This window comes from Rhodopseudomonas julia, from assembly GCF_030813515.1.
Lineage (GTDB): Bacteria > Pseudomonadota > Alphaproteobacteria > Rhizobiales > Afifellaceae > Afifella > Afifella julia.
The window spans coordinates 1,420,676-1,535,024 of the sequence record NZ_JAUSUK010000001.1; the positions used below are offsets into that span (position 1 = coordinate 1,420,676).

The following is a 114,349-nucleotide window of genomic DNA, read 5'->3' on the forward strand; positions in this document are numbered from 1 at the left end:
GACAGGAGATCGACGAGGGCGGCGAGCCGCATTTCGGGGGCCTCCGCCGCTGCGGCGATCTCCTCGAGCGCTGCCTGCATCTGCTCGGCCATGATGGCGGCGACCGCTTCGGCAAGAGCCGCCTTGGAGCGAAAATAATAATAGATGTTGCCGAGGGGAACGCCCGCCGCCGCTCCGATCTCCGCCAGCGAAGTCGCCGCAAAACCTTTCTGCCAGAAAAGATCGGCGGCCGCGTTTACGAGCCGCTCGCGGCTTTCCGCGCCGCGTTTTTTTGCCACCTGTGCCCCCCTGCTTCGGCCTAGTCTTCCAGGCGACGGGCCTCTTCTTCAAGCAGAATCGGAATGCCGTCGCGGATCGGGTAGGCGAGCCTGGCGGCGCGGCTGACGAGCTCCTGTCGCTCGCGATCGTATTCGAGCGTCGTACGTGTCACCGGGCAGACGAGGATTTCCAAGAGCTTCGGATCGACTTGACGCTGATTTGACGTTTCATCCGATGTGACGGTGGTGTCCTCGCGCGTCATCCTGTCCTCCTGCATGTCCCAGTCTCAGCCGATTATTGCACGGGCGCCTGATCGTGGGAGCCCGCCAGCGATAATTCTGCGATGGCGATCAACGTCTCCGCTCGGGCTTTGAGGCTCGGCGCCTCCAGAAGCGCCTGCTTTTCGGCCGGGCCCCACGGGCTCATCATGCACAAAGCCGTGAGCAGGCCGACATTCGAAGCGCGTTCCACGCTTTCCCAGTCGGCTTCGAGGTCATGGGCGGTGAGATAGCTGCGAAAGGCCGCAAGAAGGGCCGCTCGATCGATTTCATCCTCACCCTGGCGCGGCTCGAAGTCGGAGGTGAACTTCTCAAAGCACACCTGACAGGCGCGGTAGTCCGCTTCCGTTTCCAGCTCCTGACGGATGGCGAAGCGCGAGACGCCGGTCAGGGTGACGAGATAGCGGCCGTCACCCGTTTCGGCGATCTGGGTCAACCGCCCGGCACAGCCCACCTGGCAGAGAGGCGCCGTATGGCAATCCTCGCTGCACCCGATCACCGGCTGAATCATGCCGATGAGCCGCTCTCCGCGCAACGCGTCGTCGATCATGGCGACATAGCGCGGCTCGAAGATGTTCAGCGGCAATTGCCCGCTCGGCAGCAGCAAAGCGCCGGAGAGCGGGAACACCGGGATCCGGTCGGGAAGGTCGGATGGATCTCTATAACAGCGATTTCCGGCCTGAATGGCCATTCGCAACACCTCGTCGAATGCTTTCCAGTCTAGAACTAGGCGAAAAGCAGAGACGACAAGCGCTGACGGGACTTAGCCGTCGCCGGATCCTTGGTTCCCCAGGCCTCGAAGAACTGCACAAGCTGCTTGCGTGCCGCCTGATCGTTCCATTCGCGGTCGCGGCGAACGATCTCTAGGAGACAATCCGCCGCGCCTGTGCGATCGCCGCGCGCATTGAGAATGAGCGCAAGGTCGAAGCGCGCCTGATGATCCGTGGGATCCTGCTCGAGCTGCGCTTTGAGAGCATTGGGATCGCCGAGGCCTTCAGATTGCTCCGCCAGTTCGAGGGCTGCACGCGCCTGCACGAGAGCTTCGCTGGCGGCAAGCGCCGGTTCGATCCCGTCGAGCAGTGCCCGCGCCGCATCGAGATTGTGAAGACTGATCTCGCAGCGCACCAGCCCGGCGAGGGCTGCCGCGTTTTCCGGTTCTTCCTGCAGCGTCTGCGCATAGAGATTGGCAGCACCCGCGGGGTTGCCGCCCTCGAGTTCCGCATCAGCCGCCGCAAGTGCCGCGTCTGCCGAGCTCGGTCCCACGGGTCCTGCAATGCGCTGCAGGAAATCCATGACCTGGCTTTCGGGAAGTGCGCCCATGAAGCCGTCGAGAGGTTGGCCGTCCTTGAAGGCGATCACGGCGGGAATGGAGCGGATCCCGAGTTGGCCGGCGATCTCCGGGTGATCGTCGATGTTCATCTTGACGAGCTTGACCTTGCCGCCGGCCTTCTTCACCGCGGCTTCGAGGATCGGCGTCAGCTGCTTGCACGGGCCACACCAGGGGGCCCAGAAATCGACCAGAACCGGAACCTCGCGCGAGGCCTCCATGACGTCGACGCGAAACTCCTGGGTGGTGGTCTCCTTGATGAGGCCGGAGGCGTCGTTCTGAGGCTGCGGGGCGCTCGTCTGGCCGCCGAGGATGAATCCTTCTGCGCTCATTTGCGGCTTCCTTCTATGTGTCGTGGCGATATGTGGCGATCGTAGCCGGGAAAGCAATCGAGTCAGGCGTCACCGTCGCGGGCGATGTCGCCGCGGATTTACCCGCCGCCCCAGCTTTCATCGTGGATGGTGAGCTCCAGGATGGGGCGTGCCCACGAGACGGGCCCGGAAGCGGGCTCCTGGCCCACGACCCGCGCGCCCATTTTTTCGTAGAAGGCCTGCGCCGGCGGATGCGAGATGATCTTGATGGCACGAATGCCGCGGGTCGCCGCTTCACGCTTCAAATCGGTGATGAGGGCGGCTCCGAGACCGGTTCCCTGCGCCTCGTTGGCGACGAAGAGGAGGTCGAGTTCGGGCGCCGGCGTCGTCGTCAGGCTGTAATAGCCCAGGATTTTGCCAGCCCGTTCCGCCAGGACGAAGATGTCTTCGACAAGCTGGGCTTCACCGATCACGTAACCGTCGAGCATCGCGCGGTAGGGCCCGCGATAGGCGGCGGAGGCCTGCGTCAGGGCGTTGAGCGCGGCGCGGTCCCGCTCTTGGGCGCGGCGCAGGATGACCCGATCAGGCCGCATCGCCGGACGCGGCAAGGATTTGCGGCTCGTGACCGGCGGCCTTCAGGAAGGTGAAGAGGTCCTCGCGGCCGATCTTGGTCGTCGCGGTGTTTTCCAGCGGGTGGAAATTCAAGACGTCGTAGGAGAGGAGAGCCTCGTCCAGGACGAGGGTGACGCGCTGTGTCTCGTCGTTGATGACGGAAAATGGCGTGACGGAGCCAGGCCGCACGCCCAAGAGCTCCTCCAGGAGCTCCGGTTTGCCGAAAGACAGGCGCGCCGAGCCGAGCCGCTTATGCAGCGTCTTCATATCGATCTCGGCGTCTTCCTTGGCCACGAGCAGGAAGACCTGGTCCTTCTTGTCCTTCAAGAAGAGGTTTTTGGTGTGTGCACCCTCGATCGTGCCGCGCAGGCGTTTCGATTCCTCCACGGTGAAGAGCGGCGGGTGTTCCATCGTTTCCGTCGAAATGCCGATCTCGTCGAGGAACGCCATCAGTTCGGCGCGACCTTTCGCCATGTCTCTTGCCCCGCAAGCTTCGTAAAGGCGTCGCCATAGCCAAGGCCGAACACGGGCACAAGGTGAGACGGCCGCGGGAGGCCTCGGCGGGACGTGCGCAGGCAAGAGGCGGGCGGAAGAGGGGCCGATCTCCGTCCGAGGAAATTGTTCTCGCGATCGGCGCATTTCAGGTGTTGCAATGGCCAATCGCTTGCGCCATATAGGCGACCGCTCCCGCCGCACGGCGGTGCAGCGATGGATGCGGGTGTAGCTCAGGGGTAGAGCACAACCTTGCCAAGGTTGGGGTCGTGGGTTCGAATCCCATCGCCCGCTCCAGTTTTCTCGTGATTTCCCTTCCAGATCATGAGTGCGCGCCGCGAAAGCGGCTTAGCCGTGCGGCTGCACTTCGTGCAGAGGTGTGCCGGCGGCGCGGCAATCGTCTCATCCGTTTCATCTAGGGCCTTTCGCTTCTTGGCCGACGCTGCCCAACGCTGCGTGGTCTTGGCGCGCCGTATCCGGCGGTCGAATGCCCCGCGATCGCGCCAGGCGAGCGCGGGTGCGATAAATATGACACATTGAGTTAGGTTTTATCCTTGCGGACGGTGTTGGGCCATCTGCAAATGTTGACTCCGCTCGTCAGGTTTTGCACGGCGACGACCGGCATTCTAAAGACGAGAGAGTACATGATCCTCCACCGCACCCTTCTGGGCTTCAACGTCGCCGCTCTCGGCTCATTCTTCGTGGTGAGCCTGCCCGGAGACGTTCACGCGCAGGACCTCGACAACCCGGTCGCGCTTCAGCCGATCGTCGTCGAGGCGGAGAGCGATCAGATCCTGAAGCAGGACGGGTATGTCGCCAAACAGGATCGGGCGGGGACCAAGGTCGATACGCCGATAGCGGACATTCCGCAGGCGATCACCGTGGTCACGCAGGATCAGATCGAGGATCAGGAGCCCCGGACGCTCAACGAGACGCTCGGCTATACGGCAAGCGCCAACCCGAACAATTTCGGTTTCGATTCGCGCTTCGACGCCTTCACGCTGCGCGGTTTCAACGCTTATTACAACGGTATCTTCCGCGACGGGCTGCGTCAGTACAATTCGCCGACGGCGCTCTTCAAGACGGAGCCCTATGGCATCGAAGGAATCACCATCCTGAAAGGTCCCGCCTCGTCGCTTTATGGCGTCAGCGGGCCGGGTGGAATCGTCAACATCGTCACCAAGCGGCCGAAGGAGGAGACCTTTCGGGAGGTGGAACTCGTCGGCGGCGGCCACGACCGGTACCAGATCGGTGTTGATTTCTCCGGGCCGGCGAACGATTCAGGGACCTTGCTCTATCGACTGACCGGGCTTGCGCGCAATGCCGAGGCCGAGATCCCGTCCTATCCCGACAACAAATACTATCTCGCGCCGGCTTTCACACTGAAGCCCGATGACGATACGACGTTCACCGTCTTGAGCGAGTTGTCGCGCACGGTCACGGGCGGCACCGCCTCCTATTACAATCCGGCCTATGGTGTCGTGTCGGATCTCTACGACGGCGATCCCGACTACAACGATTTCGTCCAGAATCAGGGGCGGATCGGCTACGAGCTCGAGCACCGCTTCAACGAACTTCTGACGGTCCGCCAGAACCTGCGCTACAGCAAGGTCGACGCCGACCTCCAATATTCGGGGCATTACGCGAGCGGCGCCGATCTTGCCCGCTACTGGGGCCATTACGAGGAAGACGCGGCGTCCTTCGTCGTCGACAATATGGCCCAATTCACCTTCGACACGGCCGCGATCGCCCATACGGCGCTTGCCGGGGTCGATTACACATGGGCCGAATACGACGCGTCGAGCGCTCTCTCCTATGCCTCGGTCGACGATATCGCGAGCGCCCCGCTCGCCTATGACGGCGGCCAGGAGATGAACGGTATCGGCGCCTATCTTCACGACCAGATGGAGTGGAACGGCTTTACCTTGTTCCTCAGCGGCCGCTACGACTGGGTCGAGACCACCTCCATCGACAGCGATCGCGTCGAAACTGACTACGACGATGAAGCCTTTTCCGGGCGCGTCGGCCTTTCCTACCGCACCCGCTGGGGTGTCATCCCCTATGCGAACTATTCGACATCCTTCTCGCCGAATATCGGGCTCGTCTACGATGATGTGACGAGCGACGAGGGACGCGCGGCAGAGCCCACCATCGCCGACCAGGTGGAGGTCGGCGTGAAATATGAGATCCCCGAGACGAATGCGATCGTGAGCGCGGCCTATTTCAACATCGCGCAGACCGACGGAGTCGTCTTCGACACGACGACCGGCATCAACCGGCAGCGGCAGCTCGATCTCACCTCGGAAGGCGTCGAATTGGGGGCGCAGGCCTCGCTTGACAACGGCCTCAACCTGATCGCTTCCTACACGCATCTCAAGATGACCATCGATAAGGGGGCGACCGGGACGGCCGGCAACGAATTATCCGGCGTGCCCAACAACATTTTCTCGCTCTGGGGGCTCTATCAGTTCCAGCCGGGCTCGCCGCTTGCCGGCCTCGGGATCGGAGCGGGTGTGCGCTATGTCGGGGACAGCTACGGCGACGACACCAATACGTTGAAGAACGACGACCGCTACTTCATCGATGCGTCGCTTTCTTATGACTTTGGGGCCCGCGATCCGCGGCTCGCCGGAGCCAAGCTGCAGATCAACGCCAAGAATCTCCTGGATGAGCGGGAGCCGATTTGCACCTCCGGCTATTGCTACCGCGACGAGGGGAGGACGATCATCGGCAGCCTGCGCTACCGCTTCTGATGGCGGCGGACGAGGCGGCCGAGACGCCATCCTGCCATTGGCTCAAGAGGCCGCTCGCCACGCTCGCCGCGATCGGCGGCCTCTATGTCGCGCAGAGCGTCATCGGGGGGATGACCTGGGTCGGCCTGCCCGCTGTCCTGCGCAGCCAAGGCGCCGATCTCGGCGATATCGGTCTTGTTTCGCTGATCGCGCTGCCTTGGGCGCTCAAGTTTCTTTGGGCGCCTGCCGTCGAACGCTATCGCCTGCCTCCTCGCGGGCGCAATCGCTCCGGGTCCATCGTCCTCGCCGGCATTTTGATGGTCGTGGCCATCTTGGGGCTCATCGGCGCGCTGCCTGCTGAGGCGCTTTGGGCGATCTTCGCCCTTCTCACTCTCGCCGCCCTTGCCACGGCGACGGTCGATATCGCCTGCGACGGCTATGCGGTCGAAAATCTCTCCACGCAGCAGCAGGGCTGGGGCAACAGCGCTCAGGTCGGCGGCGCCTATCTCGGCTCGGCTCTCGGCGGCGGCCTGTTTCTGGTGATCGTCGGGCATAGCGGCTGGACCGCCGGCGTGTGGACGATGGCGGCGCTCGTGACGCTCCTCGCGCTCCCCTTCCTCGTCCAGTCGCGGGCTGTAAGCTTCGATGCGGAACGTACGCATCTTCCCTCGCTTCGGGCGGCTCTTGCGCGCCGCGAAATTCGCCGCGGCCTTGCCGTCGCCGCGCTTTACGTGGTGGCGCAGAAAACCCCCTTCAACATGCTGTCGCCCTACCTCGTCGATCGCGAGGTGAGCCTTGCGACACTCGGTATCCTGAACGGGCTCGGCTCTATCGTGCTCGGCATTTCTGGATCGCTCCTGGGGGGCGCCTGCGTGCGCTTGTTCGGGGTGCGGCCGGTGCTGGTGGCGGCGCTTGCCCTGCAGTCGATGGTGCTCGCCTTTCTGTCCTTCTCTGTCACCGCGCCGTGGATCCCCCTCTGGCTCGTCATCGGGGTGGCTCTGGTGGCGACGTCGGGGTTGATGGCCTTCGGTTTCGTGGCGCTTTACGCGCAATTCATGCGCTGGTCGGACCCCCGCCAGGCCGGCATCGACTTCACGTTGTTTCAATGCGTCGACGCCCTCGTTTCGTTGAGTGGCGGTATTGCTGCGGGTTTTCTCGCCGAGCGTTTCGGGTATTCGCCGTTCTTCGCTGGCGCCGCTGTTCTTGCAGGGCTTGCCGTCGCGGCGATTGCTGTGGTGGCAGGCGAGAAGACGTCGAAATCCGGCTGCGGAGGGGCTGCCGGATGAATGGCGAAGATGTCTCGTCCAGGCGGATTGCCGCCTTCAGCCATGACGCTCGAATGTCTCGCGCAAACATCGGCTGACCGCGCGGATCGGCGCCGAATTTTTCAGATCCGAATGAATGGCGAGCCAGAGTTCGCGCACGGGGAGGGTTTCGCCAATGCCGACCGCCACGAGCTCCTGGTCGCCCGCGGCGACGAACTCCGGTAAGATTGCGATGCCTGCGCCCGCTCGTGCCGCCGCCTGTTGAATCTCCGACGTGCTTCCCAAGAAGGAAATCGGCCTCACCCCGGCAATGCGCTGGAGCGCGACGTGTTGCGCGGAGCGGTTCATTGGCTCGTCGTAACTGATGAACCGCCAATCGCCTTCCTCCGTCTCGGCCAGGTAGGTGGGGCTCGCATAGAGGCGGAACGGCATCTCCGCGAGCTTGACGATGATCAGGTCACCGTCCTGGGGTCGGCTCAGCCGAACGGCAATGTCAGCCTCTCGCCGCTCCAGCGATGCGCTGCGTGTTTCTCCGAGGATGCGGATCGTCAGGTCTGGATGGCGCTTCTGCAAGCCGACCAGCGGTGCGGTCAGCATTGCGGCGGCCAGGGCTGGCGGGGCGCTGATCGTGACGGTACCGGCCAATTCGGAGCGCGCTCCGTCCACGGCACGTCCAATCGCCGTCGCCTCCGTTTCCATTCTTTGGACGAGGGCTGCGATACGCTCGCCATCCTCGGTCAGCGTCAGCCTGCGGCCGCGACGGTCGACCAGCTTCAGCTGCAGCTCGGCTTCCAAAGCGGCCACGCGCCGCGCCACGGTCGCGTGCTCGACCCGCAACAGACGGGCTGCGGCCGAAAGGCTGCCGGTGGCGGACAGCGCTCCGAAATGGCGGAGATTTTCCCAATCTGCCATCAGCGATTTTCTCCCATCTGATGACTGCTTTTAGGCAATTCCTGAACAGGGCGATATCGGAGAACACTGCCGCCAGAAAAGGAGTTTTGGCATGAACGAAATGGTTCGGATGGTTGCTGCGGGCGGCGTGGAGGTTCTGGACGTGGCCAATGGCCCGGCGCTGGTGGCTGGGCCGGGCGAGATTTGCCTTCGGCAGGAGGCGATCGGCGTCAACTTTATCGACATCTATCAGAGGCGTGGGCTCTATCGCCTGCCGCTGCCGGCGGTTCTCGGTGTGGAGGGCGCAGGTGTCGTCGAAAGCGTGGGAGAGGGCGTCACACATATCGCTCCGGGCCACCGCGTGGCTTATGCCGGCGCGCTCGGCGGTTACGCGACAAGGCGAAAGCTGCCGGCGTGGCGGGCGATTCTCCTGCCAGAGGAGATCGGCTCGCGTGTCGCCGCCGCCTCGATGCTGAAGGGCCTGACCGCGCATATGCTTTTGACTCGAACCTATCCTGTCGGTGCGGGGACGGTGATTCTGGTCCACGCGGCGGCAGGCGGGCTCGGCGTGATGCTGGTGCGATGGGCCAAGCATCTGGGTGCGACCGTGATCGGGACTGTCGGATCGCGGGAGAAAGCGGAGCTGGCCAAAGCCCAGGGCGCCGACCATGTGATCGTCGGACGCAATGCGGATCTGGTCGCGGAGGTGGCAGCGATTACGGACGACAAGGGTGTAGACTTCGCCGTGGATGGTCTCGGCGGCGCCATCCTTGCAAAGACGCTGGGTTGCGTGCGCCCGTTCGGGACGGTGGCAAGCATCGGTCAGGCCGCGGGGCCGATACCGCCCGTGGCGGTGGAGGATCTCGGCCCCGTCCGGTGTCTGTCGCTCGCCCGGCCGAGCGTGATGGCCTATGCGGCAGATCAAGGCGCCTATCCGCAGGCGGCGGATGCGCTTCTTCAGGCCATGCAGCAGGGCGTCGTCGCGCAGATCGGAGCGGAGTATGCGCTCGGACAAGCTGCCGAAGCCCAAGCCGCTCTGGAGGCCGGTCGCACCACGGGCAGCCTTTTGCTCGTCCCCTGAACGGTTGAACGCCATTGGGGGTGGCCTTGAATGCCGCCTCCAAATCGCCGATGCTCGCGCAACTTCCCGCCACAGGCTGCCGAGTGAGACGTGATCGCCCCACCCGAAGTGTACCGAGCCGACGCGTTTCTCATGTTCGAAGGGGCGATGGCGGAGATGTCGCGTCGGGTTTGCGATGACGGATGCCTGGCGCCCGTGCTAGAGGCGGCGCGCGCGGTGTTCGCTGTGAGACCCCGCCGTGGATCGCTGCCGCAGATTTCGGCCAAGTGCCGAAGCGGAAGGATCTTTTCGGGTTTCAAGGCGAAAAGCTGCGCAGCCGCGGGCTCCTCCTCCCCTCTGCCCGCCAGCGGGTCTTCGTGATGGACTTCTCCGCCCTTCTTTCCGGCCTCGATCCCGTCGCAAGCGGCCTCGTGGTCCTCTGTCTCGTCGCCGTCACCGGCCTCGCTCTCGGCAATGTCCGGATAGGCTCCGTTTCGCTCGGCATTGGCGGCGTCCTCTTCGCGGGTATCGTCTGGGGCCATCTCGGCTTCACCGTCGATCCAGAAGTGGCGCATTTCCTGCGCGAATTCGGCCTCATCCTCTTCGTCTATTCGATCGGCATCCAGGTCGGGCCGGGCTTCTTTTCGGCGCTCAAGCGCTCTGGGCTTGCGCTCAACGGTCTCGCCGCCGGTCTCGTCTTTCTCTCCATCATCGTCGCGGCCGCATTGCACCTTATCGTCGGGGTGCCCTTGCCGGTGATGCTCGGGCTGATGTCTGGGGCAACGACCAACACGCCTTCTCTCGGCGCCGCGACCCAGATGCTGACCAGCGTCGGGGCAGGGCCCGAGGCTCTCGCAGCGCCCGCGCTCGGCTATGCCGTGGCTTATCCTTTCGGCATTCTCGGCATTCTTCTGACCATGGGGATCGTGCGGGCCGTCCTGCGCATTCGGCCCGAAGCCGAGCAGGCGGCATTCGAAGCGGAGCGGGCCGCCAAACAGCAGGGGCTGCAGACCGTCAACGTCAAGGTCACCAATCGCAACATGCAGGGGCTTACGATCGGCGCTCTGCCGGGGCTCGAAGAGATGAGCCTCGTCGTCTCCCGCATCATGCGCGACGGTGTCGTGGAGGTCGCGCATCCGGAGAAGGAGGTCCGGCTCAACGACGTTCTCCTTCTCGTCGGCCCGGCGGAGAAACTGCCCGGCATGGTCCGCATCCTCGGCCAGCGGGCGAAGACCGACCTGAAGGCGATCCCGTCCGACGTGAAATGGAAGCGCTTCGTCGTCACCAATTCTAACGTTTTTGGCGCCTCTCTCGGCAGTCTGGACCTGCTGCACCGCCACGACGTCGTCATCAGCCGCGTCACCCGCTCCGGCATCGAACTCGCCCCGCATGATGGGCTGCGCCTGCAATTCGGCGACATTTGCACCGTCATCGGCCATCCGGAAAATCTCGACAAGGCCGCTCAGGTTCTCGGCAATCGCACCCAGGCCCTGGAGCAGGTGCAGATCCTGCCGATCTTTCTCGGCATCGCACTCGGTGTTCTCTTCGGCTCCATCCCGGTCGCTTTTCCGGGCATGCCGGCACCGGTGAAGCTCGGGCTTGCGGGCGGACCGCTCGTCGTCGCCATCATCCTGTCGCGCCTCGGCCATATCGGGCCACTCGTCTGGTTCATGCCGTCGAGCGCCAATCACGCTTTGCGCGAGATCGGCATCGTTCTCTTCCTCGGCATTGTCGGGCTCAAGGCGGGGGAGAGTTTCGTCTCCATTCTGGTGGAGGGCGACGGGCTCATCTGGCTTGTCTATGGCGCCCTCATCACCATCATCCCGCTTCTGATCATCGGCTTCGTGGGCCGGTTGGTGCTGCGGCTCAATTATCTGACGCTGTGCGGCCTTCTCGCCGGCAGCATGACCGATCCTCCGGCCCTTGCCTTCGCGAATGCGATCCGCCCCTCAGAGGCGCCGTCGCTCGCCTATGCGACGGTCTATCCGCTCGTCATGGTGCTGCGCATCCTGGCGCCGCAGGTCCTCGTCCTGATCTTCTGGTTCTGAGACGGTCGCAGTCTCAGAAGAAGAGCTTTACCAGGGTGAGGCTGAACGTCGAGATGAAGAGGAAGGCGAGGAGGCCGAGAAGCGCGGGGTGCAGGCCTTTCGCCATCAGCTTGCGCACATCCGTCTCCAGCCCCATCGCGGCGAGCGCCATCGACAGAAGAAAGGTCGTGGCAAGCGCGATCTCGCTCTTTGCCGCTTCCGGAATGTCCACGAGGCTGTTGACGCCGACGAGGGCGATGAAGCCGAGCACGAACCAGGGGATCGGTGCTCGGACGCCAGAATTGCCGGAGGTCGCGAGACGCTCGCGGGCGAGGATGCCGAGGCCAAGAACGACCGGCGCCAGCATCATCACCCGCGACAGCTTGGCGATGGTGCCGAATTCGCCGGCCTCGGCCCCGTTCTGATAGGCGGCTGCGACCACTTGGGCGATCTCGTGCACCGAAGCCCCGGTCCACAGCCCGAAAGCGTGCGGTCCGAGGCCAAAGAGCGGACCGAGGAACGGATAGGCGAACATCGCGATCGAGCCGAAGATGGTGACGCAGGCGACGGCATAGGCGACGTCCTCATCATGGGCGTTCGTCACGGTGTTGGTGGCGATGACGGCGGAGGCCCCGCAGATCGACGTGCCGGCGGCGATCAATTCCGCGAGCTTGCGTTCCACGCCGAGCTTTCTCCCGCACCAGACCGTGAAGGTGAAGGTCGAAAGAAGTGTGGCGATGATGATAGCGACCCCGGTTCCGCCGACCTCGATTACTTGCGCAGCCGTCAGCTGGAGGCCGAGCAGGATGATGGCGAAGCGCAGGATGCGGCGCATCGAGAAGCCAACGCCCGCTTTGGCAACAACGGGCGTGCCGATGAGGTTGTGAAACAGGATGCCGATGAGGATGGCGATGATCATCGGGCTGAAAGCGCCGAGCCCTGGAAGCTGACGAAGCCCGAAGGCTGCTGCTGCAATCGCTGCGGCGAGACCCACGCCGGGAAGGATGGCGCCGAGAAAGCGGGTGCTCGTGGCGGTGGGCGATGTGACGACCGGATCGGCGCGGTCCGCGTCGACGAATGTGTCTGCGGTGATTTCGGGTTCGTCGCTCAATGCGGTCAAGATCGGTCTCCGTCCGGAAGACCGATCTTTCGCATCCCAGGCTTCCATCACTCCAACGCATAATTTCGCTTGGAGTGATCGGAAAGATCAATGAGTCAGGCGTCTGGGAGACCTGCCAGGACCTTGTCGAGGGTGGCCGGATAATTGCGGACCCGCACGCCGCAGGCGTTGTAGATAGCGTTGGTGATCGCTGCGCCGACGCCCGCAAGCGCGAGTTCTCCAAGACCCTTGCCGGCGAGAAGGCTCGCTGCCGTGTCGCGCTCCTCAAGGAAGACGACGTCGAGCTGGGGCACATCGGCATTCACCGGCACATGGTATTCGCCAAGGTCGTGATTGACGAGTAGGCCGGTGCGGGGATCGATCACCAGCTCTTCCGCGAGCGCCGATCCGATCCCCCAGATCTGGCCGCCGTAGCATTGCGAGGTGGCCGTCTTCTCGTTGAGGATGCGCCCGGCGGCAGCGACGGTCAGAAGCCGGCGCACCCGGGTCTCGCCCGTCACGGCGTTGACGCCGACCTCGCAAAAATGCGCGCCATAGCTCGCCTGATGGGTGGTTTCGGCCGTCTTGCCAGGCTCGATCGTGCCGCGGCCTGTGAGCGTTCCGCCTTCAAGGATCTCGTGAAAGGGGATCCGTCGGTTTCCCGCGATCGCCTGGCCGTCCTTGAGGGTCAGGTCCGAGGCGTCGACGTCGAGGCGTTTGGCGAGCGCCTTCACCAGGTCCTCGCAGGCAAGATAGACCGACGAGCCGGCGCTGTTGGCTCCCCAGGAGCCGCCGGAGCCCGACGAGGGCGGCAGGTCCGTATCGCCCAAAAGCACGGTCACGTGCTCGGGAGAAAGTCCCAGCATCTCGGCCGTGATCTGCTGCAGGATCGTGTAGGAGCCGGTGCCGATATCCGTCATCGCCGTGCGCACGGTGGCGCGGCCGTCGGGGGCGAGCTCCACCTCGGCTGAGGATTTCATCAGCTGGTGGCTGCGCGAAGCCGCAGCCATGCCATAGCCAATCCACCATTCGCCTTCGCGCCGGCTTGCCGGCTTCTTCGGACGGTTCTCCCAGCCGAAGCGGCGCGCACCCTCGTCATAGCACTCCAGCAGCTTTCGTGAGGAAAAGGGAAGCTCGTCCTGGGGTGCGACCTCAGGCTCGTTCAGCTTGCGAAATTCGATCGGATCGAGGTTGAGCCGGATGGCAAGCTCGTCCATCGCGCTCTCGAGCGACAACATGCCAACGGCTTCGCCGGGTGCACGCACCGAGGCCGTCATCAGGACATCGGTTTCCGCTAGCCGATGGGTGATCTGTCGGTTCTCGCCCGCATAGAGGAACACCGTCGAAATCGCGACCGGCTCGAAGAACGAATTGCCGGGCGAATTGGTGACGAAATTCTCATGTGCCAGCGCAGTGATACGGCCTTCCTTCGTGGTGCCGATACGGACGCGCTGGATCGTCTCGGAACGCCGGGACGTCGTTTGAAAGACGTGCTGGCGGCTGAGGGCGACCTTCACCGGCTTGCCTGCCGCTCTCGCGCCGAGCGCTGCCAGAACGGCATCCGGGCCGATGCCGAGCTTGGAGCCGAAGCCGCCGCCGACATAGGGGCTCAACAGATGGACGTTCTCCACGGGCACGCCGACGCCGTTGGCGATCTGAATGACGTTCGTCTCCAGAAGCTGGCAGGACGACCAGATCGTGAGCTTGTCGCCGTCCCATTTGGCGACGGCCGCATGCGGCTCCATCGGGGCGGCGCTGTGGCTTGGCGTCGTATAGGTTTCGTCGAACTGGATCTCGGCCGCCGCAAAGGCCGCTTCGAAATCGCCGCGCAGATTGTCGGGCTGCATGGCGCCGGGACCGGGATTGGTCGCGTCTTCGAGGTGATCGCGCAGGCTGTAACGGCCCTCGCCGGGCTCGTAGATGGTTTTGACGAGCGACGCGGCATGCCGAGCCGCCTCGAAGGTTTCGGCGACGACGAGCGCCAGCGGCTGGCCGTAATGGAAGACCTGGCCGTCGATCGTCTGCGCTGCCGGCGCCATGGGGAGGGCGGAGGCGCGCAGCACTCTGTCGCCCGCAATGACGGCCAGAACGCCCGGCGCCGCCTCCGCTTTGGAGGTGTCGATGGAACGGATCTTCGCCTTGCCGATCCCGGCCGTCACCATGAAGCCGTAGGCCACGTCTTCACCCGCGAGATGCTCGTAAGCGTAAGGCGCGCGGCCCGACACTTTGAGGGCGCCCTCGTAGCGGTTGAGGGGCTTGCCGAGAACGGCCTGCGTGCCGTGATCGAGGCGCGTTTCGCCGACCGCCTCGTCCATCACATAGGTGTTTGCGTCGGTGGTCATTGGGCTGCCTCCTGCGTCGCCTCTGTGAGAACGGCAATCATTGTCCGACGGGCGAGGGGGATCTTGAAATCGTTGTGACCATGGCCTGTCGCTCCCTTGAGAAGCAGATCCGCCGCCTCTTCAAACAGTGCTTGTGAAGGCTCCTGGCCGATCAGGGCGTCCTCGACGGCCCGGTCGCGCCATGGCTTGTGGGCGAGCCCGCCGAATGCGAGACGCGCCGAGGCGATGCGGCCGTTCTCGACGGCGACGATTGCCGCGACCGAAACCAGCGCGAACGCATAGGAGGCGCGGTCGCGCACCTTGCGATAAATGTGGCTTCCCTTCGGCGGAGGCGGCAGCACGACGTTGGTGATGAGTTCTCCAGGCTGCAGATTGCTCTCCACTTCCGGCGTCTGGCCAGGGAGGCGGTGGAAGTTCTTCAGCGCAATCGTCCGACTTCCGCCGTCCGGCAGCCGCGTTTCAACGGTCGCGTCGAGCGCCAGCATGGCGACCGCCATGTCGGAGGGATGGGTCGCGATGCATTGGTCGCTTGCGCCCAGGATTGCGTGGATGCGATTGAAGCCGTCGAGTGCGGCGCAGCCCGAACCCGGATTGCGTTTGTTGCAGGGCGCGGACGTCTCGTAGAAATAGTAGCAGCGCGTGCGTTGGAGGAGATTGCCGCCGGTCGTCGCCTTGTTGCGCAGCTGTGCCGAGGCGCCGGCGAGCAACGCCCGCGACAAGACCGGATAATCGCGCCGTACGGTGGCATCGGCAGCGAGATCGGCATTGGTGACCATGGCGCCGATCCTGAGGCCTCCATCCTCCGTCGGAGAGATCTCCGTCAAAGGCAGTCGCGAGACGTCGACAAGCGTTTTCGGCGCCTCGACTTCGAGTTTCATGAGGTCGAGAAGATTGGTGCCCCCGGCGATGAAGCGGCTGCCCTGCTCTTCGGCCAGGCGGCCGGCCTCCTCAAGGTCTCCGGCACGTGAATAGGCAAATTCCCTCATGCCGGCTCCTTGTTTCCGCCGGTCGCGACGCTTTCATCCCGTGCGCGGCGGATCGCGTCGACGATGTTGGGATAGGCCGAGCAGCGGCAGATATTGCCGCTCATTCGCTCCGAGATTTCTTCGTTGGAGAGCTCCGGCTCGCCCTCAAGGCTTTCGCTCACATGGCTCGGCCAGCCGGAGCGAAACTCATCGAGCATGCCAAGCGCCGAGATGATCTGGCCCGGCGTGCAGTAGCCGCACTGAAAACCGTCATGGTCGAGAAAGCTCGCCTGCATCGGGTGGAGGGCTTCGGGCGTTCCAACGCCCTCGATGGTGGTGACGGCATCGCCCTCGTGCATGACGGCGAGTGTCAGGCAGGAATTGATGCGGCGGCTGTTGACGAGCACGGTGCAGGCGCCGCACTGGCCGTGGTCGCAACCTTTCTTGGTGCCGGTGAGCGCGAGATGATCGCGCAACGCATCGAGAAGCGAGGTGCGCGGATCAAGATCGAGCTCGTAAGCGGTATCGTTGACGGTGAGGGTGATCACAGATCGTCCTTTCTTGCAGACAGCGCCCTGTGTCGCTGTGCGGCGGACAGGGCCGGGACGAGGAAACAGGCGCGCCAGCCAAGCTGAACAGACGGGTCGAGGCCCGTCCATTGCGGGCAATTTCCGCGATGGGTCTGTGTCAAGAACACATGAACGCGAAAGGCGTTGCTTCCGCCCTGCGCGCCGGGAAGCCGTTTCCCTGAGTCGGCAAAGAGGCGGCGGCCTCAGACAGGATCGGTCAATTGCGCGGCGTCGAGTGCCGAGGCGCGGAGCCGTGCCGCATCGCGGGCCGGCGGGGCACCGAAGAAGCGGGCATATTCGCGGCTGAACTGCGAGGGGCTCACATAGCCGACCGCGAAGCTGACGCTGCCTGCATCGGCATTTTGCGTGAGCAGCATGTGGCGGGCCCGCTGCAGCCGAAGCTGCTTCTGGTATTGCAGCGGACTCATGGCCGTCACCGCCTTGAAATGGCGGTGAAAGGAGGAGGGGCTCATACCTGCAATATCTGCCGCATCCTCAATCTTGAGGGGGCGATCGAAGCGCTGTTTGATCCATGCGATGGCGCGACTGATCTGGTTCAGCCGGCTGTCCGACAGAGCAATCTGGCGGAGCGTGCCGCCCTGCGGTCCCCGCATCAGGCGGTAGACGATCTCCCGTTCGATGAGCGGTGCGAGAATGCGAATATCCTGAGGTCGGTCCAAGAGGCTGGTAAACCTCACGATCGGGTCTAGGAGCTCAGGAGTCAGAAGGCTGACTGACAATCCAGGAGTGAGCCCTGTCTCTGGCTCTCCATTGCCCATTTCCAGAAGCATTGCGGCGAGGAGCTTCGGGTCGAGACGTATGGCCAGGGCGAGATAGGGCTCTTCGCGGCTGGCTTTGCAGATCTGCCCAACAACGGGCAGATCCACCGAGACGACGAGATAATTGCCCTCGCCATATTCGAAGAGCTTGTCGCCGAGCATGGCGCGCTTGGCACCGCCTGCGATCACGCAAAGAAGCGGCTCGTAAATCGATGCGGTCGGGAGCGTCAGGCCATCCGAGCGCACGAGAGTGAGGCCCGGCACCGGCGTTTGGCAACGGTGGCCATCACAATGGCGGCGGATCAGTGTGCTCAGAGCATCGAGGCTCGCAAGGGATTCCGGCATGGACATTGTCCGCGAGAGTGCACGGCAGAGATAGATGTTTGAGAGCGCGGTCGCCACAAGGAAATCTCACGGCTGAGAGGATCAGGCAAAAAGGTGACAGCATCCGCGTGGCGGACGTGCACCGGGCACGCCATTTCGGTCACGATCCGCCAAGTGACCGATCGGGCGCCAAGTGCAAGATCCGGTCGCCATCCGCCGGTCGCCGGCCAAAGAGCGACGCATCGCAGGAGCGGTGCCGATCGGTATGAGGTTTCTGCCTCGGGGGATCCACCATTTGCGGCCCTGCCTCGTGCGAACAGGTCAGGGCCGATCCACGCGAAAGGACGAATGTATGCGTTACAATCCGCTCGGCCAGACCGGCCTTCTTGTCTCGGAACTGTGCTTCGGCACCATGACTTTTGGCGGCAACGAGGGGCTGTGGGGCCAGATCGGCAATCTTGGACAGCAGGACGCCGATGCACTTCTCAGTCGCGCCCTCGATGCCGGCGTCAATTTTATCGACACGGCGAATGTGTATGCCGAGGGCCGCTCGGAGACGATCACCGGGCAGGCGCTCAAGAATCTCGGTGTCGCCCGCGACGACGTCGTGGTGGCGACGAAGTTTTTGGGCCGCGTCGGGGAAGGACCGAACGCCGCCGGCGCCTCGCGGTATCACATCCTTGACCAGGCGAAGAAGAGCCTTGAGCGTCTCCAGCTCGACCATATCGATCTCTATCAGATCCATGGATTCGATCCGCTGACGCCGATCGAGGAAACGCTCGAAGCCCTCGACACGCTCGTGCGCCACGGCCACGTCCGCTATGTCGGCGTGTCCAACTGGGCGGCGTGGCAGATCGCCAAAGCCCTCGGAATTTCAGAGCGCAAGAACCTCGCGCCGTTCCGCTCACTGCAGGCCTATTACACGATCGCTGGACGCGATCTGGAGCGCGAGATCGTGCCGATGCTCACCTCCGAGAAGGTGGGGCTGATGGTGTGGAGCCCGCTCGCTGGCGGCTTTCTCTCCGGTAAATACAGCCGCGACGACGAAAAATCGGGTGACGGTCGGCGGGCGACCTTCGATTTTCCGCCGGTCGATAAGGACCGCGGCTATGCAGTCGTCGACGAGATGCGCAAGATCGCCGAGGCACATTCCGTCAGCGTGGCCCAGATTGCTCTCGCCTGGCTCCTGCATCAGAAGGTGGTCACGAGCGTCATCATCGGTGCCAAGCGCATGGAGCAGCTGGACGACAATCTCGCCGCCGTCGAGGTGCGCCTCTCTGACGATGAGCTCAAGACGCTCGATGAGGTGAGCCGGCTTGCACCGGAATATCCGGGTTGGATGCTGGAACGGCAGTCGAGCTACCGAAAGTTCGAGGCCTGAACCGCTTCGTTCGCGATCCGGGGGCGGCTTCGGCCGCCCTTTTCGTTTCAAGAGGATTCTCTCCGGCCGCGGCGCGCAAAACGCGTTGTCGCGAAACTGCCGCTGAGGTGCTTCTCCCCGCTAGGGCGTGACCATGAGCGCCCCGCTTCCTCACTCCGCCGCGCAATCGAGCCTTGAAGTCATGCTGAAAAGTCGCTGGATCCAGGCGACCAGACACCGCGTGCGGAAGCGATGATGGGTTCTGGCAGAGGTGTGGCGCCGCTCAGGTGAAGGGGGGCGGCGACGTTCGCTCAAAGCGCTCCGCCTCTTCGAAAAGCCAATCGAGGAGAAGCGTGAGCGCCGCTGTCTGGCGCGGCCGCCATAGCGCGATGTAGTCGTTGCCGCTCGGGCAGAACCCGAAGGGTGCGACGAGCCGACCTGCCGCAATATCGCCGGCCACGAGCGGCCAGGGTCCGATCGCCACGCCAAGGCCTGCAGTCGTTGCTTCCAGGAGATAGTAGAAGCGCTGATAGACGGCCGCCGCGGCTGTGTCCTCGAGCTCGCTTGCGGGATTTCTTTCGCCACTCGCTGCCGCCCATTGCGCCCAGGCGTGGGGCCGGGTGCGGGTGTGCAGAATCGGCAGGCCGGCGATGTCCTGCGGGATGAGCCGCGCGATCGCGGGGGAAAGGACAGGCCCCGTCCTTTCGGCAAACAGCGTGCGTGTCACAAGGCCGGAAGGCCAGGGACCGGCGCCCACCCGGAGAGCGAGGTCGAAATCAATGCGTGCGAACTCGTCATCGTGGTCGCATGCCGTCAAGCGCACTTCGATCTCCGGGTGCTGCTCCTTGAAGATGTGCAGACGCGGAATAAGCCAGCGCATGGCGAGCGTCCCGCTGCAGGCGAGATCGATGAGCGAGGATCGCCGTGTCGCAACGCGCGCGACGGCCACCTGTAGTTGGTCGAAACCGGCCGTCAAGCCGGGCAGGAGTGCGCGGCCTGCTTCTGTCAGGCGAATGGCGTTCTTCGGCCCCTCAAAGAGCGGAACGCCGAGCACGTCTTCAAGCTGCTGCACCTGACGCGAAACGGCACTGTGGGTGACGTTCAGCTCTTCCGCCGCCAAAGACATACGGCCGTGGCGACCGGCTGCTTCGAAGGCGCGGAGCCCGTTGAGGGAGGGTAGGCGCCGCATTATGTGAGATTATAGAACATCACCTGTACGAGAATATCGTTTTTCACGGCGCGTACAAGCGGCTTTGATGCCGCCATGGACGATATATTAGTTCGAAAAACGCACTTTGGGAGTGGCGCGGCAGCTCGGTGTTGGCGATGCCTCAAGCTCGGCACGATGCGTTCACGTCAACGGCAGCAACTGTCGGAGATGGAGGATTGGCAACTCGCCGACCTTGCCATTTCGGAGCCGGAACGAGCATTCGAGTGTCGCAAATGGTGGTGGCAGCGCTGACGCGACGGCCGATTCGTCCGTCACGTCTCGCGGCGCATATCTCAGCGGTTGTCGGCGAGATCCATGCTGGCAGGGAAGAACTGCGAGATCCAAGTCTCTGTGAGAGCCTCGCCGTCCTTCTTGAGGAAGAGCCGCAGATCCACCGGCTCTTTGCCTGTGACTTGTACCTCGAAGGCGGCACGGAACAGGCCGGCGCTGTCGACCACCGGATAGGCACTGCAGCGCCCCAATGTGCCACGTGAAACATTAACCATGGCGGTCACGCCGTCTTCGCGTGTAAAGCGACCGAGATCGCCGCCGGCAAAGTCGATGACGAATTGATAGACGTCTTTCGGGCGCGGCTGGCCCGGAACGCCACCTGCCCCGATAAAAGTATCGACGACCCGCCCGGCGCGCGTGGCGTAGGGTTCGTCGAAACCCCAATGCAGGCGATATTTCAGATCAAGCGTCTTGCCGGGTTCGATCTTCTCCTCGGGGGTCCAATAAGCGACGATATTGTCGTAGATCTCGTCATCGGTCGGGATCTCCACGAGCTGCACCGCGCCCTTACCCCACCCTTCAAGGGGTTCGACCCAGAGCGAGGGACGGCGATGATAGAAGACCCCGTCGTCCTGGTAATGGTCGAAATGGCGATCGCGCTGAAGGAGCCCGAACCCCTTCGGGTTTACGTCGCTGAAGCTGTTGGTCATCACGGAGGGCGGATTGTTGAGCGGTCGCCAGATCCGTTCGCCGCTGCCTGTCCACATGGCGAGCCCGTCGGAATCGTGGATCTCGGGCCGCCAGTCCTTCGCGTGCTGTCGGTCCTTCTGCGAGTACCAGAACATGGAGGTCAACGGGGCGATGCCGAGGCGGGTGATCGACTTGCGCGGGAAGAGGACGGCCTCTGTTTCCATGACGACGCGCGCTTCGCGGGCGCAATCGAAGCGGTAGGCACCCGTCAGGCTCGGACCTTCAAGCAGGGCATAGACCGTCAGCCGGTCGGGATCGCCGGGCACGCCCTCGAGGAAAAACCGGCTGAACCGGGGAAATTCTTCGCCCGCCGCCAGGCCCGTATCGACGGCGATACCGCGTGCCGACAGCCCATATTGCTTGCCGCTTCCGGGCGACCGAAAATAAGAGGCGCCGAGGAAGGACAACCAGTCCCATTTCAAGTCTTCCGCCATCACCCGGAAACCGGCGAAGCCGATGCTCTGGGGCAGGCTGCGGGCGATGTGGCCCGCCGGCATATCGAAATAGCTCTGGCGGTAGAGAACCTCGTGCGCCTTGCCGTCCTTCACCACCGCGATGGTGACCGGGTCCTTCTGGTAGCGGCCGAGATGAAAGAGCTGGATCGGCGCCCCGCTGTCGCCACCCAGACGCAAGGTGCGGTCCTTGCGATAGCTGATCTGGAAATAGGCGTCGTAATCGATCTTATCGAGGATCTCCGCCATGGTGGAGGAGGGCGGCTCCCAGGGGGCCTCGGAGACGGTTTTCGCCGTCTCCTTCAGAAGGTCGAAGGAAAAGGGCTGCGTCGGCCCGTAAAGGATACCGTCGGTCTCGACATTGGGCGCTGCGAAGCTGCGGCCGGCAAATGGGCTGAGGGCGAGCGCTCCTCCTCCGGCGAGCGCAGCTCGGCGTGAAATCTTCATCGTGTGTCGTCCAGGCGGGTGTCGTTTCGAGCCGGCTAAGATTGGTCTGCGGCAGAAAGGTGACGAAGCGGCAGGTTTCTCTACGAAGCGATCCAATCGTCACCCACTGGTCGAGGCGCATGTCCGGTATACAGCGTGAAGTCGTAAAACGTCGCTCTGGCCAGCTCCCCGGGGAAGACTTTCGCCGTTCAATTGGGGTTGGCGCGGCAATAGCGAGCCGTTCGGCTCGGCGGGCCGAGGCTTGCGGCCTCGCCGCGCGCGACGAGATCGAAAAGATGCGCGAGCGTCGACTGCGCTGCCGCCTCACGCAGGTTTTCGGCGATGCCTTGATAGACCCGCTCGACGATCACATCGATGGTCACAGGATCCTCGCCGAGGGCCGCGAGGATCGTCTTCTCGCGCTGACGGCGATGCTGGAGAAGGGCCCGGACAAGCCGTTTCGGTTCCGTAACGGGGCCACCATGCCCGGGCCAGTAGATGTCGTGGTCGCGATCGAGCAGGCGCCTCAGAGAGGCCATGTAGTCGCCCATATTGCCGTCCGGTGGGATCACCACCGAGGTCGACCAGCCCATGACATGGTCGCCGGAAAACAGGGCCTTCTCTTCCTCAAGTTCGAAGCAGAGATGGTTGGCTGCGTGGCCTGGGGTTGCGAGAGCCGTCAGCCTATAGCTCCGGCCTTCGATCGTATCACCGTCCTCAAGGATGCGGTCCGGCTTGTAGGCGGATACGCTTTCGCGCGTGCCGCGGCAGCCGGCAACCATCGCCCCGGTCGCTTCTGCGAGGGGGGCGATCGCCGGGTAATGGTCGCGGTGCGTGTGCGTCAGCAGGATATGGCGCACCTGTTCGTCTGCGACCGCCGCCAGCAGGGCCTCGATATGGGCCGGATCGGCGGGGCCCGGGTCGATCACCGCAACCTCGCCGGTGCCGACGATGTAGGTGCAGGTGCCGCGAAAGGTGAAGGGGCTCGGATTGGGCGCAAGCACCCGGCGCACGCGCTGTGACAGGCGCACGCATTCGCCGGGGGCGCCCTCCAGCGTCAGGTCGAATGGGAGCTCGCTCATTGCCACCCGGCTCCTTCTTCTTCTTCTTCGGGCGTTGTCAGCCGGCCTTGCTGCCGCGCAGCTCGCTCAATGTGCGCGCCGGAGTGATGGCTTCCGGATCGATGAAGCAATGCAGAATCGCCGGCTTGCCGGACACGAGCGCCCGCTCAAACGCCGGTGCGAACTCCTCCGTCTTCGCCACCGTCTCGCCATGGCCGCCGAATGCGCGCGCATAGGCGGCAAAATCGGGATTGGAGAGCCGCGTTGCCGAGATACGGTCGGGATACCGCGATTCCTGATGCATCCGGATGGTGCCAAACATGCTGTTGTCGACGACGATCACGATGATCGGAATGTCGTGCTGCACGGCGGTCGAGAATTCCTGGCCGTTCATCAAGAAACATCCGTCACCCGCAAAAGCGACGACGATGCGCTCCGGATAGAGACGTTTGGCGAGGACTGCGGCCGGCACACCATAGCCCATGGATCCCGAAACCGGCGCAAGCTGCGTCGCAAAGCGGCGGAAACGGTAATAGCGATGGATCCAGCCCGCGTAATTGCCGGCGCCGTTGCAGATGATCGTCTCGGGCGGCACGCGGTCCCGCAGCCAGGTCATCGCCTCTGCGTATTGGAACCGACCGGGCACGGTGAGCGGCTCGCCCGACCAGTCGAGGAAGTCTTGATGGGCCGCACCCGCCTCCTGCGCGGGGGCGCCGATCTCGAGCTCGGCCCGCACAAGCGCCTTTGCGAAGGCCTGAGGCGTCGCCTGGATGGCAAGCGTCGGCTGGTAGACTCGACCTAGCTCTTCGGCCCCCGGATGCACGTGCACGAATTTCTGGGCCGGCACGGGCACGTCCACGAGCGTGTAGGATGACGACGGCATTTCGGAGAAACGACCGCCGACGAGAAGAATGAGGTCGGCCTGGCGCACGCGTTCGGCAAGCTTGGGATTGGGACCGATGCCGAGATCACCTGCGTAATTGGGGTGGTCTGAGGGAAAGAGATGGGCGCGGCGGAAAGAGGTGGCGACCGGAAGGCCGGTGCGCTGCGCAAAGGCGGCGAAGTCCGCGACGGCCGTCTCGCTCCAACGCGAGCCGCCGAGAATGGCAATCGGACGCCGGGCGTTGCGCAGAAGACGGGCGAACTCGTCGAGATCGTCGGCCCCTGGCCAGATCTCGGCCGCTTCGACGCGCGGCGCATCCTCGACGACCGCCTCGTCGACAAGCATGTCCTCGGGCAGGACCACGACGACCGGGCCGGGGCGCCCCTGCATCGCGGTCCGGAAAGCGCGGGCGACCAGTTCCGGCAGGCGCTCCGCCTCGTTCACCTCGACGACCCATTTGGCGAGCCCGCCGAAAAAGGCGTTGTAATCCACTTCCTGGAAGGCTCCGCGCTCGCGCATGCCGCGCTCAACCTGTCCAATGAACAGGATCATCGGCGTGGAATCGTGCTCGGCAATGTGCACGCCATGACTTGCATTGGTGGCGCCTGGCCCGCGCGTGACGAAGCAGACGCCGGGACGGCCGGTCAATTTGCCGTAGGCTTCGGCCATCATCGCCGCACCGCCTTCGTTGCGGCAGACGAGCACATCGATGGAGCGGTCATGCATCGCATCGAGCGCTGCAAGATAACTCTCCCCCGGCACGCAAGTGAGACAGCTGACGCCCTGCGCAACCAATTGATCGATCAGGATCTCGCCGCCGGTGCGCGATTTCGTTCCGGCCTTGGTCACTCGCTCTTCCATTCACCCCTCGTCGGTCTCGCACTTGCAATCGACGCCCTCATGCGCGCAAGAAGAGGTTGGCGCAAGCCGGCCGAAGCTTTCTGCAGCACTCAGTATGCGGTAAGCGGATGATCCGGGTCCACCTGCCGCCCATGTGAATGGCGGTTCTACGCACGGCGAAAATCTATGGTTCAGCTGACTCTTCCGAAAAACTCGACAGTTCACCGCGGCAAGGTCTGGCCGAAGCCCGCGGGCAGCAAACACAAGGAATTCCAGATCTATCGCTGGGATCCCGAAGACGGCCGCAACCCACGTCTCGATACCTATTATGTCGATACGGACGATTGTGGACCAATGGTTCTCGATGCCCTGTTGTGGATCAAGAACAAGGTCGACCCGACTTTGACGCTGCGCCGCTCCTGCCGGGAAGGCATTTGCGGCTCCTGTGCCATGAACATCGACGGATCGAATACGCTCGCCTGCACGACGGGCTGGGGCGATATCCACGGTGTCGTCAAGATCTACCCGCTGCCGCATATGCCGGTGGTGAAGGATCTCGTGCCCGATCTGACGCATTTCTATGCGCAGCATGCGCTGATCGAGCCGTGGCTGCAGACGGTGTCGCCGACACCGGAAAAGGAGCACCTGCAGAGTCATGAGGATCGCGAAAAGCTCGACGGGCTCTACGAGTGCATTCTTTGCGCCTGCTGCACGACGTCTTGCCCGAGCTATTGGTGGAACGGAGATCGGTATCTCGGCCCGGCCGCACTTCTGCAGGCCTATCGCTGGATCGTCGATTCGCGTGACGAGCGCACCGGCGAACGTCTCGATCAGCTGGAGGATCCGTTCCGGCTTTACCGGTGCCACACGATCCTGAACTGCGTGCAGGTGTGCCCGAAGGGTCTCAACCCGGCGAAAGCGATCGGTGAAATCAAGAAGATGATGGTTGAGCGGCGCGTCTGAACGCGAAGTCGCGCAAGACACGGGCACCGCGATTTCGACCAGCGGTGCCTGAGGCAAAAAAAAGCCCCGCAGCACGACGCTGCGGGGCTTTTTCGTGTCTTGTGCGGCGATCTAGATGATCGGCGAACCCTGCGGGAAGAGCCAGGTGCCGCCATCGGCCCACTGGCGCTCCGGCAGGCGGGCGCGGATCCACTTCACCATCGCGTAGTAGAAGCTTTCCTCGCTGCGCGCCGGTGTGCGGGCCGCAATCGGAGCCTGGGCGGGCGTCTGCACAGGCCGCTGCTGGCGAACCTGGATCGGCCGTCCGGCCTGGCGCGGAACACTCGGAACCGTGCGATAGACACGCGCACCATTCTGAGCGTTTGCCTGGGCCGTGTGAGCCGCCGGCTTCTGCTGCGCAGCACGCACGCTCGGGAAGAGCCAGGACGAACCATTCACGCTCGTCTGTGCCACGCCATTTGCTCGGGCAGCCGCCGGGGCACGGCTGGGTGCCTGCTGCGGCTGTGCCTGGCGGGTTGCACGGATCGGCGCTCCGGCATTCGAGCGGTAGAGATATCCCGCCGTCGCGACACCGTTCGTGGCGCGAGCGGACGCGGCCTGGCGACCATTGGCCTGCTGCTGGGCCGGCTTTGGCGCCGTCTCTGCCTGTGCACGCTGATGTGTGCCCGGGAAGAGCCAGCTGCCACCGTTTTGTGCCGCGCGGGCTGGTGCCCTCTCACGACTTGGTTGTGTGGCCGTGCGGAAAAGCCAGCTCGTCTGGCCTGCACTTGCGGTTCCTGCCGTCCTGGCCGGTTGCTGTTGGGCAGGTTTGCTGTTGGTCTGAGCCTGGGCGCGCGCATGCGTGCCTGGGAACAGCCAGCTTCCGCCCCTCACTGCCGGCTGTGTCGGCTGTTTGGCAGACGTCTCTGCGCCGTTCTGTTTCTGCGCGCCGTTCTGAATCGTGGCATTGCGATAAAGCCAGCTTCTCTGCGGCGCGCTGTTGGTTGCCGGCGATTGCGCTTGCGATTCGGCTTCGACGGCCTGGCCGCGCCCATTCGGGAAAAGCCAACTGCTGCGCTGAACCACCTGTTGGGCGGGTTTTGCCGCCTCGGCTTGGCCGTTGGTCTGCGCTGCGCCATTTCGGGGTGCGGCGTTGCGGTAGAGCCAGCTCGCCTGCGGAGCGCCGGTCTGGCGTGCAGGCTCGGAATTCTGGCTCGATGCCTGCTGCTGAGGCGCAGAATTGCGATAAAGCCAGCTCACCGGCGCCTGGGGTTTCGCCGGCTCGGCCTTTGCATCTTCCTTCGCCTTGGAGCTGCCGGTGAACCAGCTGCTGATCGTCTCGAAGGGCGAACCGAGCGCCGATGCTTCCGCCTTGCCCTTTTCCTTGGCTTCGGAGGCAAGACGGTAAACCCAGCTCATCACCTCGGCCGGGGCCGACTGCTCGGGCTCTTCGCTCTCCTGCGGCGCAGGCTTGCGATAGAACCAGCCCTGAGGGGCCGACACCGCGGTGTCCTTGAGCGCCGCCTTGCCGTTTGCATGGCCATTCGCCTTGCCGTTTGCCTGTGCGGCTGGCGTACGGAAGAGCCAGCTCGAGGGGGTCGCGGCGGGCGCAGCCTGCGGAGCGGGGGTTGCCGTGCCGTTTGTCTGCGGCGCGGCGGGCTTACGGTAAAGCCAGCTCGGAGAGGTTTGTTCTCGAGCCGGTGGTGCGGCTTTCGCCGCGGCGGCGGGACTCTGGGCAGGCGCGCTCCGCGCCTGTGGGAAGAGCCAACTGCCACCGTTGTTTGGCGCTCGGGCCGGCTGGCCGCGCGCGCCATTCACCGGTTGGGTGGCGGGCATCATGTTCCTCGTGTTGATGGGCTGAGAGGCTGAGCGGTTCGCGGACGGGCGAAAGGGGGGATTGCCCCCGTAGGCCGACCTTGGGTGGGGCGCCTGCGATTGACGGGCCGGGCGCGCGGCCGGAACTTGATTGTCGTGCGAAGGAGCAGCGGAAGCGGGGCGCGCTAAGCGCGGCCTAAGCCAGCTCGCCTGCTGTTCGTCGGCGCGGCGATCACCGCGCGAGACCTCGGGGTTGTGCGTGTCGCGCTTCGCGGGAGCCCTGGCTGGCGGATTGGACGCGAAAGCCTCCCCGTCAGGGCGGGCTGCCGGCCCGTCCTCCCGATTGAGACGGCTCTTCAGGTTCCGACGGAAGAGATCAACCATCTCCCGCATCGGCTTCTGCAGCCGTTTGGCGACCATGTCCTCCATCGAGAGGCCCTGCCTTATCGCGATCGTCATCATGTCGAAGAAACGCAACAGGAGTGCAGCCGCATGAAATCTGGCCGGCTTCGGCCAACTTCGGCGATTGCAAGAGGGATTCTACAACGATTCACGCCTTTTCTCCAGGAGAGGTTCTGATCGAAACGGTCGCGGAGGCGAATTGAGTCGCAATCATGGTGGTCGCGTGCCGCCGGAACCGCCGAAGAGCGCGCTTTCTTTCCCTCCTGTCCGCGCGCTTGTGCCGCTGCGCAGCGGAACGCGGCGCTCAGCGGTGCATGCGCAAGGACAAACGGTGCGGGCATTCAAGTTTCCCTTCGAAAGCACGCCTGGAACGTGGCTTTTCAATCCACTGACACCGGCGAGTCTAACCTGTCAAGAATCCTCCAGACAGGTTTCGCACTCTACTGACTCTGGATCATGTCAGCGAATATTTCTTAATGAATAATTAACGCTAGTAATATGGGAAGTATTAACCAAACTGAACCGCACGAGGCAGAGTCATCATAGACTGCTCGACAAAGGAGTCGGTTCCAGCGCGAACAAGTTGTGGTGGGTCGCGTGAGCACGGATCAGGCGAAAAGTGATTGCGCCATACCTGCTATCGAGGTCGTCGATTTTGTCAGGTCCGCGCTTCCTTCGGACGCTATCGCCGCCAATTTTCGGCGCAAAAGCCCGCAGAACCGCGCGAATTGATTCGCTTTCCAGGCAAAAAGGAGGATGAGCTCGGTACGGAGACGTTCCCCATAGCGGGGGTGAAGCCGAGGCCGCCTCGCACCTGGCGACAATATCCGCAGCGCGTTTCGTCTCGTCTCGAAGATGTGGCTTACGAAGGAAAGCGCCGGCAATGATCGACCATCTCGGCATCACCGCAAGGAATTTCGCGGCCTCTCGGCTCTTCTATGAAAGAGCTTTGGCGCCGCTGGGCATGAATGTGGTCATGGCGCTCGGCAAGGAAGAAACGGGCGGCTATGAAGGCGCGGGCTTCGGCGCCCACGGGAAACCCTGCTTCTGGGTCCAATCCGTGCCGAACGGTCAGGTTTCTGGCGTTCATGTGGCCTTTGCCGCGGCCGACAGGGCCGCTGTCGACGCGTTTTACCGCGCCGGTCTCGCAGCCGGTGGACGTGACAATGGCGCACCCGGGCTGCGGCCCCACTACCACCCGAATTATTACGGCGCCTTCGTTCTCGATCCTGACGGCAACAATATCGAAGCAGTCTGCCACCAGCCCGAATAAGCGCCAGGCGGACCGGCGAAGGGCGGTCGCCGTCGGCGGCCGTTTCGGGCCCCCCTTCGCGGGTCAGCCCAGAACCGGTTCGCCGCCACCGGCGGGCTTGAAGACGAGCGCCACGCCGTTGATGCAGTGACGCTTGCCGGTCGGCTGGGGTCCGTCGTTGAAGATGTGACCGAGATGGCCGCCGCAGTTGGCGCAATGCACTTCCGTGCGCGGGTAGATGAGCTTGAAGTCGCGCGATGTGGCGACGGCGGAGGGCTCGATCGCCTCATAGAAGCTTGGCCAGCCGGTGCCGGAATCAAACTTGGCTTCGGAGCTGTAGACGGCATTGTCGCAGCCGGCACAATGGAAGACACCCTGGCGATGCTCGTCATTGAGCGGTGAGGTGAAGGCGCGCTCCGTGCCCTCGTCGCGCAGCACCGAAAACTGCTTGTCGGTCAGCTTCTTCTTCCATTCGTCCCGGCTCAGTTTCACCGGAAAACCGCTGCCGGCTGCAGCGCCGGCCCGGCCCGCCGAAAAGACCCCGAGCCCGCTCAGCGCGGCTATGGCCGCGCTTCCGGCAAAAAGACTGCGTCGTGAGAGCATGACGCTCCTCCCTTGAATGGACCCGCTCTAAAATGGGTGTCTTGCGGGAGGAGGGAAAGAGGCCTCACCGGCTCGTGAGGGGCGGTGAGGGCCGGCTCAGTTTCCCACGCGCTTTGGCTGGCCGGTGGCAAAGTCGGTGGTGATGAGCGGAAGGCCAGCCTGCTTCCAGGCGGCGAGACCGCCTTCAAGATGGGCTGCTTTGGCGAAGCCCGCCTCGATCGCCTTGCGGCTGACGAGCTCTGAGCGCTTGCCGGAGCCGCAATGGAAGACTACGGCCTTATCCGACTGGGTCGGCAGGTTGGCGGCATCGAGTTCCGACATTGGCGCGAGCAACGCGCCTGGAATGCGCTCGAAGGCGAATTCCGCCGGGGTGCGCACGTCGATCAGAACGATCTCCTGCGCATCGAGTGCTTTGCGCACCTCCTGCGGCGTCATGGTCTCAAACGGCACGCCGTTGATATTTTCTGTCTTGCTCATGTGTTGTTTTCCTTCGCGGTGAAGGGGAGGTCGGGGTCCTTTGCGAGGCTCTCGACACAATAGGTGTGCAGCTGTTGGGTCAGCTTGGCGGCGCTCCCTTGCAGCGCCGTATGCGGGATGAGCGGCCCGAAGTTGATCTTGAAGGTCTTGCCGCGCTTGTTGAGCAGCTCGTGAAACACGGTCATGTCCCGCAACTCTGTCAGACCCTGATTGCCGAAGAGATAGAACAGCCAAGAATTGCGTGCCGTGACGCGGCAGGGCAGGACCGGAACCTTATGCTTTTGGGCAAGCGACACGGCAGAAACCTGCCAGGGCCGCTCGTTCAGGCGGCCGCCCTGCCAATAGGCGATGCGGCCCGCCGGAAAGACCACGATGGCGCGCTCTTCTGCGAAGGCCTTGGATGAGAGGCGCAGCGTCTCGCGCGTCTTCGTCAGGCTGCGGTGCTCTTCGCGCCATTCCACCGGAATGAGATGCTCCACCAAACGTTCATTCACGCGCACGGCGTCACGGTTGGTGAAAATGGAGATGTCGCCGCGCACCTGTCGCACGGCGTCATAAACGGCCACCCCGTCGGCGATGCCCGTCGGGTGATTCGCTGCAATAATGAACCCGCCCTCACGCGGAATGCGCGAAATTCCGGAGATCTCCAGGTTGAGGGACAGAAGCTCGCTGATATAGCGCATCCCCGCAGTGCCCGGCAGCGGACCCAGCGTATCGGCCATCTCGACCGCTTCGCGATAATGAAGGATCTTATAAAGAAGCGGCCGATAAAGCGGCCAGAGGGGATTGGCGACCAGTCCAATGCCGCGTTCGGCGATGAGCTGATCGACGATATGGCCTCGCCTTTGACGGACTGCCGTTCTCAGCGCCCGCTGGCGCGCCCTCTGCATCCAGCCTAGTTCAGCCATCGCCATCTGCGCCGCCCTTCGTGACAAACCGCCTAGGACGTGCCAGAAGTCGGGTCAAGTCGAGTCTCAGGCTCTCCCGCCAAAAGGCTCGCCAGGTGTTGCACCATCACACGAGAGTCTCGTCATGTCGCATTCCTGGCGCGCGATCGCCGTATCTGCCGCGCTCGCTGCCTCCCTCGCCGCCTGTCAGTCCGCTTATTTCGGCGGCCAAAGCAACAACGGCTATTCTCCCCCTCCGCCGCCGCGGCCGCTGGCGGCAGCGCCGGTGGGAACTGTGTCGCAGAGCGAGCTGCCGCCCCCGGGCGGGGCGAACGCCGCTAACGATCCGATGATGGGCGAACCGCCGGATCTCCGGCCGGGCGCGGACGGCACCGTGCAGACGGCGACTGCTACGCCTCCATCTTCAGGCGGCGCACCGATCGGCCGCACAGATCTTCTTGGCGGCTGGACGGTGTCCTCCGGCGGCGACAGCTGTCAGCTGTTCATGTCTTTGACGAGCTGGTCGGGTGGCTATCGGGCCTCGACCCGTGGCTGCACGTCGCCGGCGCTGCAGGCTGTCTCCGCCTGGAACCTCTCAGGCAATCAAGTCACGCTGCTTGATCAGGGCAGCAGCACGGTCGCTCGCCTCTATTCGACCTCCAAAACTCAGTTCAATGGTCAAACAGAGGCAGGTGCCGCAATTTCAGTCGCTCGTTAGCCCGCTTATTGTGCAAGTGCTGTTGCACAAATGCGCCAGCACTCATCAATTGGTTTGGTAGCGATTCCAATAGATTGTCGCCCTTTCTTGGCTTTGTCACACTTCGATGACGCCGAGTTCTTCGCGTCGGCCTCGCCGGGATCAAGCTTCCGGCAAGCTCGTCACGGGAAGCTCGGTCGAACGCAAGGAGTGGATGATGAGAAAGCCATTTGCAGTTGGGGCGCACATCGTTCGCTCCGCCGTTCTGGCCGCAGCGGCCGCCGCGCTCTCAACCAGCGCCATGGCGACGAGCCCGATGCTGTCCGTGCCGAAATGCGCCGAGCATGACGACATGGTGCGGATCCTCGCAAAAGAATACAAAGAGACGCCGAAGGCGCTCGGTCTCGTGGGCGGCCAGCGCGTCATGCAGGTCTTCGTCTCCAAGCAGGGGACCTGGACGATCGTGGTGACCCGGACCTCCGGTGACACCTGCATCGTGGCGGCCGGCCAGAATTGGGAAGAAGTGCCGATGGAAGTCGGCCAGCTCGATCCGCGCGCTTAACGCCTCAGTCTCGAAAGCCCAGCCGTCCCGCGAGATCGTGTCGACGAACCGGCACTCCTGACGAAATCGCACTTGCACCCGGGCGCCGGCCATAGCACATCGCGGGCGATGAAAAATCCGGTCTCTCGAACCTATGATCGCCTGGCGGCGGAAGGCGGCATCACCCCCGACCCCGTCCAGAAAGAGCTCGCTTCGCGGCTCGACGCGCTGCTTGCCGCGCTTGCGGAAGAGCGCACAAAATCGAAAAAGAGCCCGCTCGGATGGCTGTTTTCCGGGGGGCGCCGGCCCGAACCTGTTCCCGGCCTCTACATCTGGGGTTCGGTCGGGCGCGGCAAGACGATGCTCATGGACATCTTCTTCGAGGCCGCTCCCAACACGCGCAAGCGCCGGGCGCATTTCCACGATTTCATGGAAGACGTGCACGAGCGCATCGCCCACTTCCGCCAGCGCCTCAAGGCCGGCGAGGTGGAAGGTGACGATCCGATCAAGCCGGTGGCACGCGACATCGCGACCGAGACCAGGCTTCTCTGCTTCGATGAATTCGCCGTCAACGACATCGCCGATGCGATGATCCTGGGCCGGCTTTTCGAGAAGCTCTTCGCCGAGGGCGTGACGCTCGTCGCCACCTCAAACGTGCCGCCCGACCGGCTTTACGAGAACGGCCTCAACCGGGCGCTCTTCCTACCGTTCATCGACCTTATCAATAAGTCTAACGCCGTATTCCATCTCGATGCGCCGCACGATTACCGTCTCGATAAACACGGCGAGGAGCCGCTCTATGTGACGCCGCTCGGGGAGGCGGCCGACGAGATCCTCGACGCGCATTTCGAGCGCCTCTCGGGTGAAGCCCGAGGGACTGCGCAGCAACTGAGCCTGCGCGGCCGTCATCTCGATGTGCCGGAAGCGGCAGGCGGCGTTGCCCGCTTCGGCTTTCACGAGCTTTGCGAGAAGCCTCTCGGCAGCGCCGATTATCTGAAGCTTGCCAAGACCTTCCACACGATCATCGTGTCCGGGATCCCGGTCATGAGCCCGCAGACGCGCAACGAGGCGAAGCGCTTCATCAATCTCATCGACACGCTCTACGATCAAAAGATCCGCTTCATCGCGTCGGCAGAGGCGGAGCCGGATGCCTTGTGGCAGGGCACGAGCGGGGCGGAAGCCTTCGAATTTCAGCGCACGGCGTCGCGCCTGACGGAGATGCGTTCGGACGCCTGGCCGGGCGAGGTATCCGAGCGCTGATGAGTGAGGCCGGGCTCTCGCGAGCCCAGTTCGGCGCGCCATTCCGCGCCCGCTGCAGAGCTGGCCAGCGCTTGCCACGGTGCGACATTCGCGCTACTCCGCGCACTCTCTTTTGAGAGTTCTTCGCTCTCGTTATCTACGTCTAGGGAAGGTTCTTCATGGCTCGCAGCAAGATTGCGCTCATCGGTGCTGGACAGATCGGCGGCACGCTCGCCCATCTCGCCGGACTGAAGGAGCTCGGCGACATCGTCCTCTTCGACATCCAGGAAGGTATTCCGGACGGCAAGGCGCTCGATATTGCCGAATCCTCTCCCGTCGACGGTTTTGACGCGCGCCTCGTCGGCACCCAGTCTTACGAGGCAATCGAAGGCGCCGACGTCGTCATCGTGACGGCCGGCGTGCCGCGTAAACCGGGCATGAGCCGTGACGATCTTCTCGAGATCAACCTGAAGGTGATGGAGCAGGTCGGCGCGGGGCTCAAGAAATACGCGCCCGATGCCTTCGTGATCTGCATCACCAATCCGCTCGACGCCATGGTGTGGGCGCTGCAGAAATTCTCCGGCCTGCCCGGCAACAAGATCGTCGGCATGGCGGGCGTGCTCGATTCCGCACGTTTCCGCTACTTCCTGGCGGAAGAGTTCAACGTCTCCGTCGAAGACGTGACGGCCTTCGTGCTCGGCGGCCACGGCGATTCCATGGTGCCGCTCGTGCGCTATTCGACGGTCGCCGGCATCCCGCTGCCGGATCTCGTCAAGATGGGCTGGACCACGCAGGAGCGTCTCGACAAGATCGTGCAGCGCACTCGCGACGGCGGCGCGGAGATCGTCTCCTTGCTGAAGACCGGCTCGGCCTTCTATGCGCCGGCGGCCTCCGCCATCGCCATGGCCGAGAGCTATCTGAAGGACAAGAAGCGCGTGCTGCCTTGCGCGGCGCAGCTGACGGGCGAATATGGTCTCGACCAGATGTATGTCGGTGTGCCGACGGTGATCGGTGCGGGCGGTGTGGAGCGTATCGTTGATATTTCGCTCGACCGCAGCGAGCGTACGGATTTCGAGAAGTCGGTTGCCACCGTGCAGGGGCTCATCGAGGCCTGCCGCAAGATCCAGCCGGCGCTCAACAGCTAAACGGCAGGGGGGCCGGATGAACATCCACGAATACCAGGCAAAGGCTGTCCTCAAGGAATACGGGGCGCCGGTCGCTGCCGGCGTCATGATCACGTCTGCCGATGAGGCCGAGGCGGCGGCCAAAAAGCTGCCGGGTCCGCTTTATGTCGTCAAAAGCCAGATCCATGCCGGCGGCCGAGGCAAGGGCCGCTTCAAGGAACTCGGCGAGGATGCCAAGGGCGGCGTGCGGCTCGCCAAGAGCATTGAGGACGTTGTCGCCAACGCCAAGGAAATGCTTGGCCACACCCTCGTCACCAAGCAGACGGGGCCGGCCGGCAAGGTGGTCAACCGGCTCTACATCGAAGACGGCGCCGACATTGCGCGCGAGCTCTATCTTTCTCTGCTCGTCGATCGCAGCAGCGGTCGTGTCGCCTTCGTGGCGTCGACCGAAGGCGGCATGGATATCGAAACCGTCGCCGAAGAGACGCCGGACAAGATCCTGACCCTGCCGATCGATCCGCTCGCCGGCGTCAGCGATGCCGATGCGGCGAAGCTCGCCGCGGCGCTCGAGCTTGAGGCTCCCGCAAAAGACGAATTCGGGCAGCTTGCCCGAATTCTCTACAAGGCGTTCGCCGACGAGGATATGAGCCTTCTGGAAATCAATCCGCTGATCGTCATGAAGGATGGGCATCTCAGGGTGCTCGACGCCAAGGTGTCCTTCGACGGCAACGCGCTCTTCCGGCATCCGGAGATCGTCGAGCTGCGCGACAAGACCGAAGAGGATGCCAAAGAGATCGAGGCTTCCGAGCACGATCTCGCCTATGTGGCACTCACTGGCGATATCGGTTGCATGGTGAACGGCGCGGGCCTCGCCATGGCCACGATGGACATCATCAAGCTCTACGGCGCTGAGCCGGCGAACTTCCTCGATGTCGGCGGCGGCGCCTCCAAGGAGAAGGTGACGGCCGCCTTCAAGATCATCACCGCCGATCCGAATGTGAAGGGCATCCTGATCAATATCTTCGGCGGCATCATGCGCTGCGACGTGATCGCGGAAGGCGTCATCGCTGCGGTCAAGGAAGTGGGCCTCAAGGTTCCGCTCGTGGTGCGCCTCGAGGGCACCAACGTGGCGCTCGGCAAGAAGATCATCGAGGAAAGCGGCCTCAACGTCATCGCCGCCGATGATCTCGACGATGCGGCCAAGAAGATCGTCAAAGCCGTCAAAGGCTGATCAATGGCCGAATTCATCGCCGTCTGGCTTCCTCTGGTCTGCATCTTTCTCGTCTTCGGCGCCTTGATGGTGATCGTGTCGAAAAAACAGATGCGCAGCTATTCGAACCATGTGGCAGAGGTGAAGGCGATCAACGACGAGATCGTTGCCGTCAACCGTGAGGTGATCGCCGAGCTTCGGGAGATCAAACAGATTCTGAAGGACAAGAACTGATGTCCATTCTCGTCGACAAGAATACCAAGGTCATCGTCCAGGGGCTGACGGGCAAGACCGGCACGTTCCATACCGAGCAGGCGCTCGCCTATTACGGCACCAAGATGGTTGCCGGGGTGCATCCGAAAAAAGGTGGCCAGACCTGGGAGAACGGCGTCGAGGGCGCCGCCGAACTGCCGATTTTCGCTTCCGTCGCTGAAGCCAAGGAAAAGACGGGCGCCACGGCCTCTGTCATCTATGTGCCGCCGGTGGGTGCCGGCGCTGCCATCGAAGAGGCGATCGACGCGGAAGTCCCCTTCATCGTCTGCATCACCGAAGGCATTCCGGTGATGGACATGGTCAGGGTCAAGGCGAAGCTCGACAAATCGAAGTCCCGGCTTCTCGGCCCGAATTGCCCGGGCGTGTTGACGCCGGAAGAGTGCAAGATCGGCATCATGCCAGGCTCGATCTTCAAGAAGGGCTCGGTCGGTGTCGTGTCGCGCTCTGGCACGCTCACCTACGAAGCGGTCTTCCAGACGACGAATGCCGGCCTCGGCCAGACGACGGCCGTCGGCATCGGCGGCGATCCGGTCAAGGGCACGGAATTCATCGACATCCTGGAAATGTTCCTCGCCGACGATGCGACGGAATCGATCATCATGATCGGTGAAATCGGCGGTTCGGCTGAAGAGGACGCTGCGCAGTTTCTCGCCGACGAGAAGAAGAAGGGGCGGTGGAAGCCGACCGTCGGCTTCATCGCCGGACGCACGGCACCTCCGGGACGCACCATGGGCCATGCCGGTGCCGTCATCTCCGGCGGCAAGGGTGGTGCCGAAGACAAGATCTCTGCGATGGAAGCGGCCGGTATCGTCGTTTCTCCCTCGCCCGCCAAGCTTGGCGACACGCTGGTGGAGGTTCTCAAGGGCTGATGCCTTTGCGCCGCGCCGCGAGCCGTGCGCGGGCGGCGCCCCAGCCTGCTCAAACGGAGAAGTGGAGCGGAATTTTCCGCTTTTTGGATCGTTTCGCAGTTGGCGAAAGCAGCCGATTACACTAACTCCGCGTTTGCAAAAGGCGTATAGATTGCGCCAGGTCGTCGCAGGGGCGGGCGTCGGCGCAAACCGAGAAAGGCGTAGGATAAGTTCCTGCGGAAGGCTATGGCACGGCAAATCTCGAACGAAGCCCTCCGACAATCTTCGTTTCTTTACGGCGGCAACGCCGAATACCTGGAGCAGCTTTACGCGCGCTACCAGAACGATCCTGCCTCCGTCGGCGACGGATGGCGGGATTTTTTTCAAGAGCTGAAGGACGAGAAGAACGACGTCATCCGTGAGGCGCGGGGCGCGCCCTGGGAGCGACCCGACTGGCCGATCGTCGCAAACGGCGAACTCGTCTCCGCTCTCGACGGCAATTGGCAAGGCGTCGAGCGGCATATCGATACGAAGGTCCGCGCCAAGGCCCAGAAGGCTGGCGTCGATCTCTCAGAGCCGGAAGTCCTGCAGGCGACACGTGATTCCGTCCGCGCCCTGATGATGATCCGCGCCTATCGTATGCGCGGCCATTTTCACGCCAATCTCGATCCGCTCGGCATCGCCGCCATGCGCGACCACGAGGAGCTGCATCCCTCTTCCTATGGCTTCACGGAAGCCGATTACGAGCGGCCGATCTTCCTCGATTGGGTTCTCGGGCTCGAATTCGCCACCATCCCGCAGATGCTGGCGATCCTTCGGCGCACCTATTGTTCGACGCTCGGCGTCGAATTCATGCATATCTCCGCCCCGGACGAGAAGGGATGGATCCAGGAGCGCATCGAGGGGCCGGACAAGGAGATCACGTTTACCGACGAGGGCAAGCGCGCCATCCTCAACAAGCTGATCGAGGCGGAAGGCTTCGAGAAGTTTCTCGACATCAAATATACCGGCACGAAGCGCTTCGGTCTCGACGGTTCGGAGGCGCTGATCCCGGCGCTCGAGCAGATCATTAAGCGTGGCGGCCATCTCGGGCTGCGGGAAATCGCCTTCGGCATGGCGCATCGCGGCCGCCTCAACGTGCTCGGCCTCGTCATGGGCAAGCCGTTGCACGCCATCTTCCACGAATTCAAGGGCGGCTCCGCGCAGCCCGACGACGTCGAAGGTTCGGGCGATGTGAAGTACCATCTCGGGGCTTCCTCCGACCGTGAATTCGACGGCAACAAGGTGCATCTCGGCCTCACCGCCAACCCCTCGCATCTTGAGATCGTCGATCCGGTGGTGCTCGGAAAATCACGCGCCAAGCAGGATCGCTGGGAGGAGCCGAACGAGGAAGGAATCCGCGAGCGCTCGAGCGTTCTTCCGCTCCTCATTCACGGCGATGCGGCCTTTGCCGGCCAGGGCGTCGTTGCCGAGTGTTTCGGGCTTTCGGGCCTCCGCGGCCATCGCACCGGCGGTTCGATCCATTTCATCATCAACAACCAGATCGGCTTCACCACCAATCCGCGTCTGTCGCGCTCTTCGCCTTATCCGTCCGATGTCGCAAAGATGATCGAAGCGCCGATTTTCCACGTGAACGGAGACGATCCGGAGGCGGTGGTGTTCGCCGCGAAGGTGGCGACGGAATTCCGGCAGCGCTTCAAGAAGCCGGTCGTCATCGACATGTTCTGCTACCGGCGCTTCGGGCACAACGAATCCGATGAGCCGAGCTTCACGCAGCCGCTGATGTATCGCGAGATCCGCAAGCATCCGACGACGCTTGCGGTCTACGGGAAAAAGCTCATCGAAGAGGGGCTGACGAGCGAAGAACAGATCGAAGAGCGCAAAGCCCAGTGGCGCGCGCAACTCGACGAGGAATTCGAGATCGGCCAGAACTACAAGCCGAACAAGGCCGACTGGCTCGACGGCATGTGGATGGGCCTGACGACGCCGAAAGCCTCCGATGAGCGCCGGGTCGGGCGCACGGGCGTCGAGCTCGAACGCCTCAACCAGATCGGCATGGCGCTGACCGAAGCGCCGAAGGATTTCAAGATCCACAAGACCATCCGGCGCTTCCTCGACAATCGGCGCAAGATGCTGGAAACGGGCGAGGGCATCGACTGGGCGATGGGCGAGGCGCTCGCCTTTGGCAGCCTGCTTGCCGAGGGCCACAAGGTGCGGCTCTCCGGCCAGGACGTGGAGCGCGGCACCTTCTCGCAGCGCCACACGGTGCTCTACGACCAGGAGACGGAAGAGCGCTACGTTTCGCTCAACAATCTCGGCCGCAAGCAGGAGACCTTCGAGGTCGTCAATTCGATGCTGTCGGAAGAAGCTGTGCTCGGGTTTGAATACGGCTATTCGGTTTCCGAGCCGCGCGGCTTGACCCTGTGGGAAGCGCAGTTTGGCGATTTCGCCAACGGCGCGCAGGTGATCTTCGACCAGTTCATCTCGTCGGCCGAGCGCAAATGGCTGAGAATGTCAGGCCTCGTCTGTCTTTTGCCGCATGGCTACGAGGGGCAGGGGCCTGAGCATTCTTCGGCCCGGCTGGAGCGCTTCCTGCAGATGTGCGCGGAAGACAATATGCAGGTCGCCAATTGCACGACGCCTGCCAACTACTTCCACATTCTGCGCCGTCAGCTGCACCGGAACTTCCGCAAGCCGCTCATTTTGATGACGCCGAAGAGCCTGCTGCGCCACAAGCGGGCTGTCTCCAAGCTCGATGAATTCGTCAAGGACACGTCCTTCCATCGGATTCTCTTCGACGATGCCGATCGCAACGAGGGCGAGGGCATCCGCTTGAAGCCGGACGCGGACATCCGCCGTGTCGTCGTCTCCTCCGGCAAAGTCTATTACGACCTCTTCGAGGAGCGCGAAGAACGCGGCATCGACGATGTCTATCTCTTGCGGCTGGAACAGTTTTATCCGTTCCCGATGACGGCGCTCACCAAGCAGATGGCACGCTTCCCGAAGGCAGAGCTCGTCTGGTGTCAGGAAGAGCCGAAAAATATGGGCGGATGGGCTTTCGTGAAGCCGCGTCTGGTCAATATCCTGAATACGCTGGAGTTGCCCCAGGAGAAGCCGCGCTATGCCGGCCGACCGGCTTCGGCGGCGACCGCCACCGGCGTCATGTCGCGACATCTGCAGCAGCGGGCGAAATTTCTCGACGAGGCGCTCGGCGAATAGGCTGGGCGCTCCATTGTAGCTTATGACAGGCGCCGTAACGGCGCGACGAAACGGGACGATCAATGACAACGGACATCAAGGTTCCGACGCTTGGCGAATCGGTCACGGAAGCCACCGTCGGCCAATGGTTCAAAAAGGAAGGCGAGGCGGTGTCTCGCGACGAGCCGCTCGTCGAACTTGAAACCGACAAGGTCACGGTGGAAGTGCCGGCGCCTTCCGAAGGCACGCTGGAATCGATCGTCGTCAAGGCAGGCGAGACCGTCGAGGTCGGAACCCTTCTCGGCTCCATCGCCGCGGGCGACGGCAAGGCGAAGCCGGCAGAGAAGCCGGCTGCCGCAGCCTCGAACGGCAGTGGCAAGGCGGAGAAATCCGCCGCCGCGCCGAGCGCCGAGCGAGCCTCAGAGGATGAGGGCGGGGAAGGCGAGCTGATCGACATCGTCGTTCCCTCCGCCGGTGAATCCGTGACGGAGGCCGATGTCGGCGAATGGCTGAAGCAGGAGGGCGAGGAGGTCGCTCTCGATGAGGCCGTCGTCGAGCTTGAGACGGACAAGGCGGCCCAGGAGATCCCGGCCCAAGCGGCGGGTGTCTTGGCTGAAATCATCAAACAGCAGGGTGAGACGGTGACCGTCGGTCAGGTCCTCGGTCGCATCCGCGTCGGCGCCAAGGGCGCCAAAAAGGCGGAGGCTCCGGCGCCCAAGGCAGAGAAGGCGGAAGCAGCACCGAACGCCGGTGAGCGCAAACCCGCTCCTTCCGCCGCGAAGATGATGGAAGAGAAGGGGCTTGCCGCCGCCGATATGGATGGGTCCGGCAAAAAAGGCCAGGTCCTCAAAGGCGATGTGCTGAGAGCTCTCGAACAGGGATCCGAGCAACCGCAGGCGAAGCCCTCGGCGCCTCGCGCTCCTTCGCCGGAAGCCGACGAGAGCCGCGAAGAAAGGGTGAAGATGACCCGCCTTCGCCAGACCATCGCTCGGCGGCTGAAAGAGGCGCAGAACACCGCGGCGATGCTCACCACGTTCAACGACGTGGATATGGGCGCCGTCATGGATCTCAGGAAGACTTACCGCGACCTCTTTGAAAAGAAGCACGGCGTCCGTCTTGGCTTCATGGGCTTCTTCGTGAAGGCGGCGGTGGCCGCACTCAAGGAGATCCCGGCCGTCAATGCGGAGATCGATGGCACCGACCTCGTCTACAAGAACTATTATCACATCGGCGTCGCCGTCGGGACCGACAAGGGCCTCGTCGTGCCGGTCGTGCGTGACGCGCAGGACATGTCGGTTGCCGAGATCGAGAAAGAGATCGGCTCTCTCGGCAAAAAGGCGCGCGACGGCTCGCTCACCCTTCAGGACATGCAGGGCGGCACCTTCACCATCTCCAATGGCGGGGTCTACGGCTCCTTGATGTCGACGCCGATCCTCAACGCGCCGCAATCGGGCATTCTCGGCATGCACCGTATTGAGGAGCGGCCCGTCGTCCGGAACGGTCAGGTCGTCGTCCGGCCGATGATGTACCTGGCGCTCTCCTACGATCACCGCGTCGTCGACGGCCAGGAAGCGGTGACCTTCCTCGTCAGGATCAAGGAAGCGATCGAAGATCCGCAGCGTCTCGTGCTCGATCTTTAAGGCATCGCCAAGGGGGCTTGAATGGAAGCGGCAGCGGCCGGTCTACCCACTGAGATGACGCTTCTTGGTTGGAGCGTCATCCTCCTGATCCTCCATATCATCGTCCAGTCCGGTGCGGCGACGCGCGAGACGGGGCTCGATTACAATGCGAGCCCGCGCGACGAGGGCAACAAGGCCTGGGGCGTCATGGCCGGGCGCTCGTCGCGGGCCCTGAAAAATTTCGTGGAAACCTATCCCGCCTTCGTGGCTATGGCGCTGGCGCTCGCGGTGACCGACAAGACCGGCGGCCTTGGCGCGTTGGGTGCGCATGTCTGGTTCTGGGCACGTATCGTCTATCTGCCGCTCTATCTTTTCGGTATTCCTTATATCCGCAGCATCGTATGGATGATTTCCGTCGGCGGCATTTTGTTGATGCTATGGACGCTCTTCTTCTAGGGCCGATGCTGTAGCGGTCAGGGCCGCAACGAAAGGAGGCCCCATGAGCGTCGAATTCTTCCTCACCTCGCTTTTGATCATTCTTATTCCGGGTACCGGCGTCGTCTATACGCTGGCGGCCGGTTTGTCCGGCGGGCAGCAGCGGGCGATCGTTGCCGCCCTTGGGTGCACGCTCGGTATCGTGCCGCATCTCACGGCCTCGATCCTCGGCCTGGCTGCGATCCTGCATGCGAGTGCCACGCTTTTCGCCTTCATAAAGTATCTCGGCGTCGCCTATCTTCTCTATCTCGCCTGGCAGACGCTCAAATCCGCGGGACCGCTGGCGCTCTCAGGCCGACAAGAAACGCCGAAACGTGCGCTATCGATTGTACGCAACGGCATCCTCATCAATGTTCTCAATCCGAAGCTGTCGATCTTCTTCGTTGCCTTCCTGCCGCAGTTCATCACGCCGGGAGCAGACTCGCCAACGGGTGAACTCCTCGTCTTGTCTCTCCTGTTCATGGCGATGACCTTTGTCGTCTTTGCACTCTATGGCGTGTTTGCGGCTGCCATGCGCGCAAAGGTCTTGCAAAACGCGCGGCTTATGCGCTGGCTGCAGCGGACGGTGGCCGTTGCTTTCGCCGGTTTCGGCCTGCGTCTGGCTTTCGCCAGTCGTTGATGCGGCCGGGCCGCCACCTACCTTAGTGACCTATCCTTCGAGAATTCTGGAGTAATCAGCCGACATGCCTGACACCTACGATCTCATCGTCATCGGCAGCGGACCGGGCGGCTATGTCTGCGCCATCCGCGCCGCACAGCTCGGGCTCAAGACGGCAGTCGTGGAAAAGCGCCCAACGTTCGGTGGCACCTGTCTCAATGTCGGCTGCATTCCGTCCAAGGCGCTTTTGCACACGTCGGAGATGTTCGAGCAGGCGGCACATGGCTTCGCCGATTTCGGCATCAAGGTGAAGCCCGAGCTCGATCTCGAAGCGATGCTGGCGCACAAGGACAAGACGGTGAAGTCGAACGTCGACGGCGTCGCCTACCTCTTCAAGAAGAACAAAATCGACACGTTCGAGGGCGTCGGGCGCATCGTTCAGGCGGGCGAGGTCGAAGTGACGCCCGAGAAGGGTGAGGCGATGCGCCTTTCCGCCAAGTCTATCGTCATCGCGACCGGGTCGGAATCGGCGCCCTTGCCGGGCGTCGAAGTGGACGAGAAAAAAATCGTGTCTTCGACCGGCGCTTTGAAGCTCGGCAAGGTGCCGGAGAAGCTCGTCGTCGTCGGTGCCGGCATCATCGGGCTCGAACTCGGCTCGGTGTGGCGGCGGCTCGGCGCCAAGGTCACAGTCGTGGAATTCCTCGATCGCATCCTGCCGGGTATGGACGGAGAGGTGGCGAAACAGGCTCAGCGCCTCTTCAAGAAGCAGGGCATCGATTTCCATCTCGGCACCAAGGTGACGGCCGTCGAAACCGAAAAGAAGGGCCTGCGTGTCTCCGTCGAGCCGGTCAAAGGCGGGGATGCGGAGAAGCTCGACGCCGATATCGTGCTCGTGGCGATCGGCCGCCGTCCCTATACGGCGGGGCTCGGGCTCGAAGAGGCGGGGGTCACGCTCGACGAGCGCGGCCGGGTTGCCACAGGCAAGGATTATAAGACGAATGTCGACGGCATCTATGCGATCGGCGACGCGATCGCGGGGCCGATGCTCGCCCACAAGGCGGAGGATGAAGGCACGGCAGTCGCCGAAATTCTCGCCGGCCAGCGAGGCCATGTGAATTACGATGTGATTCCGAGCGTCGTCTATACGGAACCGGAAATTGCCGTCGTCGGACGCTCCGAAGAGGAGCTGAAAGAGGCCGGTATCGCCTATCGCAGCGGCAAATTCCCCTTCAGCGCAAACGGGCGCGCCCGCGCCATGAATGCCACGGACGGTTTCGTCAAAGTGCTGGCCGACGAGAAGACCGATCAGGTTCTCGGCGTGCATATCGTCGGGCGCGGCGCTGGCGAGATGATCCACGAAGCTGCCGTCCTCATGGAATTCTCAGGCGCCGCTGAAGATCTCGCGCGCACCTGCCATGCACATCCGACAATGTCGGAGGCCGTTCGCGAAGCGGCCATGGCGGCCTGGTTCAAACCCGTTCACATCTGAGGACAGGCTCGGACGTCAACTCCACCCTAGCCCGGCACAGGCCGGGCCAGGGGCGGTGAAAAGCGGCCAGGCAAAAAAAAGCGCCGGCTCTGTGGCCGGCGCAGACGTTATCCGGTTGCTATTGGCAACCTGGACTGGAGTACGTGAAAAACGCGTGGGCGCCTATTTGGTTCCACCCGTGCAGGCCGTGTCGCCCGCAGCACAGTCTTTTTTCGGAGCGGCGTTGCGCTCATCGCTGCCGACGACCTGCGGCAGCGTCACAGGGGTGGTCGCCATCGCCACCTTTTCCTCAGCCGGCGCTTTGGAGGCCATCACCTGCTGGCGGTGAAAGCTGCAATCGGCGCTGGCGGCAGATGCCAGCAGGAGGAAGGCGGCGGTCGCGCTGACGCATGTCAAAACCTTACGCATGAATCTCTCCTTGTTCCCTCTTGTCTCTCCACGAACAAAGCTCTCGCTATGTCCGAAAAGGGAAGTTAGCGCGACAAGGCGACCGCACTAAGGTCGATTCTGCCTCAATATTCGTCATCTCGAAAATGTGATGATTTGAGAAGAGCGGTCACGAATGCCGGTGATTGGCAGCGCGTGGATGTGCTTTTGCATAGATATCGAGGAGCCGGGCCGCATCGACATCGGTATAGATCTGTGTCGTCGACAGGCTCGCGTGTCCCAAGAGTTCCTGGATGGTTCTGAGATCGCCACCGTCGCCGAGAAGATGGGTGGCGAAGGAGTGGCGCAGCGCATGTGGCGTGACGCTCGGCTCCAGTCCCAGGGCAGAGCGGAGCCGCTCCACGAGTTTCTGGATGATGCGGGCCGACAGAGCACCACCCTTGGCGCCGCGAAACAGGGGTTCGCTTGGCGCGAGAAGATAGGGGCAGAGACGGATATAGGCTTCGATCGCCTCGCTGACCTTTGGCAGAACCGGCACGATACGCGTCTTGCCTCCCTTGCCGGTGACGCGAAGCGTATCGCGCCCCCCGACCGGCGCATCGGCGCGCGAAATGCCGAGAGCTTCGGAGATGCGTAAGCCGCTGCCGTAAAGCAGGAGAAGGACGGCGCGATCGCGCGCGGCCAGCCACGGCTCCTCCGTCAATGTGTCGGCGGCGTCCGTGAGCGTCAGCGTATCGGTGACGGACAGCGCCTTCGGGAGGCTTTTTTTCTGCTTCGGACTGCGCACGGCCTCGAAAGCCGAGGTGGTCGGGACGTCGTGGCGTGCGCAAAAACGCGCCAGCGAGCGGCATGCGGCGAGCTGGCGGGCGAGGCTGCGCGAGCCCGCCCCGGAAGCGCGGCGGGCGGCGAGGAAAGCGCGGATATCGCCGGGCGTGAGAGCCGCGATATCGGCGGTTCCCGGCGGTGCTCCGAGATGCTTCGTCAGAAAATGCGCCAGTTGCAGAAGATCGCGCTCATAGGCTTCGAGCGTCTTTGGCGACAATCGCCTCTCGTCGCGGAGATAGCTCATCCAACGCTGCAAAAGTGCGGCGAGATCGGGCGCAAGCGCAACGAGAAAGGTCTCTTCGGTGGCCATGGCGCGAGTATCACGCGCCATGGTTAAACAAATGCATAGGGGCGTAACAGATTGGTTCTACGTCCTTTTTCATCTGAGTTAGAGGATTGACTGACCGGCCTTCTTCCAATCCGCGAGGAAGGCTTCCAGCCCCTTGTCGGTGAGCGGGTGCTTGATCAGAGAGCGCAGCACCTGCGGCGGCACCGTCACCACATCAGCGCCGATCATCGCCGCCTGCTTCACATGGTTGGGCGTGCGCACGGAGGCCGCGAGGATCTCCGTCTCGAAGTTCGGATAATTGTCGTAGATGATGCGGATCTCTTCGATCAGCTCCATGCCGTCGAGATTGATGTCATCGAGCCTACCGATGAAGGGCGAGATGAATGCCGCGCCCGCCTTGGCCGCGAGCAGGGCCTGATTGGCGGAAAAGCACAAAGTGACGTTCACCATGCGGCCTTCGTCTGCGAAGGTGCGGCAGGCCTTGAGGCCGTCCAATGTCAGCGGCACCTTGATCGCCACATTGTCGGCGATCTCGGCGAGTTTGCGGCCCTCCTTCAGCATCGAGTCGTAATCGGTTGCGGCCACTTCGGCCGAAACCGGTCCCGATACGAGATCGCAGATCTCTGCAATGACGTCGGTGATCGGGCGCCCCGCCTTCATGATCAGCGAGGGGTTGGTGGTGACGCCGTCGAGGAGCCCGGCTTCTGCAAGCTCGCGGATCTCGGCGGTGTCGGCGGTGTCCACGAAGAATTTCATAGTGTCTGCCTCGTCGCTGCGCGTTGTCGTCGCGCGTGATAATCGTCTGCCTTCTCTAGAGCTTTCGTCCGTGCCTTTGAAGGCACGACGTGCATGCGGTGTGTGCAAGGCTTTTCGGGTGCTCGCTCGCGTGGCGAGGGGCAACCTACAGAAAGCTGATATCTAGAGCGCCATCGCGGCTGCCAAAACGGCGCCGACATAAAGCACCAGGATTCCCACTGTCTCGAAACCGACATTGGCGAAGCCGTAGCGCTCGCGGCGGATGAGGCCGAGGAGGAGCACAGCGGTCATGGCGATACCGATCAGGGCCCAGAATTGGGTCGATGGATCGATGGCGTTGTAGATGGAGCCGTCGCGATAGGCGACGTCGGCGGCGGAGAGGAACAAGACGTCGAACGTGTTGCCGCCGATGATGCCGCCAAGCGCAAGCTGCAATGCGCCCCGCCGCACGGCGGCGAGCGTGGTCACGAGTTCTGGCAGCGAGGTGACGGTCGCCGTCATCAGGGCGCCGACGACGCTGCCGCTGATGCCGGTCTTCTGGGCGATCGTCGTCCCGGTTTGCGCCACGACGTAGCCGGCGACGGCAACCACGATCACCATGCCCGCAAAGGAGAGCACCAGGTTGAGCGTAGAACGACCCTGCTCGTCTTCTTCCGGTACGTCATGACGGGTGTCGGCGGTGTCGAAGGGTTTCCACATCGGCTGATCCCGGTCCTGCCGACTGAGCCTCAGGCCGAATATGTAGATTGCGATCAGGATGATGCTCGCCGGGTGTACGCCGAAGAAGGTGATCGGCGGCAGCACTCCGGCAATCATCGGGATGCTGAGAAGAAGGATGAGCAGCGCGGATTGCGAGAGATTGGTCGGGTCGGCGGCCGCATGTTCCAGATTCGCCTTTCGATAGGTGATGTCGGCCAGAGCCAGGAATGCGGTCTGCGCGGCGATGCCGCCGAGCGAATTGGCGTAAGCGAGATCGATGTTGCCGGTGGCAGCTGCCGTGACGGAGGTCACCGTGCCTGCCGCCGATGTCGTCGCGCCCAAAAGCACCGCTCCCGCGATCGCCTCGCCGAGGCCCGTGCGGTCGGCCAGAATATCGGCGACAGAGGTGAGCTTCGTGCCGATATAGGCGATGGTGGCCGCGGCCACGATGAAGAGCCCGACCGCGAAAGACAGGGAGAGTTCTGGCAAGAAAGGATCCGCTTGGTTTGCCTAGCCAACTGAAGAGGCAATGCCCGGTTCCAAACATTGCCGGCGGAGTTCTTCATCGGCCTTACGGTCCGGGACACAGAGATTTTGCTTCGTGCTTGCGAATCGCCGCCCGGCGCGCTTGGAAGGCGCTTCGGCGAGCGGTTAGGCTCGTTGAGCGGATCCAACGAAAGCCGAGGCTCGCTTGCCAGATACGTTTCCGCTCCAGGTGCTTCTCCCCTATGCCCTGGAGCGCAGCTACACCTATCTTGCCGACCGCAAGCTCGAACCAGGAACAATCGTGGTCGTGCCGCTCGGCCCCCGCGAAGTGCTGGGCGTCGTCTGGGACGACGAGGCACCGCAGACGCTCAATGCCGCGAAACTGAAGCCGATCGAAGCGGTTCTTCCCGCGTTGCCACTGCCGCGTCCGCTCATGCGGCTGATCGATTTCGTCGCCAACTACACCTTATCGCCGCCGGGTATGGTGCTGCGCATGGCGCTGCGTGTGACGGCGGCGCTCGCCCCGGAAAAGCCGGTGCCGGCCGTACGCGTGACGGGGATGGCGCCGGAACGATCGACGGCCGCGCGCCAACGTGTTCTCGAATTGGCAGGCGACGGTCTTGCCTGGTCGAAAAGCGGTCTGGCCACAGCTGCGGGCGTATCTGCCTCGGTGGTCGACGGGCTCGTCAAACAGGGCGCGCTGGAGATGGTGCTTTTGCCGCCGCGCCCTGTCACGCGCCCTCCGATCCCCGATTTCGCCCCACCGGAGCTCTCCGACGCGCAGGCCGAGGCCGGCGCGCAATTGCGTGTGCTGGTGCGTGATGAGGCATTTTCGGTCGCCCTCATCGACGGCGTGACCGGCGCCGGCAAGACCGAGGTGTTTTTCGAGGCCGTGGCGGAGGCGTTCGAAAAGGAGCGTCAGGTCTTGATCCTCATGCCGGAAATCGCGCTGACGTCGCAGGCTCTTGAACGCTTCGCCCGTCGTTTCGGCACGCCGCCGGCTGAATGGCATTCGGAGATGTCGCCGAAATTGCGCGAACGCGTCTGGCGCGGGGTCGCCGACGGGACGGTTCGCGCCGTCGTTGGCGCGCGCTCGGCGCTCTTCCTGCCGTTTTGCGAACTCGGCCTCATCGTTGTCGATGAAGAACATGACGGCGCCTACAAGCAGGAGGAGGGCGTCATCTACCATGCGCGCGACATGGCCGTCGCCTATGGCCATCTCGCCGGTTTCCCGGTGGTGCTGTCGTCGGCGACGCCTTCGGTCGAAAGCCGCGTGAATGCACAGCGCGGGCGCTACCGGCATATCCACCTCGATCGACGCTACAGCGGCGCAGGCCTGCCCGATGTCGCCGTGGTCGATCTGCGCGAAGCCCCGCCGGAGCGTGGCCGTTCGCTGTCGCCTAAGCTGATAGAGGCTGTCCGTCAGACACTCGCGCAGGGCCATCAGGCGCTTCTCTTCCTCAATCGCCGCGGCTACGCACCCCTGACCCTCTGCCGCAATTGCGGCCACCGTTTCACCTGCCCGAATTGTTCGACCTGGCTCGTCGAACATCGGTTTCGCGGGGTGCTCGCCTGCCATCATTGCGGCCACGAAGAGAGGCGGCCGGAAACCTGTCCCGCCTGCGGCGCGGAGGAAAGTCTCGTTGCCTGCGGGCCCGGGGTGGAACGGCTGCAGGAGGAGGCGCTCGATCTCTTTCCGGAGGCGAGAAGCCTCGTCTTGTCGAGCGACCTTGCCGGTGGCGTGCAGCGGCTGCGGCTGGAGCTTGCCGCCGTCGAAAAAGGCGAGGCCGACATCATCATCGGCACGCAACTCGTCGCGAAGGGCCACAATTTTCCGAATCTTACGCTCGTCGGCGTCGTCGATTCTGATCTTGGCCTGGCGCAGGGCGATCCGCGCGCGGCGGAGCGCACCTTCCAGCTTTTGACTCAGGTCGCGGGCCGGGCCGGACGGGCCGGCCAGTCAAGCCGGGCTTTCCTGCAGACCTGGCAGCCCGGCCATCCGGTCATGACGGCGCTGGCGGGCGGCCAGCCGGAGGCTTTCTTCGAAGCCGAGGTGGAGAGCCGACGCCGGGGCGGTCTGCCGCCGTTTTCACGCCTCGCCGGCATCATCGTCAGCGGGCCGGAGCGCGCGGCGGCACAGGAACATGCGCGGGCGATGGCACGGGCTGCGCCGCGCGAAGAGGGGGTGGAGCTCCTGGGTCCAGCCGAAGCGCCGCTGGCGCTCATCCGCGGCCGCTATCGCTTCCGGCTTCTGGCCCGTGCGGGCTCGTCGGCCCAGTTGCACCGCTGGCTGCGAGCCTGGCTCGCCGCGGCCCCCAAAGCCCGTGGCAGCCTCAGGGTCGCCGTCGATGTCGACCCGCAAAGCTTCCTCTAAGCTTCGCGATCAGAGATCGTGCCTTGGTCTCCTGGCACGATGCGGGGCGATAACGATGATTTGAGGACTTGGGCGGTGGGTTCTCTGCGGTTGTAGGTTCTTCAGAAGGTGACGGCCGCCTGTGCGGTCACGCCGAACATATCGACCGACCAGTCTTCGTCCTGGGCCGTGCCGCCGGCGGCAATGTTCTCGAAATGCGCATTGCCGTCGGTCTCCATGTGCCAATAGCGGCCGCCGAGGCCGAGCGTGAAGCTGTCGTTCAGGCGGTAGTTGACCATGCCCTCCAGCTGATAGCCCCAGCCGGTGCCGGTCTCTGGGATCGAACCGGCGAAGTCGGCGCGAAGATGATGCGAATCAGCGCCATCGAGATAGACATAGGGGAGAAACGCACCCTCAGCGCTCACCAGGATGCGATCACCGATGAGAGCATCGGCCTTGATCCCGATGCGTGCCGAATGCCAGTCGTTCTCCTGCGAGATGACCTTCGTTGAGGGCGCGACTTGGCCGCTCGCGCAGATAAAGGGATTCTCCGCCTCCTGTTGGCAGCCATAGGCATGCACCTGCTGGCGCAGCCAATTGTAGCCGGCAAAAACACCGAGCCGCATATTCGGCCGTTCGATGAGATATTTGCCGCCGTCGATGGTCACGTAATAGACGTGGCCATCGTCCTGGTCGCTGTCGGTGCTGGAATAGGGGTCGATATAGGGCGCGAAATCCTCATCCTGCAGCGAACCGCGCAGGCTCCAGCCTAGGCCGGCATTGCCTTTCGTGAAGAGCCCGTCATCGGTGATTTCCCCATAGACCTCGCCGGCATGGGTATCGAGATCGTCGTAGGTGAGGCGGGAGAGCCTGATATCGCCCGTTGGATCGTAGAGTGTCTTTTCGGTTTTGCCGGTCGCGTACCAGTATCTTGTTCCGAGCGTCGCGCTGTAGGAACGGTCCAGTGCGCCGGGCTTTCCGGAAGCGCCAAAATCTGCGGCGAGAGCAGCACTGTGAAACGCCGCGAGGCCAAACCCCAAAGCGCAAGCGAATCTTATTTTCGTTCCGGCTCCAAAACGCATTTGCCGCCCCCAGACTGCGTGTTGCGGCGATAAGCAATGCGACGAAAGGTTAAAAGAAATGGTTAATCATTTCTCTCGGCCTGAAATCGCAAAGGTTACCGTTTGCTTGGGAGGCTTCTTCGGGCGCGCGAGCGCCTAGCTACCGGCGCTTCCAGAGCGCTCGGCGGGAGCGAACCTTTCGTAGGGGGTGGCGGCGTTTGTCGGGCTGCGAGCCGCTCGCCGTGTTGCACCCCCCAAAACGCTGTGCTAAGGGGCCCCCGGCTTGGCATGAGGGGGGCCCCGGCCCCTCCACGGTTGTCTAAACCCACCTGCTTCCGGAGCAACGATCCGGAGCTCTAGCAAGAGATAGGAAACGCGTGGCGGACTCCTCCTCCCCTGTATCTGGCGTGGCTGATCGGTATGCGGCGGCTTTGTTTGAGCTGGCGCTGGAGGAATCGGCTATCGAACAGGTCGAAACCGATCTCGATCGCTATACGCAGATGCTCGACGAGAGTGCCGATTTCCGCAGGCTCGTCGAAAGCCCGGCTTTCTCCGCCGAGGATCAACTCGGCGCGATGAAGGTGCTGAACGAACGCGCAGGCATTACTGGTCTTGCGGCGAATTTCGTCGGCGTCCTGGCGCAGAACCGGCGGCTGTTTACGCTGCCCGGCGTCATCCGGTCGTTCAAGCGGCGTGCCGCGGAGCATCGCGGCGAGGTGACGGCACATGTCACTGCGGCGCAGGCCTTGAGCGAGGAGCAAAAAAGCGCCCTGAAAGCGGCGCTGAAAGAGCGCCTCGGCAAGGATGCCAATCTCGATCTCAAGGTCGATCCTGCGATTCTTGGCGGCCTCGTCGTCAAGCTCGGTTCGCAGATGATTGACACCTCGCTCAGGACCAAGCTCAACATGATGAAATCACGTCTTAAAGAGGCCAGCTGATGGATATTCGGGCCGCAGAGATCTCCTCGATCCTGAAGGAGCAGATCAAGAATTTCGGCAAGGAAGCCGAGGTCACCGAGGTTGGCCAGGTCCTGTCCGTCGGTGACGGCATCGCCCGCGTCTACGGCCTCGACAAGGTTCAGGCCGGTGAGATGGTCGAGTTCGACGGCGGCGTCCGTGGCATGGCGTTGAACCTCGAAGAAGACAATGTCGGCGTCGTCATCTTCGGCTCCGACCGGGAGATCAAGGAAGGTTCCACCGTCAAGCGGACCGGCGCCATCGTGGAAGTTCCGGTGGGCAAGGGCCTGCTCGGCCGCGTCGTCGACGGTCTCGGCAATCCGATCGATGGCAAGGGCCCGATCGATTCGACCGAGAAGCGCCGCGTCGACGTGAAGGCGCCGGGCATCATTCCGCGCAAATCGGTGCATGAGCCGATGTCGACCGGCTTGAAGGCCATCGACGCGCTTATCCCGATCGGTCGTGGCCAGCGTGAGCTCATCATCGGCGATCGCCAGACCGGCAAGTCGGCCATCATTCTCGATACGATCCTCAACCAGAAGCCCGCCTGGGACCGCAAGGACGAGGATCGGATCCTTTATTGCATCTATGTCGCCGTCGGTCAGAAGCGTTCGACGGTCGCGCAGTTCGCCAAGACGCTCGAAGAGCGCGGCGCGCTGGAATATTCCATCATCATCGCGGCAACCGCGTCCGATCCGGCGCCGATGCAGTATCTGGCGCCGTTCACCGGCTGCGCGATGGGTGAGTTTTTCCGCGACAACGGCATGCACGCCCTGATCGCCTATGACGATCTCTCTAAGCAGGCCGTGGCCTATCGTCAGATGTCGCTGCTCCTTCGTCGTCCGCCAGGACGCGAGGCTTATCCGGGTGACGTCTTCTATCTGCATTCGCGCCTCCTGGAGCGCGCTGCGAAGATGAACGACGATTACGGCTCGGGTTCTCTGACGGCTCTGCCGGTCATCGAAACGCAGGCGAATGACGTGTCGGCCTATATTCCGACCAACGTCATCTCCATTACCGATGGTCAGATCTTCCTGGAGACGGATCTCTTCTACCAGGGTATCCGTCCGGCGGTGAATGTCGGTCTGTCGGTGTCGCGTGTCGGTTCGTCGGCTCAGATCAAGGCGATGAAGCAGGTTGCCGGTTCGATTAAGGGTGAGCTTGCGCAGTACCGCGAAATGGCGGCGTTCGCGCAGTTCGGCTCTGACCTCGACCGCGCCACGCAGCGTCTTCTCGATCGCGGTGCGCGTCTGACGGAGCTCTTGAAGCAGCCGCAGTTCTCGCCGCTCAAAACCGAGGAGCAGGTCGTCGTCATCTATGCAGGCGTCAACGGCTATCTGGACAAGATCAGGGTTGTGGACGTGCGTCCTTTCGAGGACGGGCTCCTGGTTCTGATGCGCAACGAGCACCAGGATGTGCTCGACCAGATCCGCACCGAGCAGCAGCTTTCGGACGAACTCCGTGAGAAGCTGACGGCGATCCTCGACAAATTCGCCAAGAATTTCGCGGCGTAAAGCTCTGAGGAGAAGCGGCTCATGGCGAGCCTAAAGGACCTACGCAACCGTATCGCCTCGGTTAAGGCGACGCAGAAGATCACCAAGGCCATGCAGATGGTGGCCGCGGCGAAGCTGCGTAAAGCCCAAGAGGCGGCTGTCGCGGCCCGACCCTATGCCGAGCGCATGGAAAAGGTGCTCGCCAATATCGGGGCCTCGGTCGCCGGCAGCGAGAGCGCACCCGCGCTCATCGCCGGAACGGGCAAGGACGACGTGCATCTGCTCGTCGTCTTTACCGCCGAGCGTGGCCTCGCCGGCGCTTTTAATGCCTCGATCGTCCGCAAGGCGCGCCTGGATGCGCGCCGACTCGTGGGCGAGGGCAAAACGGTCAAGCTCTTTCTTGTCGGCAAGAAGGGCAACGACATGATGCGCCGCGAGTTCGAAAAGGAAATCGTGGATCGAACGGACTTCCGCGGTGTGCGGCAGTTCGCTTTCAGCGATGCGCTCGGGGTGGCCGACAAGCTCCTCGCGATGTTCGACGAGGGCGCCTTCGACGTCGCGACGATCTATTATTCGCGATTTGAATCGGTGATCACGCAGGTGCCAGTCGCCCAGCGGGTCATCCCCGTCGATCTCGGTGATGTGGAGGAGGCCGACACCTCGCTGCATTACGAGTATGAGCCGGACGAGGAGACGATCCTCGCCGATCTGCTGCCGCGCAATCTTGCCGTGCAGATCTTCCGGGCTCTTCTGGAGAATGCCGCCTCCGAGCAGGGCGCGCGTATGACGGCGATGGACAATGCGACCCGCAATGCCGGCGAGATGATCGACAAGCTGTCCTTGTCGTACAATCGTCAGCGGCAGGCCCAGATCACGACCGAGTTGATCGAAATCATCTCCGGTGCAGAATCGCTTTAACGCGCCGATGAACGGCGGATATAAGAGATCAGTCCTGGGTTCGTGCGAGCGGCGCCCCGGGAGAGGACAAGGATAAAGGCATGGCTGAGACAAACATGGGACGCGTCGCGCAGGTGATGGGCGCCGTGGTGGACGTCGAGTTCGACGGCGAGCTGCCGGGGATCCTAAACGCCCTCGAAGTGGACAACCATGGCAACCGTCTGGTTTTGGAAGTGGCGCAGCACCTGGGCGAAAACACGGTGCGCACCATCGCCATGGATCTGACCGAAGGCCTGGCGCGCGGCCAGGAAGTCAAGAACACCGGCCGTGCCATCGCGGTGCCGGTCGGTGACGAGACGCTGGGCCGAATCATGAACGTCATCGGCGAGGCGATCGACCAGGCGGGTCCGATCAACACGACCGAGACGCGCGGCATCCATCAGGACGCGCCGTCCTATATGGAGCAGTCGACCGAATCTGAGATTCTCGTCACTGGCATTAAGGTCATCGACCTTCTGGCGCCTTACGCTCGTGGCGGTAAGATCGGCCTCTTCGGCGGCGCCGGCGTCGGCAAGACGGTGCTCATCCAGGAGCTGATCAACAACGTCGCCAAGGCGCATGGTGGTTATTCGGTTTTCGCCGGCGTGGGTGAGCGCACCCGCGAAGGTAACGATCTCTATCATGAGATGATCGAATCCGGCGTGAACAAGGATCCGAAGGAAAACAACGGTTCGACCGAAGGATCCAAATGCGCCCTTGTCTATGGCCAGATGAACGAGCCTCCCGGAGCACGTGCGCGTGTCGGCCTCGCCGGTCTGACGGTCGCCGAATATTTCCGTGACCAGGGACAGGACGTTCTGTTCTTCGTCGACAACATCTTCCGCTTCACGCAGGCGGGTTCGGAAGTGTCGGCGCTTCTCGGCCGTATTCCTTCGGCCGTGGGCTATCAGCCGACGCTCTCCACCGATATGGGTGCCTTGCAGGAGCGCATCACCACGACGACCAAGGGTTCGATCACCTCGGTGCAGGCCATTTACGTGCCTGCCGACGATCTGACCGACCCGGCGCCGGCCACCTCCTTCGCCCACCTCGATGCGACGACGGTGTTGAACCGCGCCATTTCGGAAAAGGGCATTTATCCGGCGGTCGATCCGCTCGATTCGACCTCGCGCATGCTCGACCCGCGCATCGTCGGCGAAGAGCATTACGAGGTCGCCCGTTCGGTTCAGGAGATGCTACAGCGTTACAAGTCCTTGCAGGACATCATCGCCATTCTCGGCATGGATGAGCTTTCCGAAGAGGACAAGCTGACGGTGGCCCGCGCCCGCAAGATCGAGCGCTTCCTGTCGCAGCCGTTCTTCGTGGCGGAAATCTTCACCAACACGCCGGGCAAGCTCGTCGACATCGCCGACACGATCAAAGGCTTCAAAGGCCTGGTCGCCGGTGATTACGACGATCTGCCGGAAAGCGCCTTCTACATGGTGGGCACGATCGAAGAGGCGCAGGAGAAAGCGCAGCGTCTGGCCGAGGCGGCTTAACGCGGCTTTCAACCGGGGAGCCTTAAATGGCCGAACCATTTCAATTCGATCTCGTCACGCCTTCTGCCCTCCTCGTTTCGGAGGAGGTGCAGCAGGTGGTCGTGCCGGGGCAGGAAGGCTTCTTCACGATGCTGCGGCAGCACGCGCCGTTGATGACGACGCTGAAGCCTGGCTTCCTGGAAGTCTTGAAGGCTGGCGGCGAGACACAGCGAATCTATGTGCGCGGCGGTTTTGCCGATGCGACGCCTGAAAGCCTCACCATCCTCGCCGATTTCGCGGTGCCGGAGACGGAGCTCAATTCCGATATCATCGACGAGCATATCCGTGAGGCCGAGGCAGAGCTTGAGGCGGCGGCCGGCGACATGAGCAAGTATCCGGTGGCGCATAAGCGCGTCTCCGATTTGCATGATGTGCGTCGCTGGATCATTCCGGCCTAGGCGCGGTTACGCGGCGATGCTGCGCCGCCACAAGCAACAAGATTGACACGCTCGGGGGAGGCGCGTAACGCTCCGCGTGACCGCCTCTGCCGACGCTTGTATGCATCCGGGCCCTTGAGCCCATTCAACTGGACCTTTCTTAGCGATGGCATTGAAGATATCCGGCAAAAACGTCGATATCGGCGAGGCTCTGCGATCTCGGATCGAAGAGACCGTCGAGGCAGCGGTGAAGAAGTATTTCGACGGCGGCTATGCTGGCCACGTCGTGGTGGCCAAAAATGGCCGCAACTTCCACACAGATTGTTCTCTGCATCTGGATTCTGGGGCCGTCTTCGAGGCGAGCAGCACCAGCGCTGATGCCAATGACGGTTTCGATGCTGCGGCTGAGAGGCTTGAGAAGCGCCTGCGGCGCTACAAGCGCCGCATCAAGGATCATAAAGGCAAGCCGAGCCACAAGCTTGCCGGAGCGGCTGCCAACGCTTTCATCATCGAGCCGCCCGATGAAGAAGAGGAAATCGGCGAAGAGTATGCACCGGCGATCGTTGCAGAGACGACGACGGAAATCCGCCGCATGACGGTCAGTTCTGCGGTGTTGCAGCTCGATATGACGGACGCACCGGTCGTCGTCTTCCGCAATCATTCGCACGGCGGTCTCAACGTCGTGTATCGTCGGCCCGATGGCCATTTCGGCTGGATCGATCCCGTCTTGAACGAGCCTTCCGAGCCGAACAACGGCGGAAGCTGACCGGGGCGTGGTGCACCTCGGCGATCAATCTTGGTGAATCCTCATGGATCTAAGCGACCTCCTGAAGCCTGAAGCAGTTGTGCCGAACCTCAAGGCCGTCAGCAAAAAACAGGTCATTCAGGATCTCTGCGCCAAGGCCGCGCGCCTGACGGGTCTGTCGGAACGCGAATTGTTCGACACCATCTTGCAGCGCGAGCGGCTTGGTTCGACGGGTGTTGGGCAGGGCGTTGCTATTCCGCATGGCAAGCCCCGACAGATCGACAAGATCACCGGCGTCTTCGCGCGGCTTTCAAAGCCGGTCGATTTTGAATCGCTTGATGATCAGCCGGTCGATCTCGTGTTTCTGCTGTTGGCCCCGGAAGGTGCCGGAGCCGACCATCTGAAAGCGTTGGCACGCATTGCGCGCGTGCTGCGGGACGGTCAGGTCGCCGCCAAACTCCGCGCCACCACCGACCCGGATGCGATATACTCGCTCTTGGTCGATCGCAGCACGTCGTCCCAAAGCGCCGCCTGAGGCGGCCCGTCTGGGCGCATAGCTTCGAAGTTTACGGCAAAGCGTCAGTGGACGCTGAGCGGTTCCAGATCGTTGCTGCGGGCGTTGGCAAGGGCGGCGGCACGCGAATCCGTCAATAGGATCGGCGTTCCGTCTGCTGTCAGGAGTGCCCAAAGCTCAAGTCCCGGCGCAAGCTCCGGCGCAGAAGGGAAGAGGCTCGCCACGTCGTCCGACTTGACCGGCCGGACATAGGCGATTTCACCGCCTCCGAACTGAGCGAATGCGGCAGTGTTTGCCTTATGCTGTTCGCAATCCGTCATCTCGTACTCCTTTACGGCCGTGCTTGCGGCCGTGTCCTTCTATGAAGCGACCTTGCGGCCGGACCCGAAGCGGCGTGCCGGACGCTATCGGAATATGGGAACGCGACCGGGCCCCCACAAGAAGCATGCCGGCATGGGCTGAGGCTGGTGTCAGCGCGCGATCGGCGGCCGTACATACTTGTGCGATTGTGAAAAACTTAATCATATTGATGGCTTATTAGGCCCGCTTGCAATCAGTGCCGGTGCGGCGAAAGGGTCACACTTCTTGAAAGCCTTCCGGGGATAGCTGTCGCCATCTTTTTGGATCGTCTAGATTTATTTGGCGTGGCGGGCGCGTGTGAGTTCAGGGTCGAGCGCAAAGTGCATGTCGGGAATACATATTTGAGCTGGTGCCCGCGGATGAACCTTCGTCCCCGCTTCGGTCTTGGGCGAACCGTGCGTGCCGGCCTTATGGCCGGATGCGCGTTTTTCGCATTTCAGGCGCCCGCGGCCCAGGCTTTCGAGCTATTCGGTTACCATCTCTGGGGTGGAAAGGAGCCGGACGAGACCGTTCTCGAACCGCAGACCTATACGCTCAACCTCACCGTCACGCCGGACGACGATGGCATCGCCGATCGGATCCAGAATGCCTCGCAGCTCTACGGCAAGCGCGAGGAGCCGGCGGCTGGGACTGCCGGTCTCGTGTCCCGCGCCCGGGGCGATTACGCTCGCATCCTGACAGCCCTCTATGCACGTGGCCGTTATGGTGGCGTCATCACCATCACGATCGCTGGGCGTCCCGTCGACCAGATCACGCCCGATGTGACGCTTCCCGCCGATGTTCCGGTGAAAGTGAATGTCGATCCGGGCCCAATTTATCACTTCGCCGCGATCGACATCGTCAATCCACCCGATTTCAACACCCGCGAGACGCATCGGATCGATACGCCTCAGGAACTCGGCCTGACACAGGGCGCGCCCGCGGAATCCGGCGCGATCCTGAAATCGGAAACGAGCCTGACCAATGCCTGGAAGCAATTCGGCTATCCCAAGGTGAAGGTGGAGCGCGAGATCGTGGCCGATCATGCGACCCGCACCGTCGATGTCCGGCTCGCCGTCGATACCGGGCCCTATGCGCGCCTCGGTCGGGTAAGCGTGAGCGGTACGGAGCGCATGAATCCGGGCTTCGTCGGCTATATGACCGGGATCAAGGGCGGAGAAGAATATGATCCCGACAGGATCGATCGCGCGCGCGAGCGTTTGCGTCGACTCGAGGTCTTCCGTTCGATCACCATTCAGGAGGCGGAGGCCGTCGGATCGGACGGTTTCATGCCTCTCTCCGTCCGGGTTGCGGAACGCAAGCGCCGGCTGATCGGCGGTGAGGCAAAATACTCGACCATCGATGGCGCGACGCTCGGCGCCTATTGGGTCCATCGCAATCTCTTCGGCCATGCGGAGAGGCTTCGCATCGAAGGCAGTGTGTCCGGCATCGACGGCGCCGATTACGAGAATTTCGATTATATGCTCGCCACGACCTTCACGCGGCCGGGCATCTTCACGCCGGATACCGATCTCGTCACCAATGTCACCGCCAAGCGGGAAGACAACGACACCTACAAAGAGCAGAGCATCTCCGGCCAGGTGGGCATCACGCACCGCTTCACCGAAGATCTCAGCCTCGATACGGCGGTGAAGCTGGAACGTTCGCGCATCGAGGATGCGCTTGGGATCAATCATTATCTGATCGCCTCGCTGCCGACGAAGCTCGAATACGACACTCGCGACAACAAGCTCGATCCGGCCGAAGGCATTCACGCAACGCTGTCGGGCGAACCGTTTTACGAGTTCTACGAGGAGTATCCGGCCCTGCGGTCGCAAGCGGAGCTGGCGACCTATTATAGCTTCGACCGGCGCGGCTATTACGTGCTGGCAGCGCGTGCCAAAGCCGGCAATGTCGTCGGCCCGTCGATCGAGGATCTGCCGGCGAGCCGTCGTTTCCTCGCCGGCGGAGGCGGATCGGTGCGTGGCTATAGCTATGAGACGATCGGCGTCGGACTGCCAAACGGTGAAACAACGGGCGGCAAGTCGCTCCTGGAGGGCTCGCTTGAATTTCGCGCCCGCGTCACCGATTCGATCGGCGTCGTGCCCTTCGTCGACATCGGAACCGTGAGCGAGGACGCCATTCCGGATTTCTCCGAAGATCTGAAAATCGGCGTCGGCGTCGGCCTTCGCTACTACACCGGTCTCGGGCCGATCCGCGTCGATGTGGCCATGCCGCTCGATCCCGGCAAGGACGATTCCGATTACGCCATCTATGTCGGCATCGGGCAGGCCTTCTGATGAAGAAACGGACCACCCTTCTTGCTTCTCTGGCGCTTGTGGCCGTCGTCGGCGCTGCAAGCTTCGGCGTGCCCTTCGCGCTCGCGCAAGAAAACGACAAATCCTGGCTGCAGAACTTTTTGGAGAGCAAGCTCTCCGCTCCGGGCCGGCAAATCTCCATCGGTGCCATCAGCGGCACTCTTTCCTCAAGCCCGTCCATCGCCTCGCTCACCGTCTCCGACGACGCCGGTCCCTGGCTGACGCTGCAGGATGTCTCCGTCTCCTGGAACCGGGGCGCGCTCTTGCGCGGTCGCCTCGACATCGACAGCCTCAACGCCGCCTCTCTCAATGTCGCCCGTAAGCCCAATCCCGGGCCGGAAACGACGCCTTCCTCCGATTCCGGCGGCGGGGGCTTTTCTCTGCCGATCGACGTCACCATCGACGAAATCGCCATCCCTCAGATCCATCTGGGGGCGCCTGTCATTGGACAAGAAGCCGACCTCAGTCTGACGGGTGCTGCGGCCGTCACGTCGGACGAAACGTCGGCCTCGCTTCAGGTCGAGCGCCAAGACGATCCAGGTGGGAGCTTCAACGCCAAGTTCAGCCTGGTGCCCGGGCAGAACGTTCTCGACATCGAGGCGAGCTTCGATGAGCCGGCCGGCGGTCTCGTCAGCACCGCAGCCGGAATCCCCGGCGCGCCGCCGCTGGCCTTTTCGATCGATGGCGAAGGCCCTCTCAATGATTTCAAAGCGCAGATTGCGCTGAGCGCCAAGGGCGAAGAGAAGATCACTGGCCAGGCCGCCGTCCAGCGTCAGGATGCGGCCTACCACATCACGGCCAACCTATCCGGCTCACTTTCGGGGCTTGCAACCGGCGACAGCGCCCAGCTCCTCACGGGAGAAAGTCAGCTTGCCGTCGACGTGTTGCGCAGCGACGATGGCCGGATCAGCATCCGTCGTGTCGATCTCGAAAGCCAAAGGGTCAATCTTTCCGCGACCGCCGAGCTCGCAACCGACGGCTTCCCGAGCCAGGGTAAGGTCAACCTCAGCGTCAACGAGGGCCAGTCGGCTCCGCTGTCTTTGCCGGGCTACAACGGCGAGGCGTCGATCGGCGGGCTCACTGTCACGGCTTCCTTGAGCGGAGACGCGCAGAAGAGCTGGCAGGCCGAAATCGCGGCCCGGAACGTGACGCATCCGCGGGGCAATCTTGCCAGCCTCAACGTCAGAGGCTCCGGCCAGGCGCAGTCGCTCGGCGATCCGCAGGGGCGCCAGGCGACCTTTGATGTTCAAGGACAGGCGGAAGGAATGGAGCCCCGCGATGTGGCTCTTGCACAAGCCCTCGGGCGGGCGATCAGCCTCAACGCCAAAGGCCGCTGGCAGGCGGGTTCGCCCGTGCGCGTCGAAGAAAGCCGCGTCGTTGCTGGAAATACCGAAGCGAGTTTTACAGGCGCAGCCTCGCTGCGCTCGGTCCTTGGCCGTGCTGCTTTATCGACGGCTGATCTTTCGCGCTTTTCCGGCCTCGCCGGGCAAGATCTTGCCGGCGCCGTTGATGTCGACGCCAATGGCAGCGTCGACCTCAAATCGATGGGCTTTGACCTCACCGTCGGGGCGAACGGTCGGGGGCTCGAGGTCGGTATCGCAGCCCTTGATGCCCTTCTCACCGGTCCGGTGCGCCTCGAAGGCGGTGTGGCGCGCAACGAGACCGGGGGCTTCACTTTCCGTGATCTTCACCTGAATTCAGACGCGCTCGTCGTGACGGCCGATGGCAGCTACGCTGCCGAAGCCGTCGATCTCGCATTGCGTGCGGAGATCGATGATCTGGCCCGCGCCACCGATCGCGCGCGGGGGGCCGCACGCCTCGTCGTCGACATTTCCGGCACCCAGGCGGCGCCACAAATCTCCGCCACGGCGACGGGCGACAATCTCGTCATGATGGACAAGCCGCTCACCGGCGCCAAGGCCAGCTTCAACGGCACGGTTGCAGGCAGCAAGGTCGACGGTGAGTTCTCGCTTGCCGGCAATCTCGGCGGTGTGCCGCTCGACGGGTCGGGGCGCATCGCCTCGCTCGAGGGCGGTGTCCGGCAGCTGCAGGATCTTTTGGTCACGGCCGGAGCCGCGAAGCTCGCCGGCGACGCCGCTATGCGTGCCGACGGTCTTGTCTCGGGCGATCTCAGCCTCAACGCGCCAAACATCGACGCAATCGCCCCGCTCTTCTTGATGGAGGCCGAAGGCGCCGTCGATCTCGACATTGCGCTGTCCTCCGATGAGGGCCAGCAGGATGCACGGGTTTCCGGGACGATCGACAATTTGAAACTCGAGCAGGCCTCGGTCACCTCCGGGCGCATCGACCTGTCCGGACAGAACCTTCTGCAAGCGCCGGCTTTGCAGGGTATGTTCGACTTTCGCGGCATTCGCGCCGGTGGTTTCGACGTGCGCAGCCTTGAGGGAACCGCCGAGCAGACGGAAGGCAATACGGATTTCCGGGTGATCGCCGACACGGCCGATGGTGGGGGACGGTTCGCCGGCCAACTTCAGCCGACAGAAAAGGGCTTTGCCGTCAATCTCGAGACTCTGTCCTTCTCACATCAGGGTGTGGAGGCCGAGCTGCAACGTCCGTCACGCATCGTCCTCGAAAATGGCACGGTCGGCATCGACGATCTGGCGCTTGCCGCGGGCGGCGGCCAATTGACCGTCAATGGCTCGGCCGGCAACGAACTCGATCTCCAGGTCGTGCTCGATGCGGTCAATGCCGCGGTCGTCAACGCTTTCGCGCCCGATCTCGACCTCGCCGGCACGATTTCCGGTCAGGCGAAAGTCAAGGGAACTTCGGCGCGGCCGGAACCCGCCTTCGACGTCACCTGGCGCGGCGCGACTGCCGCCCCGGTTCGGCAGGCCAATGCCGGTCCCTTCGACATTTCGGCCAAGGGCAATTACGTCGATGGGTCTGTCGACATCGATGCTGCGATCAATGGCCGACGCGGCGAGCGTCTTGAGGTCAACGGCACGGTGCCCGTCTCGGGCGCCGGCCGCATGGACGTGAATGCTCGTATCGTCAGTCTGCCGGCTGCGGCGATCAATGCGATCCGCCCCGATCTCGGGGCCGAAGGGAACATCACCGGCACGGCTAGCGCAAAAGGTACGCTCGCGGCACCGGCAGCCCGCTTCGATCTTTCCTGGCAGAACGCCTCATTGCAGCAGACGCGGTCCATCGGTCTCGGTGCGTTGACGCTTTCCGCCATTGGCGCCTACGACAACGGCACTGTTCGCTTGCAGAACAGCCGCATCACGGGCAGCGGCGTCGAACTCGCCATCAACGGCAGCGTCGCGGTGACGGGCGGCCAGAGCCTCGGCCTTCGCGTTACCGGCACAGCGCCGCTCGAACTCGCCAATACGTTTCTGGCAAGCCGCGACGCCGCGCTCAGCGGACGCGCGCAACTCGATGTCGGCGTGCGCGGTGCGCTCACCTCGCCGCAGATATCCGGAACCGCGACGACGAGCGGGGCCACCTTCGCCGATCCGGAAACAGGGACCGTCCTGCGCAACATCCAGCTGCGGGCGAATTTCACCGGCGACCGCGTCGTCGTCGAAAGCCTCAACGCCCAGTACGCGCCCTCCGGCACGCTTTCTGGCTCAGGTTCCGTCGGCCTTTCCGGCGGCTATCCGCTCGATCTCACTTTGACCGTGCGCAACGGCCGCTATTCCGACGGTGATCTCGCGACGGCGCGCTTCGATGCGGATCTTGCAATCACCGGGGCGGCGCTCTCAGGGCCGACGATCGGCGGCGAGGTGCGGCTTCAGCGTGTCGATATCACCGTCCCCGAAAGCCTGCCGGGCGGGGCGCTCGCGCTCGACGTGGAGCACCTCCATGCGACGGCGGCGATCCTGCGGACGGTGCATCAGGCGATGCCGCGCTCGCGGCCGGCCGATGGCGCCGACACTGGCGGCGGCGTCAACCTCGATCTCGTCATCAACGCTCCGAACCGCATCTTCGTGCGTGGCCGTGGCCTCGATGCCGAGCTCGGCGGCCGTGTGACTTTGCGAGGATCGACGTCCAACATCATCGCGACCGGCGGTTTTCAACTCGTTCGCGGGCGCCTCGACATCCTGACGAAGCGCATCACCATCGACAGCGGCGAGGTCAATTTCATTGGCGATCTCGATCCTTATCTCGATTTCTCCGCCACGACCGATAGCGGCGATATCACGGTGACCATCTCGATCACGGGGCGTGCGTCCGATCCGGGGGTGACCTTCTCGTCTGTGCCGCAGTTGCCTCAGGACGAAGTCCTGGCCCAGCTTCTCTTCGGCCATTCGCTCGCCGATCTGTCACCCTTCCAGATAGCGCGTCTGGCGGCGGCGGCGGCAGAACTCGGCGGGCTGACCGAAGGTCCGGGTCTGTTCGGCCGCCTGCGCGAGGCGACCGGGCTCGATGATCTCGATATCGTCACGGACAGCGAGGGCAACACCGCCGTCCAGGCCGGGCGCTATATCAGCGACAACATCTATCTCGGCGTGCAGAGCGGCACGGGAGCCGATTCGACTAAGGTGACGATCAATCTCGATGTGACCAAGGGCGTGAAGGTGCGCGGTGAGCTTGGAGCGGAGGGCGATTCCGCCCTCGGTATCGCGCTCGAACACGAATATTGAGGAAGCCCGCATGGGCTTCCCCTGTGCTTCGTACCGTTAGAACCAGTTTCTTTGTTTCTGCTGTTTATCGCTCAGACATTGCTTTGAAAGACGGAGATCGCGTGATCCTATAGAACAACATTTCGTTCTAAGGGGCATCCCATGGTCGTCTCCAGGTCCGACAAGCTGCATGTCTTCCCGGCCTTCCACAAGGTGACGGGCAGGCGTGTCCTGATCGTTGGAGGGGGCGATGAGGCGGCCGCAAAGGTCCGGCTGCTCGGGGAAAGCGTCGCGGAGATCTCGGTCGTCGCGGCCGAGCTCTCGCCGGCGCTGCGGGAGGCGATCGTCTCGACGGGCGCTTGTCATCTTCCGCGCGACTTCGAGGCATCCGATGTCGAGGGCGCCGTTCTCGTTTTTGCAGCCTCGGGCGAAGAGGTGGAGGATCGCCGCGTCGTCGCGGCGGCTCGGGCGCGGGGCATCCCTGCCAATGCGGTCGATCGGCCGGACATCTGCGACTTCTATACGCCCGCTCTCGTCAACCGGGCGCCGCTTGCCGTTGCCATCACCACGACGGGCGCAGCGCCGGTGGCGGCGCGGCGGTTGCGGGCGCGACTCGAGACGATGCTGCCGCGCGATTACGGTCGTTTCATCGCCTTTGCTGATTCCCTGCGGGGGTGGGTGTTTTCGCGGCTTCGCGATGGCGCCGCGCGCCGCCGTTTCTGGGCCGGCTTCTTCGACAGTGCGGCGCTCTCTTTGTTTTCGGCGGACGATCGGGACGGGGCGGTCCGCGAGGCCGAGCGCTTGATCGACCATGCGGCTATGCCCGCCCGTGGTTTCGTGTCGCTCGTCGGCGCCGGGCCGGGCGCGGAAGACCTTCTTACGCTGCGGGCGCAGCGTGTGCTGCAGGAGGCCGACATCATCTTTCACGACGCGCTGGTGCCGGAGGCCGTCATCGCTCAAGGCCGCCGTGATGCAGAGCGGGTGAATGTCGGCAAGCGCAAAGGCTGCCATGCGAAATCCCAGGAAGAGATCAATCGCCTGCTGATCGCTGCCGCGCGAGAGGGGTGTCGTGTGGTGCGGCTCAAGGCCGGCGACCCGATGGTTTTCGGTCGCGCGGGCGAAGAACTCGCGGCCCTGCGTGCTGCGGGTATCGCCCACGACGTGGTCCCCGGGGTGACGGCGGGGCTTGCTGCAGCGGCGGACCTCGAGCTGCCGCTGACGCTCCGGGGCACCGCGTCCTCGCTCGTCTTTACCACCGGCCATGACATGCACGGCGAGGCCTTGCCGGATTGGGCGCGGCTCGCGGCCGGCGGTGTGACGCTTGCGATCTATATGGGCAGGAGCGTCGCCGCCGATATCGCGGCGCAGCTTGCCGACGCCGGCCTCAGCGCGGATACGCCCGTTGCGGTCGTCGAAAATGCGAGCCGAGCCGACAAGCGCATGCTGGTCGGCACGCTCAATGATCTTCCGGCACTTGCCGGCCGTGACGACCTCTCTGGGCCGACCCTGGTCGTCGTCGGCGAGGCGGTCGCCGCCGCGCGGCTCGAACGTGCCGAACCCCTCCACATTTCAGAAAGGCTCGCAGCATGAGCGGCAAGCGTCAGGACCTTCAGGTCATCACGGCCAACCGTCTTGAAGATGGGGCAGTCGTCTGGCTTGGCGCCAGCGGTCGGTGGCTTGAAAATATCGGCGAGGCCAAAGTCTTTGCGCCGGAACAGGCCGCCGAAGGCCTTGCTGCCGCGGCGGAGGCTCTCTCTCGCCAGGAGATCGTCGGTCCGGAGGCCATTGCCGTCACTCAGGCGGACGGCCAGATCGTGCCGGTGCGGCTGCGTGAGCGCATCCGGGCGCAAGGCCCGAGCATCCGCCCCGACGTCGGCCGCCCTCACGCCGGCCCCGCGGCGAAGCTTTTCGAAGACGCGGCCTAAACCGCTCTGTCCTTTTTCTCAGCGAACGGAACTCTCATGTATCGCTACGACGAATTCGATCACCGCTTCGTGCAGGAGCGGATCCGGCAATTCCGCGGGCAGGTGGAGCGGCGGCTTTCCGGTGAACTTTCGGAAGACGAGTTCAAGCCGCTGCGGCTGATGAACGGCGTCTATCTGCAGCTTCACGCCTATATGCTGCGCATCTCCATCCCCTATGGCACGCTTTCTGCGCGGCAGATGCATATGCTCGCCCATATCGCGCGCACCTATGATCGCGGCTACGGGCATTTCACCACCCGCCAGAACCTTCAGTTCAATTGGCCGCGGCTCGTCGATATTCCTGCGATTCTCGACGACCTCGCGAGTGTCGAGATGCATGCCATCCAAAGCTCGGGCAATTGCATTCGCAACGTAACGGCCGATCATTTCGCGGGTGCCGCCGGCGATGAGGTCGCCGATCCGAGGCTCTATGCCGAAATCCTCCGGCAATGGTCCTCGATTCATCCCGAATTTTCCTTCCTGCCGCGGAAGTTCAAAATCGCCCTCATCGGGTCGGAACGCGACCGCGCCGCCATCCAGACCCACGATATCGGCCTGCAGCTGAAGCGGGACAAATCGGGCGCCCTCGGCTTTGCGGTCTATATCGGCGGTGGCCAGGGGCGCACGCCGATGATCGCCAAGAAGGTGCGCGATTTCCTGCCGGAGTCGGAGCTTCTCGCCTATGTGACGGCAATCCTGCGCGTCTACAATCTGCACGGGCGGCGCGACAACAAATACAAGGCGCGCATCAAGATCCTCGTTCACGAGACAGGCACCGAGGAATTGAAGGGCGAGATCGAACGCGAATTTGCCGAGCTTCAAGGCAGCGACCTGACCCTTCCGGGCGACGACATTCGCAAGATCGACGCGTATTTTGCCCTTCCCGCCCTTGAGGCACGCCCCGCTCGTTCGGAAGGGTTTGAACGGGCGCGCGCCGAGGATCCGATTTTCTCCCGCTGGGTGGACCGGAATGTCGAAGCCCACAAGCTGCCGGGCCATGCCATCGTGACGATCTCGTTGAAATCGATCGGAGCGGTCCCGGGTGATGCTTCCGCCGATCAGATGGATGCCATCGCCGATATCGCCGAGCGTTACGGCCACAGCGAAATCCGTGTCAGCCACGAGCAGAATCTCGTCCTGCCGCACGTCGCACTCGACGATCTCAAAGCGGTCTACGATCAACTTGTCGCGATCCGGCTCGCGGAAGGCAATGCGGGATTGATCACCGATATCATTGCCTGCCCGGGGCTCGATTACTGCGCGCTCGCTAATGCGCGCTCGATCCCGGTGGCGCAGAATCTTTCCAGACGTTTCGGCTCAGCGGAGCGACAGCGTCAAATCGGGGAATTGAAGATCAAGATTTCGGGCTGCATCAACGCCTGCGGCCACCACCATGTCGGCCATATCGGCATTTTGGGGGTGGAGAAGAAGGGCCAGGAATTCTACCAGATCACGCTCGGGGGGTCTGGCGATGAGACCACCACCATCGGCGAGATTGTTGGCCGGGGATTCTCGTCCGAGGAGGTAGTTGATGCAGTTGAAACCCTGGTCGATCGGTATCTCGATCTTCGGCTGGATGAGAGCGAGAGTTTTCTCTCCGCTTACCGGCGGCTGGGGCAGGAACCCTTCAAGGAGGCGCTCTATGCGACCGTTTGAGCCTGGAACAGGATCAGCGGGGCGGGGCCGTGCGTGGGATGGCGATGTCGCCGCTCACGCTGCCGACCTTGAGACGCGGTACGGCGATGCGACACCGCAGCAAATCCTGCGCATCGCGCTCGACGAATTCGATCCGAACGATATCGCGGCTGTGACGAGCTTCGGCGCCGAATCAGCCGTCTGGCTGCATATGTTGTCGGAGATCGAACCTTCGACGCCGGTGCTTTTCATCGACACCGGCAAGCATTTCCCGGCGACCCATCGCTACCGCGAGACGCTGATGGAGACGCTCGGTCTCAAGGATGTGCGGCTGATCAAGCCCGACCCGGAAGACCTCAGCCGTGAAGATCCGGTCGGGATGCTGTTTTCTCAGGACGCCGATCGCTGCTGCCATCTGCGCAAGACCCTGCCGCTTGCCGGTGCGCTTCAGCCCTTCTCGGCCTGGATGAACGGGCGCAAGCGCCATCAGAGCACCACCCGGGCGCGCATGCCGGCCTTCGAGGTCGATGGGCCGCGGCTCAAGGTCAATCCGCTCGCCAGTTGGGGCCCTCAAGATATCCGCGCCTATTTCGAGCGTTTCGACTTGCCGCGCCATCCGCTGGTGGCAGAAGGCTATCCGTCGATCGGCTGCATGCCGTGCACATCACGCATCAAGCCTGGCGAGGACGAGCGGGCAGGACGCTGGCGCGGGCGCGACAAGACCGAATGCGGCATCCATCTCGCTCCGTAATCCAAATCCGGTCGTTGATGGAAGCGACCCTCAGGCACTGGCCCTCAGGAAATGATCATGAGTGATGAGACGCGCCTCTGGCGCAAGGGCGGTTTCGCCGTCGATGAATGGCGTATGCTCCAGGCCGATGAGCCCGTGATGGCACAAGACAAGATCATCCTGCCAGCCGCCCGCCTCGACGAGATGGTGGCGGAGGCGCGCCTTATGCCGATGGGTGCGCTTTTGAGCGCAGGTGAACCGATCGATCTCCTCTTACCGCATTTGGCGGGCCTGGAACTCGTGGCGCTCGATTTCCCGTCTTTCACCGATGGACGCTCTTTTTCGAAGGCTGAGATCTTGCGCTCCCGCCACGGCTTTGCCGGCGAAATCCGCGCGGTGGGCGACGTCCTCATCGACCAGATCCCGCTGATGCTGCGCTGCGGCTTCGACAGCTTCCTGGTGCGCAACAAGCCAACGATTGCGGCACTCGAGCGCGGTCCGCTGCCGGGCGTCGATCTCTTCTACCAGCCCGGCCAGGGTGCCGAGACGGCTGCGGGCGGCCGGTCCTGGGCGCGGCGCCCGGCGATCCGTGAGGCGTCTACGCTCTGATAGGACGCTCAGATTTTGCGCTTGCGGAACCGTGAGATGAGGCCGAAGGCGGTATTTGAGGTGATCAGCACGATCAAAATGCGTGCGATGTGATGGGTCGCCACAAAGGCAACCTCCACCTGCAGCGAGAGGGCGACCAGGCTCATCTCCGTCAAGCCGCCCGGCGAATAGGCGAGCATCAAGGCGAGCGCGTCAAAGCGCGTAAAGTGCCCGATCGTGTAGGCAAAGCCGTAGGTCACGGTGAGCAGGATCACGGTCGAACCCAACGACAGAAGCATCACTTTTAGGACGGTCGCTGGCGGTGTTGAGCGGAAGCGGCAGCCAATGACCGTGCCGAGAACGAGCTGCGCGGCAATCACCAGCCCATAGGGCGGCACGAAATGCGTGACGCCGGAGAGATGAATGGCGGCGCTTACCGTCATAGGGCCGATCATTTCCGGCGAGGGAAAGCGCAAGAGGCGTCCGATGATGACGCCCAAGACGGCCGAAACGAGGAACCAGAAGGCTCCCTCGATGAAGGGTGTCCCCGCTCCGGCCGTGCCGGTTCCGCTCGTGATCGTCTCGCCGGAAAGCCATTCGACCAGAAACGGCAGCGTCATGACGACGAGAAGGATGCGCGCGGCATGCACGAGCGCGATCATGCCGCCGTCGCCCCCGCGCTCTTCCCCGAGCACCGTCATGACGACGAGGCCTCCCGGCATGCCGGAGAAATAGGCCGTGACCCAGTCGAAGCCCGCCACCACACGAAAATAGGTGATGCACAAGACCGCGGAGACGGCGACGAAGAGGACGAGCCCGAGAAGCGTCGGGATCCAGTCGGCCAGATGGCCGATCAGATCGGGACGGAAGCCTGACCCCAGAAGCACGCCGATGACGATGATCATTGGTGGGCGCACGATGGACGGTGCTGCGATCGGCGCCTTCAAAAGCGCTCCGATGGTGCAGAAGGTCATCGGGCCGAGCATCCAGGCGAGCGGCAGGCTGAAATGGGCGAAGAGCGAGCCCCCGGCGCCGCCGAGAGCGAGCGCGGTGATGAATTTGCGATAGGGGAAGCGCTCGCGCTTAAAAGGCCCGAGGCTGGAGGCGAGGGCGCGGCGATATCGGGGAGACGCTGGCTGCGTCGGGGAGGCACCGGAGTGGTGAGAGGCGGGCTTGTCAGACAATCCTTTGGTATTCCACAACGATTTCAGGAAGCTCGGGGGACGGCGCCATATCAGGCGCCGGAGAGGAGGAGAGGATCGAAATGGGTGTGCGGGTGCTGTCGATCGGCGAATGCATGATCGAGCTATTCAAAACTAGCTTGGGTTCCTACGCCATCCAATATGGCGGCGATACCTTCAATACGGCCGTTTATCTCGCACGCGAGGGGGTAAAAACGGGCTATGCCACGGCCCTTGGTGGGGATGATCCGTTCAGCGGTGCGATCGTGTCACTCGCTCAAGTCGAGGGCCTTTCCACGGATGCCGTCCTGCGTGTGCCGAGCCGGTTGCCGGGCCTTTATGCGATCGAAACTGATTCGGCTGGCGAGCGGCGGTTCTTCTATTGGCGGCAGAACGCTCCGGCACGCGAGCTCTTCGAACTTGAGGAAAGCGTGCGGATCGAGGCCGCGATGGAGTCGGCGGAATGGATCTATTTCTCCGGGATTACGCTCGGCATCTACTCCGACGCGGGGCTCGAGCGCTTCGAAGCCGCGCTGAGACGTGCGCGGCAGGCGGGCACGAAAATCGCCTTCGACGGCAATTATCGCCCGGCCTTGTGGGCGGGTGATACCGAGCGGGCTCGCTCTGTCTTCCGCCGCTTCCTGCCGCTTGCCACGCTGCTTCTGCCGTCCTGCGACGATGAAAAACTGTTGTGGGAGCTCGACTCTGATGGAGATGTCATGGCGGCCCTGCAGGATTTCGGGGCCGAGGAAATCGTCTTGAAGCGCGGCGATGCGGGCGTCCTCGTGCGCCATGGTGGTGCCGAGAGCGAGGTTCCGATCGGTGAAAAGGTTGTGCCCGTCGATACGACGGCGGCGGGCGACAGCTTCAATGCGGCCTATCTCGCCGCCCGTCTGCAAGATGCCGAGCCCGAGGCTGCCGTGGCACGGGGACAGGCGCTGGCGCGCCGGGTCATCATGGTGCGCGGCGCGCTCATTCCGCGAGAGGCAGCCTGACGCCGGCGGCCGCCCGGAGCCTGGGGCAACCTCAGCCGATCGTTTGCAGGGAGGGGAAAGTCTCCAGGAGCCAGTAGGACAGGCTCGCCATGTCGCCGGTCAGGAAAAGAATGCCGGTCAGAACGAGAAGGCCGCCCATTGCCTTTTCCACCGTCGCCATGTGGCGGCGGAAGCCGGAGGCCCAGCGCAGGAAGGGGCCGGCGAAGAGAGCCGCAATCAAAAACGGCAAGCCCATTCCCATGCCGTAGATGAAGAGAAGAAGCGCACCTTCAGGGGCGGAACCCTCGCGCCCTGCGAGCGCGAGGATGGTCCCAAGAGCCGGGCCGACGCAGGGGGTCCAGCCAAAGGCGAAAGCGAGACCGATCAGATATGCGCCGAAGAGCCCCGGCGGCTTCTCCCGCACCTGGAAGCGTGCCTCGCGATAGAGGAATCCGAAGCGCAAAAGCCCCAGGAAATGCAGGCCGAAGCCGATAATGACGACGCCTGCAACGATCGCCAGCCAGTCCTTATATTCCGCCAGCAGCCGGCCTATGCCGGAGGCCGTCATGCCCAACAGCACGAAGACCGTCGTGAATCCCAGCACGAAGGCGAGGGCGGCGGTGAAGACCTTGCGCGTCAGCCCGGAAGGAACGTCCCCCTGACCTGAAAGCTCATCAAGAGACACCCCGGCGATAAAGCACAGCGAGGCCGGAACGATCGGAAGAACGCAAGGCGAGACGAAAGATAAGAGGCCGCCGATAAAGGCGCCGACCCAGGTGATGTCGAGCACGGTCTGTCCTCTGGAATGCGAAGGTTGCGCCCGGCGCATTCAGCGCTTGGGCAAAGTTTGAAGTTCCTCTACATATGGCTCTGATGGCGATAAAAAGAGATTCAAGAGAACGTTATGGTACCGCGCCTCGATGTCGCGGGCGAAGCGACCATAGCGCGCGACCTCATCGCTGACGAGAGCTGGCTAGGACCCCAATGCCTCTTGCAAGAACGCTGACAGAGACCGACGAGCCTGAACTGCCAAGCCTTGCCGAAAAGGCTGCTGCGGCGAGCGCCTTCCTGAAGGCGCTGTCGCATGAGAGCCGTCTGATGATCCTGTGTCATTTGGCCGACGGCGAAAAATCGGTCACGGAGCTGGAAACACTCCTGGCGCTGCGTCAGCCGACGGTGTCGCAGCAGCTTGCGCGTCTGCGCCTAGAAGGGCTGGTGGCGACGCGCCGCGAGGGAAAGACGATCTTCTACAGCCTCGCCTCCGGGCGGGCCCGGAGGCTCATCGACGTCATCTACGACATGTTCTGCGGCGAAGATGAAAGCTCCGCGTCGCCGGAGAGGAGCCGACGGAGCTCTTCGACCAGCTCCTGAAACGGCTGGCTGGTGCGGTAATCCGGGCGGCGTGGGCGCGCTGCGCCGTTCCTCACTTCACCGATGATGCGGCCCGGGCGCGGCGAGAAGACGACGACGCGATCGGCCAGGAACGCCGCCTCGTACAAGGAATGCGTGACGAAGAGGACCGTGAATTTCTGCGTTGCTTGGAGCTCCATGAGCTCGTCGCCGAGGCGGAAGCGGGTCATCTCGTCAAGCGCCGCAAACGGTTCGTCGAGAAGCAGAAGATCCGGCCTCGTCACCAGTGCTCTTGCGAGCGATGCGCGCATCGCCATGCCGCCTGAGAGCTGGCGCGGCAATGCCCCGGCAAAATCGGCGAGGCCGACATTCTCCAGCGCGGCTTTCGCCTCCGCATCGGCTGATTTTCGCGGCTTCTTGCGCAAGGTTAGCGGCAGGCGGACATTTGCAAGGACGCTCGCCCAGGGCATCAAGGTGGGCGTCTGAAAGACGTAACCGATCTCGGCAGGCCGATCGGGCGCGGCGCTTTTCACGGTGAGCCGCCCGTCGCTCAAGGGCTCCAGGCCTGCCGCAACCCGCAGAAACGTGGTCTTGCCGCAGCCGGATGGGCCGAGAAGCGCGATGAATTCTCCGGGCGCGACCTCGAGCGACACAGCCTCCAGCGTGTGGAGACCGTCGGCGAAGGTCTTGCTCACGCTCTCGGCCGCGATACGTGCACCAGGAGATCCGGAGTTCGTGCCATTTCTCACGCCCGCATCCGAGGGGCTCCCTTGACCGGGACTGGGGAATGTGGCGGAACGCTGGGACAAGTTGTCGCTTCTTTCTTCTCTGCAGGCTGTCTTCATGACCTACCGCGTCATCCCGGTCGAGCCCTTCGATTATATCGTCTTCGGAGGAACGGGCGATCTCGCCCGTCGCAAACTCCTTCCGGCCCTTTATCACCGCATGCGCGATGGCCAGATTCCCGCTGAAGGACGGATCATCGCCGCTTCTCGCCGCAAGATGAGCGATGATGATTATCGTGCCATGACGGAAGAGGCACTGACGGAATTCGTGCCGGCAGGGGAACGTTCGCGCGAGACGCTCGATGCCTTTCTCGGCATGCTCTCCTACCGCTCGCTCGATGCCCTGTCGGATGACGGTTGGGATGCGCTGCGCGATGAGCTCGATCGCGACAAGGAACGCGTGCGCGCCTTCTATCTGGCCGTTGCTCCTAACCTCTTCGACGATCTGTGTCAGCGTTTCGCTCAGCACGGGCTCGTGACGCCCAATTCGCGGGTCGTCATCGAGAAACCGGTCGGGCGCGATCTCGCCTCCGCAGTCAAGGTCAACGACGCCGTCGCCCAGGCCTTCCACGAGAGCCAAGTCTTCCGCATCGATCATTATCTCGGCAAGGAGACGGTGCAGAACCTGATGGCTCTGCGTTTCGCCAACACGCTTTTTGAGCCTCTTTGGAACTCCGCCCATATCGATCATGTGCAGATCACGGTGGCGGAATCGATCGGGGTCGGCTCGCGCGGCGATTATTACGACACCTCCGGCGCGCTGCGCGACATGGTGCAGAACCATATGATCCAGCTTCTGTGTCTGGTTGCGATGGAGCCGCCCGATTCCTTCGACGCCAATTCGCTCCGCGACGAGAAGCTGAAAGTCCTGCGGGCGTTGAAGCCGATCGATGCGTCGAACTTCGACCGCCTGACGGTGCGCGGCCAGTATCGCGCCGGTGCCGCGGAAGGCGGCGCGGTTCCCTCCTATGCGGAGGAGATCGGCAAAAGCCGCAGCCGGACGGAAACCTTTGCGGCATTGAAGGTGGAGGTCGCCAACTGGCGATGGGCGGGTGTGCCTTTCTATCTGAGAACCGGCAAGCGGCTCGCAGACCGGGTCTCGGAGATCGTCATCACCTTCCGGGCGATCCCGCACTCCATCTTTCCCAAGGATTCCGGCGTCATTTCGCAAAACCGGCTCGTCTTGCGCCTGCAGCCGGATGAAGGCGTGAAGCAGTGGATCATGATCAAGGATCCGGGCCCGGGCGGCATGCGGCTCAATTATGTGCCGCTCGATATGAGCTTCGCGGAATCTTTTCAGGAACGCTACCCCGATGCCTATGAGCGGCTGCTCCTGGACGTCATTCGCGGCAACCAGACGCTCTTTATGCGCCGCGACGAGGTGGAGGCGGCCTGGGCCTGGACGGACCCGATTCATGATGCCTGGGACGAGGATGGCAGTCAGCCTGTGCCCTACACCGCGGGCACCTGGGGGCCGTCGGCTGCCATCGCCCTCATCGAGCGCGACGGCCGCACCTGGCACGAGGACACGCATTGATGGCGCATAACTGGCACAATTTCGAAGACCGGGATGCGCTTGCCGAAAGCCTTGCCGACCTCGCCGAGCGTACCCTTTCCGCAAGCATTGCCAAAAACGGTGTCGCAAGCCTGGCACTCTCCGGCGGCTCGACGCCGAAGCTGTTCTTCGAGGTCCTGTCGCAGCGTCCGCTCGATTGGGCGAAGGTCATCGTCACGCTGGTCGATGAACGCTGGGTGCCGGTTGAGCACGAGCGTTCCAATGCACGGCTTGTGGCCGAGCATTTTGCCAAGGGCCCGGCAAAGGCCGCCCGTTTCATTCCCCTCTATACCGGCGCGGATACACCGGAGGACGGGGTCGGCGCGGCGACGCTGGCGACCGAGGCGCTGCCGGAAACCTTCGACGTGGTCGTCATGGGCATGGGATCCGACGGCCATACCGCTTCCTGGTTTCCGGGCGGGGACAATCTTGCCGCTGCCATCGATCCGGCACAGGAGCTGCCGCTCCTGCCGATGCGTGCAGAGGCAGCCGGAGAGCCGCGCATCACCTTCACTCTGCCTCGGCTTCTCAGCGTCAAGACCTTGATCCTGCATATCGAGGGCGAGGAGAAGCGCGCCGTCCTCGACAAAGCGCGCCTTGAGGGCGACATCGAAGAGATGCCGATCCGCGCTATCTTGAGACAGGACCGGGTCCCCACCGAAATCTTCTATGCGCCGTAAGGCGAAGGAGTTCTAATGTCAGTTCGCTCCGAAATCGCAGCCGTGACGGAACGGGTCGCGGCGCGCTCGGCCCCCACGCGTCAGGCCTATCTCGATCGCATCCATAAGGCGCGCGACGCCGGTCCGCGCCGCCAGACGCTGTCATGCGGCAACCTCGCCCATGGCTTCGCCGCCTGTGCCGCGTCCGACAAGGCGGCACTTGCCGGCGAGACGACACCCAATCTCGCGATCGTCACGGCCTACAACGACATGCTGTCGGCGCATCAGCCTTACGAGCGGTTTCCCGACGTGATCCGCAAGGCGGCGCATGAGGCTGGCGGTGTGGCGCAGGTCGCGGGCGGCGTGCCGGCGATGTGCGACGGCGTCACTCAGGGCCAGACGGGGATGGATCTGTCCCTCTTCTCGCGCGACGTCATCGCCATGGCTGCCGGTATCGCGCTGTCGCACAATATGTTCGATGCCGCTGTCTTCCTCGGCATTTGCGACAAGATCGTGCCGGGTCTCGTGATCGCGGCGCTTTCCTTCGGGCATCTGCCGGCCGTCTTCGTGCCCGCGGGTCCGATGCCGTCGGGTCTGCCCAACGATGAGAAGGCGCGCATCCGCCAGCTTTATGCCGAAGGCAAGATCGGGCGTGCGGAGCTCCTGGAGTCGGAATCGAAATCCTATCACGGGCCCGGCACCTGCACCTTCTACGGCACGGCCAATTCCAATCAGATGCTGATGGAGATCATGGGCCTGCACCTGCCCGGCGCCTCCTTCGTCAATCCGAACACGCCCCTGCGGGATGCACTCACCCGTGCGGCGGCAAAGCGGGCGCTCGCCATCACCGCGCTTGGCAACGAATATACGCCTGTCGGCGAGATCATCGACGAGAAGGCGATCGTCAACGGCATCATCGGCCTGCACGCGACCGGCGGCTCGACCAATCACACGCTGCATCTTGTGGCGATGGCCCAGGCGGCCGGGATCCTCATCAACTGGGAAGATTTCGCAGCCCTGTCGGAAGTCGTGCCGCTCGTCACGCGCATCTATCCGAACGGTCTTGCCGACGTGAACCATTTCCACGCGGCCGGCGGCACGGGCTATTTGATCGGCACGCTGCTCGATGAGGGCTTCCTGCACGAAGATGTGCGCACGGTCGCCGGCGGCGGCCTTGCGCAATATCGCCGCGAGGCGATGCTCGATGCCGATGGCGAGGCGACCTGGCGCGACGCGCCGGAGACAAGCCACGACGAGAACGTCCTGCGTTCCGCTGCCAATCCCTTCCAGGCGACGGGCGGTCTCAAGCTTCTCACCGGCAATCTCGGTCGTGCCGTGATCAAGGTCTCGGCCGTGAAGCCGGAGCGGCATGTCGTCGAGGCGCCGGCGATCGTGTTCCATTCGCAGGAGGATCTCCTCGCGGCCTTCAAGGCCGGCGAGCTCGACCGAGATTTCGTCGCCGTCGTGCGCTTTCAGGGACCGAAGGCGAACGGCATGCCCGAGCTGCACAAGCTCACGCCGCAGCTCGGCGTGCTGCAGGATCGCGGCTTCAAGGTGGCGCTTGTCACAGACGGCCGCATGTCGGGGGCGTCCGGCAAGGTGCCCGCCGCGATCCATGTCACGCCGGAGGCGGTTTCAGGCGGCCCGATCGCAAAGCTCAGAACCGGTGATGTCGTGCGCGTCGATGCGACGGCGGGCACGCTTTCGGCCCTCGTCGACGAGGCGGAATGGGCGGCGCGTGAGGTCGAGACGGGCGACCTCTCCGGCAACCAGTTCGGCATGGGGCGGGAGCTCTTCGCCGCCTTCCGCAGCATGGCTGGCCCCGCCGAAGAGGGGGCGGGAGTCATCCGCCCTGCCGCGCTCACCGCGGCGGCCTGAACGTGTAGGAGACGGGGGCGTGCGCACAGGTCGCGCTCGCCTTCTCGGAGGAAGTCCTAGATAGGCGGAGATTGTGGGCGGCGCGCCCGCGGGGGGCTCAGAGAATTCAGGAAAGAAGACCAGAGACGATGCATCACAAGACCGAAGAACTCGAGACCCTTCTTGGCGCACAGCCCGTCGTTCCCGTCCTTATTCTGGATGATGCGGAGGTCGCCGTGCCGCTGGCGCGCGCCCTTCACGCCGGCGGCATTTCTACGATCGAAATCACGCTCCGCACCGAGGCTGCCTTCGAGGCCGTGCGGCGTATCGTGGAGGAGGTCGAAGAGGTTGCTGTTGGCGTCGGCACCGTTCTCGCTCCCGACCAGCTAGAGCGTGCGGAACGTTCCGGCGCGCGCTTCTGGGTGTCGCCCGGCATGAGCCCGCAGCTTCTGGAAGCCGCGCGCCATTGCGTGCTGCCGGGCCTGCCGGGGTCTGCGACGCCGTCGGAGGCTATGGCGCTGGTGGAAGCGGGCTACCATCACCAGAAATTCTTCCCGGCCGAGGCAGCCGGCGGTGCCGCCTATCTCAAATCCCTCGTCTCGCCACTCGGCGAAATCCGCTTCTGCCCGACGGGCGGCATCAATCCGACCAATGCCGGCGATTATCTCGCGCTTCCCAATGTCGCCTGCGTGGGTGGCTCCTGGCTTGCACCGAAAGAGGCGATCGCTGCCGGCGATTGGGCGAAGATCGAAGGTCTCGCCCGAGAGGCCGTCAATCTGCGCAAGGCGTAAATTCTCGCTGCTTTTGAAAATCCCCACGGAGGAATGACACGATGAAGCCTGCCGCCCGGACAGCGCTCGAAGCCCTGAAGGTGCATGAAAGCAGCCTTGCCGCGCGCCATCTGCGCGAGCTTTTCCAGGAGGATCCGGGTCGGTTTGAGCGCTTTTCGACGAGCCTTGGTGATCTCACGTTCGATTATTCCAAGAACCGCATCACCGCAGAGACCTTCGATCTTCTGGTCACCCTTGCCCAGGCGGCGGACGTGGAGGGACTGCGGCATGCCATGTTCACCGGCGAGGCGATCAATGTCACCGAAAAGCGGGCCGTACTGCACACCGCCTTGCGGGCGCCGGAATCGGCCGCTGTCGAGGTGAATGGCGTCGATGTCATGCTCGGCGTGCATGACGTTCTGGAGCGTGTGGGCGAATTCGCCGAAGGCGTGCGCTCGGGCAAGATCACGGGTGCGAACGGCAAGGCCTTCACCGATGTCGTCAATATCGGCATCGGCGGTTCCGATCTCGGGCCGGCGATGGCGGTTGCGGCACTGACGCCTTTCCGCGATGGCGGGCCGCGGGTGCATTTCGTCTCCAATGTCGACGGCGCGCATATCCACGACACGCTCGCCGAGCTCGATCCAGAGCGCACGCTCTTTCTGATCGCGTCGAAGACTTTTACGACGCTCGAGACGATGACCAATGCCGCTTCGGCGCGCAATTGGATCGTGGAGCGGCTCGGCGAAGATGCGGTTTCGGCGCATTTCGCGGCCCTTTCCACCAATCTCAAAAAGGTCGGCGAATTTGGCATCGACGAAGAGCGCGTCTTCGGCTTCTGGGACTGGGTTGGGGGACGCTATTCGGTCTGGTCGGCGATCGGTCTGCCACTGGCGATTTCGATCGGCTTCAAGAACTTCAAGCGCTTCCTCGCCGGCGCGCGGCAGATGGACGAGCACTTTCGCACCGCGCCGCTCGCCGAGAACTTGCCGGTCATCATGGGGCTCATCGGCATCTACCACCGCAATGTCTGCGCCTATCCGACCCAGGCGATCATCCCCTATGACCAGCGGCTCAGCCGCTTTGCGGCGCATCTGCAGCAGCTCGATATGGAATCGAACGGCAAGCGGGTGACGCGCGGAGGCAAGGCGGTCGATTACCAGACCGGGCCGGTTGTCTGGGGCGAGCCCGGCACCAACGGCCAGCACGCCTTCTTCCAGCTCATCCACCAGGGCACTGAGGTCGTGCCTGTCGATTTCCTGATTGCGGCCGAGCCCAACGAGGCGATGGGCGACCACCACGCCAAGCTTCTCGCCAATTGCCTGGCGCAGGCGCAGGCACTCGCTTTCGGCCGCACCGAGGAAGAGGTGCGTGCGGAGCTTTCCTCCCAGAAGATGGCGCCGTCGGAGATCGACCGGCTGGCGCCGCACAAGGTGTTTCCGGGCAACCGGCCGTCGAACACGCTCATCTACAAGCGCCTCGATCCGCACACGCTCGGCATGCTGATTGCGCTTTACGAGCACCGGGTCTTCGTCATGGGCGCGATCTGGGACATCAATTCCTTCGACCAATGGGGTGTGGAGCTCGGCAAGGCGCTTGCCTCCAACCTCCTGCCGGTCATCCGTGACGGGGCGGGAACGGACGGTCTCGATTCTTCCACCGCCGGGCTCGTGGAGCGCTACCGGACGTTGTCGCGGTAAGTCTTCATCCAGGAAAGGCCCGCCTCCACCGTCGCGCGGGGGCGGTATTCGGCACCGATCGCGCCTTGATAGCCGAGGCGTTCGATCTCCGGCAAAAGCCAGGAATAGGCGATCTCGCCCTCGTCCGGCTCGTTGCGTCCCGGCACGCCGGCGATCTGGATATGCCCGATCTTCGGCATCAGCTCCGCGATACGGTGGGCGAGGTCGCCCTCCATGATCTGGGCGTGATAGCAATCGAACTGAAGCTTCAAATTGTCCGCCGCCACCATGTCGATGATGCGCGCGGCCTCCGCACTCGATGACAGGAAGTAGCCGGGTACGTCGCGCGCATTGATCGGCTCGATCAGGATGGTGAGGCCGTGCCGCGCCGCCCGACCTGCGGCATAGGAGAGGGCGTTCACAAAAGCTTCCTTGCAGCGGCGAACAGGCGTCTCTTCGTCGGCAATGCCGGCCATCACATGCACGGCGGTGCCGCCGAGATCGACGGCCCAGTCGACGGCTTCATCGATCGCGGCCAGGGCTTCCTTCTCGCGCCCAGGGAGCGCAGAGAGCCCGAACTCGCCCTCTTTGCCAGTCCGCGTGTTGAGGCCGAGAAGCGGCAGGCCGGTTTTGTGAAGCGCCTGTTTCAGCGTTTCGCGTGGTGCGTCATAAGGAAACTGAAATTCAACCGTGTCGAAACCTGACTTTTTCGCTGCGACGATTCGCTCCTCTAGCGGCCGGTCTGTCCATAAGAATCCGAGATTGGCAGAGAGCTTGAGCATTTCACTTTTATCTTCAGCTATTTCCGTCGAAAAGAGCAGTCCACTTTTCAGCTGGCAAGTGGCCAAAAGGCTTCCGAGATTGACGCGCCTTCCTTGGCTCTCTAGAGCCGGTTCAGGGATGGTTGCCCGTCAAAGGGCTGAAAGCGATCTCGGGCGCGGCTGACCCCTACCGGGAGCCAAAACCGAGGCCGTCCAGCGCCACAGCTCCGCTGTGGGCGGGGTCATCCGTTCGTTTTTGTGAAGGCCCGCCGTGACGCAGTCCTGCTCTCTCCCTGCTTTTGCGCCAATGCGCGGTCGCCTCGCCACCCGAAAATCGGAGGATTGAACGCGTGTCGGAAAAACTCGGATTGATGATTTGCGGCCATGGCAGCCGCAATAAGGCGGCGGTCGACGAATTTGCCCGTCTTGCAACTGAAGCGCGCAAGCTCTTCCCGCAATGGCCGGTCGAGTATGGCTATCTGGAATTCGCCGAACCGGTTTTGCGCACCGGCCTTGATAAGCTGGTGGATCTGGGTTGCACGCGCATCCTCGCCGTTCCCGGCATGCTGTTTGCCGCCGGTCATGCCAAGAATGACATTCCGTCCGTCCTCAATACCTATCAAGCCGAGCGCGGCGTTCCGATCGATTACGGCCGCGATCTCGGTATCGATCCGCGCATGATCCGCGCCGCCTCCGACCGGATTTCAGAGGCGCTCGCCGCTTCACCCTCCGACGTGCCGCTGCATGAGACGCTGCTCGTCGTCGTCGGCCGGGGGGCTTCCGATCCAGATGCCAATTCCAACGTCTCCAAGATTACCCGCATGCTGTGGGAAGGTTTCGGCTTCGGTTGGGCGGAGACCGCCTATTCGGGCGTCACTTTCCCGCTCGTCGAGCCGGGCCTCGAACATGCAGCGAAGCTCGGCTATCGGCGCATCATCGTCTTCCCGTACTTCCTCTTCACAGGCGTCCTCGTCAGCCGTATCTACATGGCGACCGATGCGGTGGCCGAGCGTCATCCCGAGATCGAATTCCTCAAAGCGAGCTATCTCAACGACCACCCCCAGGTGATCGCGACCATGGCCGACCGGGTCAACGAGATCCTGAACGGCGCCAATGTGATGAACTGCCAGATGTGCAAGTACCGGGAGCAGATCCTGGGCTTTGAGGCCGAGATCGGTCTGCCGCAGGAAAGCCATCACCACCATGTGGAAGGCGTCGGCGCGGCCTGCGATCTGTGCAATGACGACGGCAGCTGCAACGGCCGCTGTCAGGACGAACAGCACACGCATGGTCATGGCAACGACCATGGGCATCATCACCATGGGCACGGTCATGATCACCCGCACGACCATTCCCACGATCATGATCATCAACATTCCGGGCATGATCACGGTCACGGTCACGGGCATGAACATGGGCACGATCATGACCATCACCACCATCCCTATCCGCATGCCGATCACCCGCTCGGCCCGCGGTCAATGAAGCGGCACTGACCGAACATGGACTATCTGCGCGACGGCGCCGAAATCACCCGCCGCTCTTTTGCGATCATCGAAGCGGAATGCGAGTTGTCTGCGGTTCCGGCCGACCTCCGGCCGCTTGCCAAACGCGTCGTGCATTCCGGCGGCATGCCCGATCTTGTCGCCGATCTCGCCTGGTCGGACGGTGCGGGTGCGGCAGGGCGTGCGGCTCTTGAGGCTGGCGCGCCGATCCTTTGCGATGTCGCCATGGTCGCGGCGGGCATTGCGCGGCGGCATCTCTCTGCCGGCAATGCAATCGAGGCAGCCGTTGCCCAGCCGAATGCGGCCCGGCTTGCCGGCGAGCTTCAGACGACGCGGACCGCCGCTGGTTTTTCGGCTCTCGCCGACCGGCTGTCCGGTTCCATCGCCGTCATCGGCAACGCACCGACGGCTCTCTTCCATCTTCTGGAACTTGCCGAAGACCCCGCTTTGCGCCCGGCCTTCGTCATCGGCTTCCCGGTCGGCTTCGTTGGCGCGGCGGAATCCAAGGAGGCGCTGATCGCCAACCGTCTTGGTCTTCCTTTCGTGGCTCTCAGGGGGCGGCGTGGCGGATCAGCGATGGCGGCCGCGGCGCTCAACGCGCTCATGATCGGTGAGGAGGCGGCATGAAACCCTGGCTTTTTGTCATCGGCATTGGTGAGGACGGTCTCGCCGGTCTTTCGGCCGCTGCACAGCGGCTCATCGACGATGCCGAAATCCTCATCGGCGGCGAACGCCATCTTGCCATGCTGCCCGAGGACGAGCGGGAAAAACTCTCCTGGCCCAGCCCTTTAAGCGAACTCGTGAGTCGTCTGACTGAGTATCGCGGACAGCGGGTCGTCGTGCTTGCGAGCGGTGATCCGATGCATTTCGGCATCGGCGCGACGCTTGCCCGCTCCATTCCTCCCGAAGAGATGCTCATCATCCCCGGCCTGTCGGCCTTCGCGCTCGCGGCCTCAAGGCTCGCCTGGCCCTTGGAGCGCGTCGAGATGGTGACCCTGCATGGCCGGCCGATCGGCCGGCTGGCGTTGTCCGTCTATCCCGGCGCGAAGATCCTGATCCTCTCGCATGACGGGACGACACCTGCGGCCGTCGCCGCCTATCTGACAGAGCGCGGTTTTGGCGATAGCCGTATGGTGGCGCTTGCCCATATGGGCGGGCCGAAAGAGACGGGGATCAAAGGTCGGGCGCGTGACTGGTCGGCGGAGACCTCCGATTTCCACACGCTTGCAGTCGAATGCGTCGCAGGCCCCGATGCCCGCTTCCTGCCGCGCTCCGGTGGGTTGCCGGACGATGCCTTCACGCACGATGGCAAGATGACGAAACGGGAAGTGCGTGCGGCCGCGATCGCGCGGCTCGCCCCGTTCCCGGGCGCGCTTTTGTGGGATATCGGCGCGGGTGCCGGATCGGTCGCCATCGAATTCATGCGTGTGGCCCACCATGCGCGCGCTATTGCGCTCGAGCCGCGGCTGGAGCGGCGGGCCATGGCGGCGAAGAATGCCTTGGAACTCGGCGTGCCGGATCTCGACCTTCGCGAGGGTGAGGCGCCCGAGGCGCTCGCGGACTGGCCTGCGCCCGATGCCGTCTTCGTGGGCGGCGGCGTGCGGCCGGAAACACTTGCATTGGCGCGCCGGGCCTTGAAGCCCGGCGGCCGGCTCGTCGTGCATGCGGTGACGCTTGAAAGCGAAGCCGTCCTTCTCGCCGAGCATCAAAGCTCAGGGGGTGAGCTTACACGCCTTGCGGTCTCGCATGCGGAGGCGATCGGCCCGTATCACGGCTGGCGTCCTGCAATGCCTGTCACCCAATGGGCCTGGGTTAAGGGGAGCATTGGCGAAACCAGAATGGATGACGGAGGTCTGCTCCCGGAATGAGTGGCAAACTTTATGGCATTGGTGTCGGGCCCGGAGATCCGGAGCTCATCACCTTGAAGGCGGCGCGCATGATCGAAAGCGCCGAGGTGATCGCCTATCCCGCCCCCGATCCCGGCGAGAGTTTTGCACGAGCGATCGCGGCAAAGCACATTGCAGGCGACACACGCGAGATTGTCATCCGCATCGCGATGCGCGCCGGACATGTTCCGAGCGAGCCCTATGACCGCGCCGCGGAGGCGATCGCCGCTGAGCTCGAAGAAGGCCGGGATGTGGTCGTGCTGTGCGAAGGCGATCCGTTCTTCTACGGCACCTTCATGTATCTGCACGACCGGCTGTGTCCGCGCTTTGGCTGCGAGATCGTGCCGGGTGTTTCCTCGCTCACCGCCGTTGCGGCCGCGGCGAGCCGGCCCCTGACACGGCGCACGGGCACGCTCAACGTCTTTCCGGCAACGCTCGATCCGGCCATCCTCAAGGCGCGCCTCAGTGAAAGCGAAGCGGCGGCGATCCTGAAAGTCGGCCGTCATCTGCCGCAGCTCAAGGAGCTCATCGCCGACCTGGGTCGGCTCGACGAAGCTGTCTATGTCTCGCATGCGAGCCTGCCGCAGCAGAAGGTCGTGCCGCTCGCCGAGCTTGAAGCCGATGAAGCGCCTTATTTCTCAATGATCCTGATTGCGAAGGTTGAGCGATGACCCCAGTCTTTCTCGCTTTGACTGAACGGGGCCTTGTGACCGCGAACAGACTGCGGGAGGCGATCGGGGGCGACGTTCATGCCCTGAAGAAAGCCGTTGAAAGCGGCGCGGCTCCCGCCAATTGCGTCTTCGAGGATACCGGAGCGCATTGCCGGATGCTGTTCCAGGCTGGCCGGCCGATCATCGGCATTTGTGCGGCCGGCATCCTCGTTCGCGTCCTTTCCCCGCTTCTTTCGGATAAGCGCAGCGAGCCCGCCGTTCTCGCGCTTTCTGAGGACGGTCGCACCGTGGTGCCGCTTCTCGGCGGCCATCACGGCGCCAACGGTCTGGCGCGCCAGATTGCGGCGAGGCTTTCCGGCTTCGCGGCGATTACCACGGCCGGCGACACACGCTTCGGCATCGCGCTCGACGAGCCCCCGCACGGTTTTGCTCTCGCCAATCCGGAAGATGCCAAGGATGTGATGTCGGCGTTTCTCGCCGGCGCCACGGTGGAGCTTGAAGGCGATTTGCCGTGGATCGAGGAAAGTGCACTGCCGCGCGGAGCCGACAGCTCCGTGAAGCTCGTCGCCACGACCGAGGACCGCAAGGGTGACGCGCAGACGCTCGTCTATCACCCGAAGGCGCTTGCGATCGGGGTCGGCTGCGAGCGAGGCGCCGACACGGAAGAGGTGATGACCCTCGTCCAGGAAACGCTCTCAGAAGCCGGGCTCTCTCTGCATTCGGTCGCCTGCCTCGTCTCGCTCGATCTGAAGGCCGACGAGACGGCGATCCTGGAAACCGCCAAGATGCTCGGCGTGCCGGCGCGCTTCTTCACCGCTGCGCGCCTCGAGGAAGAAACACCGCGCCTCGACAATCCTTCGGAGGCGGTCTTCCGCGAAGTCGGCACGCATGGGGTCGCCGAAGCGGCAGCCCTCGCCGCCGCTGGGCCCGAAGGTCTTCTCGTCGTCGCCAAGAAGAAGAGCGCGCGTGCCACCTGTGCCATCGCTGAGGCGCCAGCTCCGATCGAGACGGCGTCCGTCGGGCGTGCCCGCGGCAAGCTTGCCGTGGTGGGCATCGGGCCGGGCGATGCGGAATGGCGCACGCCGCAGGCCGATGCGCTCATCGCTGGTGCCGATACGGTCATCGGCTATTCTTACTATCTCGACCTGATCGCCGCCCATATCACCGATAAAACTCGCATCGATTCGCCGCTCGGCGAAGAGCGCGACCGTTGCCAGAAGGCGCTCGAACTCGCGGCCGAAGGTCGCTCGGTCGCTCTCATCTGCTCCGGCGATCCGGGCATCTATGCGATGGCCACACTCGTTTGCGAGGTCTTGGAAGGTGCTGATCCCGCTTCCGCAGTGAAGCGCGTCGAGCTCGTCGTGGCGCCAGGCATTTCAGCCTTCCAGGCCGCGGCCTCGCGCCTCGGTGCGCCGATGGGCCACGATTTCTGCCTCATCTCGCTGTCCGATCTTCTGACGCCGTGGGAGACCATCCGCTCGCGTGTCGAGGCAGCGGCTCAGGGTGATTTCGTCGTCGCCTTCTACAATCCGGTGTCGCAGCGCCGGCGGCATCAGCTTGCCGATTCCCGCGAGATCTTTCTCGCCCATCGTCCGGCGGAGACGCCGGTGGTGATTGCCCGTCTTCTCGGGCGGGAGGGCGAGCGCTTGCACTTCACCACCCTTGGCGAATTGTCCGTCGACGATGTCGACATGATGAGCCTCGTCGTCGTCGGATCGTCGACGAGCCGAACCTTCACAGCAGGCGGACGCGAATTCCTTTTCACGCCGCGCGACTACCACCGCAAAGTTCAGGCCCCCGAAAAGGAGACGACAGCGTGACCAGTCTCGACAACAATCCCACCGGCAAGGTGCATTTCATCGGTGCGGGGCCGGGCGCACCTGACCTCATCACCGTGCGCGGGCTGAAGCTCATCGAAAGCTGCCCGGTCTGTCTTTATGCGGGCTCTCTCGTTCCGGAAGCGGTCGTGGCGGCCGCGCCGAAGGATGCGCTCGTGCGCGATACGGCGCCGATGGCGCTCGACGAGATTCTCGCTGTGATGGAAGAGGCTTGCCGCAAGGGCCAGGATGTCGCCCGCGTTCATTCCGGCGATCCGTCGCTTTACGGTGCCATCGCCGAACAGATCCGGCGGCTGAAAGAGCTCGGCATCGCGTATGATGTGACGCCTGGGGTTCCCGCCTTTGCGGCCGCTGCGGCCGCTCTCGGCCAGGAGCTCACCATTCCCGAGGTGAGCCAGTCGGTCGTCATTACGCGGACCGCCATGCAATCGTCGAAGATGCCAGAGGGCGAGAACCTCGTTGCCTTCGCCAAGACCGGTGCAACTTTGGCGGTGCATCTCTCGGTGCGCAATCTTCTCGCGATCGAGCGTGATCTCACGCCGGTCGTCGGTGCCGATTGCCCCGTCATCGTCGCCTATCGCGTCGGCTGGCCGGATGAGGATTTCATCCGCACCGATCTCGCCAATGTGCGTGAGAAGGTGCGCGAGAAGAAGCTCACCCGCACGGCGCTCATCTTCATCGGCCGGGCGCTCGATGCGGACGAATTCCGCGACAGTGCGCTCTACGACGCGTCGCATTCCCACATCCTTCGCGCCGCCACGCGCGAAGCTTGAGGCCCCGCGCCTTACGCGGCGCGGTCGATCACATGCAGGAAGGAGCCCGATACGCTGCCGCGGCAGAGGCCAACCTCGCCAAGCGGCGTATCGGCAGCATCCCGGCTGTCGAAGAGGCGCTCCGCCGGGCCTTCGCTCACGATGCTGGCGTAGTGGAATTCATGTCCGCCGAGAGGTCCTGCGAAGGGCTTGTCGGCAAGCGGTGTCAGCCGGCGGTAGCCGAGATGAAGACGCCGCGCGGCGAAGCTCGTCACGAGCGGCAAAAGCCCAAGCATCTCGTGCCGTTCGCCCTCCGCGTCGATCAACGCGTCGCCGAGTGTCATGAATCCCCCGCACTCGCCATAGACGAGACGGCCTTTCGACGCCGCGCTGCCCATGGAATGCTTGAAGGTTGCGGCTGCGGCGAGCTTCCCCGCATAAAGCTCCGGATATCCTCCAGGCAGGAAGATTGCACCCGCGTCTTCGGCCGGCGCCTCGTCCGCGAGCGGTGAAAAGGTCGTGATCTCGACGCCAGCGGCGCGCCAATCGGCGAGCCAATGCGGATAGGCGAAGCGGAAGGCGACGTCGTCCGCAATGGCGATCTTCTGTGCGAGCGGAGGAAGGGGTGCCGCGTTCTCGTGGTTGTCGCCGAGCGGTGCTGCCGCCCGGAGAAGGGCATCGAGATCGACATGTTTCTCGATCAGTGCTGCCGATGCCTCAATGACGGCATCGAGCGTCTGATGTTCCTCCGCCTGGACGAGCCCTAGATGCCGTGATGGAAGCGCCAACCGCTCATCGCGCGGCACGATTCCGATCAGCGGCACGGATGCGCGTGCAAAGCCTTCCCGGATCAGACCCTGGTGGCGCTCGGAGCCGGCACGGTTGACGATCGCGCCGGCAAGCGAAAAACCGTCGGTAAGGCGCGCGAAGCCCTCCGCCACGGCCGCCGTCGATTGCGACATGCCATTGGCTGCGACGACGAGGAAGGTTGGAAGTGCGAGGTGTGCAGCGAGGCTCGCGGTCGAACCGAGACCGTTCGCTCCACCGTCATAAAGCCCCATCACGCCTTCGACGACAAGAAGGTCCGCGCCTTCCGCCTGGCGGGCGGCGAGCGCGCGAAGCCGTTCCGGCCGCATCGCGAAGGGATCGAGATTGATCGCTGGCGCGCCCGAGGCCGCTTCCAGAAAGCGCGGGTCGATGTAATCGGGCCCGCATTTGGCGGCTCTGACCTTGAGCCCGCGGCGGATCAGGGCGCGGATGAGGCCTGCCGTCAGGACTGTCTTGCCGGAATGGCTGGAGCCTCCGGCGATGAGCATTGCCTTCGGCCCGCTCTTCATGCGGCGCCACCGGCCTCCTTGGCGTAGAGATCGGGGCCCGTTCCGAGAGGGTCAGGGTCGAGCTTGCGACCTTGCAGCGCCCCGAGCCAGTCCAGGCCTTTGCGCAGTTTCACGACCTCGCCGAGAACGACGAGGGCGGGCGGTTCCATCTTTGCCGCAGCGCAATCCTCCGCCGCGCGGCCAAGCACGGTTTCAAGAACGCGCTGACGCGACGTTGTCGCTTCGGAGACGATCGCCACAGATTCGTCAGGACCACGACCGGCCGCCATCAGCGCGTCGGCAATGCCGGCCAGATGCTTGATCGCCATATACATGACGATCACCGGCGAGGCCTTGGCGAGGGCTTGCCAGTCGATCGAGGAGGGAGTGAGGCCGGTCTGATCATGGCCGGTGAGGAAGGTCACGACGTGGTTGATGTCGCGATGCGTTGAAGGAAAGCCCGCATAGGCGAGGCCGCCGACACCGGCGGTCACGCCCGGCACGATGCGGAAGGGGATGTTGTGGGCAACCAGCGTCAGGGCTTCTTCGCCACCGCGCCCGAAGATCAAGGGATCGCCGCCTTTCAGACGGCAGACGCGCTTGCCTGCGCGCGCCAACTCAACGAGATGGAGCGATATATCGCGTTGCTTGGCCGACGGCTTGCCGCCCCGTTTGCCCGCATATTCGATAACGGCGCCCTGGCGTGCGTATTTCAGCACGGACGGATCGACGAGCGCGTCGTAGATGACATGATCGGTCTGGGCGAGGGCGTTTGCAGCGTGCAACGTCATCAGACCGGGGTCGCCTGGACCGGCGCCGACGAGCCAGACATGGCCGGGTTCGAACTGGGGCAGGTCCGCAAAGAGGGGGGAGGGGGGCAGAGCGTCCATGTCGCTCTTTTTGCAGGAGGAAAACCGCAAGACAAGTGTCTTCGCGGGCTTGCCTGTGTTGCATTCAAGGCGTTTTGATCAAAGCACAATCTGGCGGCGCGTTGCGGCCTATCGGTACACGCGGGAATGAATGGAGAGCTCATGGCCAAGGTGATGATCCTCGGCGGTACGGCGGAGGCTGGAGAACTGGCCGCGCGGCTTGCAGGAGACACCCGTCTCGACACGGTGACCTCGCTTGCCGGACTGACGCGTCTCCCCCAGGCGGTGGCCGGGAGTGTGCGCCGTGGTGGCTTCGGGGGTCCCGATGGGCTCGCCCAGGCTCTGCGGGAGGGCGGTTATGACGCACTCGTCGATGCGACGCATCCTTTTGCCGCGCGCATTGCGCAGCACGCCAAAGAGGCGGCCGAGATGGCGCAGGTACCGCGAATCAAGCTCGTGCGGCCGGGCTTCGAACGCCGGCCGGACGACCATTTCATCGAGGTTGCGGATATGACAGGGGCTGCGGCCTCGATCCCGCAAGGCGCGCGCGTCTTTCTTGCTGCGGGGCGTCGCGAAATTCGTGCCTTTGCTGAGCGCCAGGATCTGTGGTGCTTGATGCGCATGATCGAACCGCCGGTCGCCGGAGAGGAATTCCCGCGCGGTGAGGTCATTTTGGGTCGCCCGCCCAACGATCCGCAGGCTGAGATCGCGCTCTTCAAGAAACACGGCATCGAATGGATCGTGTCGAAGGATTCAGGTGGCCGCGCGAGCGCCAAGATCGAGGCGGCGCGCCTTCTGGGCTTGCCCGTCGTGCTGGTTCGCCGGCCCAAACCACCGGAGGGACCAAAGGCGGCTCAGCTTGAAGCGATCCTCGATTGGCTTGAGGAGACGCTTTTTGCCGCCGCCGCGCCGGCTTCGCTCAGCTGAGCCTTGGGAGCACGTCCGTCGCGCGCGATCCAGCTGTCCAGAAAACCGTCGAGCCAGTGGCGCACGGGTGGATCGTAGCGGAACCATTTGGCCATATGATCGGGCCTCGGCCGCGCGCCGGGTAAGTTCATGCGCTCCGCGCCTCGGACCGTCCAGCGGCAGGCCATCGCATAGGTGAGCTCGGAGTGGAATTGGACGCCGAAAGCGGCTGGGCCGATCGAAAATGCCTGGTTTTCGAACAGCTCCCCGCGGGCCAGTAGCGTCGCGCCTGTCGGAAGGTCGAAGCCTTCGCGGTGCCATTGGTAGACATGGCTCGGCCAATCCATCAGTGCCGCCCCTTCCGGCGTTGCGTCCAGCCGATAGAAACCGATTTCCGCGCAGCCTTCGCAGTGGCTTTTGACCTCGCCGCCTAGTGTCTTGACGAGCATCTGCGCGCCAAGGCAGATGCCAAGAAACGGCGCCTCTTCCTTTAGGGGGACATTGATCCAGTCGATCTCGCGCTTGACGAAGTCGTCGGTATCATTGGCGCTCATCGGACCGCCGAAGATCACCGCGCCGCTGTGCTCCGCCATCGTCTGCGGCAGCGGATCGCCGAAGCGCGGGCGACGGATATCGAGCCGGTAGCCCTTCGCCTGCAACATCTGGCCGAGCTTTCCGGGGCTCGACGTCTCCTGGTGCAGGACGACAAGCACGGGCCGTTTGGCGGCGTCGTCCGGGCCCTGACGCCTCAGATAATGGATGGTTGCATCACTCATTGTGGGATTCGCGCTCGCTCTGGGCGTGGCGCTCGGCCACGGCGTGCTTCAGGCCGATACGCGCATTGCGGTCGACGCCCAGAAGCTCGGCGACGCGCCAGACGAGATTGTCTTCGAATTCATGCACTTCGCCGTCGACATAGATGACTTCCCAGAGCCTTTCCACCGCGCGGATGCGCTCTTCGATGGTCATCTGCCGCTTCAACACGCTGGTGAAGCGGTACAGGTCGATCGCCTCGGCGTCGACGCGCTCGGCCTCGGCGATCAGACGTTCCAAATCGCCGCCATTCAAACCGTAATCCGCTTTGAGAATTTCGCGCATGCGCGCGCGTTCATCTTCACCGGCAGCGCCATCGACGGCAACGCAATGGACGAGCAATGCGGCAAAGGCCAGTCGCTGATCGTCGTCGGTGAACGGGCGTTGTTGTTCTTCGCCCTTGAAAGTCAGGAAGTTGCGCAGTGCATCGAGCATTGTTGGATCCCTTTGGCACTGAAGCTAGTGCAAGAGGCGTGCCGTTGCCAGTGACGGCTTGGTAAGGCGCGCCAACCTTCGGGTGTGCCCCGCTCTAAATCTCGATCAGATCGAGGTCTTGGCCCAGAGCCTGCTCGGCTGTTGCCACCACGCTTCTGTGATGCGTGAATAGGATCGGCTGGAAATGCGTGCTCGAGGCCGCCAGCGTCTTGATGCCGGCTGCTGTGCGCTCATCGTCGAAGGTCTGAAAGAGATCGTCGCCGATAAAGGGCGCCGGCTCGTTGTGGCGACAGTAATCCTCAAGGAAGGCAAGACGAAGGGCGAGATAGAGCTGGTCACGTGTCCCGTCGCTCAACCCTGAAATGGCGATCTGCTCGCCGCTGCTGCGGACTGCCTTGAGTTCGGGCTCGTCCGCCTCGTTGAGCTCCTGGGCGAGTGTCATAAACGCGTCGTCGGTCAGCATGGCGAAGAGGGTGCCCGCACGCTCCATCATCGGGTCGCTCTCCTTTGCCCGGTGATGCTCCATGGCTGCCGTGAGAAGCGTTGCCGATAGTTTGAGGACCGCCCATTGGCGCGCTGCTTCGACGATCTCGACCTCCGCGGCGTGTTTTGCGAAGGCGGCGGCCTCCGAGCCCGGCGCGCGTTCCAGGCGTTCGCGTTCGCCACGTTTTTCAGCGAGGCGGGCATAGAGTTCTGCCATCTCCTGGTCGAGTTGCTCTTCGTCCCGCCTCAGCGTCTCCATGTCGATCTCGGCGCGACTGCGATCGAAAGCTGCGAGTTCGGTGCGCACGGCGTCTTCGTCTGCTCCGTCGGATATCTCCGCAAGACGTTCCCGGCACCGGGCGAGATCCGCTGCCAGCCGATCACGTTCCCGCAGCCGTGCGATGAGCTGGCTCGGATCGGCGTCGGGAGTGGCGGCCAGAGCCTCCTTCAGCGCTTTGCGGGCGCGTTCGCAGCTCTCCTCGCTTGCAGTGAGGGCCGCTCTCGCTTCAGCGAGTGCCGTATGGGCCGCGCGCCTTTGTGCCGCGTCGGTGCGGGCTTCCTGGACCCGTTCGTCGAGCAGCTTGATGGCATGGCCCGCCGGAAGTCCTGCGAGCTCTGTCGCGACATCGGCGATAAGGGCTCCGACCTTCATCTCGAAATCGGCAATGTCGCGGCGCATTCCGGCAACCCGACGCTCGCGCTTGTCGCGCTCGCGCCTCAAATCAGGCAGGCGCTCCCACAGGCGAATATTGGCGGCGGCCTCTGCGATCGTCGTCGTCGGCGACAGTCCGACCGCACCTGCTGCTGCGCGAAAGTGCTCCTGCCAGAGCCGGTCTTGCTCGTTCAGCTTCGCTGTTTCGTCCTCGAGGCGCTTGATGCGCGTCTCGGCGTCGTCGCGGCGTCCGGCGAGCGCGCGGCTTTCGCCCCATGTGGCGGCGAGAGCCCGCAGCCGCTCCTCGATGGCCCGTAGCAGTGCCTGCTGCGGCAGTGCTTTTGCCTCTTCGAGGCCGATACCCTCGGCGATTGCGGTAAGCGCCGGCGCAAGCTCGTTGGACAGGCGTTGAAGCGCGGAAAGGTCGCTCTCTCGCTCAAGCAGGAGGCGCCGTTCGGCGAGAAGGCGGGAAATCTCACCGCGCCAAGCCATCATCTCGTCGGGGCCGACAGGCGTTACACCGCAATGGGTGAAGAGTTCATGATAGGTTCGTTCGGCTTCCGCGAGGGTTTCGCGCGCCTTTGTCTTTTGCCGCTCAAGCGCTTCTGCCTCGCGGAGCTGCGTCTCATGTTCTGCCTCTTCGATCGCCAGCCGGGCAAGTGTCTCGGCACCCGCCAAAGCGTGGTCGGCCAGTCGGTCGGCCTCCTGCGTCAAGACTTCGAAGGTGGCGACCGCATGTGCGGCGGCCCCTTCGGAAAGGGGAGCCGTCTCGCCGAGCAAGGGGCCGCGCAGCCCGGCAAAAGCCCGGTCACGCAAGCCGCGCGCTTCTTCGATCTCCGCAGCGCTGGGCGGTGCGGTTCTGCCTGCCACCGCGTTTTCGGCGCGGAGCGCTTCTTGGGCCTCGCGATTGCGCTTGAGGGCAGCTTCGACCTCGCGCAGCTCCTCTGCCGCCGCCTTCAGACGGTTGCGATGATCGGCAAGAGTTTCGACGGACGGCAATGTGGCCGCGGCGATGCGACCGAGGTCGTTGATCGGCGGGACGAGGGCTGCGACGCTTTCGGCGAGCTTTTGCCGCTGCAAGAGGCAGCTTCGGTCAAGCTCTTCGCGTTGCTCAAGTTTCTTTAAATCCGGGCGCAGCGCCTGGAGTTGATCTTCCCAGCGTCTTGGATCGATTAGAGGCGTTACGGGCGCCTCGCGAGCGAGCTCGGCGAGAACATTGCGCTCTTCCACCAGGCGCTTCTCGGCCGTGTCCCGAGCGCTTTTGAGGCTCTGGCCGTCGCGGACGGCAGTTTCGAGCGCGGCGAGGGCGGCATCGGTTGGCTGCAAGCGCTCAAGATCTGCGGCTGCGATCCCGAGCCGACCTCCAAGTTCCGCCATCTGCGCGGTGTAATCGTCGCGCTCGGCGATGACGCGCGGAAGGTCGCGCTGGCTTTTGGCATAGTCGCCGGAGTTTCCATAAAGGGCGCTGATGGCCTCGGCCTTTTCGATGAGCGCCTGATCGACGCCGATGCCGGCGAGCTTTGCTTCTGCCGCTCTCACGCGCTCCCGAACGGCGCTTAGAGCCTCTTCGGCGCGAGCGGCATCGTGCAGTCGCGCTTCCAGGCGTTCGGCGGTGCCGGACGGGTGGGGCGCGAGATCTGAGAAATCGGCGAGCCGTCCTGTTTCGCGATCGATCTCTGCGATGGTCGGTTCGATCTGGCGCAGGCGCTGCAGGGCTTGAAGTCGTTGGCGCGTTTTTGCGCGTGCAGACGCGAGAGCCTCGTGTTCGTCCTGGAGTTCGTCGATTGCGCGGTTGAGATCGCGCCAATCACCGGCGCGCAGCTGGCTCGCGCGCTCTTGTTTGCGCGCCTCCTCATGACGGTCACGGATCTGGTAGAAGAGGCGGTCTTTGGATGCGCGCTGCGCAAAGATGCGGGCAGCCTCCTCTTCAAGCTTCGTTTTGGTGGCCCGCAGATGCAGAAGTCCCGAGGCGGCTGCAAACAGCAGGCTGCCGAGTTCGCCTTCGGCGGCGAGCATGGCATCGGCGCCGGCCCGAAGCCGCGATGAATCCAGACCGAATGCCCGCTCGAAGACATCGCGCGATAGACCGCCGGTGAAAGGCAGAAGTGCGTCGTCGCGCAGGGGTGTTTCGCTGTCGTCGTCGCTCAAAAGCGTGAGCTTGCGTCCGCGCTTACGCCGGAATGTGAGGCGCGTGCCGTCGCCCGCGCGCAGGCTTGCTGCGACGCGAAGCGCTTTCGTTCCGTGCAGGAATTCGAAGCCGTTGGTTCGCTCTGGAAAACCGAAGAGGAGGTCGGAGATGGCGGCAAGCGCGGAGGATTTTCCGGCTTCGTTGGGCCCATAGACGAGATGCAGCTTTGCCTCGTCGCGAAAGCTGATCTCCCGTGCGGAAAAAGCTCCGTAGCGCAGAAGACTGAGGCGCTCAACGCGCATCGATATCCTCCTCCGCAGTAACGCGGACGCGCAGAAGATCTGCGGCTTCGGCAAGAAGAGCAGCCGTATCTGCTCCGAGCGGTGCCGTTTCCGCGCCCAACCCGCCGGGCAGTTTGGCGGCGATTTCGGCGATGATCCCCTCCGCCTGCTCGAGGATCTCCGGCTCGCGCACGAGCGTCTGAAGCAGCGGTTCGATGTCGAGTTTTTGCTCCGGTCTGACCGTTTGCGCCGGCGTCGCTGGCTCGGTGACGCGCAGATCGAGCTTTTCCAGCCAGATATCGGGATGACAGCGATGGCAGGCAGCCTGCACCTCGTCGACAAGATTGGCGCGCTCGGCGATCAAACGGCGTCGCAGCGGCGAGGCACCGGTGAGACGGACACGCAGGGCGAGAAGCCGGTCCTGTGCCGCTTCGGCCCGTGTGGCGATGCGTTCTTCCACGGCTTCCAGAAGCTGCGGCATCGTCTCGACACCGCCGATATCGAGTCTTGCCTCGGCAAATCGCGCTTCGTCGACCAGAAGCCGTTCCTTGTCTGTCACATGCCCGTCCTCGACGGTGACGAGAACCGCGCCTTTCTCGCCGGTCTCGCGGATGGAGCGGGCCTGAAGATTGCCGGGGAAGACGATCGGCGGATCCTCGGCCACGATCTCGAAGTCGTGGACATGGCCGAGGGCCCAATAATCATAACCGCGTGCGGCGAGCTCCTCGGCCGAACAGGGGGCATAGCTCGCATGTGGCGGGCGTCCGGTCAGCGCCGTGTGCAGGACGCCAATGTTGAAATAGCCGGGGATGGGCGGTGGATAGGTGAGAGCGAGATTGTTGCGCTCCGCACGTTCGCGGAAACCCTGGCCGTGCAGTGCCACTTTGAAAGCATCGAGGAGAAAGCTCTCGGGCTTTGTCGTGTCGAAGGCGCGTACCGAGCCCGGAAGCGCGATGCTCTTTGTAACGACACTGTCGGCGTCATGATTGCCTTTGAGGAGAAAGACCGGGATGCTGGCCCGGTCGAGACGCGCGACCTCCCGGTTGAAGAAAAGCCCGACATTGTTGTCCGGCCATTCGCCGTCATAGATGTCGCCGGCAATGACGAGGAAAGCGACCTTACGTTCGATAGCTTGCGCCACAAGATTCTGAAATGCGCGTCGGATCGCCTCCGCGAAGCGTGCGGCGACGTCCGGATCCTTGACGCTCAAGCCCTGCAGCGGGCTACCCAGATGCAGATCGGCGGCGTGCAGGAAAGTGAAGGATGCCAAGGAATCCTCGTCGCAGGCAAAGGGCGGATAGCCTCAGCTATGGGATGCGCGGACGATGATCGCAAGCCGGTGTTTGCCGGGACGGGTCGTCGCGCGACACCGTCGGTCGCGCTCCTGCCTCTTGAGGACCTTATCCCCTCTATGCAGATTGCGCCCAGACGGGGCGCAGATCGATCACAATGGAGAGGTTCCCCATGGCTCAAACACAACCGGATCCAGGCGCGGTCGACAAGCCTTCGGAACCCGCGCCAAAGGGTGACGGCCGTTTCCGTATCGCCGACCTTTCGAGCTTTCACGCCAATCCGGACAAGTTTTTCGAGTTTTCCTACCGCCAGACGCTGCACGATATGGTCGAGGCGGTGATCGAGGCCGAAGCTCCGGTTCGCGAAGACATCCTGGCGCAACGTATTGCCCGCGCCCATGGGTGGCAGCGCACCGGCCGGCGCATTCGCGATCAGATCGCCAAACATCTGCGCGAGGTCGACCGGACGGAAGAATCGTCCGGCGACTTCCTGTGGAAGAGGGGTACGGTTGCGAGCCGCGTCGCCTACAGGCCTCCGGCAGGTCCTGCGCATCGCCGGGCCGTCGGCGAGATCGCGATTGCCGAACTCAGCGACGTGGTGGAGGCCAATCTGGCGCTTCTGGAAGAGGATGATCCGCCGCTGGTGCTCGCCCGCCTCATCGACGTGGAACGGCTTTCGGCAAGCGCCCGCTCTCGGCTCGAAGAGGCGATCGAACGCACGCGGCCGTAGCCTGCGAGCGTTGGCCGCGAACACCGGCAAACCTAGGCAGAGCGGGCTTCCGTATCGGCGATCAGGAAGCGGTAGCGTTCATCAAGATAGGACGCCCACGGATCGCCAGGGCCGAGCCCGTCGATCAGGGGCCTAAAGAGCGCTTCGGTTGAGCGACTGACGAAGTCCTCCGGCTTTTGCAGAAGGCCGCGGAAGACGGCAAAGACATCCTTGCCGAAGCGCTGGAGCGTTGGCGATGTCACTTTGCGGAGCGCCAGGTTGGCGGACGGTGCTATATGCAGGACGCGGACCCGTTCCGCGCCGTCTTCGCGCGCTTTCTGCATCTGAAAGGCGAGCATTTGCTGGCGCAGGAGCTGATAGAAGGGCTCGTAGAAGAAATCGGTAAGCGACAGGCCAAGATCTGAGCGGATAGGCCCCTCCGGAGCGAACGCGAGGTTTTCGTAGCGTGAGATTCGGACCCCATGGCCGGCCGGGCCGAGCAGCGCGCCATATCTCTCGGTGTATTTCCATTCGATCAGCAGGGTTTCGCGCCGTTCCTGATGCTTGAAGGCGAGACAGGCATCGGCACTGGTGCAATTGGCCCCGCGTGTGCGCCCGCCGCTGCCGGCTCCTTTCGGGGCTGAGCGGCTTTCGTTGAGATAGTCGCCGCCGATCCACTCGAAAGCGACATACCAGGGACGTCCTTCGGGCCCGGCTTCGACCGGGAGCATTTGAGGCTGGGGAATGTCGAGCGCCAGCGAGACGAGCCGTGACAGGACTTCGGGTCGCTCGGCGAGAGGCATGAGAAAGTTGAGACAGCACGCCTGCGATGAAAGCGCATGGTCTGCGGCGAGATGCCAGGTGATGCGGCGCTCAGAGAAATAGGCGGCGGCATCGGTGCGAATCATCGGGGCGAGGTTGAGGCGCTCGCCACCCGGCTTCAGCCAGAAATCATAACCGCGGTGCCCGATCTGCTTCGGGAAATTCTTACGAAAGTAAGCCGACTGGCTCTGTTTTTCGGACGCCGCAAAAGAGGTGGCCCGCCCAGCCTTTGTCGTCTCGTCCGTCACGCGACTGACCGAGCTGTCGACGTTGCACTTAACTGGGTTTTCATGGCTACCTCCCGGGTTGGAGAAAGGGAGGCGATGGTGCCGCATGCCGGACTCGAACCAGCGACCCCCTCATTACGAATGAGGTGCTCTACCAACTGAGCTAATGCGGCCCGGCCGAGCCTTGGCTCGGCGACAGGATGTCGTCGATCGACACCGGGCTGTGAGGGGCGGTGGCCCTTAACGCGCCACCTCTTAGCGAAATGTGGGCGCGCGGGCAAGCGGGGAAGAGGCCCGTTTGCCATGGGCGTTTGCCATGGCGAAAGTCTCAGAAAAGCCTGAAGCGGCTGCGCCCTGCCTCTTCTTCGGGCTTCTTTTCTTCCGGGCCAGGATCATCCGGCAGGCGCGGCCGATTGCCCTGACCGCCATTGGCACGGGGAGAAGCATCCTCTTCGTCGGAATGTGCGTCCTTTGGCGCATCGACCGGTACGGGCGGTGCCTTAGGCGGCTCGCCCTTGCCCTCGGCCAAGGGGTCAGGCCGCTTGGGCGCTGTATTTGCCGATGCTGGACTGCCTGTCGTTGCTGCGGAAGGCGCGACACTTGCGGGCGTTGGGCCGGCCGCAGGCGAGGCGGTCGACGGCTTTTCATCCGTCCGCTTCGTGTCCGCCGCCAGGCTGGCTGTGCTCTCTGCCGCCTTGCCTTGTGGGGCGACGGGAGCTGCGAAGGATGTTGCGGACTGCGAGCCCGCGCCGCTCTCTTTCGGCTTTGCGGCATCCGTTGCTGTGGCGCTTTTTGCGCTCTCTGGCGTGGCCGATGCCGTCGGCTTGTCGGTTGCGGCAGGTGCAGGCTCCCGCGGTTTCGGCGGCTGGATAGCCCCAACTCCGGCTGCCGCGCCGGCCCCGCTAAGGATGGCGGTCGTTTTGGAAGGTTGCGGTTGCTCCGCCGCAGAGGACGCGCCTGCGTCCGGACCGGCCTTAGGCTTATCGGCAGATGCTGCCGCCTGCGTTTCGGGCTTTGTCGCAGTGGCTGCGTGCGAAGGAGTATCGGTCGGCTTCGCCGCCGCCAGCTTTTCGGCGTCGGCGGGTTTCGTGGCTGCGGAGGCGGCGGCGGGTGCGATGGTGGATTTCGTTGCTGTCGCTGTCTGTGCCGTCGCGGTTGCCGTCGCTGAACCTGCTGCCGGTCTGGTGGTGGTGTCGGGCTTGCCACCGGCCGGCTTGGTGGGGGCGGTCGAGGCTCCGCTTGCCGCAGATGCCGTGGCAACTGGGGTTGCCGTCAATGTCGGGGCCGGGCCTTCGTCGCGCAGGGGGCTGATCTCACGCGGGCGGAAGCTCGCCTCGTCGATGTCGATGGTGCGCCGGCTCTCCGGTTCCTCGATCGGCACTTTCCATTCCACCGCGTCGATGCGACCGGTCACTGGTGAAACCGGCGCCCATTCGTCGAGGATCACGCCATCGGCCGTCCAAGCCGGATCTCGTGGCGCGTGCACGGCGCGTGACAGCCACTCGCGAGCGCGACCGCGATCGCCATGCTCGCCTTCTTCGATTTCGGCCATCATCAGAAGCGCGTTCTGTGTGGGACGCGTGCGAATCATCGGCAGAAGCGTTTCGCGGGCGCGCTCCCAATCGCGCGAGCCGATCGCCGCGCGTGCCATCACCATGCGTGCGGCATCCTCCTGCGGACGCAGCTTCATCAAGGTTTCGAGCCGCTGGAAGCGGTCGCGGGCGGAATCACCCGGGCGCACATTGGCGTAGGCGTCGGCAATGTCGGGATGCGGATTGGCCTTCCAGGTGGTCTCCAGAACGCGCGTGGCACGACGAATGTCGCCGAGACGTGAGGAGAGGCGGCCTGCGAGCACCCCCGCCGGAACGAGGCCCGGCTGCAGGCCGTGTGCCTCGAGTGCTGCTTCCTTGGCCTTGTCGGGCTGGCCGTCCTCCCAGTCGATTGCCTGGGCAGTCAGGATCACGGCCCGCAGGCGCCGCGCTTCCTTGCGATCAATGTCTCCGGTCTCGGCATACCGCGACAGCGTCTTGAGAGCCTCTTCCCAGGAGCCTTCCGCCGTCTGATAGCGCATCAGGGCGCGGGAGGCCCAGGCAGCCGAAGGCGACGTCTCGCGCGCCTGTTCGGCGAAAGCGCGGGCCGTGTCATGATCGCCCTCGCGTGCCGCCTCGATGAACAGGCCTCTCAGGCCCACGATGCGCGTGCGCTCATGGCCGAGCATGCCCTTGAAGGCTTCACGTGCCTTGGCGTGGTCACCACGCAGCTGGGCCGTCTGCGCCCGAAGCAGCAATGCCAGAGGCTCATCGTCTCGGCGCGCCAGGTCGTGAGACGCGCGCTCGGCCGTGCGCAAGTCTCCTGCGGCGACGGCGAGAAGGCCCGTCGACAGCGCTTCGCGCTGGCGGCGTTCGCGGCGGCGGCGCCAGGATTGGCGGGCTTTCAACGGGAAACGCAGGATGAGAACGATCAGCCCGACGACGATGAAGCCAGCGGCGATTGCCAAGAGCGCCGCGAGGGCGGCGCGGGCGAGCCCGATCGTATAGGCCGTGTCGGCGAAGGTGAGTGTCACTTCGCCGGGGGCTTCCTTCAGCCAGGAGAATCCCAGAACGAAGGCGAAGACGACGGCGATGAGAATGAGGAAGCGAATCATGTCAGGTCCTCAGCCGGCGGCGTTGAGGCGGGAGAGAGATTTTGCCCGCAGATCTTCCGCGAGCGCGTCTGCGTCCGCCCGAGCCTTGAGTTTTTCGGCCCAATCGGCGGAGGGTTGGCGTACATCTTCAGGCAGGCTCTGCCATTCGGCATAAGCCTCGTCGAGGCGGCCGGCGGCGAGATCGGCTTCGATGCGGGAGACGATGGCATCCGGTTCGTCACCCTGACGGGGCCCGGCAGGCCGCACCTCGACGAGACCGCGCGCGCTGGCAAGGAGCCGGTCCATCACGCCGACATCCTCGGCAGGTGCATCGGCCGTGCGCAGGATCTTCGGAACATAGGTGTGAAATTCTGCTGCGAGAGCTTCGCGCGTCGGCAACCCCTCCGTTGCGTGGGCCGAGAGCGTCTCGGTCACGGCGCCTTCGTCAGCAAAGCCTGAGACGGCCTTGAGCTCCGTTTCGTAAGGCTCGCCGCTCGCCACCGCGTCTGCGAACGCCTGCGCGGCAACTGCCGGCGCGATTGCCGTCGCGTTTTCCATGCTTCCTTCAAGCTTCGTGATGCGCTGAGAGAGCTCCTCGAGCTGAGCTCGTGTCTCCTCGGCCGTGCTCTGCGCCTCCTGAAGCACACTTTGCGTCTCGGCAACGGAATCGCGGATATTCGAGAGATCGCTGCTGTTCGCCGCATCGGAGACGCTCTGCTGCAGCGTGGTGAGCATCTGCTGGTTGGTCGTGACCGCTTGTTGCAGCGGGCCGAGATCGACGGGTGCCGCGTTCTCCAGATCCCCGAGGCGTCCCGAAAGCTCGTCGAGACGGCCGGAAAGGGCCTGAAGTTCTTCTTCGCTGCCGCCGGAGTTGGCTTGGGCCGGCGTGCCCTCGCCACTGCTTGCAACCGCGCTCATCTGTTCTTCGAGCGAGGCGACGCGGTTGCGCAGATCATCTAGCGCGCCCGGTTCCCTCGTTGCGCCGCCGTTTTGATCCGAAAGGTTCGTAACGGAACGCTGCAATTCGGCGACCTGCGCACGCAACTCGTCCGACCCATTTGCCGAGGCGCTCGAAGGCTGGTTTTGCAGAGCCTGAAGCTGCTCCTGAATTTGTGCCTGTTCGCTCTGGAGGCGGGCGATCGTCGCGTCGTTGCTGCCACTGACCGCTGTCGCACCGGTTCCGCCACTGCCATTGATGCCCGGAAGCGTCACCCCGTATTGCGGCCCGTAGGTCTGGAGTGCCCAAGCGCCGCCGAGGGCAACACCCCCGCCGACGATGCCGGCGAGAAGCAGTCCACCAAATCCCACGCCGCGCCTCGGCGGTTTCGGCGGTGGCGGCGTCTTGGCGGAAGCAGATTTTTCGGATGCAGGCTTCGGCGCACCCTTGTCGCCGTCGTTGGCGGTGGCACTTTTTGCGCCGGCACTCGGGACGGCACCCGGCTTGCCCGCCGTCGTCGTGCCAGCTGTTGTCGCGCCAGCCGTGCCGGCCGCGCTCGTGGCGCTCTTGCTGTCCGGTCTCGCCGGTTGCTTGTCAGGCGATTTCTCCGAGGCCGCGTCCGTCTTGTTCGGAGTTGCTTTCTCCGCGGCCATGGCTTGCGTCGAGGGCCTTTCGCCGACCTTCGCGGTTGGCGCGCTGGATGCGGCCGCGGTGCTGCCCTTGGCCGTCGCGTCTGTGCTGCTTGCACTCGTACTGTCAGCACCGCGGCTCGCGGCGCCGGTCTTTACGGCGTCCTCGCGCTGTGCGTTTTTGTCTTCCGATGGCTTCACGGGTCCGGCCGGCGCGCCGGTTTTACCGGGCTCCTCCTGGCGTCCTTCGCGATTGCTCGCCGTCTTCGGCGTTTCGTTCTTTTTGGGGTCGGCAGGGCCGCCCGCGGAGCTTTGCTTCACTTCTTCGGCCTTCAGATCAATTGTCACGGGTTTACGCTTGTCGCCCGAGGCGGACATACGCTTGTCCTCAGGTTGCCTGGCCACATGCCCCTCCTGCAGCTGAAAGCCGATCGCGGCGATCGGTTCCTCAATTGTTATGCCCTAATGCGGGCGTTGGTGGAACGCCTCGCCCATTCCGCCTGCCTATCCGGTGCAAGAAGGCCCTCGGTAGCGGGCGATCATATCAAAGAGCGAAGCCTGATCGGGGCGATCTGACACAAGGACCGGACCGCGGGCAATGGGTCTGAGCGGCGCGGCAGCCTGGTCGGACAGGCAGAAGCAGATGATGTTCTCGCGAAGCGGCGTCAGCCCCGCATCTTCCAGAGTGCGCGCGAAGGTGGCGGCACTTTGCTGTGAGTAGATGAGGATACCGGCCTCTTCACCTGAGGCCAGCATGTCGCGAGCTCGGCTCTTCAGCTCGGTCACTGGCTCCGAACGGTAGATTTCTCGCAAGACGACGTCGAAGCCCGCTGCCGCGAGCTTGTCCTCAAGCGCACCTGCGCGACTATTGGCGGCGAGATAGAGGACCGGTCCGTCTTCGGGCTTCAATGTCTCGCGAGCGAGCGTGGCAAGCGCGTTTACGTCGCCGCCGGCGCTGCGCACGTCCGGGAAGCCGAGATGATGACCTTCGGCCGCCGTGCGGTCGCCCACCGCAAGCAACGGCAGATGCTGCAGGCGGGCGAGTTCCGCGTGGGCGGCAAGAGCCCGCACTGCATTGGCACTCGTCACCAGCACCGCCTGAAAATCATCCTCCGGCAAAGGGGCCTGAAGCGGCACGACGGCGAGTGCGGGCGAGCGCACCACCTCGTGGCCGAGCGCAATCAGTGTATGTGCCGTGCGGCTGCCGTCAGGTTCCGGGCGGGTGACGACGAGGCGCATCAGGCGATCCCGATCTTGGCCAACAGCTCGGCAGAGGCGCGGCCCCTCACTTCGGCACCCGTCTCGCGACCGATCTTCTCTGCGTCTGTCGCAGAACCCTCGGCGGAGCCTTCCAGAACTTCCGTTCCGTCGGGCGAAAGCAGAAGGCCGCGGAAGGAAAGCTTATCGCCATTCACTTGCGCCCAGCCGGCGATCGGTGTGCGGCAGGACCCGTCCAAAGTGTCGAGGAAGGCGCGCTCGCAGGTGACGGCAGAGGCGGTCTCGGCATGGCCGATCTTGGTTAGGAGATCGCGCATAGCTGCGTCGTCTTCGCGGCACTCAATGACCACCGCGCCCTGACCGCAAGCTGGGGGGAATTCCAGCGGATCCAGAAGTGCGGTTGCATGGCTGTCGACACCGAGGCGGCACATACCTGCATAGGCGAGAAGCGTCGCATCGAGTTCGCCGTCTTCCACTTTCTGGATGCGGGTCGGCAAATTGCCGCGCAGCAGCGTGATCTCCAGGTCGGGCCTGGCCCGTCGCAAAAGCGCCTCGCGACGCAAGGACGCGGTGCCGAAGCGCGCACCCTCGGGCAGATTTTCGAGGCCTCCGCCGTGATGCGAAATGACTGCGTCGCGCACGTCTGCGCGAGGCAGATAGGCTGCAAGCGTCAGCCCTTCCGGCAAGCGCGTCGGCATATCCTTGGCCGAATGCACGGCGATATCGATCGATTTGTCGATAAGCGCCTCTTCGATCTCCTTGGTGAAGAGGCCTTTGCCACCTGCTTCCAGCAGTGCACGATTTTGAATGCGGTCGCCCGAGGTCTTGATGACGACGATCTCGATGTCGGCTTCGTCGATCCCAGTCGCGACCAGCGCGTCACGCGTCGCATGCGCCTGCCATAGAGCCAGGCCGCTGCCGCGTGTCCCAATTCTGAGCCGTTCCATTTGCCCCTTCAGCTTAGCCGGTGCTACACGCCTAGGGTCTAATCAGCCAAGGGGATAAGTGCAATGGACCCGGTCCTCCCCGGCGTCCCCCCAGGCGCCGCATCAAGCGTGCTCGGCATCGAAACGAGCTGCGACGAAACCGCCGCATCCGTCGTTACTCGGGGCCCGGACGGGAAGGGAAAAATCCTTTCAAATGCGGTGTTCAGCCAAATCGCGGAGCATTCCGCTTTTGGCGGGGTGGTGCCGGAAATTGCAGCGCGCGCGCATGTGGAAGCCCTTGACGGCATCATTGCCGCAGCCCTCGCGGATGCGAACAAACGCCTTTGCGATGTCGATGCGATTGCCGTGACCTCCGGGCCGGGCCTCATCGGTTGTCTTCTCGTCGGCGTGACCACGGCGCGGGCTCTTGCCGCTGCGGCCGGCCTTCCGCTTCTCGGCATCAACCATCTGGAAGGCCATGCGCTCACTCCGGTTCTCACCGATGATGTCGCCTTTCCCTATCTGCTTCTTCTCGTCTCTGGCGGACATACGCAGCTTGTCGCCGTCGAAGGCTATGGTCGCTACCGGCGCCTCGGTTCCACCATCGATGACGCGCTCGGTGAAGCTTTCGACAAGACGGCAAAGCTTCTTGGCCTCGGCTATCCAGGTGGCCCGGAAGTGGAGAAGCGTGCCCTCAGAGGAGATCCGCGCCGCTTCAACTTGCCGCGCCCGCTTCTTGGTACAAAAGGCTGCGACTTTTCCTTTTCCGGCCTGAAGACGGCGCTTCGTATCAAGGCGGAGGCACTGGTTCCGCTCACCGAGACGGATGTTGATGACCTTTGCGCCGGCTTTCAGGCGGCTGTGGCTGCGATCGTTTCCGAACGGGCGGCCCATGCGCTCAAATTGCAGCCGTGGAATGCTCTGGTTGTCGCCGGCGGCGTCGCCGCCAACCAGGCCGTCCGTTCCGCCCTGTCGGAGCTTGCCGACAGGGCGGACATTGCTTTCGTAGCGCCGAGGCCCGATCTTTGCACCGACAATGCGGCGATGATCGCCTGGGCTGGGCTCATGCGGCTTGGCGTTGGCGAAGCCGTTGAAGACATTGTGGCGCGTCCACGCTGGCCGCTCGATCAGGCCGCGGAACCGCTTCTCGGCTCGGGCCGTCACGGAGCTCGCGTTTAATGGTTACGCCGTTTCGCAAAGTCGCTGTCGCGGGAGCCGGCGCTTTCGGCACCGCGCTTGCTCTTGTTGCAGACCGTGCTGGGGCTTCGGTGACCCTCTGGACAATCGACGAAGCCGCCGCCGCACGACTGGCAGTAAGCCGTGAAAACAGTGATTTTCTACCGGGTCCGCGTCTGCCGGAGAGGATCAACGTCACCAGCGACATATCGCGTCTCGGCGACGCCGATTGTGTCCTTCTCGTCGTTCCGTCGCAGGCCACCCGGTCGCTGCTGACCGGAATCGGCGCAACGCTTTCAAGCGATGCAGTGGTTGTCGCCTGCGCCAAGGGCATCGAACAGGAGACCGGCGCGCTGCAGGGTGAGATCGTGCGGGCGGCGCTGCCGGACCATCAGATCGGGGCTCTGTCGGGGCCGGGTTATGCCGCCGAGATCGCCAGGGGCCTGCCAACCGCTGTCACGGTCGCGGCGAGCGAGATTGCGGTTGCGGAGCAGGTGGCCGCCACGCTCTCCTCCGACAGCTTCAGGGCCTATGCGAGCGACGATATCGTCGGGGCGGAGCTTGGTGGATCGCTGAAGAATGTCATCGCCATCGCCGCCGGCATTGTCGAAGGCCGTCGGCTCGGCGAGAGTGCGCGCGCGGCTCTCGTCACCCGTGGGCTTGCCGAGATGAGCCGTCTTGGTGCCAGGATGGGCGCGCGCCCTGAGACTTTCATGGGACTTTCAGGTCTGGGCGATCTCATGCTGACGGCAATGAGCCGCCAATCGCGCAATACGAGCTTTGGCATTGCATTGGCCGAGGGCCGGTCGGTTGCCGAGCTGACCGCGCCGGATAAGCCGCTCGCGGAGGGCGCCTTCACTGCCGCCATCGCCGCACGTCTTGCCCGCGAGCACGGCATCGATATGCCGATCACGAGCGCGGTTGCCGCGGTTCTCTCCAGTGCGCTCACTGTCGACGAGGCGATTGCGGCGCTCGTCTCTCGACCCTTGAAGCAGGAGATCGCCTGAGGCACGAAGGCGGACCGCTGCAAGTCCTTGAAGGGGGTGGGTATGGCCTATTGGCTGTTTAAATCCGAGCCGCACAAATGGTCGTGGGACGATCAGGTGAAAAAAGGTGCGGGCGGACAGGAGTGGGATGGTGTGCGCAATTATCAGGCGCGCAACTTCATGCGCCAGATGAAGGCCGGCGAGCGCGGCTTCTTCTACCATTCCAATGAAGGCAAGGCGGTCGTCGGCGTGGTCGAAATCGTGGCCGAGGCGCATCCAGATTCCACCGATGAGAGCGGGAAATGGGAGTGCGTCGACATCAAGGCCGTGACGCCGTTGAACGAGCCTGTCTCGTTGGACACGATCAAGGCGGACGAACGGCTCGCAGAGATGGTGCTGGTGAAGAATTCGCGCCTATCGGTACAGCCGGTTAGCGAAGATGAATTCGCGATGATCTGCCGGCTCGGAGGGCTGGTAGCCGAGGACGTCAAAGCCGGCTAAGAGCTGACGCGAGCCTTTTGAGAGGTTGCGGGGCGGCACCGGTCCGCCTTGCGAGGGGGAGACGGAATGGCCTTTGCCGGAATCAATTATCTCGCCGTCATCGTGGCTGGGTTTGCCGCGTTCGGTTTCGGCGCCATTTATTACGCGGTGCTGGCGAAGCCGTTTACCGCCGCGACAGGCCTCATCCAGGTGAAGGTGGACGATGGCGATGAAAACGTCGATCGCACGCCGCTTCTCGTCTCCCTCACCGGCGAGATATTCATGGCCTGGATGCTTGCGGGGCTCATCGGTCATATCGGCGAAGTGTCGATCATCACCGGCCTCGCATCCGGTTTCTTTGTCTGGTCGGGCTTCATCCTGGTGCCGCTCGTCGTCAACCACCGCTATCAGATCATGCCGTGGACGCTCACCTTCATCGACTCCGGCCACTGGCTCGGCGTCGTCATGCTCCAGGGCTTCATCATCGGTGCGTTCGGGACCTAAGGTCGGGACGATCAAACACGGCCAGGGAGCACACCCTTGCATTTCGGCAGCATGAATTACTTGGCAATCCCGCTCGCCGCGGTCTTCGGCTTCCTCGCCCACCTCTTGTGGCTGCGCATGTTGCCGGCTCCCAAGGGCTTTAGCGGCGATGCCCGGCGCTCATCTGCAGTTGGCGCCCCCGCGGTTCTGCGGCAGATCCTGGTCTTTATCCTGATCTTGGTTATGGCCTACGTGCTCGGCGGCGCGATCGGCCATCTTGGCCCAGGCCAGACGACGATCCGCAACGGCGTCATTTCCGCAGCGATCCTGTGGGCGGGCTTCGTTGCCACGACATCGGGCGTCAATGGTGTTCTCGCCGGGCAGCCCGCGCGACAGATTTTCATGACGGTCGGCCGCTGGTTTGTCGTTCTCGTCGTGGAGGGCTCTCTTCTCGGCGTTTTTGGGGCGTGAATGCCTGCCCTGGTCACGTGTTCGAAGTGTTCGATATTATGTACGAAAGTGCGAGGGGCGTGGCATGGACAGCCGCGCCCGCCTCGGCATAATGCCGCGGTATAATCCGGGCTGTAAGGTCCGACACAACCTTGGGGAGGCTCATCCATGTCTGACGCGAAAGTACATTCCGTGACGCCCGAATGGGCCGAGCGCGCCTTCATCGATTGGGACAAGTATCAGGAAATGTACGCCCGCTCGATCGACGACCCGAACGGTTTCTGGGGTGAGCAGGCGCAACGCATCGATTGGATCAAGCCCTTCACCAAGGTGAAGAATACGTCCTACGACTACCACAACGTGTCGATCAAATGGTTTGAGGACGGCACGCTCAACGCCTCCGTCAACTGCATCGACCGCCATCTTGCCGACCGTGCCGATCAGGTTGCCATCATCTGGGAGGGCGACGAGCCTGCCGATCACAAGCACGTCACCTATCGCCAGCTTCACGAATATGTCTGCCGCCTCGCCAATGTGATGAAGGCGCACGGCGTGAAGAAGGGCGATCGGGTGACGATCTATATGCCGATGATCCCCGAGGCGGCCTATGCGATGCTCGCCTGCGCTCGCATCGGCGCCGTCCATTCCGTCGTCTTCGGCGGTTTTTCGCCCGATTCGCTGGCAAACCGCATCGAGGATTGCCGTTCCGATTTCGTCATCACGGCAGATGAGGGCGTGCGCGGCGGCCGCAAGATTCCGCTGAAGGCGAACACCGACAAGGCGATCGAGCGCGCCGCAAAGGATGGCGCTTCCGTGCGCAACGTCCTGGTCGTGAAGCGCACTGGCGGCGACGTCGCCATGACCGAAGGCCGCGATCTCTGGTATCATGAGGAGATCGAGAAGGTCGGAGCCGATTGTCCGGCGGAGGAGATGGGCGCCGAAGATCCGCTCTTCATCCTCTACACCTCCGGCTCGACCGGAAAGCCGAAGGGCGTGCTGCACACGACCGGCGGCTATATGGTCTACACGTCCATCACCCACCAATATGTCTTCGACTATCACGACGGCGACATCTACTGGTGCACGGCCGATGTCGGCTGGGTGACGGGCCATTCCTACATCGTCTACGGACCGCTCGCGAACGGCGCTACCACGCTCATGTTCGAGGGCGTGCCGAACTACCCGTCGGGCTCGCGCTTCTGGGAAGTCTGCGACAAGCACGGCGTCAACATCTTCTACACGGCGCCGACTGCAATCCGCGCTTTGATGGGCGCCGGCGACGAGGCAGTGAAGAAGACCTCGCGTAAATCGCTGAGACTACTTGGCTCCGTCGGCGAGCCGATCAATCCGGAAGCCTGGGAATGGTATTACCAGGTCGTCGGCGAAGGTCGCTGCCCAGTCGTCGACACTTGGTGGCAGACGGAGACGGGCGGTATTTTGATCACGCCGCTGCCGGGCGCCATCGCACAAAAACCAGGTTCGGCAACGAAGCCCTTCTTCGGGGTGCAGCCGGCGGTCGTCGATAACGAGGGAAACCTCCTTGAGGGCGCGACGGAAGGCAATCTCGTTATTCTCGATTCCTGGCCCGGCCAGATGCGGACGGTCTATGGCGACCACGACCGTTTCGTGCAGACCTATTTTGCCACCTACAAAGGCAATTACTTCACCGGCGACGGCTGTCGGCGCGATGCGGACGGCGATTACTGGATCACCGGCCGCGTCGATGACGTGCTCAACGTCTCCGGTCACCGCATGGGCACAGCGGAGGTGGAATCCGCGCTCGTTGCCCATCCGAAAGTGTCGGAGGCCGCCGTGGTCGGCTATCCGCACAACATCAAGGGCCAGGGCATTTATTGCTACGTCACCCTCATGGCTGGCGAGGAACCGACCGAGGAATTGAAGAAGGAGCTCAGGAACTGGGTACGCTCCGAGATCGGCCCGATCGCCTCGCCGGACCTCATCCAGTTCGCACCGGGACTGCCGAAGACGCGCTCCGGCAAGATCATGCGCCGCATCCTCAGAAAGATCGCTGAGGACGATTTCTCCAATCTCGGCGACACCTCGACGCTCGCCGAACCCGCCGTCGTCGACGATCTTGTCGAGCATCGGCAGAATCGCGCTAGCTGAAACAGCGGCTTTTGATCTGACAGGCCAGGGTGCCGGCGGCTCGCGCCGGCACCCTGGCCAACGATTTTTCTTAAATTCTCAACCAAACCAGTGCTTTTTTCGCCCAATCTCCGGCGGCGGCCGCATAATCTCAGCAAAATCAGGGCTTTGGGGGCTTTGAATGCGGATTGTGCAGAAGTGGGCGGCGGCCCTTGCTGTCCTCGCGAGCATTGCGCTTGTGGATTTGGCCCAGGCGCGGGAGCCGGTGCCGTTCAAGGACAGTTATCGTCCCGGAACGATCGTCGTCAAAACCAAGGAGCGCCGGCTTTACCTCGTCATGCGCGACGGCCAAGCTTTGCGCTACACTGTTGGCGTTGGACGGCGTGGCAAGCAATGGGAGGGGCGCACGCGCATTTCGCGCAAGGTGGTCGACCCCACCTTCTCGCCGCCAAAGGAAGTTAAACACGACATTCCCTCACTGCCGGATCTGATTCCGCCAGGACCGCGCAATCCGCTTGGGCCGCGCGCCATGACACTGGCGGGCGGTGAATATGCCATCCACGGCACCAACCGGCCGAAATCGGTTGGCGGTTTTGTTTCCTATGGCTGCATCCGCATGTACAACAAGGACGTGGTCGATCTCTTCGAACGCGTGCGCGTCGGAACGCCGGTTGTTGTTTTGCCCTAACACCAATCGGTTTGTTTTCATCGCTTTTTCGGGACCTATGCGGGCCGTCGGTCAATAACGATTGCGGCACGCAGCATTTGGCTCTTGCCGGATGCCGGTCGGGGTGCATGTCTTGCCTCAGAGATAGGCGGCCGCTGCGAGAAAGGGCGCTATTTGCGTCCGTTTCGTGCGTCAGGCGGCTGAAAGAAGAGGCGAGGAGACCCAATGCCCGACCGCTACGAGCCGGAAAAGAAGAAACGCATCGAAGAGGCCACAGCGAGGCTTGAGGCAGAGGCCGAAGAGGCGGGCATGGACGCTGCACCGCTCAAACGCTTCGCCGGGATCTTTTTTGCTCATGCAGCCGGTGAGGATATCGCCGTCTATCCGGCCGAAAGCCTAGCGGGTATTGCCAAGGCCGCCTTCGCCTTCATCGCCCAGCGCGACCCAGACGTGCCGAAGGTTAGCCTCAGGGACATTGAGGCGGCGGACGAGCGTGGTCGCCCGGTCACCGCGATCGATATTGTCGGCAAGAACCGGCCGTTCATCTTCGATTCCGTTCTCGGCGAGATCCAGGCGGCGGGACAGCCGATCTATCTCGTCCTGCATCCGATCTTCGAAGTGTCGCGCGACGAGGCTGGACGCCTGACGCAGTTTGCAGCGGCGGGCGCGGAATCGAAGGGCCGTCCGAATCGGGAGAGTTTTCTGCATATCGAGATCGCGCGTCTGCCCGATGAGGCGGCTAAGAGCGAGCTCGAAGCGTCTTTGAAGAGCCTTCTGCAGGAGGTGCGGGTCTCGACCGAAGACTGGCGTGCCATGCGCGACCGGTTGCGCATGGCGATCCGCGACTACCGCGTTGACCCGCCCGAGCTTGATGAGGACGAACTGGAAGAGGCGATCGCCCTTCTGGAATGGCTCGAGGACGACAATTTCACTTTTCTGGGCACGCGCGAGTTCACCTACGAGCAGGATTCGGGCGGCGCACTCGATCATGCCCATGGGGAGGGGCTTGGCTTGTTGCGCGACCCTGAGGTGAAAGTTCTGCGCCGCGGCGCCGAACTCGTCACGATGACGCCACAGATCCAGGAATTTCTGATGAGCCCGGAGCCGCTCATCATAATGAAAGCCAATGTCCGCTCGCGCGTGCATCGCCGTGACCATATGGACTATATCGGCGTCAAGATTTTCGACGACAACAACCGCGTTACGGGGGAATTACGCGTCGTCGGCCTGTTCACCTCGAGCGCATTCACCCGCTCCGTCCAGTCGATCCCCTATATCCGGCGCAAGGTCGACCAGATCCTGAAGCGCGCCGGCTTCGATCCCTTCAGCCATTCCGGCCGCACGCTTCTCAATATCCTGGAGAGTTTTCCGCGCACCGAGCTTTTCCAGGCGGATCTCTCTACGCTCTACGATCAGGCAATGGCCGTCCTGCATCTGCAGGAGCGTCCGCGCGTGCGCGCGCTCAGCCGGGCCGACAAATTCGGCCGCTTCGTCTCTGTCCTCGTCTATGTGCCTAGAGACCATTATTCCTCTGATATTCGCGCTAAGATCGGCGATGCGCTGGCGGAGATGTATGACGGGCGGATCTCAGCGGCTTATCCGGCTTTCCCGGAGGGCCATCTCGCTCGCGTGCATTTCATTGTCGCACGCGAGGCCCGCGATCCCGAAACGGCTCCCGTGGATCCAGATCAGGGTGAGGTCGAAGCGCGCATTCGAACCATTACCCGCACCTTCGAAGACGGCCTACGCGAGGCGCTCGCCAATGCATTTCCCCAGCGAACGGAGCTCTTTGCAGAGTATCGGGAGGCCTTCGGCCGCGAATATCAGGCGGCCTTCACGCCGCAGGATGCGGTCGAAGACATCCGGATCGGTCGTGAGCTCACCGACCGGTCGGTGATTGCAGCGCATTTTCACCGGCGCATCGCTGGCGGATTGAAGCGCACGGCCTTGCGCTTTCATCATCTCGACGCGCCGATCCCGTTGTCGCGGCGTGTGCCCCTTCTGGAAAATCTCGGCTTCGCCGTCGTCAACGAGCGCACATATCTGGTTCGCCCGGCAACCGGCCAGGCCGTCTACATCCATGACATGACGCTTGCCGCCAAGGATGAGGCGGGTTCGGGCGAGGTCGATCCGGTCGGCGATGCCGCTTCTCGGCTGCAGGATGCGATCAGTGCCGTCTGGGCCGGACGCGCCGACAATGACGGCTTCAACGCGCTCGTTCTCTCCGCCGGCATCACCTGGCGTGAGGCCGCGCTCCTGCGCACGATAGGGCGCTATCTGCGGCAGACACAGCTTCCTTATTCACTCGATTACATTTGGCACACGCTCGGCCGTAACGCACTTTTGGCACGCTTTCTCGTGGAGCGTTTCCGGGCTCGCTTCGATCCCGCGATCGAGGATCGTGAGGCCGCAGAAGCTGATGCTGAAAAGGCGCTAGACGGGCCGCTCGACAGGGTAGACAGTCTCGATGAGGACACGATCTTGCGTGCCTACAGGGCTGTCATTCTCGCGACCAAGCGCACCGACTATTTCCAGACGGATGCCGAAGGTGCGCCGCCGCTTGCCATCACTATCAAGCTCAAGCCGCGTGACCTCGCCTTCCTCACGCCGCCACGGCCGTTCCGGGAGATTTTTGTGCATTCGCCACAGGTGGAAGGCGTGCATATGCGGTTCGGACCCGTCGC

At 63.5% G+C, this 114,349-nt stretch carries 99 protein-coding genes and 2 tRNA genes (2 of these 101 cut by a window edge); 59 read left to right on the forward strand and 42 right to left on the reverse strand.

Features of this window, described 5'->3' with window-relative positions; translation table 11 throughout:
* From J2R99_RS06545 to J2R99_RS06570, 6 genes are all read right to left on the reverse strand, one after another.
* Positions 1–278 carry the start of a TetR/AcrR family transcriptional regulator gene (locus tag J2R99_RS06545; protein WP_307153638.1) on the reverse strand. The gene continues 376 nt to the left of window position 1, outside the view, so the window shows 278 of its 654 coding nt (coding positions 1–278); its start codon is at positions 276–278; its stop codon lies beyond the left edge, outside the window.
* 20 nt (positions 279–298) lie between these two features.
* Complete coding sequence (locus J2R99_RS06550) at positions 299–520, reverse strand: Trm112 family protein (protein ID WP_307153639.1); 222 nt, start codon at positions 518–520, stop codon at positions 299–301.
* 32 nt (positions 521–552) lie between these two features.
* A complete protein-coding gene (locus J2R99_RS06555; protein WP_307153640.1) occupies positions 553–1,227 on the reverse strand; it encodes an LON peptidase substrate-binding domain-containing protein in 675 nt (224 codons plus the stop codon).
* Between the two features lie 35 nt (positions 1,228–1,262).
* Entirely contained in the window at positions 1,263–2,195 is a 933-nt protein-coding gene (trxA, locus tag J2R99_RS06560; RefSeq protein ID WP_307153641.1) for a thioredoxin, read from the reverse strand.
* 98 nt (positions 2,196–2,293) lie between these two features.
* Entirely contained in the window at positions 2,294–2,767 is a 474-nt protein-coding gene (locus J2R99_RS06565; protein ID WP_307153642.1) for a GNAT family N-acetyltransferase, read from the reverse strand.
* Positions 2,757–3,260: a prolyl-tRNA synthetase associated domain-containing protein gene (locus J2R99_RS06570; RefSeq protein WP_307153643.1), complete on the reverse strand. Its 504-nt coding sequence runs from the start codon at positions 3,258–3,260 to the stop codon at positions 2,757–2,759. Before J2R99_RS06570 ends, J2R99_RS06565 begins: the two co-directional genes overlap by 11 nt.
* A gap of 240 nt (positions 3,261–3,500) precedes the next feature.
* On the opposite strand from J2R99_RS06570, the gene J2R99_RS06575 reads away from it, so the two are divergent.
* The 3 genes from J2R99_RS06575 (at position 3,501) to J2R99_RS06585 (ending at position 7,296) form a co-directional block, all read left to right on the forward strand.
* Positions 3,501–3,575 (forward strand) — tRNA-Gly (locus J2R99_RS06575).
* A 347-nt stretch (positions 3,576–3,922) separates the two neighbouring features.
* Positions 3,923–6,031, forward strand: a complete 2,109-nt coding sequence (locus tag J2R99_RS06580; RefSeq protein ID WP_307153644.1) for a TonB-dependent siderophore receptor — start codon at positions 3,923–3,925, stop codon at positions 6,029–6,031.
* Positions 6,031–7,296 carry an MFS transporter gene (locus J2R99_RS06585; protein WP_307153645.1) on the forward strand — a complete coding sequence of 422 codons (1,266 nt, stop codon included), beginning with the start codon at positions 6,031–6,033 and terminating at the stop codon, positions 7,294–7,296. The genes J2R99_RS06580 and J2R99_RS06585 overlap by 1 nt, the downstream gene beginning before the upstream one ends.
* Positions 7,297–7,332: 36 nt before the next feature.
* Here J2R99_RS06585 and J2R99_RS06590 read toward each other — a convergent pair whose 3' ends face one another.
* Positions 7,333–8,187, reverse strand: coding sequence for a LysR family transcriptional regulator (locus J2R99_RS06590; protein ID WP_307153646.1), 855 nt, complete (start codon positions 8,185–8,187; stop codon positions 7,333–7,335).
* Between the two features lie 91 nt (positions 8,188–8,278).
* On the opposite strand from J2R99_RS06590, the gene J2R99_RS06595 reads away from it, so the two are divergent.
* Together J2R99_RS06595 and J2R99_RS06600 are read left to right on the forward strand one after the other, a co-directional pair.
* On the forward strand, positions 8,279–9,247 hold the full coding sequence (locus J2R99_RS06595; protein ID WP_307153647.1) for a quinone oxidoreductase family protein: 969 nt from the start codon (positions 8,279–8,281) through the stop codon (positions 9,245–9,247).
* Between the two features lie 266 nt (positions 9,248–9,513).
* On the forward strand, positions 9,514–11,274 hold the full coding sequence (locus tag J2R99_RS06600) for a putative transporter (protein WP_307153648.1): 1,761 nt from the start codon (positions 9,514–9,516) through the stop codon (positions 11,272–11,274).
* A 13-nt stretch (positions 11,275–11,287) separates the two neighbouring features.
* On the opposite strand, the gene J2R99_RS06605 is transcribed toward J2R99_RS06600, so the two are convergent.
* From J2R99_RS06605 to J2R99_RS06625, 5 genes are all read right to left on the reverse strand, one after another.
* Positions 11,288–12,373 (reverse strand): YeiH family protein, encoded by a 1,086-nt coding sequence (locus tag J2R99_RS06605; RefSeq protein WP_370872282.1) that lies wholly within the window; start codon positions 12,371–12,373, stop codon positions 11,288–11,290.
* A 95-nt stretch (positions 12,374–12,468) separates the two neighbouring features.
* A complete protein-coding gene (locus tag J2R99_RS06610; protein WP_307153649.1) occupies positions 12,469–14,694 on the reverse strand; it encodes a xanthine dehydrogenase family protein molybdopterin-binding subunit in 2,226 nt (741 codons plus the stop codon).
* Positions 14,691–15,680 carry an FAD binding domain-containing protein gene (locus tag J2R99_RS06615; protein WP_307153650.1) on the reverse strand — a complete coding sequence of 330 codons (990 nt, stop codon included), beginning with the start codon at positions 15,678–15,680 and terminating at the stop codon, positions 14,691–14,693. The genes J2R99_RS06610 and J2R99_RS06615 overlap by 4 nt, the downstream gene beginning before the upstream one ends.
* The gene (locus J2R99_RS06620; protein WP_307153651.1) at positions 15,677–16,318 is read right to left on the reverse strand and encodes a 2Fe-2S iron-sulfur cluster-binding protein; all 642 of its coding nucleotides are present in this window, start codon (positions 16,316–16,318) and stop codon (positions 15,677–15,679) included. The genes J2R99_RS06615 and J2R99_RS06620 overlap by 4 nt, the downstream gene beginning before the upstream one ends.
* Positions 16,319–16,431: 113 nt before the next feature.
* Positions 16,432–17,352: an AraC family transcriptional regulator gene (locus J2R99_RS06625; RefSeq protein ID WP_307153652.1), complete on the reverse strand. Its 921-nt coding sequence runs from the start codon at positions 17,350–17,352 to the stop codon at positions 16,432–16,434.
* A gap of 331 nt (positions 17,353–17,683) precedes the next feature.
* Between J2R99_RS06625 and J2R99_RS06630 the strand changes: the two genes are divergently transcribed.
* Positions 17,684–18,712, forward strand: a complete 1,029-nt coding sequence (locus tag J2R99_RS06630; protein ID WP_307153653.1) for an aldo/keto reductase — start codon at positions 17,684–17,686, stop codon at positions 18,710–18,712.
* A gap of 262 nt (positions 18,713–18,974) precedes the next feature.
* Here the strand turns inward: J2R99_RS06630 and J2R99_RS06635 are convergent, their stop codons facing one another.
* A complete protein-coding gene (locus J2R99_RS06635; RefSeq protein WP_307153654.1) occupies positions 18,975–19,880 on the reverse strand; it encodes a LysR substrate-binding domain-containing protein in 906 nt (301 codons plus the stop codon).
* 156 nt (positions 19,881–20,036) lie between these two features.
* Between J2R99_RS06635 and J2R99_RS17750 the strand changes: the two genes are divergently transcribed.
* Positions 20,037–20,153, forward strand: a complete 117-nt coding sequence (locus J2R99_RS17750) for a YjiS-like domain-containing protein (RefSeq protein ID WP_370872283.1) — start codon at positions 20,037–20,039, stop codon at positions 20,151–20,153.
* A gap of 41 nt (positions 20,154–20,194) precedes the next feature.
* On the opposite strand, the gene J2R99_RS06640 is transcribed toward J2R99_RS17750, so the two are convergent.
* The 3 genes from J2R99_RS06640 to J2R99_RS06650 all read right to left on the reverse strand — a co-directional run bounded on the left by J2R99_RS06640 (position 20,195) and on the right by J2R99_RS06650 (position 24,565).
* A complete protein-coding gene (locus J2R99_RS06640; RefSeq protein WP_307153655.1) occupies positions 20,195–21,781 on the reverse strand; it encodes an OpgD/OpgG family glucan biosynthesis protein in 1,587 nt (528 codons plus the stop codon).
* A gap of 188 nt (positions 21,782–21,969) precedes the next feature.
* The gene (locus J2R99_RS06645; RefSeq protein ID WP_307153656.1) at positions 21,970–22,842 is read right to left on the reverse strand and encodes an MBL fold metallo-hydrolase; all 873 of its coding nucleotides are present in this window, start codon (positions 22,840–22,842) and stop codon (positions 21,970–21,972) included.
* A 37-nt stretch (positions 22,843–22,879) separates the two neighbouring features.
* Complete coding sequence (locus J2R99_RS06650; protein WP_307153657.1) at positions 22,880–24,565, reverse strand: thiamine pyrophosphate-binding protein; 1,686 nt, start codon at positions 24,563–24,565, stop codon at positions 22,880–22,882.
* Between the two features lie 165 nt (positions 24,566–24,730).
* Between J2R99_RS06650 and J2R99_RS06655 the strand changes: the two genes are divergently transcribed.
* Positions 24,731–25,507, forward strand: coding sequence for a succinate dehydrogenase iron-sulfur subunit (locus tag J2R99_RS06655; protein WP_307153658.1), 777 nt, complete (start codon positions 24,731–24,733; stop codon positions 25,505–25,507).
* A 111-nt stretch (positions 25,508–25,618) separates the two neighbouring features.
* On the opposite strand, the gene J2R99_RS06660 is transcribed toward J2R99_RS06655, so the two are convergent.
* On the reverse strand, positions 25,619–26,989 hold the full coding sequence (locus tag J2R99_RS06660; RefSeq protein WP_307153659.1) for a hypothetical protein: 1,371 nt from the start codon (positions 26,987–26,989) through the stop codon (positions 25,619–25,621).
* 1,597 nt (positions 26,990–28,586) lie between these two features.
* On the opposite strand from J2R99_RS06660, the gene J2R99_RS06665 reads away from it, so the two are divergent.
* Complete coding sequence (locus J2R99_RS06665; protein ID WP_307153660.1) at positions 28,587–28,976, forward strand: VOC family protein; 390 nt, start codon at positions 28,587–28,589, stop codon at positions 28,974–28,976.
* 63 nt (positions 28,977–29,039) lie between these two features.
* On the opposite strand, the gene msrB is transcribed toward J2R99_RS06665, so the two are convergent.
* The 3 genes from msrB to J2R99_RS06680 all read right to left on the reverse strand — a co-directional run bounded on the left by msrB (position 29,040) and on the right by J2R99_RS06680 (position 30,970).
* Positions 29,040–29,558 carry a peptide-methionine (R)-S-oxide reductase MsrB gene (gene msrB / locus J2R99_RS06670; protein WP_307153661.1) on the reverse strand — a complete coding sequence of 173 codons (519 nt, stop codon included), beginning with the start codon at positions 29,556–29,558 and terminating at the stop codon, positions 29,040–29,042.
* A 96-nt stretch (positions 29,559–29,654) separates the two neighbouring features.
* A complete protein-coding gene (locus J2R99_RS06675) occupies positions 29,655–30,035 on the reverse strand; it encodes a rhodanese-like domain-containing protein (protein WP_307153662.1) in 381 nt (126 codons plus the stop codon).
* Entirely contained in the window at positions 30,032–30,970 is a 939-nt protein-coding gene (locus J2R99_RS06680) for a 1-acyl-sn-glycerol-3-phosphate acyltransferase (protein ID WP_370872285.1), read from the reverse strand. Before J2R99_RS06680 ends, J2R99_RS06675 begins: the two co-directional genes overlap by 4 nt.
* 97 nt (positions 30,971–31,067) lie before the next feature.
* On the opposite strand from J2R99_RS06680, the gene J2R99_RS06685 reads away from it, so the two are divergent.
* The 12 genes from J2R99_RS06685 (at position 31,068) to lpdA (ending at position 44,253) form a co-directional block, all read left to right on the forward strand.
* Positions 31,068–31,640: an AprI/Inh family metalloprotease inhibitor gene (locus tag J2R99_RS06685; RefSeq protein WP_307153664.1), complete on the forward strand. Its 573-nt coding sequence runs from the start codon at positions 31,068–31,070 to the stop codon at positions 31,638–31,640.
* Positions 31,641–31,833: 193 nt separating this feature from the next.
* Complete coding sequence (locus J2R99_RS06690; protein ID WP_307153665.1) at positions 31,834–32,181, forward strand: hypothetical protein; 348 nt, start codon at positions 31,834–31,836, stop codon at positions 32,179–32,181.
* A 108-nt stretch (positions 32,182–32,289) separates the two neighbouring features.
* The gene (zapE, locus tag J2R99_RS06695; protein ID WP_307153666.1) at positions 32,290–33,420 is read left to right on the forward strand and encodes a cell division protein ZapE; all 1,131 of its coding nucleotides are present in this window, start codon (positions 32,290–32,292) and stop codon (positions 33,418–33,420) included.
* Between the two features lie 158 nt (positions 33,421–33,578).
* Positions 33,579–34,544, forward strand: a complete 966-nt coding sequence (mdh, locus tag J2R99_RS06700; RefSeq protein ID WP_307153667.1) for a malate dehydrogenase — start codon at positions 33,579–33,581, stop codon at positions 34,542–34,544.
* A gap of 16 nt (positions 34,545–34,560) precedes the next feature.
* Positions 34,561–35,754 carry an ADP-forming succinate--CoA ligase subunit beta gene (gene sucC, locus J2R99_RS06705; protein WP_307153668.1) on the forward strand — a complete coding sequence of 398 codons (1,194 nt, stop codon included), beginning with the start codon at positions 34,561–34,563 and terminating at the stop codon, positions 35,752–35,754.
* A gap of 3 nt (positions 35,755–35,757) precedes the next feature.
* On the forward strand, positions 35,758–35,967 hold the full coding sequence (locus tag J2R99_RS06710) for a hypothetical protein (RefSeq protein WP_307153669.1): 210 nt from the start codon (positions 35,758–35,760) through the stop codon (positions 35,965–35,967).
* Positions 35,967–36,875, forward strand: coding sequence for a succinate--CoA ligase subunit alpha (sucD, locus tag J2R99_RS06715; RefSeq protein ID WP_307153670.1), 909 nt, complete (start codon positions 35,967–35,969; stop codon positions 36,873–36,875). The genes J2R99_RS06710 and sucD overlap by 1 nt, the downstream gene beginning before the upstream one ends.
* A gap of 225 nt (positions 36,876–37,100) precedes the next feature.
* Positions 37,101–40,073 (forward strand): 2-oxoglutarate dehydrogenase E1 component, encoded by a 2,973-nt coding sequence (locus tag J2R99_RS06720; RefSeq protein WP_307153671.1) that lies wholly within the window; start codon positions 37,101–37,103, stop codon positions 40,071–40,073.
* A gap of 62 nt (positions 40,074–40,135) precedes the next feature.
* Positions 40,136–41,692, forward strand: coding sequence for a 2-oxoglutarate dehydrogenase complex dihydrolipoyllysine-residue succinyltransferase (gene odhB, locus J2R99_RS06725; protein ID WP_307153672.1), 1,557 nt, complete (start codon positions 40,136–40,138; stop codon positions 41,690–41,692).
* 21 nt (positions 41,693–41,713) lie between these two features.
* Complete coding sequence (locus J2R99_RS06730; protein WP_307153673.1) at positions 41,714–42,127, forward strand: MAPEG family protein; 414 nt, start codon at positions 41,714–41,716, stop codon at positions 42,125–42,127.
* Between the two features lie 43 nt (positions 42,128–42,170).
* A complete protein-coding gene (locus J2R99_RS06735; protein WP_307153674.1) occupies positions 42,171–42,785 on the forward strand; it encodes a LysE family translocator in 615 nt (204 codons plus the stop codon).
* Positions 42,786–42,849: 64 nt separating this feature from the next.
* On the forward strand, positions 42,850–44,253 hold the full coding sequence (gene lpdA, locus J2R99_RS06740; protein ID WP_307153675.1) for a dihydrolipoyl dehydrogenase: 1,404 nt from the start codon (positions 42,850–42,852) through the stop codon (positions 44,251–44,253).
* A 162-nt stretch (positions 44,254–44,415) separates the two neighbouring features.
* On the opposite strand, the gene J2R99_RS06745 is transcribed toward lpdA, so the two are convergent.
* The 4 genes from J2R99_RS06745 to J2R99_RS06760 all read right to left on the reverse strand — a co-directional run bounded on the left by J2R99_RS06745 (position 44,416) and on the right by J2R99_RS06760 (position 47,698).
* Positions 44,416–44,661: a hypothetical protein gene (locus J2R99_RS06745; RefSeq protein WP_307153676.1), complete on the reverse strand. Its 246-nt coding sequence runs from the start codon at positions 44,659–44,661 to the stop codon at positions 44,416–44,418.
* A gap of 148 nt (positions 44,662–44,809) precedes the next feature.
* Complete coding sequence (locus J2R99_RS06750) at positions 44,810–45,775, reverse strand: tyrosine recombinase XerC (protein WP_307153677.1); 966 nt, start codon at positions 45,773–45,775, stop codon at positions 44,810–44,812.
* A 78-nt stretch (positions 45,776–45,853) separates the two neighbouring features.
* Positions 45,854–46,510 carry a fructose-6-phosphate aldolase gene (fsa, locus tag J2R99_RS06755; RefSeq protein WP_307153678.1) on the reverse strand — a complete coding sequence of 219 codons (657 nt, stop codon included), beginning with the start codon at positions 46,508–46,510 and terminating at the stop codon, positions 45,854–45,856.
* A gap of 162 nt (positions 46,511–46,672) precedes the next feature.
* The gene (locus J2R99_RS06760; RefSeq protein WP_307153679.1) at positions 46,673–47,698 is read right to left on the reverse strand and encodes a sodium:calcium antiporter; all 1,026 of its coding nucleotides are present in this window, start codon (positions 47,696–47,698) and stop codon (positions 46,673–46,675) included.
* Positions 47,699–47,900: 202 nt separating this feature from the next.
* On the opposite strand from J2R99_RS06760, the gene J2R99_RS06765 reads away from it, so the two are divergent.
* The gene (locus J2R99_RS06765; RefSeq protein ID WP_307153680.1) at positions 47,901–50,069 is read left to right on the forward strand and encodes a primosomal protein N'; all 2,169 of its coding nucleotides are present in this window, start codon (positions 47,901–47,903) and stop codon (positions 50,067–50,069) included.
* 101 nt (positions 50,070–50,170) lie between these two features.
* Here the strand turns inward: J2R99_RS06765 and J2R99_RS06770 are convergent, their stop codons facing one another.
* On the reverse strand, positions 50,171–51,088 hold the full coding sequence (locus J2R99_RS06770; protein ID WP_307153681.1) for an omptin family outer membrane protease: 918 nt from the start codon (positions 51,086–51,088) through the stop codon (positions 50,171–50,173).
* Between the two features lie 398 nt (positions 51,089–51,486).
* Between J2R99_RS06770 and J2R99_RS06775 the strand changes: the two genes are divergently transcribed.
* From J2R99_RS06775 to ptsN, 7 genes are all read left to right on the forward strand, one after another.
* Positions 51,487–52,047 carry a F0F1 ATP synthase subunit delta gene (locus J2R99_RS06775; protein ID WP_307153682.1) on the forward strand — a complete coding sequence of 187 codons (561 nt, stop codon included), beginning with the start codon at positions 51,487–51,489 and terminating at the stop codon, positions 52,045–52,047.
* Complete coding sequence (gene atpA / locus J2R99_RS06780; protein WP_307153683.1) at positions 52,047–53,579, forward strand: F0F1 ATP synthase subunit alpha; 1,533 nt, start codon at positions 52,047–52,049, stop codon at positions 53,577–53,579. The genes J2R99_RS06775 and atpA overlap by 1 nt, the downstream gene beginning before the upstream one ends.
* A gap of 21 nt (positions 53,580–53,600) precedes the next feature.
* Positions 53,601–54,476: a F0F1 ATP synthase subunit gamma gene (locus J2R99_RS06785; protein WP_307153684.1), complete on the forward strand. Its 876-nt coding sequence runs from the start codon at positions 53,601–53,603 to the stop codon at positions 54,474–54,476.
* Between the two features lie 80 nt (positions 54,477–54,556).
* Positions 54,557–55,993 carry a F0F1 ATP synthase subunit beta gene (gene atpD / locus J2R99_RS06790; RefSeq protein ID WP_307153685.1) on the forward strand — a complete coding sequence of 479 codons (1,437 nt, stop codon included), beginning with the start codon at positions 54,557–54,559 and terminating at the stop codon, positions 55,991–55,993.
* A 26-nt stretch (positions 55,994–56,019) separates the two neighbouring features.
* On the forward strand, positions 56,020–56,430 hold the full coding sequence (locus tag J2R99_RS06795; protein WP_307153686.1) for a F0F1 ATP synthase subunit epsilon: 411 nt from the start codon (positions 56,020–56,022) through the stop codon (positions 56,428–56,430).
* Positions 56,431–56,575: 145 nt separating this feature from the next.
* A complete protein-coding gene (gene hpf / locus J2R99_RS06800; RefSeq protein ID WP_307153687.1) occupies positions 56,576–57,175 on the forward strand; it encodes a ribosome hibernation-promoting factor, HPF/YfiA family in 600 nt (199 codons plus the stop codon).
* Between the two features lie 43 nt (positions 57,176–57,218).
* Positions 57,219–57,689, forward strand: coding sequence for a PTS IIA-like nitrogen regulatory protein PtsN (ptsN, locus tag J2R99_RS06805; RefSeq protein WP_092812938.1), 471 nt, complete (start codon positions 57,219–57,221; stop codon positions 57,687–57,689).
* Between the two features lie 44 nt (positions 57,690–57,733).
* Here the strand turns inward: ptsN and J2R99_RS06810 are convergent, their stop codons facing one another.
* Positions 57,734–57,988 (reverse strand): BQ00720 family protein, encoded by a 255-nt coding sequence (locus J2R99_RS06810; protein ID WP_307153688.1) that lies wholly within the window; start codon positions 57,986–57,988, stop codon positions 57,734–57,736.
* 399 nt (positions 57,989–58,387) lie between these two features.
* Between J2R99_RS06810 and J2R99_RS06815 the strand changes: the two genes are divergently transcribed.
* The 7 genes from J2R99_RS06815 (at position 58,388) to J2R99_RS06845 (ending at position 69,849) form a co-directional block, all read left to right on the forward strand.
* Complete coding sequence (locus tag J2R99_RS06815) at positions 58,388–60,307, forward strand: autotransporter assembly complex protein TamA (protein ID WP_307153689.1); 1,920 nt, start codon at positions 58,388–58,390, stop codon at positions 60,305–60,307.
* Positions 60,307–64,932, forward strand: coding sequence for a translocation/assembly module TamB domain-containing protein (locus tag J2R99_RS06820; protein WP_307153690.1), 4,626 nt, complete (start codon positions 60,307–60,309; stop codon positions 64,930–64,932). The genes J2R99_RS06815 and J2R99_RS06820 overlap by 1 nt, the downstream gene beginning before the upstream one ends.
* A 141-nt stretch (positions 64,933–65,073) precedes the next feature.
* On the forward strand, positions 65,074–66,501 hold the full coding sequence (gene cysG / locus J2R99_RS06825; protein ID WP_307153691.1) for a siroheme synthase CysG: 1,428 nt from the start codon (positions 65,074–65,076) through the stop codon (positions 66,499–66,501).
* Positions 66,498–66,836 carry a DUF2849 domain-containing protein gene (locus tag J2R99_RS06830; protein WP_307153692.1) on the forward strand — a complete coding sequence of 113 codons (339 nt, stop codon included), beginning with the start codon at positions 66,498–66,500 and terminating at the stop codon, positions 66,834–66,836. Before cysG ends, J2R99_RS06830 begins: the two co-directional genes overlap by 4 nt.
* A gap of 36 nt (positions 66,837–66,872) precedes the next feature.
* On the forward strand, positions 66,873–68,531 hold the full coding sequence (locus J2R99_RS06835) for a nitrite/sulfite reductase (protein ID WP_307153693.1): 1,659 nt from the start codon (positions 66,873–66,875) through the stop codon (positions 68,529–68,531).
* A complete protein-coding gene (locus J2R99_RS06840) occupies positions 68,518–69,261 on the forward strand; it encodes a phosphoadenylyl-sulfate reductase (RefSeq protein ID WP_307153694.1) in 744 nt (247 codons plus the stop codon). The genes J2R99_RS06835 and J2R99_RS06840 overlap by 14 nt, the downstream gene beginning before the upstream one ends.
* Positions 69,262–69,318: 57 nt before the next feature.
* The gene (locus J2R99_RS06845) at positions 69,319–69,849 is read left to right on the forward strand and encodes a DUF934 domain-containing protein (protein ID WP_307153695.1); all 531 of its coding nucleotides are present in this window, start codon (positions 69,319–69,321) and stop codon (positions 69,847–69,849) included.
* An 8-nt stretch (positions 69,850–69,857) separates the two neighbouring features.
* On the opposite strand, the gene J2R99_RS06850 is transcribed toward J2R99_RS06845, so the two are convergent.
* Positions 69,858–71,012 carry an AbrB family transcriptional regulator gene (locus tag J2R99_RS06850; RefSeq protein ID WP_307153696.1) on the reverse strand — a complete coding sequence of 385 codons (1,155 nt, stop codon included), beginning with the start codon at positions 71,010–71,012 and terminating at the stop codon, positions 69,858–69,860.
* 80 nt (positions 71,013–71,092) lie between these two features.
* Between J2R99_RS06850 and J2R99_RS06855 the strand changes: the two genes are divergently transcribed.
* Positions 71,093–72,004, forward strand: coding sequence for a sugar kinase (locus tag J2R99_RS06855; RefSeq protein ID WP_307153697.1), 912 nt, complete (start codon positions 71,093–71,095; stop codon positions 72,002–72,004).
* A 31-nt stretch (positions 72,005–72,035) separates the two neighbouring features.
* On the opposite strand, the gene J2R99_RS06860 is transcribed toward J2R99_RS06855, so the two are convergent.
* Complete coding sequence (locus tag J2R99_RS06860; protein WP_234630112.1) at positions 72,036–72,773, reverse strand: cytochrome c biogenesis CcdA family protein; 738 nt, start codon at positions 72,771–72,773, stop codon at positions 72,036–72,038.
* A 194-nt stretch (positions 72,774–72,967) separates the two neighbouring features.
* Between J2R99_RS06860 and J2R99_RS06865 the strand changes: the two genes are divergently transcribed.
* Positions 72,968–73,354 (forward strand): metalloregulator ArsR/SmtB family transcription factor, encoded by a 387-nt coding sequence (locus J2R99_RS06865; protein WP_307153698.1) that lies wholly within the window; start codon positions 72,968–72,970, stop codon positions 73,352–73,354.
* On the opposite strand, the gene J2R99_RS06870 is transcribed toward J2R99_RS06865, so the two are convergent.
* Positions 73,276–74,028, reverse strand: a complete 753-nt coding sequence (locus J2R99_RS06870) for an ABC transporter ATP-binding protein (RefSeq protein WP_307153699.1) — start codon at positions 74,026–74,028, stop codon at positions 73,276–73,278. The genes J2R99_RS06865 and J2R99_RS06870 overlap by 79 nt on opposite strands.
* A gap of 148 nt (positions 74,029–74,176) precedes the next feature.
* On the opposite strand from J2R99_RS06870, the gene zwf reads away from it, so the two are divergent.
* From zwf to pgi, 5 genes are all read left to right on the forward strand, one after another.
* Entirely contained in the window at positions 74,177–75,655 is a 1,479-nt protein-coding gene (gene zwf / locus J2R99_RS06875; protein WP_307153700.1) for a glucose-6-phosphate dehydrogenase, read from the forward strand.
* Positions 75,655–76,353, forward strand: a complete 699-nt coding sequence (gene pgl / locus J2R99_RS06880) for a 6-phosphogluconolactonase (RefSeq protein ID WP_307153701.1) — start codon at positions 75,655–75,657, stop codon at positions 76,351–76,353. Before zwf ends, pgl begins: the two co-directional genes overlap by 1 nt.
* 15 nt (positions 76,354–76,368) lie before the next feature.
* Positions 76,369–78,210: a phosphogluconate dehydratase gene (gene edd / locus J2R99_RS06885; protein WP_307153702.1), complete on the forward strand. Its 1,842-nt coding sequence runs from the start codon at positions 76,369–76,371 to the stop codon at positions 78,208–78,210.
* Between the two features lie 128 nt (positions 78,211–78,338).
* Complete coding sequence (eda, locus tag J2R99_RS06890) at positions 78,339–78,980, forward strand: bifunctional 4-hydroxy-2-oxoglutarate aldolase/2-dehydro-3-deoxy-phosphogluconate aldolase (RefSeq protein WP_307153703.1); 642 nt, start codon at positions 78,339–78,341, stop codon at positions 78,978–78,980.
* Between the two features lie 41 nt (positions 78,981–79,021).
* The gene (gene pgi / locus J2R99_RS06895) at positions 79,022–80,659 is read left to right on the forward strand and encodes a glucose-6-phosphate isomerase (protein WP_307153704.1); all 1,638 of its coding nucleotides are present in this window, start codon (positions 79,022–79,024) and stop codon (positions 80,657–80,659) included.
* Here pgi and J2R99_RS06900 read toward each other — a convergent pair.
* A complete protein-coding gene (locus tag J2R99_RS06900; protein ID WP_307153705.1) occupies positions 80,638–81,420 on the reverse strand; it encodes a hydroxypyruvate isomerase family protein in 783 nt (260 codons plus the stop codon). The two genes, pgi and J2R99_RS06900, sit on opposite strands and share 22 nt — an antisense overlap.
* Before the next feature lie 350 nt (positions 81,421–81,770).
* Here J2R99_RS06900 and J2R99_RS06905 point away from each other — a divergent pair, with 350 nt between their 5' ends.
* From J2R99_RS06905 to cobM, 6 genes are read left to right on the forward strand one after another with little or no spacing between them, the layout of a single operon-like run.
* Positions 81,771–82,895: a sirohydrochlorin chelatase gene (locus tag J2R99_RS06905; protein ID WP_307154171.1), complete on the forward strand. Its 1,125-nt coding sequence runs from the start codon at positions 81,771–81,773 to the stop codon at positions 82,893–82,895.
* Positions 82,896–82,901: 6 nt separating this feature from the next.
* Positions 82,902–83,531 (forward strand): precorrin-8X methylmutase, encoded by a 630-nt coding sequence (locus J2R99_RS06910; protein ID WP_307153706.1) that lies wholly within the window; start codon positions 82,902–82,904, stop codon positions 83,529–83,531.
* Entirely contained in the window at positions 83,528–84,772 is a 1,245-nt protein-coding gene (cbiE, locus tag J2R99_RS06915; protein ID WP_307153707.1) for a precorrin-6y C5,15-methyltransferase (decarboxylating) subunit CbiE, read from the forward strand. The genes J2R99_RS06910 and cbiE overlap by 4 nt, the downstream gene beginning before the upstream one ends.
* Complete coding sequence (cobI, locus tag J2R99_RS06920) at positions 84,769–85,461, forward strand: precorrin-2 C(20)-methyltransferase (protein WP_307153708.1); 693 nt, start codon at positions 84,769–84,771, stop codon at positions 85,459–85,461. The genes cbiE and cobI overlap by 4 nt, the downstream gene beginning before the upstream one ends.
* A complete protein-coding gene (gene cobJ / locus J2R99_RS06925; RefSeq protein WP_307153709.1) occupies positions 85,458–87,281 on the forward strand; it encodes a precorrin-3B C(17)-methyltransferase in 1,824 nt (607 codons plus the stop codon). The genes cobI and cobJ overlap by 4 nt, the downstream gene beginning before the upstream one ends.
* Positions 87,278–88,072 (forward strand): precorrin-4 C(11)-methyltransferase, encoded by a 795-nt coding sequence (cobM, locus tag J2R99_RS06930; protein ID WP_307153710.1) that lies wholly within the window; start codon positions 87,278–87,280, stop codon positions 88,070–88,072. The genes cobJ and cobM overlap by 4 nt, the downstream gene beginning before the upstream one ends.
* A gap of 11 nt (positions 88,073–88,083) precedes the next feature.
* Here the strand turns inward: cobM and J2R99_RS06935 are convergent, their stop codons facing one another.
* Both J2R99_RS06935 and cobA read right to left on the reverse strand, forming a co-directional pair.
* A complete protein-coding gene (locus tag J2R99_RS06935) occupies positions 88,084–89,388 on the reverse strand; it encodes a cobyrinic acid a,c-diamide synthase CobB (RefSeq protein WP_307153711.1) in 1,305 nt (434 codons plus the stop codon).
* Positions 89,385–90,257: a uroporphyrinogen-III C-methyltransferase gene (gene cobA, locus J2R99_RS06940; RefSeq protein WP_307153712.1), complete on the reverse strand. Its 873-nt coding sequence runs from the start codon at positions 90,255–90,257 to the stop codon at positions 89,385–89,387. Before cobA ends, J2R99_RS06935 begins: the two co-directional genes overlap by 4 nt.
* 141 nt (positions 90,258–90,398) lie before the next feature.
* Between cobA and J2R99_RS06945 the strand changes: the two genes are divergently transcribed.
* Positions 90,399–91,163: a cobalt-precorrin-6A reductase gene (locus J2R99_RS06945; RefSeq protein ID WP_307153713.1), complete on the forward strand. Its 765-nt coding sequence runs from the start codon at positions 90,399–90,401 to the stop codon at positions 91,161–91,163.
* Here the strand turns inward: J2R99_RS06945 and J2R99_RS06950 are convergent.
* The 4 genes from J2R99_RS06950 to J2R99_RS06965 form a co-directional block, all read right to left on the reverse strand.
* Positions 91,091–91,918 (reverse strand): glutamine amidotransferase, encoded by an 828-nt coding sequence (locus J2R99_RS06950; RefSeq protein ID WP_307153714.1) that lies wholly within the window; start codon positions 91,916–91,918, stop codon positions 91,091–91,093. The two genes, J2R99_RS06945 and J2R99_RS06950, sit on opposite strands and share 73 nt — an antisense overlap.
* Positions 91,911–92,390, reverse strand: coding sequence for a tellurite resistance TerB family protein (locus J2R99_RS06955; RefSeq protein WP_307153715.1), 480 nt, complete (start codon positions 92,388–92,390; stop codon positions 91,911–91,913). The genes J2R99_RS06950 and J2R99_RS06955 overlap by 8 nt, the downstream gene beginning before the upstream one ends.
* 94 nt (positions 92,391–92,484) lie before the next feature.
* Positions 92,485–95,955 (reverse strand): ATP-binding protein, encoded by a 3,471-nt coding sequence (locus J2R99_RS06960; protein WP_307153716.1) that lies wholly within the window; start codon positions 95,953–95,955, stop codon positions 92,485–92,487.
* On the reverse strand, positions 95,945–97,204 hold the full coding sequence (locus tag J2R99_RS06965; RefSeq protein ID WP_307153717.1) for a metallophosphoesterase family protein: 1,260 nt from the start codon (positions 97,202–97,204) through the stop codon (positions 95,945–95,947). Before J2R99_RS06965 ends, J2R99_RS06960 begins: the two co-directional genes overlap by 11 nt.
* Before the next feature lie 194 nt (positions 97,205–97,398).
* On the opposite strand from J2R99_RS06965, the gene J2R99_RS06970 reads away from it, so the two are divergent.
* Positions 97,399–97,956 carry a DUF3320 domain-containing protein gene (locus J2R99_RS06970; RefSeq protein ID WP_307153718.1) on the forward strand — a complete coding sequence of 186 codons (558 nt, stop codon included), beginning with the start codon at positions 97,399–97,401 and terminating at the stop codon, positions 97,954–97,956.
* Between the two features lie 32 nt (positions 97,957–97,988).
* On the opposite strand, the gene J2R99_RS06975 is transcribed toward J2R99_RS06970, so the two are convergent.
* From J2R99_RS06975 to hemC, 6 genes are all read right to left on the reverse strand, one after another.
* Complete coding sequence (locus tag J2R99_RS06975; RefSeq protein ID WP_307153719.1) at positions 97,989–99,005, reverse strand: PGN_0703 family putative restriction endonuclease; 1,017 nt, start codon at positions 99,003–99,005, stop codon at positions 97,989–97,991.
* 76 nt (positions 99,006–99,081) lie between these two features.
* A tRNA-Thr gene (locus J2R99_RS06980) sits at positions 99,082–99,157 on the reverse strand.
* A gap of 155 nt (positions 99,158–99,312) precedes the next feature.
* Positions 99,313–101,628 carry a heme biosynthesis HemY N-terminal domain-containing protein gene (locus tag J2R99_RS06985; protein ID WP_307153720.1) on the reverse strand — a complete coding sequence of 772 codons (2,316 nt, stop codon included), beginning with the start codon at positions 101,626–101,628 and terminating at the stop codon, positions 99,313–99,315.
* A gap of 9 nt (positions 101,629–101,637) precedes the next feature.
* Positions 101,638–103,578, reverse strand: coding sequence for a hypothetical protein (locus J2R99_RS06990; RefSeq protein ID WP_307153721.1), 1,941 nt, complete (start codon positions 103,576–103,578; stop codon positions 101,638–101,640).
* A gap of 99 nt (positions 103,579–103,677) precedes the next feature.
* Positions 103,678–104,412: a uroporphyrinogen-III synthase gene (locus J2R99_RS06995; RefSeq protein WP_307153722.1), complete on the reverse strand. Its 735-nt coding sequence runs from the start codon at positions 104,410–104,412 to the stop codon at positions 103,678–103,680.
* Positions 104,412–105,338: a hydroxymethylbilane synthase gene (gene hemC, locus J2R99_RS07000; protein ID WP_307153723.1), complete on the reverse strand. Its 927-nt coding sequence runs from the start codon at positions 105,336–105,338 to the stop codon at positions 104,412–104,414. The genes J2R99_RS06995 and hemC overlap by 1 nt, the downstream gene beginning before the upstream one ends.
* 63 nt (positions 105,339–105,401) lie before the next feature.
* On the opposite strand from hemC, the gene tsaD reads away from it, so the two are divergent.
* The 8 genes from tsaD to J2R99_RS07040 all read left to right on the forward strand — a co-directional run.
* Positions 105,402–106,496 carry a tRNA (adenosine(37)-N6)-threonylcarbamoyltransferase complex transferase subunit TsaD gene (tsaD, locus tag J2R99_RS07005; protein WP_307153724.1) on the forward strand — a complete coding sequence of 365 codons (1,095 nt, stop codon included), beginning with the start codon at positions 105,402–105,404 and terminating at the stop codon, positions 106,494–106,496.
* Positions 106,496–107,500, forward strand: a complete 1,005-nt coding sequence (locus tag J2R99_RS07010; protein ID WP_307153725.1) for an NAD(P)H-dependent glycerol-3-phosphate dehydrogenase — start codon at positions 106,496–106,498, stop codon at positions 107,498–107,500. Before tsaD ends, J2R99_RS07010 begins: the two co-directional genes overlap by 1 nt.
* A 42-nt stretch (positions 107,501–107,542) precedes the next feature.
* Positions 107,543–107,980, forward strand: coding sequence for an EVE domain-containing protein (locus tag J2R99_RS07015; RefSeq protein ID WP_307153726.1), 438 nt, complete (start codon positions 107,543–107,545; stop codon positions 107,978–107,980).
* Positions 107,981–108,046: 66 nt separating this feature from the next.
* On the forward strand, positions 108,047–108,463 hold the full coding sequence (locus J2R99_RS07020; protein WP_307153727.1) for a DUF1761 domain-containing protein: 417 nt from the start codon (positions 108,047–108,049) through the stop codon (positions 108,461–108,463).
* A 51-nt stretch (positions 108,464–108,514) separates the two neighbouring features.
* Entirely contained in the window at positions 108,515–108,913 is a 399-nt protein-coding gene (locus J2R99_RS07025; RefSeq protein WP_307153728.1) for a DUF1761 domain-containing protein, read from the forward strand.
* 147 nt (positions 108,914–109,060) lie between these two features.
* On the forward strand, positions 109,061–111,019 hold the full coding sequence (gene acs / locus J2R99_RS07030; RefSeq protein ID WP_307153729.1) for an acetate--CoA ligase: 1,959 nt from the start codon (positions 109,061–109,063) through the stop codon (positions 111,017–111,019).
* Positions 111,020–111,179: 160 nt separating this feature from the next.
* On the forward strand, positions 111,180–111,686 hold the full coding sequence (locus tag J2R99_RS07035; RefSeq protein WP_307153730.1) for a L,D-transpeptidase: 507 nt from the start codon (positions 111,180–111,182) through the stop codon (positions 111,684–111,686).
* Between the two features lie 204 nt (positions 111,687–111,890).
* Positions 111,891–114,349, forward strand: partial view of an NAD-glutamate dehydrogenase gene (locus tag J2R99_RS07040; RefSeq protein WP_307153731.1) — the 5' portion only. Its footprint extends 2,425 nt past the window's final position; 2,459 of the gene's 4,884 nt are visible here — the first part of the coding sequence; the start codon lies at positions 111,891–111,893; its stop codon lies off the right edge, out of view.

What these genes read in the sequence shown, in the direction of transcription:
- J2R99_RS06550 (WP_307153639.1), bottom strand. Translation starts at nt 520, where the DNA reads ATGACGCGCGAGGACACCACCGTCACATCGGATGAAACGTCAAATCAG.
- J2R99_RS06555 (WP_307153640.1), bottom strand. Translation starts at nt 1,227, where the DNA reads ATGGCCATTCAGGCCGGAAATCGCTGTTATAGAGATCCATCCGACCTT.
- trxA (WP_307153641.1), bottom strand. Translation starts at nt 2,195, where the DNA reads ATGAGCGCAGAAGGATTCATCCTCGGCGGCCAGACGAGCGCCCCGCAG.
- J2R99_RS06565 (WP_307153642.1), bottom strand. Translation starts at nt 2,767, where the DNA reads ATGCGGCCTGATCGGGTCATCCTGCGCCGCGCCCAAGAGCGGGACCGC.
- J2R99_RS06570 (WP_307153643.1), bottom strand. Translation starts at nt 3,260, where the DNA reads ATGGCGAAAGGTCGCGCCGAACTGATGGCGTTCCTCGACGAGATCGGC.
- J2R99_RS06580 (WP_307153644.1), top strand. Translation starts at nt 3,923, where the DNA reads ATGATCCTCCACCGCACCCTTCTGGGCTTCAACGTCGCCGCTCTCGGC.
- J2R99_RS06585 (WP_307153645.1), top strand. Translation starts at nt 6,031, where the DNA reads ATGGCGGCGGACGAGGCGGCCGAGACGCCATCCTGCCATTGGCTCAAG.
- J2R99_RS06590 (WP_307153646.1), bottom strand. Translation starts at nt 8,187, where the DNA reads ATGGCAGATTGGGAAAATCTCCGCCATTTCGGAGCGCTGTCCGCCACC.
- J2R99_RS06595 (WP_307153647.1), top strand. Translation starts at nt 8,279, where the DNA reads ATGAACGAAATGGTTCGGATGGTTGCTGCGGGCGGCGTGGAGGTTCTG.
- J2R99_RS06610 (WP_307153649.1), bottom strand. Translation starts at nt 14,694, where the DNA reads ATGACCACCGACGCAAACACCTATGTGATGGACGAGGCGGTCGGCGAA.
- J2R99_RS06615 (WP_307153650.1), bottom strand. Translation starts at nt 15,680, where the DNA reads ATGAGGGAATTTGCCTATTCACGTGCCGGAGACCTTGAGGAGGCCGGC.
- J2R99_RS06620 (WP_307153651.1), bottom strand. Translation starts at nt 16,318, where the DNA reads ATGGACGGGCCTCGACCCGTCTGTTCAGCTTGGCTGGCGCGCCTGTTT.
- J2R99_RS06625 (WP_307153652.1), bottom strand. Translation starts at nt 17,352, where the DNA reads ATGCCGGAATCCCTTGCGAGCCTCGATGCTCTGAGCACACTGATCCGC.
- J2R99_RS06630 (WP_307153653.1), top strand. Translation starts at nt 17,684, where the DNA reads ATGCGTTACAATCCGCTCGGCCAGACCGGCCTTCTTGTCTCGGAACTG.
- J2R99_RS06635 (WP_307153654.1), bottom strand. Translation starts at nt 19,880, where the DNA reads ATGCGGCGCCTACCCTCCCTCAACGGGCTCCGCGCCTTCGAAGCAGCC.
- J2R99_RS17750 (WP_370872283.1), top strand. Translation starts at nt 20,037, where the DNA reads ATGCGTTCACGTCAACGGCAGCAACTGTCGGAGATGGAGGATTGGCAA.
- J2R99_RS06640 (WP_307153655.1), bottom strand. Translation starts at nt 21,781, where the DNA reads ATGAAGATTTCACGCCGAGCTGCGCTCGCCGGAGGAGGAGCGCTCGCC.
- J2R99_RS06645 (WP_307153656.1), bottom strand. Translation starts at nt 22,842, where the DNA reads ATGAGCGAGCTCCCATTCGACCTGACGCTGGAGGGCGCCCCCGGCGAA.
- J2R99_RS06650 (WP_307153657.1), bottom strand. Translation starts at nt 24,565, where the DNA reads ATGGAAGAGCGAGTGACCAAGGCCGGAACGAAATCGCGCACCGGCGGC.
- J2R99_RS06655 (WP_307153658.1), top strand. Translation starts at nt 24,731, where the DNA reads ATGGTTCAGCTGACTCTTCCGAAAAACTCGACAGTTCACCGCGGCAAG.
- J2R99_RS06665 (WP_307153660.1), top strand. Translation starts at nt 28,587, where the DNA reads ATGATCGACCATCTCGGCATCACCGCAAGGAATTTCGCGGCCTCTCGG.
- msrB (WP_307153661.1), bottom strand. Translation starts at nt 29,558, where the DNA reads ATGCTCTCACGACGCAGTCTTTTTGCCGGAAGCGCGGCCATAGCCGCG.
- J2R99_RS06675 (WP_307153662.1), bottom strand. Translation starts at nt 30,035, where the DNA reads ATGAGCAAGACAGAAAATATCAACGGCGTGCCGTTTGAGACCATGACG.
- J2R99_RS06685 (WP_307153664.1), top strand. Translation starts at nt 31,068, where the DNA reads ATGTCGCATTCCTGGCGCGCGATCGCCGTATCTGCCGCGCTCGCTGCC.
- J2R99_RS06690 (WP_307153665.1), top strand. Translation starts at nt 31,834, where the DNA reads ATGATGAGAAAGCCATTTGCAGTTGGGGCGCACATCGTTCGCTCCGCC.
- zapE (WP_307153666.1), top strand. Translation starts at nt 32,290, where the DNA reads ATGAAAAATCCGGTCTCTCGAACCTATGATCGCCTGGCGGCGGAAGGC.
- mdh (WP_307153667.1), top strand. Translation starts at nt 33,579, where the DNA reads ATGGCTCGCAGCAAGATTGCGCTCATCGGTGCTGGACAGATCGGCGGC.
- sucC (WP_307153668.1), top strand. Translation starts at nt 34,561, where the DNA reads ATGAACATCCACGAATACCAGGCAAAGGCTGTCCTCAAGGAATACGGG.
- J2R99_RS06710 (WP_307153669.1), top strand. Translation starts at nt 35,758, where the DNA reads ATGGCCGAATTCATCGCCGTCTGGCTTCCTCTGGTCTGCATCTTTCTC.
- sucD (WP_307153670.1), top strand. Translation starts at nt 35,967, where the DNA reads ATGTCCATTCTCGTCGACAAGAATACCAAGGTCATCGTCCAGGGGCTG.
- J2R99_RS06720 (WP_307153671.1), top strand. Translation starts at nt 37,101, where the DNA reads ATGGCACGGCAAATCTCGAACGAAGCCCTCCGACAATCTTCGTTTCTT.
- odhB (WP_307153672.1), top strand. Translation starts at nt 40,136, where the DNA reads ATGACAACGGACATCAAGGTTCCGACGCTTGGCGAATCGGTCACGGAA.
- J2R99_RS06730 (WP_307153673.1), top strand. Translation starts at nt 41,714, where the DNA reads ATGGAAGCGGCAGCGGCCGGTCTACCCACTGAGATGACGCTTCTTGGT.
- J2R99_RS06735 (WP_307153674.1), top strand. Translation starts at nt 42,171, where the DNA reads ATGAGCGTCGAATTCTTCCTCACCTCGCTTTTGATCATTCTTATTCCG.
- lpdA (WP_307153675.1), top strand. Translation starts at nt 42,850, where the DNA reads ATGCCTGACACCTACGATCTCATCGTCATCGGCAGCGGACCGGGCGGC.
- J2R99_RS06745 (WP_307153676.1), bottom strand. Translation starts at nt 44,661, where the DNA reads ATGCGTAAGGTTTTGACATGCGTCAGCGCGACCGCCGCCTTCCTCCTG.
- J2R99_RS06750 (WP_307153677.1), bottom strand. Translation starts at nt 45,775, where the DNA reads ATGGCCACCGAAGAGACCTTTCTCGTTGCGCTTGCGCCCGATCTCGCC.
- fsa (WP_307153678.1), bottom strand. Translation starts at nt 46,510, where the DNA reads ATGAAATTCTTCGTGGACACCGCCGACACCGCCGAGATCCGCGAGCTT.
- atpA (WP_307153683.1), top strand. Translation starts at nt 52,047, where the DNA reads ATGGATATTCGGGCCGCAGAGATCTCCTCGATCCTGAAGGAGCAGATC.
- J2R99_RS06785 (WP_307153684.1), top strand. Translation starts at nt 53,601, where the DNA reads ATGGCGAGCCTAAAGGACCTACGCAACCGTATCGCCTCGGTTAAGGCG.
- atpD (WP_307153685.1), top strand. Translation starts at nt 54,557, where the DNA reads ATGGCTGAGACAAACATGGGACGCGTCGCGCAGGTGATGGGCGCCGTG.
- J2R99_RS06795 (WP_307153686.1), top strand. Translation starts at nt 56,020, where the DNA reads ATGGCCGAACCATTTCAATTCGATCTCGTCACGCCTTCTGCCCTCCTC.
- hpf (WP_307153687.1), top strand. Translation starts at nt 56,576, where the DNA reads ATGGCATTGAAGATATCCGGCAAAAACGTCGATATCGGCGAGGCTCTG.
- ptsN (WP_092812938.1), top strand. Translation starts at nt 57,219, where the DNA reads ATGGATCTAAGCGACCTCCTGAAGCCTGAAGCAGTTGTGCCGAACCTC.
- J2R99_RS06810 (WP_307153688.1), bottom strand. Translation starts at nt 57,988, where the DNA reads ATGACGGATTGCGAACAGCATAAGGCAAACACTGCCGCATTCGCTCAG.
- J2R99_RS06815 (WP_307153689.1), top strand. Translation starts at nt 58,388, where the DNA reads ATGAACCTTCGTCCCCGCTTCGGTCTTGGGCGAACCGTGCGTGCCGGC.
- J2R99_RS06820 (WP_307153690.1), top strand. Translation starts at nt 60,307, where the DNA reads ATGAAGAAACGGACCACCCTTCTTGCTTCTCTGGCGCTTGTGGCCGTC.
- cysG (WP_307153691.1), top strand. Translation starts at nt 65,074, where the DNA reads ATGGTCGTCTCCAGGTCCGACAAGCTGCATGTCTTCCCGGCCTTCCAC.
- J2R99_RS06830 (WP_307153692.1), top strand. Translation starts at nt 66,498, where the DNA reads ATGAGCGGCAAGCGTCAGGACCTTCAGGTCATCACGGCCAACCGTCTT.
- J2R99_RS06835 (WP_307153693.1), top strand. Translation starts at nt 66,873, where the DNA reads ATGTATCGCTACGACGAATTCGATCACCGCTTCGTGCAGGAGCGGATC.
- J2R99_RS06840 (WP_307153694.1), top strand. Translation starts at nt 68,518, where the DNA reads ATGCGACCGTTTGAGCCTGGAACAGGATCAGCGGGGCGGGGCCGTGCG.
- J2R99_RS06845 (WP_307153695.1), top strand. Translation starts at nt 69,319, where the DNA reads ATGAGTGATGAGACGCGCCTCTGGCGCAAGGGCGGTTTCGCCGTCGAT.
- J2R99_RS06855 (WP_307153697.1), top strand. Translation starts at nt 71,093, where the DNA reads ATGGGTGTGCGGGTGCTGTCGATCGGCGAATGCATGATCGAGCTATTC.
- J2R99_RS06865 (WP_307153698.1), top strand. Translation starts at nt 72,968, where the DNA reads ATGCCTCTTGCAAGAACGCTGACAGAGACCGACGAGCCTGAACTGCCA.
- zwf (WP_307153700.1), top strand. Translation starts at nt 74,177, where the DNA reads ATGACCTACCGCGTCATCCCGGTCGAGCCCTTCGATTATATCGTCTTC.
- pgl (WP_307153701.1), top strand. Translation starts at nt 75,655, where the DNA reads ATGGCGCATAACTGGCACAATTTCGAAGACCGGGATGCGCTTGCCGAA.
- edd (WP_307153702.1), top strand. Translation starts at nt 76,369, where the DNA reads ATGTCAGTTCGCTCCGAAATCGCAGCCGTGACGGAACGGGTCGCGGCG.
- eda (WP_307153703.1), top strand. Translation starts at nt 78,339, where the DNA reads ATGCATCACAAGACCGAAGAACTCGAGACCCTTCTTGGCGCACAGCCC.
- pgi (WP_307153704.1), top strand. Translation starts at nt 79,022, where the DNA reads ATGAAGCCTGCCGCCCGGACAGCGCTCGAAGCCCTGAAGGTGCATGAA.
- J2R99_RS06900 (WP_307153705.1), bottom strand. Translation starts at nt 81,420, where the DNA reads ATGCTCAAGCTCTCTGCCAATCTCGGATTCTTATGGACAGACCGGCCG.
- J2R99_RS06905 (WP_307154171.1), top strand. Translation starts at nt 81,771, where the DNA reads ATGATTTGCGGCCATGGCAGCCGCAATAAGGCGGCGGTCGACGAATTT.
- J2R99_RS06910 (WP_307153706.1), top strand. Translation starts at nt 82,902, where the DNA reads ATGGACTATCTGCGCGACGGCGCCGAAATCACCCGCCGCTCTTTTGCG.
- cbiE (WP_307153707.1), top strand. Translation starts at nt 83,528, where the DNA reads ATGAAACCCTGGCTTTTTGTCATCGGCATTGGTGAGGACGGTCTCGCC.
- cobI (WP_307153708.1), top strand. Translation starts at nt 84,769, where the DNA reads ATGAGTGGCAAACTTTATGGCATTGGTGTCGGGCCCGGAGATCCGGAG.
- cobJ (WP_307153709.1), top strand. Translation starts at nt 85,458, where the DNA reads ATGACCCCAGTCTTTCTCGCTTTGACTGAACGGGGCCTTGTGACCGCG.
- J2R99_RS06935 (WP_307153711.1), bottom strand. Translation starts at nt 89,388, where the DNA reads ATGAAGAGCGGGCCGAAGGCAATGCTCATCGCCGGAGGCTCCAGCCAT.
- cobA (WP_307153712.1), bottom strand. Translation starts at nt 90,257, where the DNA reads ATGGACGCTCTGCCCCCCTCCCCCCTCTTTGCGGACCTGCCCCAGTTC.
- J2R99_RS06945 (WP_307153713.1), top strand. Translation starts at nt 90,399, where the DNA reads ATGGCCAAGGTGATGATCCTCGGCGGTACGGCGGAGGCTGGAGAACTG.
- J2R99_RS06950 (WP_307153714.1), bottom strand. Translation starts at nt 91,918, where the DNA reads ATGAGTGATGCAACCATCCATTATCTGAGGCGTCAGGGCCCGGACGAC.
- J2R99_RS06955 (WP_307153715.1), bottom strand. Translation starts at nt 92,390, where the DNA reads ATGCTCGATGCACTGCGCAACTTCCTGACTTTCAAGGGCGAAGAACAA.
- J2R99_RS06960 (WP_307153716.1), bottom strand. Translation starts at nt 95,955, where the DNA reads ATGCGCGTTGAGCGCCTCAGTCTTCTGCGCTACGGAGCTTTTTCCGCA.
- J2R99_RS06970 (WP_307153718.1), top strand. Translation starts at nt 97,399, where the DNA reads ATGGCTCAAACACAACCGGATCCAGGCGCGGTCGACAAGCCTTCGGAA.
- J2R99_RS06985 (WP_307153720.1), bottom strand. Translation starts at nt 101,628, where the DNA reads ATGATTCGCTTCCTCATTCTCATCGCCGTCGTCTTCGCCTTCGTTCTG.
- J2R99_RS06995 (WP_307153722.1), bottom strand. Translation starts at nt 104,412, where the DNA reads ATGCGCCTCGTCGTCACCCGCCCGGAACCTGACGGCAGCCGCACGGCA.
- hemC (WP_307153723.1), bottom strand. Translation starts at nt 105,338, where the DNA reads ATGGAACGGCTCAGAATTGGGACACGCGGCAGCGGCCTGGCTCTATGG.
- tsaD (WP_307153724.1), top strand. Translation starts at nt 105,402, where the DNA reads ATGGACCCGGTCCTCCCCGGCGTCCCCCCAGGCGCCGCATCAAGCGTG.
- J2R99_RS07010 (WP_307153725.1), top strand. Translation starts at nt 106,496, where the DNA reads ATGGTTACGCCGTTTCGCAAAGTCGCTGTCGCGGGAGCCGGCGCTTTC.
- J2R99_RS07015 (WP_307153726.1), top strand. Translation starts at nt 107,543, where the DNA reads ATGGCCTATTGGCTGTTTAAATCCGAGCCGCACAAATGGTCGTGGGAC.
- J2R99_RS07020 (WP_307153727.1), top strand. Translation starts at nt 108,047, where the DNA reads ATGGCCTTTGCCGGAATCAATTATCTCGCCGTCATCGTGGCTGGGTTT.
- J2R99_RS07025 (WP_307153728.1), top strand. Translation starts at nt 108,515, where the DNA reads ATGAATTACTTGGCAATCCCGCTCGCCGCGGTCTTCGGCTTCCTCGCC.
- acs (WP_307153729.1), top strand. Translation starts at nt 109,061, where the DNA reads ATGTCTGACGCGAAAGTACATTCCGTGACGCCCGAATGGGCCGAGCGC.
- J2R99_RS07035 (WP_307153730.1), top strand. Translation starts at nt 111,180, where the DNA reads ATGCGGATTGTGCAGAAGTGGGCGGCGGCCCTTGCTGTCCTCGCGAGC.